This window comes from Chryseobacterium sp. FG46, from assembly GCF_057809135.1.
In genome coordinates this window covers 1-95,384 of sequence record NZ_JBMDJJ010000018.1, presented here as the reverse complement: position 1 = coordinate 95,384, position 95,384 = coordinate 1, and the positions used below count along the sequence as shown (strand labels likewise).

General features: G+C 35.8%; 91 protein-coding genes and 1 tRNA gene. 40 read left to right on the top strand and 52 right to left on the bottom strand.

Features of this window, described 5'->3' with window-relative positions; translation table 11 throughout:
• Positions 1 to 226 precede the first annotated feature (226 nt).
• From ACODR7_RS14515 to ACODR7_RS14500, 4 genes are read left to right on the top strand one after another with little or no spacing between them, the layout of a single operon-like run.
• Positions 227 to 604, top strand: coding sequence for a DUF3127 domain-containing protein (locus tag ACODR7_RS14515; RefSeq protein ID WP_076595315.1), 378 nt, complete (start codon positions 227 to 229; stop codon positions 602 to 604).
• A 59-nt stretch (positions 605 to 663) separates the two neighbouring features.
• The gene (gene aat, locus ACODR7_RS14510; RefSeq protein ID WP_488840072.1) at positions 664 to 1,317 is read left to right on the top strand and encodes a leucyl/phenylalanyl-tRNA--protein transferase; all 654 of its coding nucleotides are present in this window, start codon (positions 664 to 666) and stop codon (positions 1,315 to 1,317) included.
• Positions 1,304 to 2,182 carry a DMT family transporter gene (locus ACODR7_RS14505; RefSeq protein WP_488840070.1) on the top strand — a complete coding sequence of 293 codons (879 nt, stop codon included), beginning with the start codon at positions 1,304 to 1,306 and terminating at the stop codon, positions 2,180 to 2,182. Before aat ends, ACODR7_RS14505 begins: the two co-directional genes overlap by 14 nt.
• Before the next feature lie 47 nt (positions 2,183 to 2,229).
• Positions 2,230 to 3,096 carry a hypothetical protein gene (locus tag ACODR7_RS14500; protein ID WP_488840068.1) on the top strand — a complete coding sequence of 289 codons (867 nt, stop codon included), beginning with the start codon at positions 2,230 to 2,232 and terminating at the stop codon, positions 3,094 to 3,096.
• Positions 3,097 to 3,143: 47 nt separating this feature from the next.
• Here the strand turns inward: ACODR7_RS14500 and ACODR7_RS14495 are convergent, their stop codons facing one another.
• The 3 genes from ACODR7_RS14495 to ACODR7_RS14485 all read right to left on the bottom strand — a co-directional run bounded on the left by ACODR7_RS14495 (position 3,144) and on the right by ACODR7_RS14485 (position 7,349).
• A complete protein-coding gene (locus tag ACODR7_RS14495) occupies positions 3,144 to 4,526 on the bottom strand; it encodes a tetratricopeptide repeat protein (protein WP_076595218.1) in 1,383 nt (460 codons plus the stop codon).
• A gap of 378 nt (positions 4,527 to 4,904) precedes the next feature.
• Positions 4,905 to 6,287, bottom strand: coding sequence for a phosphoglucosamine mutase (glmM, locus tag ACODR7_RS14490; protein ID WP_488840066.1), 1,383 nt, complete (start codon positions 6,285 to 6,287; stop codon positions 4,905 to 4,907).
• A 66-nt stretch (positions 6,288 to 6,353) separates the two neighbouring features.
• Positions 6,354 to 7,349, bottom strand: coding sequence for a DUF4421 family protein (locus ACODR7_RS14485; protein ID WP_488840065.1), 996 nt, complete (start codon positions 7,347 to 7,349; stop codon positions 6,354 to 6,356).
• Positions 7,350 to 7,683: 334 nt separating this feature from the next.
• On the opposite strand from ACODR7_RS14485, the gene ACODR7_RS14480 reads away from it, so the two are divergent.
• A complete protein-coding gene (locus tag ACODR7_RS14480) occupies positions 7,684 to 9,180 on the top strand; it encodes a T9SS type A sorting domain-containing protein (protein ID WP_488840063.1) in 1,497 nt (498 codons plus the stop codon).
• 304 nt (positions 9,181 to 9,484) lie between these two features.
• Here the strand turns inward: ACODR7_RS14480 and feoB are convergent, their stop codons facing one another.
• The 4 genes from feoB to ACODR7_RS14460 form a co-directional block, all read right to left on the bottom strand.
• Complete coding sequence (feoB, locus tag ACODR7_RS14475; protein WP_488840061.1) at positions 9,485 to 11,518, bottom strand: ferrous iron transport protein B; 2,034 nt, start codon at positions 11,516 to 11,518, stop codon at positions 9,485 to 9,487.
• Positions 11,518 to 11,772 (bottom strand): FeoA family protein, encoded by a 255-nt coding sequence (locus ACODR7_RS14470; protein WP_076595212.1) that lies wholly within the window; start codon positions 11,770 to 11,772, stop codon positions 11,518 to 11,520. The genes feoB and ACODR7_RS14470 overlap by 1 nt, the downstream gene beginning before the upstream one ends.
• 127 nt (positions 11,773 to 11,899) lie before the next feature.
• The gene (locus tag ACODR7_RS14465) at positions 11,900 to 12,187 is read right to left on the bottom strand and encodes a hypothetical protein (protein ID WP_488840059.1); all 288 of its coding nucleotides are present in this window, start codon (positions 12,185 to 12,187) and stop codon (positions 11,900 to 11,902) included.
• Between the two features lie 231 nt (positions 12,188 to 12,418).
• Positions 12,419 to 13,330: a GLPGLI family protein gene (locus ACODR7_RS14460; protein WP_488840057.1), complete on the bottom strand. Its 912-nt coding sequence runs from the start codon at positions 13,328 to 13,330 to the stop codon at positions 12,419 to 12,421.
• 181 nt (positions 13,331 to 13,511) lie between these two features.
• On the opposite strand from ACODR7_RS14460, the gene ACODR7_RS14455 reads away from it, so the two are divergent.
• A complete protein-coding gene (locus ACODR7_RS14455; protein WP_488840056.1) occupies positions 13,512 to 14,009 on the top strand; it encodes a DinB family protein in 498 nt (165 codons plus the stop codon).
• A gap of 55 nt (positions 14,010 to 14,064) precedes the next feature.
• On the opposite strand, the gene ACODR7_RS14450 is transcribed toward ACODR7_RS14455, so the two are convergent.
• Entirely contained in the window at positions 14,065 to 16,782 is a 2,718-nt protein-coding gene (locus ACODR7_RS14450; protein ID WP_488840054.1) for a hypothetical protein, read from the bottom strand.
• 449 nt (positions 16,783 to 17,231) lie between these two features.
• Here ACODR7_RS14450 and ACODR7_RS14445 point away from each other — a divergent pair, with 449 nt between their 5' ends.
• Positions 17,232 to 18,113 (top strand): cupin-like domain-containing protein, encoded by an 882-nt coding sequence (locus ACODR7_RS14445; protein ID WP_076595207.1) that lies wholly within the window; start codon positions 17,232 to 17,234, stop codon positions 18,111 to 18,113.
• Between the two features lie 60 nt (positions 18,114 to 18,173).
• On the opposite strand, the gene ACODR7_RS14440 is transcribed toward ACODR7_RS14445, so the two are convergent.
• The 15 genes from ACODR7_RS14440 to ACODR7_RS14370 all read right to left on the bottom strand — a co-directional run bounded on the left by ACODR7_RS14440 (position 18,174) and on the right by ACODR7_RS14370 (position 30,687).
• Positions 18,174 to 19,898: a M14 family metallopeptidase gene (locus ACODR7_RS14440; RefSeq protein WP_488840052.1), complete on the bottom strand. Its 1,725-nt coding sequence runs from the start codon at positions 19,896 to 19,898 to the stop codon at positions 18,174 to 18,176.
• Between the two features lie 153 nt (positions 19,899 to 20,051).
• Positions 20,052 to 20,780: a metallophosphoesterase family protein gene (locus ACODR7_RS14435; RefSeq protein ID WP_488840050.1), complete on the bottom strand. Its 729-nt coding sequence runs from the start codon at positions 20,778 to 20,780 to the stop codon at positions 20,052 to 20,054.
• A gap of 1 nt (position 20,781) precedes the next feature.
• Entirely contained in the window at positions 20,782 to 21,324 is a 543-nt protein-coding gene (locus ACODR7_RS14430; RefSeq protein ID WP_488840049.1) for an RNA 2'-phosphotransferase, read from the bottom strand.
• A complete protein-coding gene (locus tag ACODR7_RS14425) occupies positions 21,321 to 22,409 on the bottom strand; it encodes a hypothetical protein (RefSeq protein WP_488840047.1) in 1,089 nt (362 codons plus the stop codon). The genes ACODR7_RS14430 and ACODR7_RS14425 overlap by 4 nt, the downstream gene beginning before the upstream one ends.
• A complete protein-coding gene (locus ACODR7_RS14420; RefSeq protein ID WP_488840045.1) occupies positions 22,393 to 23,373 on the bottom strand; it encodes an ADP-ribosylglycohydrolase family protein in 981 nt (326 codons plus the stop codon). Before ACODR7_RS14420 ends, ACODR7_RS14425 begins: the two co-directional genes overlap by 17 nt.
• Positions 23,373 to 24,059 carry an SIR2 family NAD-dependent protein deacylase gene (locus ACODR7_RS14415; RefSeq protein ID WP_488840043.1) on the bottom strand — a complete coding sequence of 229 codons (687 nt, stop codon included), beginning with the start codon at positions 24,057 to 24,059 and terminating at the stop codon, positions 23,373 to 23,375. The genes ACODR7_RS14420 and ACODR7_RS14415 overlap by 1 nt, the downstream gene beginning before the upstream one ends.
• Positions 24,060 to 24,064: 5 nt before the next feature.
• A complete protein-coding gene (locus ACODR7_RS14410; RefSeq protein WP_488840041.1) occupies positions 24,065 to 24,571 on the bottom strand; it encodes an O-acetyl-ADP-ribose deacetylase in 507 nt (168 codons plus the stop codon).
• Complete coding sequence (locus ACODR7_RS14405; RefSeq protein ID WP_488840039.1) at positions 24,561 to 25,466, bottom strand: ADP-ribosylglycohydrolase family protein; 906 nt, start codon at positions 25,464 to 25,466, stop codon at positions 24,561 to 24,563. Before ACODR7_RS14405 ends, ACODR7_RS14410 begins: the two co-directional genes overlap by 11 nt.
• A 19-nt stretch (positions 25,467 to 25,485) precedes the next feature.
• Complete coding sequence (locus ACODR7_RS14400) at positions 25,486 to 25,956, bottom strand: macro domain-containing protein (RefSeq protein WP_488840037.1); 471 nt, start codon at positions 25,954 to 25,956, stop codon at positions 25,486 to 25,488.
• A 63-nt stretch (positions 25,957 to 26,019) separates the two neighbouring features.
• Positions 26,020 to 27,114, bottom strand: a complete 1,095-nt coding sequence (locus tag ACODR7_RS14395) for an adenylosuccinate synthetase (RefSeq protein ID WP_488840035.1) — start codon at positions 27,112 to 27,114, stop codon at positions 26,020 to 26,022.
• Positions 27,115 to 27,177: 63 nt separating this feature from the next.
• Entirely contained in the window at positions 27,178 to 28,032 is an 855-nt protein-coding gene (locus tag ACODR7_RS14390; protein WP_488840033.1) for a hypothetical protein, read from the bottom strand.
• 2 nt (positions 28,033 to 28,034) lie between these two features.
• On the bottom strand, positions 28,035 to 28,370 hold the full coding sequence (locus ACODR7_RS14385) for a hypothetical protein (RefSeq protein WP_488840031.1): 336 nt from the start codon (positions 28,368 to 28,370) through the stop codon (positions 28,035 to 28,037).
• Positions 28,371 to 28,447: 77 nt separating this feature from the next.
• Complete coding sequence (locus ACODR7_RS14380) at positions 28,448 to 28,996, bottom strand: 2OG-Fe(II) oxygenase (protein ID WP_488840029.1); 549 nt, start codon at positions 28,994 to 28,996, stop codon at positions 28,448 to 28,450.
• A 29-nt stretch (positions 28,997 to 29,025) separates the two neighbouring features.
• The gene (ybiA, locus tag ACODR7_RS14375; RefSeq protein ID WP_488840027.1) at positions 29,026 to 29,568 is read right to left on the bottom strand and encodes a riboflavin biosynthesis intermediates N-glycosidase; all 543 of its coding nucleotides are present in this window, start codon (positions 29,566 to 29,568) and stop codon (positions 29,026 to 29,028) included.
• 423 nt (positions 29,569 to 29,991) lie between these two features.
• The gene (locus tag ACODR7_RS14370; protein WP_488840026.1) at positions 29,992 to 30,687 is read right to left on the bottom strand and encodes an NUDIX hydrolase; all 696 of its coding nucleotides are present in this window, start codon (positions 30,685 to 30,687) and stop codon (positions 29,992 to 29,994) included.
• Between the two features lie 123 nt (positions 30,688 to 30,810).
• Between ACODR7_RS14370 and ACODR7_RS14365 the strand changes: the two genes are divergently transcribed.
• Positions 30,811 to 31,455: a DUF1579 domain-containing protein gene (locus ACODR7_RS14365; protein WP_488840024.1), complete on the top strand. Its 645-nt coding sequence runs from the start codon at positions 30,811 to 30,813 to the stop codon at positions 31,453 to 31,455.
• 56 nt (positions 31,456 to 31,511) lie between these two features.
• Here the strand turns inward: ACODR7_RS14365 and lepA are convergent, their stop codons facing one another.
• The 5 genes from lepA to ACODR7_RS14340 all read right to left on the bottom strand — a co-directional run bounded on the left by lepA (position 31,512) and on the right by ACODR7_RS14340 (position 36,178).
• Positions 31,512 to 33,308 (bottom strand): translation elongation factor 4, encoded by a 1,797-nt coding sequence (lepA, locus tag ACODR7_RS14360; RefSeq protein ID WP_076595195.1) that lies wholly within the window; start codon positions 33,306 to 33,308, stop codon positions 31,512 to 31,514.
• Between the two features lie 124 nt (positions 33,309 to 33,432).
• Entirely contained in the window at positions 33,433 to 34,452 is a 1,020-nt protein-coding gene (locus ACODR7_RS14355; protein ID WP_488840022.1) for a hypothetical protein, read from the bottom strand.
• 99 nt (positions 34,453 to 34,551) lie between these two features.
• Positions 34,552 to 35,061: a hypothetical protein gene (locus ACODR7_RS14350; RefSeq protein ID WP_488840020.1), complete on the bottom strand. Its 510-nt coding sequence runs from the start codon at positions 35,059 to 35,061 to the stop codon at positions 34,552 to 34,554.
• Between the two features lie 6 nt (positions 35,062 to 35,067).
• Positions 35,068 to 35,610, bottom strand: a complete 543-nt coding sequence (locus ACODR7_RS14345; RefSeq protein WP_488840018.1) for a hypothetical protein — start codon at positions 35,608 to 35,610, stop codon at positions 35,068 to 35,070.
• Between the two features lie 16 nt (positions 35,611 to 35,626).
• Positions 35,627 to 36,178, bottom strand: a complete 552-nt coding sequence (locus ACODR7_RS14340) for an RNA polymerase sigma factor (protein ID WP_488840016.1) — start codon at positions 36,176 to 36,178, stop codon at positions 35,627 to 35,629.
• Positions 36,179 to 36,359: 181 nt separating this feature from the next.
• Here ACODR7_RS14340 and ACODR7_RS14335 point away from each other — a divergent pair, with 181 nt between their 5' ends.
• The 4 genes from ACODR7_RS14335 (at position 36,360) to porW (ending at position 40,867) form a co-directional block, all read left to right on the top strand.
• Positions 36,360 to 37,109: a Rossmann-like and DUF2520 domain-containing protein gene (locus tag ACODR7_RS14335; protein WP_488840014.1), complete on the top strand. Its 750-nt coding sequence runs from the start codon at positions 36,360 to 36,362 to the stop codon at positions 37,107 to 37,109.
• Positions 37,099 to 37,617 carry a KdsC family phosphatase gene (locus tag ACODR7_RS14330; RefSeq protein ID WP_488840012.1) on the top strand — a complete coding sequence of 173 codons (519 nt, stop codon included), beginning with the start codon at positions 37,099 to 37,101 and terminating at the stop codon, positions 37,615 to 37,617. Before ACODR7_RS14335 ends, ACODR7_RS14330 begins: the two co-directional genes overlap by 11 nt.
• Positions 37,618 to 37,625: 8 nt before the next feature.
• Complete coding sequence (locus ACODR7_RS14325; protein WP_488840010.1) at positions 37,626 to 38,189, top strand: Maf family protein; 564 nt, start codon at positions 37,626 to 37,628, stop codon at positions 38,187 to 38,189.
• A 128-nt stretch (positions 38,190 to 38,317) separates the two neighbouring features.
• On the top strand, positions 38,318 to 40,867 hold the full coding sequence (porW, locus tag ACODR7_RS14320) for a type IX secretion system periplasmic lipoprotein PorW/SprE (protein ID WP_488840008.1): 2,550 nt from the start codon (positions 38,318 to 38,320) through the stop codon (positions 40,865 to 40,867).
• A gap of 17 nt (positions 40,868 to 40,884) precedes the next feature.
• Here the strand turns inward: porW and tsaB are convergent, their stop codons facing one another.
• The 7 genes from tsaB to rpiB form a co-directional block, all read right to left on the bottom strand.
• Positions 40,885 to 41,565, bottom strand: coding sequence for a tRNA (adenosine(37)-N6)-threonylcarbamoyltransferase complex dimerization subunit type 1 TsaB (gene tsaB / locus ACODR7_RS14315; RefSeq protein ID WP_488840006.1), 681 nt, complete (start codon positions 41,563 to 41,565; stop codon positions 40,885 to 40,887).
• 82 nt (positions 41,566 to 41,647) lie between these two features.
• Positions 41,648 to 42,397 carry an SDR family NAD(P)-dependent oxidoreductase gene (locus ACODR7_RS14310; protein WP_488840004.1) on the bottom strand — a complete coding sequence of 250 codons (750 nt, stop codon included), beginning with the start codon at positions 42,395 to 42,397 and terminating at the stop codon, positions 41,648 to 41,650.
• 82 nt (positions 42,398 to 42,479) lie between these two features.
• On the bottom strand, positions 42,480 to 42,851 hold the full coding sequence (locus ACODR7_RS14305) for a YraN family protein (protein WP_276963333.1): 372 nt from the start codon (positions 42,849 to 42,851) through the stop codon (positions 42,480 to 42,482).
• Positions 42,852 to 42,886: 35 nt separating this feature from the next.
• Complete coding sequence (locus tag ACODR7_RS14300; RefSeq protein WP_488840002.1) at positions 42,887 to 43,816, bottom strand: S66 peptidase family protein; 930 nt, start codon at positions 43,814 to 43,816, stop codon at positions 42,887 to 42,889.
• The gene (locus tag ACODR7_RS14295) at positions 43,813 to 44,499 is read right to left on the bottom strand and encodes a LysE family translocator (RefSeq protein ID WP_488840000.1); all 687 of its coding nucleotides are present in this window, start codon (positions 44,497 to 44,499) and stop codon (positions 43,813 to 43,815) included. The genes ACODR7_RS14300 and ACODR7_RS14295 overlap by 4 nt, the downstream gene beginning before the upstream one ends.
• A gap of 235 nt (positions 44,500 to 44,734) precedes the next feature.
• Positions 44,735 to 46,888: a ribonuclease R gene (rnr, locus tag ACODR7_RS14290; protein ID WP_488839998.1), complete on the bottom strand. Its 2,154-nt coding sequence runs from the start codon at positions 46,886 to 46,888 to the stop codon at positions 44,735 to 44,737.
• Positions 46,889 to 47,227: 339 nt separating this feature from the next.
• The gene (gene rpiB, locus ACODR7_RS14285) at positions 47,228 to 47,662 is read right to left on the bottom strand and encodes a ribose 5-phosphate isomerase B (RefSeq protein ID WP_034694035.1); all 435 of its coding nucleotides are present in this window, start codon (positions 47,660 to 47,662) and stop codon (positions 47,228 to 47,230) included.
• 642 nt (positions 47,663 to 48,304) lie between these two features.
• On the opposite strand from rpiB, the gene ACODR7_RS14280 reads away from it, so the two are divergent.
• A complete protein-coding gene (locus ACODR7_RS14280; protein WP_488839996.1) occupies positions 48,305 to 49,495 on the top strand; it encodes a phosphoglycerate kinase in 1,191 nt (396 codons plus the stop codon).
• 1,512 nt (positions 49,496 to 51,007) lie between these two features.
• Here the strand turns inward: ACODR7_RS14280 and ACODR7_RS14275 are convergent.
• The 6 genes from ACODR7_RS14275 to ACODR7_RS14250 all read right to left on the bottom strand — a co-directional run bounded on the left by ACODR7_RS14275 (position 51,008) and on the right by ACODR7_RS14250 (position 59,772).
• On the bottom strand, positions 51,008 to 51,829 hold the full coding sequence (locus ACODR7_RS14275; protein WP_488839994.1) for a class I SAM-dependent methyltransferase: 822 nt from the start codon (positions 51,827 to 51,829) through the stop codon (positions 51,008 to 51,010).
• 113 nt (positions 51,830 to 51,942) lie between these two features.
• Positions 51,943 to 53,805: a tRNA uridine-5-carboxymethylaminomethyl(34) synthesis enzyme MnmG gene (gene mnmG, locus ACODR7_RS14270; protein ID WP_488839992.1), complete on the bottom strand. Its 1,863-nt coding sequence runs from the start codon at positions 53,803 to 53,805 to the stop codon at positions 51,943 to 51,945.
• A 147-nt stretch (positions 53,806 to 53,952) separates the two neighbouring features.
• On the bottom strand, positions 53,953 to 54,372 hold the full coding sequence (gene ybeY / locus ACODR7_RS14265) for an rRNA maturation RNase YbeY (protein WP_034694045.1): 420 nt from the start codon (positions 54,370 to 54,372) through the stop codon (positions 53,953 to 53,955).
• A gap of 4 nt (positions 54,373 to 54,376) precedes the next feature.
• Positions 54,377 to 56,536, bottom strand: a complete 2,160-nt coding sequence (locus ACODR7_RS14260; RefSeq protein ID WP_488839990.1) for a patatin-like phospholipase family protein — start codon at positions 56,534 to 56,536, stop codon at positions 54,377 to 54,379.
• 2 nt (positions 56,537 to 56,538) lie between these two features.
• Positions 56,539 to 58,986: a bifunctional UDP-N-acetylmuramoyl-tripeptide:D-alanyl-D-alanine ligase/alanine racemase gene (locus ACODR7_RS14255; RefSeq protein WP_276963578.1), complete on the bottom strand. Its 2,448-nt coding sequence runs from the start codon at positions 58,984 to 58,986 to the stop codon at positions 56,539 to 56,541.
• A 198-nt stretch (positions 58,987 to 59,184) separates the two neighbouring features.
• Positions 59,185 to 59,772 carry a thymidine kinase gene (locus ACODR7_RS14250; RefSeq protein WP_276963575.1) on the bottom strand — a complete coding sequence of 196 codons (588 nt, stop codon included), beginning with the start codon at positions 59,770 to 59,772 and terminating at the stop codon, positions 59,185 to 59,187.
• Positions 59,773 to 59,833: 61 nt separating this feature from the next.
• Here ACODR7_RS14250 and ACODR7_RS14245 point away from each other — a divergent pair, with 61 nt between their 5' ends.
• From ACODR7_RS14245 to ACODR7_RS14225, 5 genes are all read left to right on the top strand, one after another.
• Positions 59,834 to 61,312, top strand: a complete 1,479-nt coding sequence (locus ACODR7_RS14245) for a DUF8457 domain-containing protein (RefSeq protein WP_488839987.1) — start codon at positions 59,834 to 59,836, stop codon at positions 61,310 to 61,312.
• Between the two features lie 2 nt (positions 61,313 to 61,314).
• Positions 61,315 to 61,989, top strand: coding sequence for a 16S rRNA (cytidine(1402)-2'-O)-methyltransferase (rsmI, locus tag ACODR7_RS14240; protein WP_076595170.1), 675 nt, complete (start codon positions 61,315 to 61,317; stop codon positions 61,987 to 61,989).
• 6 nt (positions 61,990 to 61,995) lie between these two features.
• A complete protein-coding gene (locus ACODR7_RS14235; RefSeq protein WP_488839985.1) occupies positions 61,996 to 63,507 on the top strand; it encodes a WG repeat-containing protein in 1,512 nt (503 codons plus the stop codon).
• A 174-nt stretch (positions 63,508 to 63,681) separates the two neighbouring features.
• Positions 63,682 to 64,425 carry a 3-oxoacyl-[acyl-carrier-protein] reductase gene (gene fabG / locus ACODR7_RS14230; protein WP_488839983.1) on the top strand — a complete coding sequence of 248 codons (744 nt, stop codon included), beginning with the start codon at positions 63,682 to 63,684 and terminating at the stop codon, positions 64,423 to 64,425.
• Between the two features lie 3 nt (positions 64,426 to 64,428).
• Positions 64,429 to 65,748 carry a hypothetical protein gene (locus tag ACODR7_RS14225; RefSeq protein WP_488839981.1) on the top strand — a complete coding sequence of 440 codons (1,320 nt, stop codon included), beginning with the start codon at positions 64,429 to 64,431 and terminating at the stop codon, positions 65,746 to 65,748.
• A gap of 39 nt (positions 65,749 to 65,787) precedes the next feature.
• Here ACODR7_RS14225 and ACODR7_RS14220 read toward each other — a convergent pair whose 3' ends face one another.
• Positions 65,788 to 66,828 carry a GMP reductase gene (locus ACODR7_RS14220; protein ID WP_488839979.1) on the bottom strand — a complete coding sequence of 347 codons (1,041 nt, stop codon included), beginning with the start codon at positions 66,826 to 66,828 and terminating at the stop codon, positions 65,788 to 65,790.
• Between the two features lie 61 nt (positions 66,829 to 66,889).
• Here ACODR7_RS14220 and ACODR7_RS14215 point away from each other — a divergent pair, with 61 nt between their 5' ends.
• Genes ACODR7_RS14215 through ACODR7_RS14205 form a run of 3 tightly spaced genes read left to right on the top strand, consistent with a single transcriptional unit; the run spans position 66,890 to position 69,277 of the window.
• Positions 66,890 to 67,633: a prolipoprotein diacylglyceryl transferase gene (locus ACODR7_RS14215; protein WP_488839977.1), complete on the top strand. Its 744-nt coding sequence runs from the start codon at positions 66,890 to 66,892 to the stop codon at positions 67,631 to 67,633.
• Positions 67,630 to 67,863, top strand: a complete 234-nt coding sequence (locus tag ACODR7_RS14210; protein WP_076595165.1) for a hypothetical protein — start codon at positions 67,630 to 67,632, stop codon at positions 67,861 to 67,863. Before ACODR7_RS14215 ends, ACODR7_RS14210 begins: the two co-directional genes overlap by 4 nt.
• A gap of 10 nt (positions 67,864 to 67,873) precedes the next feature.
• Positions 67,874 to 69,277, top strand: coding sequence for a radical SAM protein (locus ACODR7_RS14205; protein ID WP_488839975.1), 1,404 nt, complete (start codon positions 67,874 to 67,876; stop codon positions 69,275 to 69,277).
• Positions 69,278 to 69,330: 53 nt separating this feature from the next.
• Here ACODR7_RS14205 and surE read toward each other — a convergent pair whose 3' ends face one another.
• Positions 69,331 to 70,119, bottom strand: a complete 789-nt coding sequence (surE, locus tag ACODR7_RS14200; protein ID WP_488839974.1) for a 5'/3'-nucleotidase SurE — start codon at positions 70,117 to 70,119, stop codon at positions 69,331 to 69,333.
• Between the two features lie 287 nt (positions 70,120 to 70,406).
• Positions 70,407 to 70,577 (bottom strand): lmo0937 family membrane protein, encoded by a 171-nt coding sequence (locus ACODR7_RS14195; RefSeq protein ID WP_047426491.1) that lies wholly within the window; start codon positions 70,575 to 70,577, stop codon positions 70,407 to 70,409.
• A gap of 343 nt (positions 70,578 to 70,920) precedes the next feature.
• Here ACODR7_RS14195 and ACODR7_RS14190 point away from each other — a divergent pair, with 343 nt between their 5' ends.
• Complete coding sequence (locus tag ACODR7_RS14190) at positions 70,921 to 73,050, top strand: carboxy terminal-processing peptidase (RefSeq protein ID WP_062672844.1); 2,130 nt, start codon at positions 70,921 to 70,923, stop codon at positions 73,048 to 73,050.
• A 57-nt stretch (positions 73,051 to 73,107) separates the two neighbouring features.
• Here ACODR7_RS14190 and ACODR7_RS14185 read toward each other — a convergent pair whose 3' ends face one another.
• Positions 73,108 to 73,611, bottom strand: coding sequence for a superoxide dismutase family protein (locus ACODR7_RS14185; protein WP_062672846.1), 504 nt, complete (start codon positions 73,609 to 73,611; stop codon positions 73,108 to 73,110).
• 242 nt (positions 73,612 to 73,853) lie between these two features.
• Here ACODR7_RS14185 and ACODR7_RS14180 point away from each other — a divergent pair, with 242 nt between their 5' ends.
• From ACODR7_RS14180 to ACODR7_RS14130, 11 genes are all read left to right on the top strand, one after another.
• The gene (locus tag ACODR7_RS14180) at positions 73,854 to 74,498 is read left to right on the top strand and encodes a 4'-phosphopantetheinyl transferase family protein (protein ID WP_488839973.1); all 645 of its coding nucleotides are present in this window, start codon (positions 73,854 to 73,856) and stop codon (positions 74,496 to 74,498) included.
• Between the two features lie 114 nt (positions 74,499 to 74,612).
• On the top strand, positions 74,613 to 75,491 hold the full coding sequence (locus tag ACODR7_RS14175) for an AraC family transcriptional regulator (protein WP_488839972.1): 879 nt from the start codon (positions 74,613 to 74,615) through the stop codon (positions 75,489 to 75,491).
• A gap of 92 nt (positions 75,492 to 75,583) precedes the next feature.
• The gene (locus ACODR7_RS14170; RefSeq protein ID WP_488839971.1) at positions 75,584 to 77,830 is read left to right on the top strand and encodes a TonB-dependent receptor; all 2,247 of its coding nucleotides are present in this window, start codon (positions 75,584 to 75,586) and stop codon (positions 77,828 to 77,830) included.
• Positions 77,831 to 77,881: 51 nt separating this feature from the next.
• Complete coding sequence (locus ACODR7_RS14165; RefSeq protein ID WP_488839970.1) at positions 77,882 to 78,541, top strand: hypothetical protein; 660 nt, start codon at positions 77,882 to 77,884, stop codon at positions 78,539 to 78,541.
• Positions 78,542 to 78,683: 142 nt separating this feature from the next.
• The gene (locus ACODR7_RS14160; RefSeq protein WP_488839968.1) at positions 78,684 to 79,997 is read left to right on the top strand and encodes a 2TM domain-containing protein; all 1,314 of its coding nucleotides are present in this window, start codon (positions 78,684 to 78,686) and stop codon (positions 79,995 to 79,997) included.
• Between the two features lie 4 nt (positions 79,998 to 80,001).
• A complete protein-coding gene (locus tag ACODR7_RS14155) occupies positions 80,002 to 80,199 on the top strand; it encodes a 2TM domain-containing protein (protein WP_488839966.1) in 198 nt (65 codons plus the stop codon).
• Positions 80,196 to 80,306, top strand: a complete 111-nt coding sequence (locus ACODR7_RS14150; RefSeq protein WP_488840077.1) for a 2TM domain-containing protein — start codon at positions 80,196 to 80,198, stop codon at positions 80,304 to 80,306. The genes ACODR7_RS14155 and ACODR7_RS14150 overlap by 4 nt, the downstream gene beginning before the upstream one ends.
• A 36-nt stretch (positions 80,307 to 80,342) precedes the next feature.
• Positions 80,343 to 80,912 carry a methyltransferase family protein gene (locus ACODR7_RS14145; protein ID WP_488839964.1) on the top strand — a complete coding sequence of 190 codons (570 nt, stop codon included), beginning with the start codon at positions 80,343 to 80,345 and terminating at the stop codon, positions 80,910 to 80,912.
• Positions 80,913 to 81,037: 125 nt separating this feature from the next.
• Positions 81,038 to 81,334, top strand: coding sequence for a 2TM domain-containing protein (locus ACODR7_RS14140; protein WP_488839962.1), 297 nt, complete (start codon positions 81,038 to 81,040; stop codon positions 81,332 to 81,334).
• Between the two features lie 26 nt (positions 81,335 to 81,360).
• Positions 81,361 to 81,636 carry a 2TM domain-containing protein gene (locus ACODR7_RS14135; RefSeq protein ID WP_488839960.1) on the top strand — a complete coding sequence of 92 codons (276 nt, stop codon included), beginning with the start codon at positions 81,361 to 81,363 and terminating at the stop codon, positions 81,634 to 81,636.
• 60 nt (positions 81,637 to 81,696) lie between these two features.
• Positions 81,697 to 82,440, top strand: a complete 744-nt coding sequence (locus ACODR7_RS14130) for a LytR/AlgR family response regulator transcription factor (RefSeq protein WP_488839958.1) — start codon at positions 81,697 to 81,699, stop codon at positions 82,438 to 82,440.
• A 93-nt stretch (positions 82,441 to 82,533) separates the two neighbouring features.
• On the opposite strand, the gene ACODR7_RS14125 is transcribed toward ACODR7_RS14130, so the two are convergent.
• Together ACODR7_RS14125 and ACODR7_RS14120 are read right to left on the bottom strand one after the other, a co-directional pair.
• Positions 82,534 to 83,760 carry a DUF6051 family protein gene (locus ACODR7_RS14125; RefSeq protein WP_488839957.1) on the bottom strand — a complete coding sequence of 409 codons (1,227 nt, stop codon included), beginning with the start codon at positions 83,758 to 83,760 and terminating at the stop codon, positions 82,534 to 82,536.
• A 210-nt stretch (positions 83,761 to 83,970) separates the two neighbouring features.
• The gene (locus ACODR7_RS14120) at positions 83,971 to 84,867 is read right to left on the bottom strand and encodes a hypothetical protein (RefSeq protein WP_488839955.1); all 897 of its coding nucleotides are present in this window, start codon (positions 84,865 to 84,867) and stop codon (positions 83,971 to 83,973) included.
• A 115-nt stretch (positions 84,868 to 84,982) separates the two neighbouring features.
• On the opposite strand from ACODR7_RS14120, the gene ACODR7_RS14115 reads away from it, so the two are divergent.
• Both ACODR7_RS14115 and ACODR7_RS14110 read left to right on the top strand, forming a co-directional pair.
• Positions 84,983 to 85,714 (top strand): glycine-rich domain-containing protein, encoded by a 732-nt coding sequence (locus ACODR7_RS14115; protein ID WP_488839953.1) that lies wholly within the window; start codon positions 84,983 to 84,985, stop codon positions 85,712 to 85,714.
• A gap of 14 nt (positions 85,715 to 85,728) precedes the next feature.
• A complete protein-coding gene (locus ACODR7_RS14110; protein WP_488839951.1) occupies positions 85,729 to 86,079 on the top strand; it encodes a hypothetical protein in 351 nt (116 codons plus the stop codon).
• Positions 86,080 to 86,142: 63 nt separating this feature from the next.
• Here ACODR7_RS14110 and ACODR7_RS14105 read toward each other — a convergent pair whose 3' ends face one another.
• Together ACODR7_RS14105 and mnmA are read right to left on the bottom strand one after the other, a co-directional pair.
• Positions 86,143 to 86,352, bottom strand: a complete 210-nt coding sequence (locus ACODR7_RS14105) for a hypothetical protein (protein WP_488839949.1) — start codon at positions 86,350 to 86,352, stop codon at positions 86,143 to 86,145.
• Positions 86,353 to 86,526: 174 nt separating this feature from the next.
• Positions 86,527 to 87,714: a tRNA 2-thiouridine(34) synthase MnmA gene (gene mnmA, locus ACODR7_RS14100; protein WP_488839948.1), complete on the bottom strand. Its 1,188-nt coding sequence runs from the start codon at positions 87,712 to 87,714 to the stop codon at positions 86,527 to 86,529.
• Positions 87,715 to 87,907: 193 nt separating this feature from the next.
• Between mnmA and ACODR7_RS14095 the strand changes: the two genes are divergently transcribed.
• Positions 87,908 to 88,435 carry a hypothetical protein gene (locus ACODR7_RS14095; protein ID WP_488839946.1) on the top strand — a complete coding sequence of 176 codons (528 nt, stop codon included), beginning with the start codon at positions 87,908 to 87,910 and terminating at the stop codon, positions 88,433 to 88,435.
• Positions 88,436 to 88,549: 114 nt separating this feature from the next.
• Here the strand turns inward: ACODR7_RS14095 and ACODR7_RS14090 are convergent, their stop codons facing one another.
• Positions 88,550 to 91,084: an ATP-dependent Clp protease ATP-binding subunit gene (locus ACODR7_RS14090; protein ID WP_062673756.1), complete on the bottom strand. Its 2,535-nt coding sequence runs from the start codon at positions 91,082 to 91,084 to the stop codon at positions 88,550 to 88,552.
• A 151-nt stretch (positions 91,085 to 91,235) separates the two neighbouring features.
• On the opposite strand from ACODR7_RS14090, the gene ACODR7_RS14085 reads away from it, so the two are divergent.
• The 4 genes from ACODR7_RS14085 to ACODR7_RS14070 are packed head-to-tail and all read left to right on the top strand — an operon-like array spanning position 91,236 to position 93,995.
• Entirely contained in the window at positions 91,236 to 91,460 is a 225-nt protein-coding gene (locus ACODR7_RS14085; protein ID WP_076595145.1) for a uroporphyrinogen decarboxylase, read from the top strand.
• The gene (locus ACODR7_RS14080; RefSeq protein WP_488839944.1) at positions 91,460 to 92,557 is read left to right on the top strand and encodes a glycosyltransferase; all 1,098 of its coding nucleotides are present in this window, start codon (positions 91,460 to 91,462) and stop codon (positions 92,555 to 92,557) included. Before ACODR7_RS14085 ends, ACODR7_RS14080 begins: the two co-directional genes overlap by 1 nt.
• A gap of 44 nt (positions 92,558 to 92,601) precedes the next feature.
• Positions 92,602 to 93,021: a SufE family protein gene (locus tag ACODR7_RS14075; protein WP_076595143.1), complete on the top strand. Its 420-nt coding sequence runs from the start codon at positions 92,602 to 92,604 to the stop codon at positions 93,019 to 93,021.
• Positions 93,022 to 93,071: 50 nt separating this feature from the next.
• On the top strand, positions 93,072 to 93,995 hold the full coding sequence (locus ACODR7_RS14070) for a glycosyltransferase family 9 protein (RefSeq protein WP_488840075.1): 924 nt from the start codon (positions 93,072 to 93,074) through the stop codon (positions 93,993 to 93,995).
• On the opposite strand, the gene ACODR7_RS14065 is transcribed toward ACODR7_RS14070, so the two are convergent.
• The gene (locus ACODR7_RS14065) at positions 93,985 to 95,106 is read right to left on the bottom strand and encodes a hypothetical protein (RefSeq protein WP_488839942.1); all 1,122 of its coding nucleotides are present in this window, start codon (positions 95,104 to 95,106) and stop codon (positions 93,985 to 93,987) included. The genes ACODR7_RS14070 and ACODR7_RS14065 overlap by 11 nt on opposite strands.
• A 117-nt stretch (positions 95,107 to 95,223) precedes the next feature.
• Positions 95,224 to 95,298, bottom strand: a tRNA-Val gene (locus tag ACODR7_RS14060).
• Between the last annotated feature and the right edge of the window lie 86 nt (positions 95,299 to 95,384).

Here is a 95,384-nt window from a genome sequence, read left to right as displayed (position 1 = left end):
GGCACCAGATCCTAAGTCTGGCGTGGCTACCAATTACACCACATCCGCTGGTTTTTTATATTGTAAGTTTTAAAGAGCTTGCTTCGTTTTTGTGAGTGCAAATATAGGACAATTTCCTTTATCACCAAACTTTTCAGGAAAAAAAAATAAAATTTCCATATTTTTTTTTCATGCCTTCTTTTATTACATTTCATTTTCATACTTTTACATCGTTAATATTTACGATATGGAATTACAAGGAACGGTAAAGAAACTTTTTGATGCTCAAACATTTGCGAGCGGGTTTCAAAAAAGAGAAATGGTTATTTTGACCCAGGAACAGTATCCACAGCCGATAAACATAGAATTTTTGTCTGATAAAATCAGTTTATTAGATAACCTTAAAGAAGGAGAAAACGTAAAGGTAGGAATCAACATCAGAGGAAGAGAATGGGTTTCTCCTCAGGGTGAAACGAAATACTTCAACTCTATTACGGGGTGGAGAATAGAGAAAGTTTCTGAAAATGCTTCAGAACCTACTCAGGCTATGCCTCAGCAATCAGCATCTCCAGTTTCTAACGAAAATCCGTTTGCCGGAGACGATGATGACGATTTGCCTTTTTAATTAAAGAATAAAGATCAAATATAAATCCTGCTTTTTGAAGTGGGATTTTTTTTCTAAAAATGGTCCGATTAGACGAAAACGAGATTTCATTTCCTGACCCTGAGCTGTATGATGGCCACGAGGGAGTGGTTGCTTTTGGTGGCGACCTGTCTGTAGAACGTATTTGGTTTGCTTACCAGCTCGGTATTTTTCCCTGGTACAATCCCGGTGAGGAAATCCTTTGGTGGTGTCCCGATCCAAGATTTGTTCTTATTCCTGAAGAATTAAAAGTTTCCAAGTCTATGAGAAAGATACTCAACAGAAATGTTTTTACTTTCTCCGAGAATAAGAATTTCAGAGAAGTGATCAGGAATTGCCAGCAGGCTACAAGAAAAGGACAATCGGGCACATGGCTTTCGGATGAACTGATGGAGTCTTTTATCCGGCTTCATCAATACGGTTTGGCCAAAAGCATTGAGGTATGGCAGGATGAAGAACTTGTTGGCGGTTTTTACGGATTGCAGATTGGAAATGTATTCTGCGGAGAAAGCATGTTTGCCAGGGTCAGTAATGCTTCAAAAGCAGGTTTTATCAACTTTGTAGAAAGCAACAAAGACAACCTGGAGTTAATTGACTGCCAATCACATACTGAACACCTGGAAAGTTTAGGGGCAAAAATGATTCCCAAAAAAGAATTTCTAAAAATCTTACACGAAAATAATGAACGCAGATAAAGAAAAATGGGTTCTTCTGGTGGTTCTGAGTATTATCTGGGGATCATCCTTTATTTTAATCAAAAAATCGCTGGAGCATTTCAATCCGTTTCAGGTTGGGTCTTTAAGAGTTCTTATTGCCGGAATTATTCTGCTTCCGGTGGCCATTTCCAATTACAAACTTTTCCCTAAAAGACATTTGAAGTGGTTAATTCTGGCTGCCTTCACCGGAAATTTCATTCCCATGTTTCTGTTTCCGATTGCTGAAACAGAGATAAGCAGTAGTATTGCCGGAATCATCAACTCCATGATGCCTATTTTTGTGATTATTGTAGGTGCACTGGTCTGGAAGTTTGAAACCACGAAAAAACAGATTACAGGAATCCTAATAAGCTTTACCGGAGTCTGTATTCTGGCATTTGGAGGAGGAGACAGCAAAGAGCTGAAAATGATCCCTATTCTGCTCCTTTTATTGGCTACTTTATGCTATGCACTGAGTACCACAACTGTAAAATCAAAGCTGATGGATGTCTCTTCTACGGTTTTATCTGCGTTTGTGTTTTCCTTTGTTTTGTTGCTGCCATCCATTATTGCACTCACAGGTACAGGATTCTTTTCGGAATTTAGTTTTTCGAAGGATAATCTGACCGGGCTTATGTTTGTCAGTCTGTTATCTGTTTTCGGAACAGGCCTTGCGATGATGATGAATTATCGCTTGCTCAAAGTTTCCTCACCCCTCTTCGCATCCACCGTTACATTAGTGATGCCTATTGTTGCTATTATCTGGGGAATAATTGATGGTGAAAAACTCACTTATTTACAATTTACAGGTGCTGGAATTATTATCGCAGGACTCATCTTTTTAAGAACAAATCCAAAAAAATAAAATCATATTATAAATTAAATTATATTTTGATGATTTAACTTATAACTATGAAAAAACTTCTACTTTTGGTGTCTGTAGCCTTATCTGTACTTTCCTGTTACAATTCCGACGACACTCCTTTTGACAACAGTGATCCGTCTAATCAAAATGTAATTCTTCCCACGAAGATGACTATGGACGGTATTGTAATGAAAATCAATTACAACGGAACTAAAATTATCAGTATGATGAACAACATTAATCATGGACAAAGAGTGGAGTTCTCTTATACCGATGATTATGTTTCCGGGATTAAGAATTACGAAAATAATGTTCTTGAAAGTGCTGTGGAATATGGATATTCTAATGGGCGCATGGCTTCGGCTGTCATAAAAGAATATTCCACTACCGGAACTGTACAAAATACGGTTACATTTACCTATAACTACATCAGTAATACGGAAATTAAGGTGAAAAGAGAGACAAATTCGGGAATTGCAGGTTCTTCTACCATCAACAGTGTATTTACTTACAACAATGGAAATATGGTGAGCAGCGTAGGATCAGGAACCGGAACTGTTAATGGAAATACCGTTAATTATACCGAAAAAGAGACTTATACTTACACAGACAAAAACTATCCTTTTAAAAACGTAAAAGGCTTTGACAAAATCATATTCAACGGAAATGAGAGCAGTGACGGGGTAAGCATGCTATTTTCGAATATAAAAAATAGCTTAAGTACTTATAAAGGAGAGTTCACCCATGCTACAGCCGGAGGAGGAACAGTTACCGGAGCTACCTCTCATAAGTATACCACCACTTTTAATACTGCAGGTTATCCATCTGAAGAAAGCAGACAGTCTCTTGATATGAACGGAAATGCAAACACCAGCGCTCCGGATAAATTTTTCTACGAATACAATTATCAATAAAAAAAACCTGCATTTCTGCAGGTTTTTTCTCTTATTTTTAGATTCTTCTAGTTCTTTTTCTTCACTTTGCTGGCTTTTACCTTTTTCACTTCATCTTTAATGAAAGGATATTTTTTCTGCATATCCTTAGCTAGAGAAGGATCAAGTTCAAGTGCTTTTTGAAGTGATTCCATACCTTTATCCTGGTCTTTCAGATTGTAAAAGCAATTACTCAGCTGATAAAACAGCTCTGCTCTATAATGCTTTTTAATGGCTCTGTTCAAAACGGTTACCGCATCTTCATACTCTCCTACCAACATCAAAACTTCTGAATAGGCATACCAGTTATAGAATCTTGACGGCTCTGCATCCACTAATTTTTTAAGACAGGAAAGGCTTTCTTCAAACTTCCCTGAATCAATGAACAGGAATGCCAGTCTCTTTTGATAATCAAGATTGTTTTCATTGAGCTGGGTAGCTTCTTTGGCAAAATGCAATGCTTCAGACATTCCGCCCATCTCTTCATAAAGATAAGACTGCTCCATCATAGCAAGATAGAACTGAGGATCTTCTCTCAGTGATTTCTGGAATGCGTTTAATGCTAAAATAGGCTGTTTCAGGGCCTTATTGCACAATCCGATTTTATAAAAAGTAAATGCTTTTGTATATTCAAGCTCCAGCATTTCTTCATAAGTTTCGATCGCCTTTTGGTATTGTCCCAAAGCTTCATAACAAGCTGCTTTATTGGCATATACTCCCACAGAGTTTGAGTTGATTGCCAGCAAATAGTCGTAGCCTCTTATCGCTTCGTCATAATTTTTTCTGTTGAAGTAGAATTGTCCGTATTCAAACCACGCAGTTTCAGAATAGGGGAATTCATCTAAATATTCATTAAGAAAGGCAATAGCCTCCTCACTCTTATTCAGATCACTGAAGCATACCATAGCGTTTTCCAGCGAATATTCATCCGTAGGATCTTCCTTCAGTGCTTTTCTGTAATGTTTAAGAGCGTTAAAAGGATCTCCGAGATTCACATATTCATCCGCAATAAAGTTGTGGAGAAAGTTTTCTTCTTCCTCTAATGTTAAAGCTTTTTTGCAGATTTCAATGGATTTTCTGGGATTTCCTAGGTTCGAATAATACTTGGCGTAGCAAACCAAAAAGTCTGTATTCTCCATAGAAGCGCCTTTCAGCTCGTCAATAAGTTCTTTCGCCGTATTATACTCTTCCCACTCCAGAAGGATCTCAAGTCTTTTGATCTTAATATCCAACGAATTAGGGTGAAGCTTTAGTCCATAATTAACAGCCATGTCAGCGTAATTAAAATCCCCAAGCTCCAAATAATAAACAATAATGTCTTCCAACTCTTCTGTATCAAAGTAGAATTCGTCATTGTTTTCCATCATTTCCTCGAACTTTTTTACAAGTTCATTTCCAAAATACTCTTCCAATAGTGTCCTCTTTGTCGGCCCAACGCTTGAATTTGCTTACAAACCTCGGCAAACGTTTAATTAATAATATATCTGAAACTGATATTCAAATATTTATGCAAAGTTGCAACTTTTTTTTGAATTTTCCATTTCATAAATTTCTATTATAAAAATAGTAAAAAAAGAAAACCGATAAAAGGATTGTGGATAAAAAACCGGAAATTGGGGTTAAATTCTTACAACAAGGTGTTTTCCGCTTTGTACCTCAGCGTTCCATGCCGATTCGATATCTTTACTATCTATTTCTTGTGTCTCCATTTTAATTTTTCCGTCCACAGCCGCCTGAAACATTTCTGATATAAAAAAAGAACAGACTCATTGTCCGTTCTTCCTGTATTTTTAGATTAAACTTCTGATTTTGCTAATGATATCATCACCCAACTGATCTGCTTCTTCCTGAGATTTAGCTTCAGTATAGATTCTGATAATCGGCTCCGTATTGGATTTTCTAAGGTGAACCCAGTTGTTTTCAAAGTCTATTTTTACACCATCTACTGTAGAAACTTCTTCATTCTGATATTCCTGCTCCATTTTGCTTAAGATAGCATCTACATCAATCTCCGGCGTAAGTTCTATTTTCTTTTTCCCCATAAAATAGCTCGGATACCCTGCTCTCAGTTCAGAAACAGTTTTATTTTCTTTGGCTAAATGAGTCAGGAACAGTGCTACTCCTACCAAAGAGTCTCTTCCGTAATGTAACTCAGGATAGATAATTCCTCCGTTTCCTTCTCCTCCGATGACAGCATTTTTCTCTTTCATCAGGGTGACTACGTTTACTTCTCCTACAGCACTTGCAAAGTATTCCGAATTGTGGGTTTGTGCCACATCTCTCAGTGCACGGCTTGAAGAAAGATTGGAAATAGCTGCTCCGTTTTTATTTTTCAATAAATAATCTGCAACCGCTACCAATGTGTATTCTTCACCAAACATTTCTCCTTTTTCATCAATCAGGGCTAATCTGTCTACATCCGGATCTACAACGATTCCTAAATCTGCATTTTCTTTCTTCACCAATTCACAGATATCTCCCAAGTGTTCTTTTAAAGGTTCAGGATTGTGTGGGAAGTGACCTGTAGGCTCACAATATAATTTAATCGTTTCGCATCCTAATTTATCCAAAAGCATAGGAATGGCAATTCCTCCTGTAGAGTTTACCGCATCAAGAACAACCTTAAAATTCTTTGCTTTGATGGCTTCTGCATCTACCATTGGCAAATCCAGAATCTGCTGAATATGGATATCAAAAGCATCATCTCTTGTTTCATATTTTCCAAGATCATCTACTTCTGCATAGTTGAAGTCTTCACTTTCTGCCAAGGCCAATACTTCAGCACCGTTTTCACCACTGATGAATTCTCCTTTTTCGTTTAATAACTTCAGAGCATTCCATTGTTTGGGGTTATGGGAAGCGGTAAGGATAATTCCTCCGTCTGCATTCAGCTCAGGAACCATTACTTCTACTGTAGGTGTTGTAGAAAGACCCAGGTCTACCACATTAATTCCTAATCCCTGCAATGTAGCGGTTACTAAAGAAGACACCATCTGACCCGAGATTCTTGCATCTCTACCGATGATAAGCGTAAGATCTTTTTTGTTTTTATTATTTTGAAGCCAGCTTCCGAATGCAGATGCGAATTTTACAACATCCAGCGGTGTTAAGTTATCATTTACTTTACCACCAATGGTTCCGCGAATTCCGGAAATAGATTTTATTAATGACATGATGTTTTTAATTTATTTTGTTTTTCTGAATTTTCCAACGCAAAGATACTTAAAAGACCCTTCAACTTATAAAACAGGAATCTTTTTTTGGACTTTATCATAGGTATTTTTCACAACTCTCGGTGGTGCAAAACGATATCCCAGATAAATAAGTCCGTACAGATTATTATTTTCTACTGCCTCTCCGTTTTTCTGATAGGTATAAGTCTTAAAGCTCATTCTTCCTCCAAAAAGAAAATGTTCCGAATTATATCCTACATGAAGCCCTCCTTCCATTCTCAGGGTTAAAAACTGTTCATTTTCTTTCTTCTTATTCTCCTCAGTGGAGCTTGAAAACTGTCCCCCAAGACCTACAGAAAGATAAGGAGCAACATTTACCTTATCTTTTATAATCCAATTATAAAAGTATCCCATATTACCGCCTATCTTATACTGAACCTCTTTGTTTTTCACTTCATTGATTGTGTTGGTAAAAAAGCTAACATCATAATCCAGGTAGGGAATCCAGCTTCCGCTGCTTTTTTTCTGCCATTCACTGTGAGTATATATACTTTTGGCTGAGAAATTTTTATTGAGTACATATGATGTTGTTCCACCAAAACTCAGTACTTTTAAGTCCGGAAACTGTAAATAAGCATCCGTTTCCTTCCAGTCCGGAATAAAATCTTTCATATTTTCCACATAAAACCCCTTTATCTTTTTATAATAAAGAGTCTGGATAAATCTTTTTGGGAAAAACCTGAAGCTCAAATCTGTATAGGAGCTTTTTCCTTTCAAATCATCCTCATTATTTCCCGGGATAAATTTGGGAGAAAAAGAAATGGTAGCACTTATAGCACGATAGTCAACGGATACAGATGTTCTTGTTTTATTATTGATAGAGAGTTCTATTTTATCATCTTTTCCCTGGGAAAGAATATACTTTTCAAGGTTCGTATCAAGATTAAGACGAATCATCACCTGATCACTATAAGATTTAACAAGCGTTGTATCTGTCTGGCATTTAGCGTAAAAAATACATAAAAACAACATGAGACCCGAAATTGTGTTTTTTGGAATCAAAATAAATATTTTTTTCAGACAATGAAAATACATTTATTTTTTTATTATTCCGGTTAAGTCTTTTTTAAGAGGACCCGCAGTCATCAGAGCTGCTTCTCTTAAAACAGAGTTTCTTTGGAATAAAATTCCGACTTCCTTTTCCAGTAGTAACCAAGCGGAGCGATTATGGGCTTCATTCCTTAAAACTATTAAACGGAAAATATTCTTTTAATATAATCATATTAATTCACAATAAAAACAAAATAAAATGCAACATAAATTAAATACAATTAATAATATCAATTTTTAAATTACATTTTTTTGTAATTTTACCATTAACAAAAACTTATTTACTATGGAAACAAATCTACCAGCAGGCAGATTCTTGATAAAAACAGCTCTGCTTACCTCATTATTATTCTTAATGAGTTCATTAATTTTTGCACAAAAAGTGTATGCAAATAGCCAAACCTCACAAATTTACGGAGGATGTCTTCTCTGCTCTATTCAAAATCCACAAAATGCAGTGGGAAATAATGAAAACGATTACTCTTCCATGCGGATTCCCTTGGGAGCCATTGCCAGACTTGAGCAAAATCTGATTTTTCCTGCAACAACAAAACAAAATAAGATTGTCATTGGAATCGGAACCGACCAGGTATTATCTTTGGCTTTATTAGGAGGGGTTGCAATAGAGACGTTCAATGGTGACGTTTCAAATCATGATTATAAAATCATCACCAATGATTTGCTGAAACTTGAAATATCAAATCCAAGCAGAGGAACTATTGAGGTTTTTGTTTCTAAACCGTATGACCGGTTGAAGATAACTTTAAACAGCGGCATTCTTAACCTGAATAGTGTACTGAGGATATATTATATCTACCACAAACCGGAAGCCTGTACTTTTCCTCCTTTTGACCCCTTACATTATTATTCATTCAATGGTAATATCAACGATGCTGTTAATGGCTACAACATGACGAGTACTAACGTCCCTATCTTTCAAAATAATATGCCGTGCGGCCAAGGTCTCGGTACTACGCAAGAGACTCTAAAATATAGTCTGACAGCCGGATATAAAAAAGAAAATGGTAAAACATCCAGTGACCTGGCACTTAATCATACCGTTTCTTTCTGGGCAAAAACGGAACAGAAGCAGGAAGGAATTACATCTCCCAATGTAATCGTTGAGCCTATAATTGATAAACTTACTGTACTCCCGGATAGCCTGAAACTAAATGTCTCCTCAGCATACCCAACTTTTGGGATTTATGATAATTTGGAATTTAACAAAGCTCCTAACATATCTACTTCGTTTAACCATTATGTGATCAGAACAGAGAATGGTACTATTCAATTGTATAAAAATGGAGAAAAAGTAGTGCATAATTTGGTGGCAGTCAATTTAAGCTGGGGGCATTCATTATTAAATTCATTAGGAGATAGTGTTTCAAACATAATCACTCTTGACCGGGCACAAATTGATGAATTCGTAGTATATGACAAAGTTCTTACTCCGGAAGAGATTCAGATATTGTATACTTCATATAACCAGCCACCTTACACTTCGTCTGATCCTTCTGTAAACAGAATGAAAAGCTTCCCAACAAAAGAGCTGTTCACGGTATCTCCCAATCCATCAACCGGCCAGATTACCCTGGATGGCAATATAGCACTACCAGACTCACAGATATCCATCAGAAATCTTTCCGGAAAAGAAGTATATCATTCGAAATTGAGTTCCAAAACATTTGATCTGCCAGCTACTCTGTCAGACGGTATGTATATCATTAGCCTTAAGACCGCAGATGGTAAGATATATACCCGTAAGATTATTCTGACAAGATAACAGATCTATTTAAATATTCATATAAGCCGGCTTCTATGTCGCCAAATGTAGGCGCCGGTCTTATTGGTCTATGTATTGAAATTACTTTAAAATAAAAGTTTCTGACTTTCCAAAGCCTGATATTTTAAACGAAAAAAATGGCATTGTTCATTTTAAGAACATCCACAATCTTTATCACAGTTGGTTCTTTTGGAACTGAATTTCTTTGGTGCGAAATTCTTTTTAAGTACTTTAAATAAAGAGTAGCAGGCGAATGCTACGATTAACAGAATAAGTACGTATTGAAAAATTAATGATGAATCCATTACTTTAAAATCTGATATACGATCATCGACACAAAATAGGCCAAACCTGTCATCATGACCACCTGAAAGCCGGTCCATTTCCAGCTTTTGGTTTCTCTGTAGACTACTGCAAGTGTAGAAACACACTGCATTGCAAATGCGTAGAAAAGAAGCACCGAAATTCCGGTTGCAAAACTGAAAACTTTTTCTCCGTTCGGCTTTACATCTCTTCTCATTTTATCAATAACTTTCACCTCAGGGGCATCATCTTCCAGGCTGTAAAGCGTAGACATTGTTCCCACAAAAACTTCTCTTGCCACGAAGCTTGTAAGGATTCCTACTCCCATTTTCCAGTCGTAGCCAAGCGGAGCGATTACAGGTTCTATTCCTTTACCCATTTTAGCAAGGTAAGAATGATCCAGATGAACGTCTGCAGCTACAAATTCATTTGTTTTCTGGCTTGGCCCGAAATAGCTTAAAAACCAGATAATGATACTTACGATGAAAATTATTTTTCCGGCTCCGGTAATGAAATCCCATACTTTTCCTAAAACCATTTTAAAGTCATATCCGAAAAGTGGTTTTTTATAGGCCGGAAGGTCCATTACCAGATAGGTTTTCCCTTTACTTTTAATAAATCTTTTAAGGATTGCTGCAGAGAATAAAGCCACTAAGAAACCAAGGAGATACATTCCCATCAAAACCAGTGCTTTGTATTTGATTCCCAGGAATGTTCCTTCTGAGATAATCAGTCCGATGATAATACTATAGACCGGAAGTCTTGCGGAACAAGTCATAAATGGGGTTACCAATATCGTAAGTAATCTTTCTTTTACATTTTCAATATTTCTTGTAGAGATCACTGCCGGGATGGCACAGGCAGTTCCGGATACAAGCGGAACGATACTTTTACCGTTAAGTCCAAAGGGGCGCAGCAGCCTGTCCATCAGGAATACCACTCTTGCCATATATCCTGAATCTTCCAATAAATAAAGGAAGTACAGCAGGATTCCAATCTGTGGAGCAAAAACCACAATTCCTCCTATTCCCGGAACAATTCCATTTGAAATCAGGGAATTAATTGGTCCTTCCGGAAGATGTTCGTTGGTGAATGCTGCCAGCCATGAGAAGGACTCTTCAATCCAGCTCATCGGATATTCTGCAAGGAAGAAAACGCTTTGGAAAATAACCAGCAGAATAGCTAAAAAGACAACATAGCCCCAGAATTTATGAACTAAAACTTTATCCAGTTTTTCGGTTAACAATTCTTTGAACTGAGCTTTTTTAGAAATGACATCAGCCAGTATTTTGTCTACATTCTGATATCTTCTAACGGTTTCCTGAACCTGCAACCTTTTAGGCACCAAGCTTTTAGAATCTGATTCATTCAACTGTTCCATTACTGAGCCGAGTCTTCCAAGATCTGTTCCCAGGGAAAGGCTCATCCATGCTTTATATTCGTTATCGAAACCTTTATGTGCTTCCAGTTTCTGAATAAAGTCTCTATGTTCGTTTGGGGTTTCAAAAGAAAGCTTGTCTGTTTTTACAAACTCGCTGTTATAAACAGCTTCTCTTACTTCATCAATCCCGATTTGTTCTTTCGCATTGGTTTGAATAATTTTAATACCTAATGCATCGGAAAATTTTTGAATATCTATCGTAATTCCTCTTCTTTCTGCCTGGTCAATCTGATTGACAATCAGAATCATTGGAATTCCGAGATCCTGAATCTGCTGAAACAGCAGCAAACCTCTTTTTAAACTTAATGCTTCAAGAATATAAACAACTCCTGCGTAGTTTTTCTGCTCCTCGATAAGATATTTGGAAAAAATAGCTTCGTCTTCTGAACTCGGGTATACACTGTAAGAACCTGGAAGGTCTATCACCTCAACTTCTTCATTTTTGTAAACATAGTTCCCTGAATGGCTTGCAACGGTAACGCCGGCGTAGTTTCCGGTTTTCTGCTTTTTGTTGCAAAGCGTGTTGAAAACCGTTGACTTTCCTACATTAGGATTCCCGACTAAAAGTATCTGTTTTTTCTTGTTTTCCTGCATTAATTCAATTCTTCAACAATGATGTAATCTCCTTCTTCCTCACGAAGAGCAATCCGGCTTTTTTCTGCTCCAAATTCTACATACATTGGCCCGCTGAACGGAGCCTGATACAAAATCCTGAAAAGGGTATCCGGAAGAAGTCCCATTTCAATAATTTTATTGGGCATTTTAAGATGGTCGTTATCATACCCCAATATCTTCCCCATTTTATTTTTAGGGAATCCACTTAATTTATGTAATCCTTTCTCTTTCAAAGCCTGATTTTTAGTCTTGCAAATATACGCTATTTAAATTTAATCTAAATAACGAGTTCGTATAAAAAATAATGGGGTATTTCAAGTGAAACACCCCATTATTTTTTAGTAATTCTATATTTCTAGCTTATTTAGAATATGTTTCCAAACAGCTACTTACCATGGCTGTACCTAGTGGTGGATCAACAGCTGTTACATTAAAAGCAATTGCCAAGCATCCTTCCAGATTCATCTCTGCAGGCTTCATGGTTTTTGCAATTTTTACTACTACTTTTTCATCCTTAAAATTCTTTTTAGCTACTAAAACAGTCTCAACCTTACTTTTACTTTCTTCTACTTTCACTTTTGGCTCTTCACCTTTTGCAAATGACATTACGGATGTTGTTAATAACAACATGAAAATGATTTTTTTCATTGTATAATATTTTAATTTGTTGTAAAACAAACATATAATTAAAAATAACAAAATCAAATTTTTGTTTTCTAAATCTTAAAAATAATTGCTAATTCTAAAACATTATTTCAAATTAGAATTTATTTTCAATACTTTTTAGTTATTAAAAAACATTTTCAACAAAAAGAAATCAACCCAAACACATTGCTGTATCTGGGTTGATTCAAAATATAATTTAGTTGATATGAATGCTTATTTTTTCTTCTTATCAGAAGGCTGTTCTTTTTCTATTGGATTGTCGTTAGCATTGTAAAAATCCTTATACTGCTTTTCCTGCTTTTTCATCATATCTCCTACCGTTCCATCCATTCCAGGGATGGTTTTAGACATCATTTCCTGTGTCATCATAGGTCTTACAGAAGAAAACGGATCTTTTTTAAAGTCACTAAAAGTTTTCTCAAATTTTTCTCTTGTTAACTCATTTACTTTTCCTCCTGAAGCATGCATTAAATTTTCAATGTAAGAGAATTCCGTATAATCTTTCACTTTTTTATTTCCCTGCAATACCCAAGAGTAATTTTTATCAGCATCTTCAATTTTTACAATTAAACCGGGAAGCCCATAAAACTTATAAGGTCCGTCCTGAAATGGAATATCTGTACTAAACCAAGCAGTCCAAGTTCTTCCTCCAAAATCAGTTGTTGCCTTTTGTGCGTTATATTCTCCTATTTTTTGTTTATCAGCTAAGATATTCCAGTTGAATTTTAATTCTTCACTATAACCAATATTTGTTGGAGTAAATCCGTTAGCTATCTTATCCACATATTGTACTTTCATACTTGGGTAAGACTTATATATTCTGGATGAAATTTTTGGTGTTTTAAGAGATTTTGAAAAGTCTCTCATCATTCCTGATTTCTTAATTGCCTCCATTTCAATTTTCATGATAGAATCCTGAGCAATCACTGTATAATCCTGATAAATAGATCTGTTCTTATCTGTAATATCTAAAATAGTCACTACTTTATCCATTTTTGCAGAATCTTTTTTCGGCTTAAAAGTAAGTTCATAAAAGAAACGGTTTGCAGTTTCAGTTTCCTTTGACTCCTGAGCGCCTGCAAAAGCAAAAAGAGCAATAAGAAATATAGAGAATAACTTTTTCATTGTAGCAAGTTTATATAATTAGTAATCATATGTCTTCTTTTGTTACAGTTTTTTTCAAATTTTATTTTCCAGTAAAAAATATTCTTCCGTTTCAATCTTTAGTACTTAAAAAATTATGATTCTGTTAAAACAGTTTCATTTTTAAAACGCTTACCTTTAAGTTTCTAAAAAACAAAATATTATGGACACTTTATCTCAATTAAAATCCGAACTGGAGGGAGAATTTCAAACCACAAAAAAATTTATTGAACTATTTCCTGAAGGAAAAAACGATTATGCTCCTCATGAAAAAAGCATGAAAATGATGCCTCTTGCCACCCATCTGGTAGAAGTTTTTGAATGGCCAAACACTATTTTAAAAACTTCTGAACTGGATTTTGCCAAAGGAGACTACAAACCTACGGTTCTTTCCACAAAAGAAGACCTTATGAAAAAGCTGGAAGAAGATTACCAGGCTGGTAAAAAGGCTCTTGAAAACACCACAGAAGATGATCTGAATCCAAGCTGGACCATTAAAAATGACGGTCATGAGCTGGCAAGCTGGAGCAAGTACGGAGCGATCCGGCATGCTTTAAACCAGATCACACATCACAGGGCTCAACTGGGAGTGTATTACAGACTAAACAATATTCCTTTGCCGGGAAGCTATGGGCCTTCAGCCGACCAGCAAAGTTTTTAATTACTATCTAAGTATATCTCAACAAAAAACCAATCCGGATGGATTGGTTTTTATTTTATTTAAAGTTGAATTTTACACTTAGCATAACCTGGCTGGGACGGAGCTGCATATTTGTTTGTGTGATATTCGTATTATTAATATCGATTCTTTCAAATATTCTTTTGTTTGCTATATTCATCCATTTCAATTCAAAATCAATTTTCTTTTTTGACCATGAAAATTGATAAGAAAGATCGAAGAATCCATTATTATATTTTACATCTGCAGATTTTGAATTGATCTGATCCCAATAAAATCCTATGGTATGGTTTTCTAAAGGATAGAAAAATACATTAAGATTATGGCTGTATACTTCAGATTTTCCTTTATTATCTGTAAGGAAAATATTGGATGTATTATTCCATGTTTTAGAAGCATTAAAGTCTACGCTCATCCAGGAAAAATAGGTATTATTGAATTTAAATCCTAATGTATTACCATTGGTTTTGTTATCAATAAGATCCGTATTTCTTTTAGACTGAGATTTTGATACGGTATTATTATAGCTGAATGATGCATTCGTTTTAAACTTCGGAAAATATTTTCCTATTTCTGCATATAAACTATTGCTTGTTCTTTTGTTTTCTTTTTCTATATATTCGATTACACTAAACCCTAATTCGTTAACTGTGCTTGAGGCCAACAAATTATTTTTTGCATCACTTAGTCTATAGCCTACATTAAAAAATAGATTGTTCAGCGGATTTCTGTACTCTAATCGTAATCCTCCATTTTTTGTAATGGTTTCGGGGATCGGATTTTTTGGATCCATTTTATTAAATCCACCCGGACTCGTCAGGATATATCCGGCATAAGCGGTCTGAATATCTCCGAAATTATTGCTTATGCCTCCATTCACACTTGCTTTAAAGAATGAAGCAAATGAATATTGAGCAAAAACATTCGGAGTAAAAGTTACTTTGTTCAAAGACTTTGAAACATTTCTGAATGCATCTTCAGCCTTAATATTATTGAAGTTTACAGGGAAGCTTGAAAATAAGCTCCATGATTCGGATTTATAATTAATTCCCACGGAAGCAGATGGGTTCATTCTCGTAAATTTCAAATCATTTTCGTAAATGTCCTGATTGAAATTTGGTGGAACATCATTTGGAACAGAAGGATTTGGTATTGCTTGCCCATCAAAGTTTGTTGTCAGTTTATCCGTAGAAAAGTCAAATCCTACCTGCGGAGTAAATGTCCATCCTTTTGAGGAGAAACTGATATTGGCAGAATGTGATGTATCTAAAGATTTTATTCTGAAATACTGTAAAGCTGTACTTCCCGGAGCGAAATTTATAGTCGTAAAATCATCGGTTCCTGGTATTCTGTAAGGGAATTGCAAATAACTTGCTGGAGAGATTTCTAAAATTTGTTTATCATTCTGATAGCTGATATAGGATTTAAAATTCACCATCTTTTCTTTCCATGGAATGATTGTGCTTAAAGAGTTCTGAAATGATGTGGTAGGTGATTCCAACGCTTCATTTCCCTGCTTCCCTCTTCTTTCCGCCAAAGCTCTATCTGCATTCCAAAATTGAGAAAAGGTAGTTGTGTTTTTAAAGAATCCTTTTTTGGCATTTTTAGTAAAGATCAACTCTCCTTTTAATTTGTCTGTATAGAAATTGTTCAGGAATCTTGTAGTATATTGTGTACCCAGCTGAATGTCTCTTGTAACACTATTGGACTCTCTTTCTACTGCATTATTAGTATAGTTTGCATTAGTTTTAAGCTCCCATTCTTTCTTTTTATCAATATTGGTAAGGTAATTCGCTGACAAATAATGAACACTGTTCATCAAATATCTTTTTACAGGAAGATCAGGTACCGTTGCATTTTCTACACTCAACCAGTTATTTTGCGAGATATTGCTTCTTCTCCCTTCCCACGAACTTCCAAATGCCAGAATATTCCCTTCATTTTCTACCTGCTCACCCATATTATTGGTTTTATAATTAACTACCCATTGGCTTTTCTGTCCGAAAAACATCGGTGTTAATTTTACATTCCAGAGGAAAGGTTCCAAACCAACTCCTACTTCTCCCCTACCTGTCATGGTAACGGAGTTTTTCAGTTTGATATTGATGGCTGCCTGATCTGAAGGTACTTTATCCTGAAGTATTTTTACCGGCTGGTGGTTCTCAAGAACTTCTACTTTCTGTACAGCATCCTTCGGAAGTGAGTTGTTGATGGTTCCATAACCACCTTCCATCAGGTCTTTTCCGTTTACATAGAATTTATTGATGGCATTTCCCTGATAAAGAATTGTTCCGTCTTTATTGACTTCAATTCCGGGAATCTTTCTCATAACATCTGCAAGGGTTCTGTCGTTTTTACTGTTGAATGCTTTAAGATCGTAAGAAATGGTATCACCTCTTGCCGTAATCATCTTTGTTTTCAGCTGTACTTCTTTAATTTCTGTGGCTTCAGACTGCATTTTGAAGTTCAGAGTCTGATCGCTGTTATTGATCTGCTTGGTAAGGGGTTTCTGATTGAATGCTTTCACTTTCAGATCCACATTGGATTCTCCGGAAGTGAAAGTTACTTTATATTCTCCCTTAGAGTTGGTAATTCCGTAAGCAAGAATAGCATCTTTGCCGGGCTCTTCTATAGTCACACTGGCACTTGGTATTGCCACCCCGTCATCATCCGTAATCTTTCCCGAAACCGTTTTCTGAGCAAAAGTAAGCACAGTAAAGAAAAGCATCAGAAATAAAGTAATATTTTTTTTCATACTTATTATTTGCTCAATTAGTTAATGGTTATTGTTTTTTGTTACACTTTTTATAAAGATGAATTTTACCCTCAAAGGTTAAATCAGTATCACTACAAACATAGTGATAATTTTCAAGCTTTTGACTTTTCTTTGAAAAAGAAATAATCTCAAACAAAATCATAAACAGTTGAAGGTTTCTTTTCCAATATCTATTTCACCATAAGATCATGTTTGGCATAAAAAATCTGCAAAAGAAGTAGGAAATTATTTTTTAATTTCTGTAACATTATCCGGATAGATATTGTCTTTTTTTATTACATAAAGCACAATTTTAAAAGGAAGTAAAGGAATTAATATTCTTACTTATTCTAAATAGGAAAATCTGATTTGAATCATAGATTAAAAAAAATATTAAACGCTATTACATAAATATATATTTAATAATTTTGTAACATAAAATTTATAAAATGGGAATTATTTTAAAGCCTATAGATGTTGTAGAAGACATTTCAAAAGAAGAATTCTACGCAAAATATCTGAAGCCAAGAAGGCCCGTTGTCATCAGGAATATGGCAAAAAAATGGCCTGCTTATCAAAAATGGACGATGGAATATATGAAGGAAGTTGTAGGAGATGTGGAGGTTCCTTTATATGACAGTTCAAAGGCAGATCCTTCTGCTCCCATCAATGCATCGGCAGCAAAAATGAAGTTTGGAGATTATATAGATCTTATACAGCGGGAGCCTACTGATCTCAGAATATTTCTTTTTGATCCTATAAAATATGCCCCAAAATTGTTGGAAGATTATATTTCTCCCAAAGAATTAATGGGAGGCTTTCTGGATAAATATCCCAATATGTTCTTTGGCGGAAAAGGATCGGTAACGTTCCTTCATTTTGACATTGACATGGCTCATATTTTCCATACTCACTTCAACGGAAGAAAGCACATTCTTCTTTTTGATTATAAATGGAAAGAAAGACTTTATCAGATTCCATATGCAACCTATGCCCTGGAAGATTATGATATTGAAAATCCTGATTTCACCAAGTTTCCGGCACTGGATGGTGTAGAAGGAATTGAGTGTTTCCTGGAACATGGAGATACCTTATTCATGCCTACCGGATGGTGGCACTGGATGAAATACCTGGACGGCAGTTTCTCAATTTCTTTAAGAGCCTGGGACAAATCGTGGGCAGTAAAAGCACATTCACTGTGGAATCTTACCGTACAGCGTAAATTCGACGATATCATGAAGTCCAATTTCAAAAAAAATTATATGGACTGGAAAGAGAAAATGGCAATTAAAAGAGCAGAATTAGCCCTAAAGAGAGGTTTACCAAGATAAATAAAAAGACGTTTCGTTCGAAACGTCTTTTTTATAGTTTATTTATTTAAAATCAATTCATTACAACACCCTGTAAACCGGATACTGCCTGAACGTTTTTTCTTCAAAGTAAGGAGAATGTCTGTAGATCCAATCCAATTGTGCTTCTCCATCTTCAGACAATTTTTTATCCGATGCTTTAGCTGTTTCAAACGCATCTTTCAGTTTTTTGTCTTTTTTCAGCAGTTCGGCGGCTGTATCTTCAAAAATATAGGCGGAATAATATTCTTTCTGAGCCAGAATTCCGTCAAAAAAGTTCCAGTTGAAAAATGAGTCCAATGCCTCAGGTTCAAGTGTTTCTATAATATATTTTACACCAGGCTGATTGGTAGAAATCAGATAATCCCCGGCAGCAAATGTCATGTTTTTCAGAGCAGTGTCCACTGTTGTTTCAAAATGCAGATAGTGCCCTTCATACGGGTTTTTAACGGTTTTAAAATCTTTGATTTTATAAGACTCAACTGCTATTGTACTGTCTTTATGTATTGGTTTCATCAGAATTTTATTTCTTTTAAATTCTTCAATCACCCTATATTGCGACTGTGGAATGACATAATACTTAGGAATGATAATATACCCTGTAGGAACAGCAGTCGTAAAGAGTTTTATATTCTTTGTAAAGGGTTTGTTTCTGTCATAATACAGCCTTGGCTTCCCTGAAACTTCACTGGGTTTGTATTTTCCTTCATAGCCCTTAAAATCCATCGTAGAGAATTTTGTGGAATCTATTTTCCAACGGATACCATATTGTTTTCCTGCCTGATATTGTTTTAAATTTTCAATACGAAGCTGTTTTATTTTCTGATAATCTTTATCTAAATTCTGCAGATTCACCAGCATATATTTGTAGGTAGCATCCACCCTTTTGTCATAAGGCTTCAGCATATGGGTTTCCGGAACGGTTCCCAACGAGTTGAAAAGGGAAGTATATCCCGTAGAGTATCTGGGAGAGTCTTCAAATGAGGCAAATCCTACTTCCGGTACATCTCCGTGAATGTTGACATAAGGCGTACTTTCATAGCCCAATTTCTTCATATCTTCAAGATTTTTAGCCTGATAATCATTGTAGAAATAGTTTCCCAGGGTATTTCCCAAGCGTTCTTTAAAGGTAGAAATATAGGTGAATGTATATTGGTAATCTGCTCCGTTGCTGACATGGTTATCAATAAAGACATCAGGTTTCAACCACTGGTATATCTCCTGAAAACTTCTGGCATTTCTGGAATCTGCTTTGATAAAATCTCTGTTCAGATCGTAATTCCTTGCATTTCCTCTGAAACCATACTGCTCAGGACCGTTTTGATTGGCTCTCGAGTAAGATCCTCTGTTCAACATTCCGCTTACATTATAGGCTGAAATAGCAGCAATGATAAAATTCTGTGGAGTTGTAATCTTTTTAGTGGCAAGATCTCTCATCAGCATCATCGTAGCATCAATTCCATCCGGTTCTCCGGGGTGAATTCCGTTGTTGACAAAGAGAATGGCTTTGTTTTTTCTTAATTTTTCAAGATCTTTTTCAGGAAAAGGGTTATAAATCACCACATAAATGGGTTTTCCACTGTCATCTTCTCCCTTTTTAAGGTATTGAATGGTATTGAAATTTTTAGCCAGATCGTGATAATAGCTATTCATTTCATCGTAGGTAACAGTTTGGTTACCATTCCCTTTTTCAAAAGGAGTCTGAAATGATTTCTGAGCCAAAAACAAGGTAGAACTCAGGGTGAATAAAAGATATTTCAGTTTCATTGAAGTCGTATTTTCAAACTTTAAAATTAATCATCTTTTGTGAGAAAAGGGATGTGCTGGCAGTCAAAATTGCAAGAGGGTGAAAAGGTAAAATTATTTTAAAATAGAAACCTAACAGGTTTTGAAAACCTGTTAGGTTTGTTTCCGATAGTATCAATTTCTGCCATTTTCTTCAGGATATAAGTAGGGAAGCGGATCACTTTGCCAGAATTGTTTGGTATCAATATCCATGATGGATAAAGATCCGGTATAGGCGGCTCCGGTATCCATATTCCAGATATTGGCTTTATTGGCGGGTATTTTGATCCCAATATCCAGCGTTGGGGTATGTCCGATGAATATTTCTTTATACAGAAGCAGTCTTTTAGGATACAATTCCGAGTTTCTCTGTAATTTTTTATCCATTGCGACAGCTGTTTCCCAGAGGGTTCTGTCCCATCGGTAATTACTGGAATAGACTTCTCTTTCGGGACCGTGCATGGAAGCATATCCGGCATGAATAAACAAACGGTTCTGATCATCGATATGATAGTTTTTCATCCTTTGAAAGAATTCGAGGTGAATATCCAAATCTTCAAGAGAATAATCAGCATAGCTTTCTACGGTACTTTTTCCTCCATTAAAAAGCCACACATCAGGATTTTGTCCCAAGGCCAGCCAATCTTCGCACCATGCGTCATGATTTCCTTTGATGAAAATACATTCCTGCTTTTCAGAAAGTTCGATTAAGAACTGGATAATTTGGGAGGACTCGCTCCATCCGTCTACATAATCTCCGAGGAAAATCAGCTGATCATCAGGTGTGACTCCTGCTCTTTCAAGAACCTGCTGTAAGGCTTTAAATCCACCGTGAATGTCTCCTATTACTAATGTTCTGCTCATTTTATTTTGAAATGTATTTCGCATCTACAAAATCTGTAAGCCAAACCCCGTTTGCAGACTGATAGAAAGATAATCCGTCCTGATGCATGGTTCCGGTTCTGATCGTAAGAATCACAGGCTTGCCGTGTCTCATTCCAACCTTTGCAGCAGTCTCTTTATCAGCGCTTAAGTGCACATGCTGACGGCTTCTTTTTTCAATTCCTTTTTCCATGATGGATCTGATATTAGCTTCAGCAGTTCCGTGATAAAGAAATTCCGGAGGTTGTATGGCTTCCAGAGCCAGATCAATATCAATAGAATGTCCCTGACTTGCCCTGATCTTAGTTTTATCTTCGTTTAAAGCAAAACGCTTTTTGTTGTTCGTTTCTACCACCTCATCCAATTCCTTCGGAGTGAAATACACCCGCCTTTTGGCTGATTTTGCTCTCAGCTCTTCTATATCTGCCCAACCGTTTTCATCCAGTTTAATTCCTATACTTTCCGGCTGATGCCGTAAGATCAGGCTTAAAAATTTACTTATCTTTTTCTTTTCTATTTCGTTCATGGTTTGTGTTTTAATTGTTCAATAAGATTTCTGATCGTAAAATAGTCCTGTTTCATCTGATCATAGACTGATCTTTCCTTATTGGATATTCCGGCCAGAATTCTTTTCTGTTCATAATAATAGTGTTCAAAATCTTCATCGCAAGTGTCCTTCTTATCTTCCATTTCCAGATATTCTCTAATAATTGCTTCACCAAGGTTATACGAAAGCAGCTGCTCCTTGATGTAGTTTGACCAACAAGAGTTTTCATCATATGGCTCATTACGTAGATCGGCAATTTTCTTTTTGCTTTCATCTGTTATCAGATAATTATTGATTTTTCTCCACAAAAAATCTTCTATAATCCCTTCTCCAAATTCCCCCCGGTCAACTATATATTGAGGGTTATAAGTCTTTAGATAATGTTTAAAGTTTTCATTTTTATTCGGATAAATAAATATATTCCGAAGATACATTCCTAAGCCGAAAAATCCACCCAACTGGTCAAACTTTTCTGCTAATGACTTGTTCTTGATTTTATTGATGCTATCTTCACTCAACCTTTCATTGATCAAAAAATCAACAGCTTCTTCTACCGTATTTATTTTTGATAACTTATCATCGTAATATTTGGCAGAAGCTTCCAGTTCTTCATCGGTAAGTTCTGGTATATTATCATCAGGCTCCGTTTCTCTTTCAAAATAATGATGAGGAATGATTTCTCTGCTGTTTGTATCCAGGTATATCTTTAACCTGAATTCAAAAAACCTTTTTTCATTTTCCAATATCCTTATGATATCTTGCCCGAGCTCTTTGCTATTTTCAGAAATTCCGATGATCTTAATCTTATCATCAATCAGGGCATTTATTCTATCTAAATCTTCAAAATCATTAATAATCAATTCATCATCATTTTGAATATCAAAACGAGATATATTTTCCTTATTAGTCTCAATTTTCACAAGAAATAGTGTCTGATTATCAGAATTTTCCGGAATTTTATCAATATAAAACCGCAATGGAAAATGAGGAGGAAACTTTTTAAAACGCCTCTCCATAATTTCCTTCAGTTCTTTTTCTGAAATAAATCTATACAGGTTTATCAATGTTGTACAGTTTTGTATATAGTTTCTCACACAATTTCTCAATATCATCCTTTCTCACCAGTTCAGTAATCCATTCCTGCGGAATATTTTCATATCCGTAATAAACTCCGGCAATTCCTCCGGTAATGGCTCCTGTAGTATCTGTATCTTCTCCGAGATTGACGGCTTTCAACACGGCTTCAGAATAACTTTCTGAGTTTAAAAAACACCATAGAGAGGCTTCCAGGCTGTGAAGAACGTATCCTCCAGAACTTATTTCCTTCTCCTGTAATGTATGTAAAGGAGCCAAGTCATATTCACCTACTTTTAATTCTAAAATCCGGTGAAATTTATCCATTTCATTTTGTGAACAAATAAGATTATAATCTAAAAACTCCCGAACGGTCTTCTGCATTGTTTGATATGCTTCCCATTTATCTTTTCCTTTTAAAATTTCCAAAGTAAATTCCAAATAAATAAAACAGGCCAAAACTGAACGGATATGTCTGTGTGTAATAGAGGAAACGTCTTTTACAATATCAAAACGCTTTTCAATAGTGAAATCTTTAATGTAAAATAATAATGGCATAATCCTCATTAAGGAGCCGTTTCCATTATCAAACTCTGAATTTCCTCCGCATAAAGTAGGAGAAACACCTTTTCCAATTCTATAAATTGCTTGTGAAGTTGCAATACCTATATCGAAAACCCTTCCATGAGGAGTCCATATTTCTGCATTATACCATTGCAAAAACTTCAAAGCCATATCTTCAAGATCATATCCATTGCACAAACTATCTGCAAGACATAATGTTAAAGAGCCATCATCGCTCCATGTACCAGCAGTTTGGTGATGAGTTCCTAAAGCTCGCATTTTGGTAACAGGCGAACGTTTAAGTTGTTCCCTGCTTCTGAATTCTACCGGAACACCAAGAGCATCACCTATGCAAACACCCATGATTCCTGCTTTTACTTTATTTTCCATCAGGCAAGGTTGATCAGTTTATCAAATAATAGTTTCATTCCTTGTGTAGCTGTTTCCTTCATTACTACAGCTCTCTGTCCGTAGCCAAACCCCGTTTCATTAGGATTGATAACGATCAGAAGGCAGTCGTCTTTAATATCATGAATCAGTCCGGCAGCAGGATATACCTGCAAAGACGTCCCGATTACCAGTAAAATATCTGATTCTTTTACAATTTCTCTTGCCGTCTGATACAAAGGAACATCTTCCCCAAACCAAACGATGAAAGGTCTTAACTGCGCTCCATCTTCGGCTTTGTCCCCAATTTTAATATCATCTTTTTGTTCATAAATCAGGTTTTTATTGTTGCATGAGCATGATTTGAGCAGTTCTCCGTGGATATGAAGAATCTTAGTAGATCCTGCTCTTTCATGAAGGTCATCAATATTCTGGGTAATAATCTGAACATCAAAATGTTTTTCCAGTTCTGCCAGCAATTGATGCGCTTCGTTGGGCTGTACTTCATGCAGCTGGCGTCTTCTCTGGTTGTAAAATTCCAGAACCAAAGCTCTGTCTTTTCTCCATCCTTCCGGACTTGCCACGTCTGTTACATTATGATTTTCCCAAAGACCATCTCCGTCTCTGAAGGTTTTTATTCCGCTTTCGGCACTGATTCCTGCGCCGCTTAATATGGTTAGTTTTTTCATTGGTTTTAATCTAATAGTTTTTTGTAAATCAATTCATTTTCATCATCAAAACAAACAAAAATAACTTTCTCAATAATATCTGAATTAAATTTTCTTACTTCATCTACCGCAATTTTTCCTGCCAGTTCTTTTGGAAATCTATAGACTCCTGTGCTGATATTAGGAAAAGCAATCGTCTTCACACCAAGGCTTTCTGCTAAATTCAAAGAATTACGATAACAGTTTTCCAGAAGAATGGATTCCTTTTCTTCGTTACCGTTCCAAACTGGGCCTACTGTATGAATAACATATTTTGCTGGGAGATTTCCTGCATTTGTTACTATAGCTTCTCCTGTTTTGCATTTTCCTTGTCTATTTCTGATCGCAATACATTCTTCCAAAATCTGAGGACCGCCTGCTCTATGAATAGCTCCATCTACCCCGCCTCCACCAAGTAAGGAAGAATTGGCGGCGTTAACAATTGCATCAGCTTGAATTTTTGTGATGTCTCCTTTTATTAATTCAATTTTCATAAAATTTGCTTTTTTTCCAGTTTTCAACATTTTTTGTCCAATCAGGAACTGTATTTTCATTACAACATAGAATGCTTATTCCTCCAGCCATTGCACATGTTGTATCTCTGTCTCCTAAAGCAGAAACTGTATTCCATAGACATTGCTCAAAATTATTTCTATATCTCGATAACATCCAGATAACAAGAGGAACAGTATCCTGAGCTGTCATTTTGATTCCGTTTCCAAGAGTTCTTATTAGTAATTCTATACTTGGGTTACCATCAAGATATAATGATTTATTTAACTTACTTTTCATATCAGAATCATTTAACTCATTTTGAATTTTCTGAATAAAATCTTGCTGAGTAAGTTTTATGATCCCCAATCTCTCCTGAATAGCAAAAGCTGATGCCAAAGCAATACTTTTTGTGCCTTCTATTGCTTCCTTATTGGCATGAGTAATCTCGCAGGAAAGCTCGGCATTTTCTTTTAATTTTTTAAGATCATCATAGAAGTACGCTCCAATTGTACAGGCTCTCATAGCTCCTCCATTTCCCATGGACCCCTGCCCTGCAAATTTTGAATAAGAAACGTCTTTCCAATTCTCTCCATTTTTCAAATCTCTGAAATACCGATGCATAGTAGGTCCATATCCTCTGTTGATATCCTTATAATAGTTTTTAGTAAACTCTTCTGCCAGAAAGTCTTGATGGATGCTGCCAAACTTTTCCAAAGATCTGAAAACAGCAATTGACATAATGGTATCATCTGTAAAATCCAGAGACCTTTCTGTAATAATTCTCTGATGAATATACATTTTTACTATAGATTCTTCTCCAAAAAAGCTTTCACCAAAAGCATCTCCTATAGCTATTCCGGTAAGTGATTTTGAGGCAAGAAAGAGTTTATCCATTTTCATTTAATATTTAATTTTATTCAAAATCATATACATATACTTGCACCTCTTTTGCAAGCAATGTTCTTTCAATAATGGGTTCTATTTCTTCCCATTTTCCTCCTGCCAGTCCACATCCTATTCTCGGCATATGTACTGAAGCATTCTGTTGGGTCGCTTCATGAGCCAGTTTTAATAAACATTCTTCCACGGCATCATATCTTATAGGAGGAACATCCGAATGAGTAATGATTTTATGCTGAGCAATCATATTGCAGATCCAGAGATCTTCTTCTGTTTGAACCAGCTGGATTTCTCCAAGGTTAAAATTTTCTTTGTTTTTAAACCATTCTCTGTATTCTTTTTCAGGTTGTTTCCATCTTTTGGAAATGGCAGTTACAAAACCTTTCCCCCAACCTCCAATATCATTACAGATATGAGCAATTAATTTATTCCCTTCCACATTGGGTCGGGTAGCATCTCCCTTTATATATTGTATCGTTTTCATGGTCATTATTTTCAATCTTTAAATCATTCTTCTAATCTCTTATTAAGTATAAAAATAATGCTTCTATGCCTGATTACTTCTTTTGAAATTAAAAAAGGGCTTAAAATCCTTCGAATACGGAGAATAAGATCCGTAGACAGCATCAAATTTTACATCAAGATTTTCTACTTTAAATTGCTCATCAACCTGATCCAGGCAGGTAATGACCAGGTTCTTTTTAACCGGAAATACATAAGCTCCATCCAGTTTTAAGGCATAATTCAGCAGCCTGTAATCTATTTCTCCAGTCCTCAACTCCTTCTGAAATTCATTAAATGTACAGGTTTCTTCTTCATTATTTCTCAGATTCATTTCTTTTTCATTGCTCATCCAGCCTTTTCCGTGGCGGGTGGCGTAGCTTCTGGTGACATAATACATTTCAATGTCTTCAATTTTTAAAAGCTGACAAAGCTCGTAGGCATTTTTTGAAGTGGTATTCGCATAAGTCACATTGGGAAAAACGCCATGATCCATATCGAGTAAAATACCCTGACTTCCTTCGAAAATAAGGTGATCGAATGAAGCCAGGTAGTTATAATCATCTATTTTCCAATCAATGGCTTCAATGGCATTTAAATAAGGCTGTAAAAGTTCACTGATCTCGCCTTCTTCTATAAAACCATAGTAATAGGCAATTCCTTTCAGTTTTTCCATCAACATTTCTTTGGGCGCTATGAGGTCTATAGCAAATAGTTTGTAAGGACTTTCGTTTCTTTTCATCGTGGCTCCTACTCCTTTTCCGCAGGTTCCATGTTCCAGATTATGGGCATTTGTTCTATTCTGCCATACATCGAAAGGAGTTGTAACTTTTGCTAATGGATGGATATGCAGCCCTATGTTTCCATTTTTTGCTTTTAATTCTTCTCTCTCATTGAGTAGAAAAACCGGATGAATCGTACAATGCTCGGTAAAGTAAGAAGGCAGACCGCGAAGTGCACCGCTTGCAAAACTGGAATGTACATGTTTTCTTTCATCAATCATTACGGTATGCGCCGCCTGCTGTCCTCCTGAAAATCTGATCACAACAGCCTCCGGATTCTGAGAAGTCAGAAAATCTGTGGTAATCCCTTTTCCTTCATCACCAAAACCAAGTCCTATTACTATTTGCGCCTTTTTCATGTCTTTTAATTTTTGAAGTTTCTAGTATTGCCATTGATATTTTATGATGACATTGACAGATTTCTAAAGCATCTGAAACTGATCCAATCCTCCTGTTCCTGTTGTTCCGAAGCTTTGATTTTTAAACTTATCACAGATGATGCTTTTTATAACATTCGGAATTTCCCTGTGATCTGCTATTGATAAACAGTTTTGTCCTAATAATTCTTTCCAGCCTCTGTCTGCCCTCAATGCCTGATCAGAGTGCAGAACACTGATGTGGTATACTTCATATTTTTTCCTTGCCTCTTCCAGCAGTTCAAAATGAGTATAGGTCTGCTGTCCTTTTCCCATGATTTCCCTGATCGCAGATGCAGAAAGTGTTTTTAAGCAAGGTTCATCGCCTACGGTAAACAGTAATCCTTTTTGTCCTCTTTTTTCAAACGCATCTGTTCTGGTGTGAAAAGCGGCAAAATACCACGCTAAAAGATAACTTTCACCTGCATTTCCACCTCCTCCGGATTCAATATAAGTTCTTGTGAGCCACATATCCAGTTCTTCATCTCCTGATTCGAACTGTCCCACCTGAAGCGGATAGCCATCACATTCATGATCTCCGATTCCAAGAAACAATAAGGCCGGATCGGGAACTCCTCCCTGGATAATTCCTCCCATGAGTTTAGGTAATCCTTCTCTGATCAGCTCATGAGGAATATGTCCCATACTTCCGGTAACATCTAATCCTAAAATGATCGGAACTGAATTGGGATGAACTTCCGAATCTCTGGATTCTCTGAAAGAAATACCGTGAGGATTCATAGATTCATGAGCCATTCTTTTGGCATTCTGGGTGAAAATTTCTCCCGCGGATTTTGTTCCGTAACCTGCTTTGCTTGCTCTGTCATAACGAGCGTCTAAATCGTATCTTGTACTTCCCATGACTACAATGTTTTTCCAAATAAATATTCAAATCTCTTTTGAGTTATTTCAAGCTGAATATTCAGATTTCTGATTGTTAATGATAATTCCATATCTTTCTGAACGAATGCTTCGGGATTAAAATCCGCAAAAGTCAGACTGTTTCTGTCTAAAGGACTGATATCAATAAGCCCTTCCTGTTCGCGCTCGAGTCTTTTAATTTTTAATTCGATATCTTCCACTCTGCGCCTGTAAATCAGTTCGGAATCTGTTCCGATGATTTTTGCACGGTCTTCTCTGATCTGATCATTATTTCTTTGTAATGATTCGATAAATCTGGGTTTTAATTCATCTTCCATGATCAAATATTTTTATTTGTGTTAATATTACGCTAATTAAAGAGAACATAGTAATGCCTTTCTCTGATCCGGTTGACTTATACTTTTAAATACATAACATCCGTTCTCAAAACATACTTCAATCCGCTGATCAGTGTTTTTCCTTCGTGTCTTAAAGGGTGGTGAAAAACAAGAGCGGTTCCTTTCTTCGGAGCTACTGTAAACAGGTTTTCAAATTCTGTTTCTCCTCCTTCAAAATCATCATTCAGATAGATCATAAAAGTGTAGAAACTTTTCTCCTTTTCATTTCGGATATAACTTCCATCTCTGTGCATTTTGAACTGTTGTCCGGGAGCATATTTATAAACCCTGAGCATTTCATTAAAGTTAATAGTCTGATATCCATCATGTTCCTGAGGTAGAAGTTCTATAGCCTTGTTGAAGAGCTCTTCAGCAATTGCAGTATCAAAAATCATCAATCGGTCATTATTTCTGATTCCTTTATTCATCTGCTGGCGTCCAAATACATTGATTTTTGCTTCTTCAAAGACTTTTTCCTGCGAAAGACTGATATAATGATCACATTCAGCCTCAGTAAGAAAATTTTCAATCAGAAATATCTGTGGGTGTAATTCTATTTTTTCCATAAATACTATTTTGTGTCTGGTTTGTGTTTTTACCTTCTTAATTCATCCCTTACTTCCATCAAAGCAAATCCTAACAGGTTTTCTCCGTTCCATAGTAAAGGATTTTCTGCTCTGCTGTCCGTTTCCAGCATCCCGATTCCCCAGATTCTATCATAAGGACTTGCCTCCACTAAAACTTTGTCTCCGGTTGACAAAAGAAAGTCTTTAAATTTCTGATTTTGAGAGAATTTCAAAAAATTTCCCTGAGTTACAATCTGATATTTATGTTCATCCCAAAGTTTCGGGTCAAAGTTTTTCACTTTTCGGCCAAGAGCTTTTGCCTGATTAGGAGTAGTAGCTTTTAAGATTTCCTTTTCCATTTCAGCATCATTAAATAATCTTGCTTTTCCAACCATCATATAATGTTCTGCGGTCTTGTAAATAATTTTGTTTTCTTCAAAACTACCTGGAAACCATTGGCTGAAACATGATTTGGTAACGATATCTTTTGCCGTGTGCCCCCAGAAAAAGAGGTATTTTATCTTTTCCTTTTTTTGAAAGCGTTCTGTAATATTTTGTAGGGTGTATTTCATAATTGCGTTATTTTGACACAAATTTAAAATAATATCATTTCATGAACCAAATTTATTTGTGTTAATTTTACACTAATTAATTTAACCAGCTGATTATCAATGATAAAAATTTAATTCAGATAAACGCGAATAGCACAAATTTTAATCACAAATGACACAAATTTGATGCGTTTAGGCTAAAGCCAATGGAATTTGATCTTAAAATTTGTTATTACATCAATGTCATTCTGAACGAAATGCAGTGTAGTGATGAATCTAACCAATTACGAGATTCTTCCTCAGTAGGAATGAAAGAAGGCCGATAATACAATCTGGAGTCAAATATTTCCTATTGAAAATATTGTATAATGTGCATTCCGAAAACGCCTGTAAATATTAGTGAATATTTGTGCAAGACATTTGTGAAATTTGTGTTTACAGTTCCTATTTAATTTCAAAATAAAAGCCCTGTTCTTCCAGCTCTTTATATTTTTCTTTATTGAAAGTAAAAAGTTTTCCGGGTCTGCCACTGCCTTCTTTTTTAACGTTGTTGGTTTCGTTAAGCAGTCCGTAGCTCATGATTTTTTTCCGGAAATTTCTTCTGTCAATTTCTTGTCCGACAATTGTTTTATAAAGGTTTTCAAGGTCTGAAAAAGGAAATTCTTCATTGAGAAGATTGAAGCCGATTGGCTGGTATTGAATTTTTGTACGAAGCCTTTTTAGAGCAGTCTCAATGATTGTTTTATGATCAAAAGCCACTGAAGGAAGTCTATTGATACTAAACCATTGTGCATCTTCAGCATCAGAGTCTGCAAACAATTCATGGTAAGATGGGTTCACAAGACCCAGATAAGCCACAGAAACCACTCTGTTTCTCGGATCACGACCCAGATTACCAAATGTATATAGTTGTTCCAAAAAATCGGGCTTTATGCCGGCTTCTTCATACAATTCTCTTTTTACTGCATCATCTACACTTTCATCATCGAGAACCAGACCTCCCGGTAAAGCCCAGCCACCTTTAAAAGGCTCAATATTTCTTTTAATCAGAAGGATCTGAAGGTCTTTTTTATCAAAATATCCGAAAATAACGGCATCTACAGCCACTTTTATATCCTGTAATTTTTTTGGAGACTCCATAAATTGATTTGCGTTGTGAATACACAAAGTTACAATTTATGCCTGTATTAAAAAATAATTTCCGTTATAATAAAAGTTCTTATATTTAATTCATCATTCTAACCATCTTAAAACTAAATTATTATGAAAAATTTATTAGCAATTCTTTCTGCAGCATTTTTATTAATAGCTTGTGAAAAAGGAAAAACACCTGCAGCCAATGGCACCGATAAAGCAGATTCTACGGCTGCAAACTCTGAGTGGAAACCTGTAGATTCAGCAACCGCCATGAAAGATTGGATGGCGTACTCAACTCCGGGAGAAATGCAGAAAATGCTTGCCAAGTCTGATGGAATCTGGAACGGAGAAACCACTATGTGGATGGAAAACGGAGCAAAACCTATGATGAGCAAATCTGAGGCTACGAATAAAATGATGTTTGGCGGACGTTATCAGATCACTAATCACAAAGGTGATTTTATGGGAATGCCTTTTGAAGGGATGAGCATTGTAGGATACGATAATTCAAAAAAGAAGTTTGTCAGTACATGGATCGATAATATGGGAACTGGAATCATGCATAGTGAAGGAGACTGGAATCCTTCCACAAAATCAGTTGAATTCAAAGGGAAAATGACAGATCCTTCAAGACCTGGAAAAGACTGTGATTTCAGAGAAGTATTCACCTTTGTGGATGATAATACTCAAAAACTTGAAATGTACGGACCTGATTCCAAAACAGGAAAAGAGTACAAAACAATGGAAATAAAATATACGCGTAAAAAATAAATGCATTAAAAAACCGCTTCATTGGAAGCGGTTTTTACTTTATAATAGATTAATAATTAATCATTTAACTTTAATACAGCCATGAACGCTGATTGCGGTACTTCTACTCTACCAATCTGCTTCATTTTCTTTTTACCTTCTTTCTGCTTTTCCAATAGCTTACGTTTTCTGGAAATATCTCCTCCGTAACATTTTGCAGTAACGTCTTTTCTCAAGGCTTTAATAGTTTCTCTTGCGATTACTTTCGTCCCTAATGCAGCCTGAACAGCAATATCGAACTGTTGTCTTGGGATCAGCTCACGAAGCTTTTCACACATTCTTTTCCCGATGTAATAAGCATTAGAATCGTGAATCAATGAAGATAAGGCATCTACCATATCACCATTGATCAGGATATCCATTTTTACAAGCTTGGAAGCTCTGAATCCGATTGGGTGATAATCGAATGAAGCATATCCTTTAGAAATTGATTTCAGCCTGTCATAGAAGTCGAATACAACTTCAGCAAGAGGCATATTGAAAATTAACTCTACTCTTTCTGATGTCAGATAACTCTGGTTAACAATTTCTCCTCTCTTTTCGATACATAAAGTCATTACTGCTCCTACGAAATCGGATTTTGTAATGATAGAAGCCTTGATAAAAGGTTCTTCCACTCTGTCCATCGTTGAGGGATCCATCATTTCAGACGGGTTATTGATCAGAATCGGAACTTCCGGTTCTTTTTTAGTATATCCAAAATAAGAAACGTTCGGTACCGTAGTGATCACATTCATATTAAACTCTCTGTCAAGACGTTCCTGAACAATTTCCATGTGTAGCATTCCTAAGAATCCGCAACGGAAACCAAAACCAAGAGCTGCTGAACTTTCCGGTTCAAAAACCAGAGAAGCATCATTCAGTCTTAATTTTTCAAGAGAGAACCTTAATTCTTCAAAATCCTCAGAATCAATTGGATAAATACCGGCAAATACCATTGGTTTTACTTCCTCAAATCCATCAATCGGTGCATCAGCAGGTTTTTCAAAAGAAGTAATGGTATCACCTACTTTTACTTCACGGGCATCTTTAATACCGGATACGAGATATCCTACATCGCCGCAATGGATTGTTTTCTTCGGCACCTGCTTCAGTTTTAAGGTACCCACCTCATCAGCTCCGTATTCTTTTCCTGTTGCGAAGAATTTGATTTTTTCATTTTTAGTGATACTTCCGTTCACTACTTTAAAATAAGCTTCGATACCTCTGAATGGGTTGTAAACGGAGTCAAAGATCAAAGCCTGAAGCGGACCATCAGGATTTCCTACGGGTGCAGGAATTCTTTCAACAATCTGCTCAAGAAGGTTATGAACACCTTCACCTGTTTTTCCGGAAACTCTCAATACATCTTCATATTCGCATCCGATAAGGTTCATGATTTCATCGGTTACTTCTTCAGGGTTTGCAGACGGAAGGTCAATTTTATTCAGAATCGGAATGATTGTTAAATCATTTTCCAATGCAAGATACAGGTTACTAATGGTTTGAGCCTGAATACTCTGTGCGGCATCTACAATAAGAAGCGCACCTTCACAGGCAGCAATAGAACGGGAAACTTCATAAGAGAAGTCAACGTGTCCCGGGGTATCAATAAGGTTTAAAATATATTTTTCTCCTTTATACTCATAATCCATCTGGATGGCGTGTGACTTGATTGTAATCCCACGTTCTTTCTCCAAATCCATATCATCAAGCGTCTGAGACTGTAATTCTCTTTGGGTAACGGTATTCGTATACTCCAAAAGACGGTCTGCCAGGGTGCTTTTACCATGGTCGATATGAGCGATTATGCAAAAATTTCGTATGTTTTTCATTTAAGAATCTTGTAGTTTGCAAAGATAAGAAAATGCAGGAGAATTTTTCATTCTTAATTCTTTCTTTTAACTGAAACACAGATAACAATAAGAAGAGAGGTGGAATTTTCCCTCTTTTCAAATATTATTTTGTTTTGTCAAAGTCTTCCGGTAACACATAATTTCCAGTAAAAGGATCAAGATAAACTTTAGGTCCTACAGTATTCTTTCTTTTGCCTGATAAACTGACATCTATCACAGCTCCAATAACGCCACCAATCAAACCACCTGCCGCAGCACCAATTGTCACCCCGGTTGTTGCCGTTTCAGGAAATAATTCTGCTCTTGTTGCCTCTATAAAAACCCCATTATCATCTTTGAAAATCTCAGTATAGCCCACAGGAATATTTTTGTATGCTATCCCATTATGCACAAAAGCATAAAAATGTCTTATTGCCGTTTTCTCCTCTCCTTTTATGGCCTTTGTAACAAATCCTTTATCATTAGCCTGCAAAGTAAATCCGGGTTCAGGATTGTGAGTAAAAAAGCTGTAATAGTCTTTGTAAACCCCGTCTTTTAGTTCATTTGCTTTTAGAATGCTCAGTTTTTCTTTTAATACAGAAGTATAGTTAGGAAAATCATTTTCTGAAATGCTAAGTTCCCAAGGTGTTGCTTTATAAGAGTCTTTAAAAAGATCTGTAAGAATCAAAGTCACTTTCCTTGCCAGGCTTTGGGACAGATAAGGTGTTGTACGTGAAGAGACTGTTGCGATAGTGTCTATTCTATCCATAAAATGATAGCCATCTTCTTTCTTAATAAATGTGCTTGCTCTTAACTCAAGCTTTCCTATAGAGTACTTTTCCTTTTTATCTTCTGAAATACTTAAATTTTCAAGCAAAAAAACCATATCACTATTTCCTCTTACCGGATTGTATTTATAAAACCAATCTTGTATGTCTTTGCTGGCATTATTTTCGAAAATAACTTTCACCTCGTCCTTATGGTACATGACCATTCCTATTTCCTGATTGGCTCTTTGATCTATCACCGTAAAACTTTTTATAGAGTTTTTGCTGTCTTTAATAGATTTTGAAAGATCAATCGTTTCTATTTTCTGTCCAAATAATACTATCGAAAACAATAAAAAGAAAAGTGCATTTTTCATAGTTAAACTTTGTGGTAAAAATAATTTTTTTTGTGATAAAATTAAACGGCTCTCACAGAAAGATCTGTAAGAGCCGTCCAACATTAAAAAAATAAACTATTATGGGTTCTGTTTAGGTCCCGAAGCGTTATGATTTCCGTGAGGTTTTCTTTCATCCATTTTATCTTTCATCATCTTTTCGGATTGAAACAGCTTCAGAACTTTTTGGCAGGGGATCACCTGCTGCATTTTATCTGCATATTTTTTTCTGTTATCCAATAACTTCTGTCCTACTTCAAAACTTTGCTGCAACTTAGCTTTAGCTTCGTCATCTGATAAAGTTTCGGGATCAAAGTTGGAATTAAACTGACTTTTTATCTGCTTCTGGCTATCCAGATATTCGTTATACAATTGTGTAAATTCGGCTTTATCATCCGGATCGACTTTCAGATTATCCATGATCATATTGTTCCTGAATTTCTTCAGAAGTTCTTTTCTCTCTTCCGGAGAAAGATTATTGATGACTTCTTTCCTTTGTTTAGGATCCATCTTTTTCCAATCATAATCTGTTCTTTGGGCATTCAATCCAAAGCCATAAATAATCAAAAACGTCAATAATATCTTTTTCATTTTCTTTTAATTATAAATATCCAAATAAACGTCCTGAGTCGAATTACTTGCTAACTCTGCAATTTCAGAATTAGAAAACGAGTCCAGATATTCATTCATTCGTGTTTCTTCTTTTTTCTTCACAGTTTTCACCGGTTTAGGGCTCTCTGTTGTTTTTTTAGTTTCGCTTACACTTTTAGAAGCATAAACATTTTTATTTTTTTGATTTTCAACTGTTTGATCATTATTTTCAACAGAAGTTAAATCAGATTTTAAAGTTTCATAAGCCAGCTCGCTTTCTGTTTTTGGGACTCCGTTATTGGCAACATAAGCTGTTTTAGAGTTCAGTATCTGTTCTGTGGAATCGTTATCTGAATTAAAAACATACGTTGTTCCAAAAATCAAAGCCAGCGATGCCGCTGCTGCATACATCCAGTTCAGCTTAAAGACAGGTGCTTTTTTACTTGTCTTTATATCATTCATAACGCTCTCCTGAATATTTTCAAACATACTATCAGGAACTGTGTAAATGTTTTTACGCTCTAATTTTTCTATGTCGAACTCTTTCATCTTTGTTGGTCAAAAATTATTTTTCGTAATTTTCTTTAATATAATCTTCTATTTTCTGTTTGGCATAATGATAATTTGTTTTCAGCGTCCCTACCGACATATCCACAATTTTTGATATTTCTTCGTAGGGCAAATCATCATAATACCGCATCATAAATACCAGTTTCTGCTTTTCGGGCAGGCTCTGTATAGCATTCTGCAGTAAAATCTGTATTTCCTCAGCATCCTCTTCTGTATTATCTGCGACAAGATTCTGCATATGATACTCCGGATCCTCATCAGTTTTCTGCATTTTTTTCATTTTGTTGACCTGCTGTAGAGCTTCGTTGGTAGCGATTCTGTACAACCAGGTATACAACTGGCTATCATTTTTGAACTGATGAAAATTCTGATATGCTTTAATAAAAGTTTCCTGCAAAGTATCCTGTGCAAGATCTCCGTCCACAATAATTCTTCTTATGTGCCAGTACAATCTGCTTTGATAGGCGTCCATCAAGGCACGAACTCCTTTATCCTGAGTCCGTGGATTCTGCATCAACGAAATAATTTCCGCGTCCTTAATCTTCATAAGATGCCTTCATTGTTTTGGATTACAAAAATAGCTGAAAGTTAAATTAAAAATTCAATTTTCATTTTAAATATTAAAAATAATATGAGACACTTACGCAATAAACGTGCCTATATTGAAGGAGAGGATTTCTGAAGTAATCTTCCTTTCCCGGCTCAGCTTAAAATCTTATATTTGTTATATGCAAATTGTAATCATCGGTTCCGGAAATGTTGCCTATCATATGGCAAAAGCTTTCACGTTGAAAAGCATTCCTGTGGCCCAGCTATTTGGGAGGAACGAAAAAGAATTGAAGAAAATATCTGAAGAATTAAATATTCCTTCCGCTACAGATCATCTGGAAAAAGCAGATCTTTATATCATCTGTGTAAGTGATCATTCTGTGGGGGAAGTTTCGAAAATTATTACAAAAAAAGATTGTCTGGTTGCCCATACCTCCGGATCTCTTCCGAAAGAAGTGCTGGCTGGTGAGTATAGAAAATCCAGCTTCTACCCTTTACAGACTTTTTCAAAATCCAAAGAACTTGACTATGAAAAAATTCCGTTTTTTATAGAGGCGGAAAATGAAAAAGATCAAAAGATATTGTTTGACCTTGCTTCAAAGATTTCGGAAAGGGTGATGGAAAGTAATCACGAAAAAAGAAAATACATTCACCTGACAGCCGTTTTTGCCTGCAATTTTGTGAATCATCTTTTTTCAAGAGCTAAAGAAATTTCAGATTCCCAGGAAATTCCGTTTGATTATTTCTTACCCCTCATTGATGAAACGGTTCAGAAAATTCATGAAATTGAACCTAAAATGGCACAAACAGGGCCAGCCGTAAGAAATGATGTAAGGATTTTACAGCTGCATGAACAGTTATTGAAAGACGAAAGTCTTGACATTTATAAAACAATGAATCATTCTATTCAGAAAATGTATGAGCTATAAAGAGAAATTAAAAGATATTAAGGCATTTGTATTTGATGTTGACGGCGTTTTCACAGACGGAAGTGTATATCTGCTTCCCGGAGGAAATATGTGCAGGGTAATGAATGTTCTGGACGGTTATGCAGTAGTAAAAGCTTTAAAAAACAATTATTTAATCGGGGTTATTACCGGAGGAAATGATGAAATGGTAAAACACAGAATCAATTATCTGGGTATTCATGATTACTATCCGAAGTCTCATAATAAAATAGATGATTTTGAAGATTTTAAGAAGAAATATAATCTTAAAAACGAAGAAATTCTGACAATGGGTGATGATCTTCCGGATATTCATATCATGGAAAGTTCAGCTATTGCGGCGTGTCCTGAAAATGCAGTGCCGGAAGTAAAAGGGATCTCCGATTATATTTCCCCGAAAAAAGGAGGAACGGGTGCAGTTCGTGACGTCATTGAACAGGTAATGAAAGTTCAGGGGAACTGGCATGACGATAATACTCAATCTGTATAAGTATCTGTATGAAATTACTTTTAGCATCACAATCCCCAAGAAGAAAAGAGCTTCTTTCCAGCCTTGGTTTTGATTTTAAAGTCGTAAAAATAGACTGTGAAGAAATTATCCCGGAAAATATCAAAATAGAGGAAGCAGCCGCTTACCTTTCTGATTTAAAGGCTGAAGCCTTCAGAAACCTGGAAGAAGGTGAAGTGCTTCTGACTGCTGATACGGTAGTTGCTATCGACAATCTGATCCTTGGAAAACCTAAAGATGAAGCGGATGCCTTTAAGATGCTTCAAAATCTTTCCGGAAGAACGCATCAGGTGTATACGGGAATTACCATCAAAACAGCTGAAAAAACGATTACCGAAACGGATGTAGCCGATGTTACTCTGGACAGGCTTTCGGATGAAGAAATAGCTTACTACATTCAAAACTATAAGCCTTTCGACAAAGCTGGCAGTTATGGTGTTCAGGAATGGCTGGGAATGGCAAAGATCACAAGCCTTACAGGAAGCTATTATACCATTATGGGGCTTCCTACCCATCTTGTTTATAGAATCCTGAAAGAATCTTCTCTGATTTAAAAGATGATCAGACTTGAAACGCTCATTAAAGAAGAAATATAAATATTATTCATTATAAAATTTTATTATTTTTACAAAATCATCAAACTGCTGATAATAAAAAGCAGATTAGCGAGTTATATTGAATAATGAAAAAGAATATATTATTCCTTTTAGTCATATGTCTTGTTGCTTCCTGTGCTACCAAAACAAAAAAGCCGGAGCAGCGTTCAAGAGTATTGAAAGGATTCTCCACATATTACAACACTCTCTTTAATGCGAAAGATGCATTAAACAGTGAGTTTACATCCAGAGACAAAGGACACAAGGATAACTTCTATGCGCCTTATATCCCTATTCTTACTTACGAAGAACAACCTTTGGGAAGTGATCTTGGGCAAACTGAAGCTTTTGCAGAAAACTCTATGAAGATGGCAGAAGTAGCCAACAGACCTTCAGAAAGAGGCAATTCAGGAATTCCAAATATTCCTGGTGGACCTTCAGGAAACGGGCCTTCAAGACCTGATGGTGAGCAAACCAAAGGAGCTACTACGCTGGAAATTGCAGAAGCAAAAGCTTTAAAAGCAATTAATAAATATTCTGTAACCAGAAATGGTGAAGAGAAAAACAAGCAGATTTTTGATGCCTACATGATCCTTGCGCAGGCAAGAATTTACCGTGGTAAATCTCTTGAAGCCCTGGATGCCCTCAATTATGTTTTCACCCGTATGAAAGATGATAAAAGAATTGCACTCGCAAGAATTTATCAGGGGCTTGCTTATGATCAGATCAAAGATTATCACAGAGCGCATGAAACATTTGCCAAACTGAAGAGTGAAGATATCAGTAAAAGCTATGCAAAACTGCTGAGCATTTATTATTCTGAATCTCTTCTTGATGCTGGTAAAAAAGAAGAAGCGGCTAAAGAACTTGACAATGCTTTTGAACTGAATTCGAACAGAAAACTGAAAAGCAGAATCGCTTATCTGAGAGGTCAGGTTCTTGAAAATCTTAACCAGAATGATAAAGCAAGGGAAAGCTATACTGCAGCATATAAATACGCCAGTGATTTCGAATTTGAAGTAAAATCTCAGATTGCCATTGCCAAAACTTTTAATGGTAAAGGCGACTATGCGGGAGCAAAAAATTACCTGGAAGGTATCAGTAAAAAAGGGATGTATGGCTCCAGAAAGAATGAATTTTATTATGCTTTAGGATTAATGGCCAATAAAGCAGGCAAAAAAGATGAAGCACAGCAATTCTTCAGAAAATCGCTGTTTGAAAAGGTTTCTGATCCTCAGATCCGTGGTTTGGCTTACTATGAAATAGGAAAAAGCTACCTTGATAAGAATGATTATATCGGAGCCGGAAGTTATTATGATTCTGCGCTTGCTGTAATGACTTATGAGCCTTCAAAAATCCTGTTAAAAGACCAGTCTGAATACATTAAGAAGATTTCCAAAAACTATTATCTGATTAAAAAGAATGACAGTATTCTTTCTCTGGCGAAGATGAATGACAGTCAGAAAACAGATTATTTCACAAAATATATTGCAAAATTAAAGATTAAAGAAGAGAAAGAGGAACAGGAAAGAAGGCGTGCAGAAAGAAGTAAAGGTTTTGATACCGGTGATTACAGCGCCAATTCTATTTTTGCCAATAGTGCCAATTCTTTTGAGGACTTTGGCGTAACTACAAAAGGTTTTTATTTCAGCAATTCAGGAACAGTAAGCAAAGGAACTTCTTCGTTTAAGCAAATCTGGGGAGACCGTGCCCTGGCCGATAACTGGCGTTCTTCCAAGAAAATGGCCACTATTGAAGATATGAAGAATGAAGCGTTAGGAGTAACTTCAGCGCCTAATCCAAGACGTTTTGAGCCTGCGTATTATATTGAACAGATTCCTACAGATCAGGGGAAATTATCTCAGTTAAAAAAGGACAGAGACACCGCTTCACTAGGTCTGGGAATAATGTATCAGAATTATTTTACCAATACTCCTCTGGCCACAAAAACGCTTTATGATCTTGTTGATGTAAAGCCGGAAGAAAAAGTGATGTTACAGGCATTGTATGAGATTTTTGCCATGAATTATGAGAAAAATCCACAAGCTTCTGAAAGAGCAAAACAAATTCTTCTGGCAGATTATCCATATACTTCTTATGCAGAATTTGCCCGAAATCCTAAGAATAAATCATTTGTAAAATCAACCGAAGAAGTTGAAAACGAATACAAAAAGGCATATGCACTATTTGAATCTGAAAAATTTGCAGAAAGTAAGGATGTGATCGATCAGACAATTCAGAAGTTTCCGAAAGATGCGCTGGTTCCTAAGCTGTATCTTTTAAATGCATTCAATGCAGGAAAATCAAGTGGAAAGGAAGTTATGATTCTCCAGCTTGAGCAGATTGCCCTGAATTATTCTAAAACATCTGAAGGAATTAGAGCCAAAGAAATGCTGAATTACCTGAAAAGTGATTTAAGCTTCCAGGCAACGGATAATAAAGGAAATTCTATTCCTCAGCAGCCGTCAGGAGCACCAGTACAACCTAGCAGCCAAAATACGGGAGTTCCACAAATGAACAGCGGAAAAGTACAGAAGCTGGATACTATGCAGAATATGAATACTGCTCCACAGCAAAGTCCTAAACAGCCCAACGAAACAAAGTCCGGTTCAAAGATACCGCCAAGACCTCAATAATATAAAAAAGCGAAGATTTACTCTTCGCTTTTCTTTTTCTTTACTCCATGGAAATCTTTGAGATAAAAAGGCTCAAAATAAGCCATATCTTCAAAGTCTTTGTTTTGTATCTTCTCCAGAGTCTTTCTGATGAGATATTGTGCAGAAGGATAAACATCTTCTTTAAAAACGGCATCCGGGAGATTCAGAATCTCTTTTGCCTTTTTAGCACCATCCCCTACAAACAGAACTTTTTTATCTTTAAATTCTTCAAAAGAAGTTTCGTCTAAAATCTTAGCTTCCGTCTCAGATAACTCCTTCCCTGTCCTGCCGTCATAAGCAGCCGTATACACCTCCATTCTCCTTGCGTCGACCAAAGGGATAACAAAGTCGTAGTTATCGCCTAAAAAAGGCTCTATCATGCTTTCAAGAGAATTCACTGCAATCAAAGGAACTCTGAGTCCATAACAAAAGCCTTTCGCAGAGGCGGCTCCGATTCTTAAACCGGTATAAGATCCGGGACCTTTTCCTAAAGAAACTGCCTCGATATCTTTAAGTGAAATTCCCGCTCCTTCCAACGCCCACTCCACATAGGTGTGTAAGCTTTCGGACTGTTTATAGTTTTCAGAAACTTCTTCACAAAGGCATATAAGCTTTTCATTGTCTGATACTGCTACTGAACAATTCCTGGATGATGTTTCAAGATATAGAATTTTCATTTTTTTGTTTTTAAGCTAAACTGCAACATTGCAAGAGCAAAATTGCTTTTAATATTCCGCAAATTTACTCCATTATTTTGGACTATTTTCTATAAATCGTTCTTGGCTCGGCCTGAGCACTTGGATAGATGGTCATATCGGAAACAGTAACGTGTTTCGGTGCATTTACACAGTAAGCAATGGCATCAGCAATATCTTCCGCTTTCAGGGCATCATAGCCTGCGTACACTGTTGAAGCTTTTTCACTGTCTCCTTTGAATCTCACCAGAGAGAAATCCGTTTCTACAGCTCCCGGCTGGATATTGGTTACTTTTATTCCAAATTCGGTAAGCTCCAACCTCATTCCTTCCGAAATAACATCTACTGCTTTCTTCGTTGCACAGTACACTACTCCATTCGCATAGGTTTGTCTTGCTGCTACAGAACTGATGTTTACGATATGACCTAAATTTTTAGTTTTCATAATTGGAATGATCATTTTAGAAACATAGAGTAATCCCTTTACATTTCCGTCGATCATAGAATCCCAGTCCTCTGTCTTACCAGCAGAAAGAGGATCTAACCCATGAGCATTGCCAGCATTATTAATCAGAACATCAATATCTTTCCAGTTCTCAGGAAGAGAATTAATGGCTGCTTCCACTTCTTCAAGATTCCTTACGTCAAATTTTAAACTAAATATTTCGGCATATTCAGAAAGTACCACTTTTACAGTTTCCAGTACTTCACTTCTCCTTCCACAAATAATGATTCTGTTTCCTTGTTTTGCAAGAAGCTCTGCAGTGGCTTTACCTATACCGGAAGTTGCTCCGGTGATCAATATTGTCTTCATAAAATTGGTTGTTAAATGTCTGAATGCACTACTCTGTCAATGTCATGATTTTGTTACATTCAAACATTGTTGTATTGATTTATTAATTTGCATCAAAGGCCTGAAAAGCATCTTTGATATGGTCAATGATTAAGTTTTTGTTATCATCGGGAAGAACGGAAATAATATCAAATCTGACTTCCTGATCTTTATTAAATTCCTCCAGATAATGATTAGCTGCGGAAACAATAGATTTTATCTTAGTTTTGGTTACAGCTTCCTGAGGAAGGAGGAAGACATCGGTAGATCTTGCTTTCACTTCCACGATAATAATCAGATTATCATTCTCAGCTATAATATCAATTTCGTTATGCTTAAAACGAAAGTTTCTGGCCTTAATTGTATAGCCGTTTTTCTGAAGATAATCAGCAGCGAGATTCTCTGCTATTTTTCCAAAATCATTATGATGGGCCATACTGTAAGTTTTAGAGTTGGGAGAGTAGTGGTATTTTAAAAATCAATCTTAACACTGCTGTCTACATTCATTTTCACGTTGGCTCCGATTAAAAGCGGCCTGTTGTCTTTAATATGCCCATTCGGGAAGGCAAATACTACCGGGAAATTATACTTTGAAATTCTGTCTGAGATCAGTTTATATACGAACTCATCAAAGCTTTCCTCATAACTTTGATTTTCCTTTTCATCACCCATATTGGTCATTCCGCCAACGATTAATCCTTTGATTTTATTGAAGACCCCTGCCAGCTCCAGACTCATGATCATACGGTCCAGTGCATAGAAGTTTTCTCCGATATCTTCGATAAACAGAATCTTGTCTTTAAAATCGAATGAATATTTCGTCCCCAGAAGAGCGTAGATAAGGGCTAAATTCCCTCCAACCAATTCTCCCTGGATATTCCCTTTTTTGTTCAAAGGGTGAGATTTTAGGCCGTATTTAGGCTTTTTGCCTTTAAGGATATCAAAGATCAGATCATAGCTTTCATCTGTCACACCAAAACTGGATGTCTTGATGGTCTGCCCATGGATGGAAGCAAAACCTTTTTTCAACAGATAACTTTGTATGACCGTATTATCAGAATATCCAATATACCATTTCGGGTTTTCCATAAACTTTTTCAGCTTCAGATGCTGAAGAAGATGCTGGCATCCATAACCTCCTCTGGAAGCCCATACAGCTTTTATTTCAGTGTCATTAAAAGCCCAGTTGATATCTTTTGCTCTTTCCTTTTCTGTTCCGGCATAATTATATCCGTTTGAAAATTTAGTGTAGAGATGTTCCCCGGGAACGGGTTCAAAACCTCTGCTTCTAATCATTTCTATTCCTTTTTCCAGTTGAGGGGCATCTACCGCTCCTGCAGGGGAAATAACAGCTATTTTGTCTCCTTTTTTAAGAGACTTTGGAAAGATCATTTTTTTCATTTTGCTTTTTGATATTTTACTTCTTTCTTTTCTGCTTCCTCCAGTTGTCTTTCAAACTGATTGAATTTTTTGAAACTCTGCAGGAAAATAAAGAAACTGAAGATAATAAGAATACAGCCAACAACTCTTCTGATCTGGTTGGCCAGTTTTTGTGTTAATTTATCATGAAACTGCTTGGCAAGAAATATCTTGGCAAGATCTATAGAAAGGTAAGTGGCCAGTACTATGCTGATGTATAAAATAAAACTGCTGGTGTCCGGATATTGATTCCTTACGGAAATTACCGTTACCAGCCAGAAAAGGATGACTCCAACATTGAGAAGATTAAAGAAAAAACCATTGAAAAATGTTTTAATATAATTCTGGCCGATAATCCTTTCTTCACCGGGCAGATGCATCTTGGTTTTGGTAACCAGCATCACAATCCCATAGATAAAAATAAGAATGGAAGTAATTCTGTAAAACCCCGGATGCTTATCTATTAATGTTACAATATCTGTACTGGCATAATACGCCGCTACAATGCATAATAAATCTGCTGTAATGACACCAAGATCTAATGACAGGGCATGTCTGGGGCCTCTGGAAAAACTGGTTTCAATTAACAGGAAAAATATAGGTCCTATGAAAACCAGGCTCAGCATAAATCCTAATATGATGGCAGATAGTACAAGTTCTAGCATTAAGTGGTGTTTTAAAATGAATAAAAATTCATTTCGTTTAATACAAAGTTATACTTTATGATTTAATTATTCAATAAAGTTGTAATATATCAAGTAGATTTTAAGGAGAGTTTAATCTGAAATTTTAAAGAAAATAGGAGAGGACTGCTATACCAGGTTTAATATTAGAAAAAAAGCTGATTGTTTTACAACATATCAGCCTTTTTATAGTTTATATACAGTATTTAAAAATATCTTACTTCACAATCTGGAAGTCAAGCTGCTTCTGAATCAGATTGGCTTTTACCACTTTGATCTGAACTTCATCTCCAAGCTGATATTTATTTCCGTGTCTTATTCCGTATACGGCATGGGTTTTTGCATCATACATATAGGAATCATCCACAAGGTCTCTCAACTTGATCAATCCTTCTGCACCATTTTCAGGAATTTCAACCCAGAAACCAAACTCCGCCACTCCGGAAATTACACCTCTGAAAGTTTCTCCCAGATGTTTTTCCATGAATTTCACCTGCATGAATTTTATGGAGTCTCTTTCCGCATCTGCTGCCAGTCTTTCCATGGCGCTGCAGTGTTTTGCTTTGTCTTCAAGCTCACCTCTGTTTGGAGATTTTCCTCCATCCAGATAATGCTGAAGAAGACGGTGTGCCAACAAATCTGGGTAACGGCGGATAGGAGAGGTGAAGTGGCTGTAATATTCAAAACCAAGACCATAGTGGCCAATGGGTTCTGTAGAATATACTGCTTTGCTCATACTTCTCATCGCAAGAGTTTCAATCATATTTTCCTCACCTTTTCCTTTCACATCATGAAGAAGTTTATTCAAAGATGCGGCAACCTTCTTGGTATTGGCCAGATCCATTTTATATCCGAAAGTAGCAACAAAGTCTCTCAACGATTCCAGTTTTGCAGGATCCGGATCATCGTGAACCCTGTAAATAAATGTATTGTTGGTGATCTCACCTTTTCTTGAAAGCGATACAAATTCTGATACCTTTTTATTGGCTAAAAGCATGAATTCCTCGATCAGGTGATTGGAATCTTTACTGATTTTAAAGTACACACCAATCGGCTCATTATTTTCATCAAGATTGAATCTTACTTCACTTCTGTCAAAAGTAATCGCTCCTTTTCTGATACGTTCATGACGCATTATTTTCGCCAGCTTATCAAGCGTGTTGATCTCTTCCGCAAGATCTCCCTGTCCGGTTTCAATACGTTCCTGAGCCTCCTCATAAGTAAATCTTCTGTCTGAATGGATAACGGTTCTTCCAAACCACTGTTTCTGAATTTCAGCATTGTCATTCAATTCAAAAACTGCAGAAAAAGTATATTTATCTTCATGTGGACGAAGGGAGCAAACATCATTACTCAACACTTCCGGAAGCATCGGCACAACCCTGTCAACCAGATATACTGAAGTAGCTCTCTGATAGGCTTCATCATCAAGAATAGTTCCCGGCACTACATAATGAGATACGTCTGCAATATGAACTCCGATTTCCCAGTTTCCGTTTTCCAGTTTTCTGATGGATAAAGCATCATCAAAGTCTTTGGCATCCTTAGGGTCAATCGTAAACGTGCAGATATCACGCATATCCCAACGTTTTGCCACCTCTTCATCTGTGATGCTTCTGTCAATTTTATCAGCATCAGCTTCAACTTCTGTTGGAAACTCATAAGGAAGGCCATATTCTGCAAGAATAGAGTGGATTTCCGTTTCATGTTCTCCCGGAGCGCCCAGCACCTGAATGATTTCACCTTCCGGATTTTTGTCACCCGGTCTCCATTCTGTCATTTTTACAATAACCTTATCTCCATCTTCAGCATTGTTGAATTTTCCCTTCGGAATAAAGATATCCGTATTGATTGATTTTTTATCACACACTACAAACCCAAATTCCTTGTGGGCAACCTTCTGAAAGGTACCTACAAATTCAGTTCTGTTACGTTCTAGAACTTCCAAAACAGAACCTTCAAGCTTCTTTCCTTTATAATGATATGTTATAATAAGAACCTTATCTCCCTGCAGTGCATCCTTCACATTTTTGGCATGAACGAAGACATCATCTTCCAAACCTTCCACACTTACGTAAGCGTTTCCACTTTGGTTAAAGTCAATAGTTCCGGTAAGCGTTCCTGCGATTTTCAGGTTCACTATATATTTTCCTTTTTCTACTTCTTTAATTTTTTCAGATCCCTGAAGTTTATGCAGTGCCTGGATCACAAGTTCTCTTTGTCTTGGATTTTTGTAATCTATTCCATCAGCGATCTGCTTATAGTTATAAATTTTGGATGAATTTGCATTCATAAAACGGAGGATCATTCTTCCGATCTCCATCATTTTTAAATCATTTTTATGACTTATATATTTTCTTTTTTTTGGCATTTTAATTTTCTTTTAATTAATTTAGTCTTACCTGGGGTAAGACCTTTTTCTAAATTTTCCTTATCCGTTCCTTTCTATAAGGTCATTCAATTTCATCATTAGAATCTTTCCGTAAATCATCAGAAATTATCTTTCAGTTTGCTTACAACGGGAGCTTTAGTTTTGTATAAATTTAATACAATTCTGGAGAAGAAAAGAGAAAAACCTTCTATTAAATATATTTCAAATATAAGAAAGGCTTTGGAGAATAATAGAGTATAATTTCTATTGGACACTGCAAATGTACGAATAAAAAATAAATAAGGCTTGCAAAGTAATTTACAAGCCTTATTATAGTATTTAGCAAACTGCAATTTTATCAACTCTGTTCTGGTGTCTTCCACCTTCGAAGTCTGTTGAAAGAAATTTATCTACAATTTCAAGCGCCAGCTCTTTAGATATAAATCTTGCCGGCATTGAAATCATGTTGGCATCATTATGCTGTCTTGCCAGTGTTGCAATCTCCGGCATCCAGCACAAAGCGCATCTAATTTTCTGGTGTTTGTTCGCAGTGATCTGAACTCCGTTTCCGCTTCCGCAGATCAAAATTCCAAGCTCATTTTCTCCGTTTTCCACAGAGGTTGCAGCAGGGTGTACAAAGTCCGGATAATCCACACTGTTTGTGGAAAACGTTCCAAAATCCTGTACTTCAAAACGTTCTGAAAGGTAGTTCTTAACAATCTCCTTATATTCATAGCCTGCATGGTCCGCTGCAATAGCAATTTTTCTTTTCATAATACTCTTATTAAGCTTTATTAGATTCTATTTCCTTACAAAGGTAAGAATAATAACAATTCGTGTTAGTAAACCCTGAGTTAATTGTGAAAAGGTATGTGAATAACTGTGGAAAACTTTTCTCAACTTTCTATTTTTAAAGATGAATTTATTTCGTAATAGAAAATCTTTCCTCAAACTTTTACCACAACTTTCCAGATGTTTTCTTCAGCTATCCCCAGATTTTTCCATAATAAAATAACTAATAATTGCTTTATCTCAAAGTTATCAACATTTGTTAATAAGTATGTGAAATAGCGGGTTTACAGAGATTTATATTGTGAGTTAAATATGAGTTGAGTAAAAGTTGAATGTTATCAATTTTTAGCCTAAAACTTATCCCCGAAACTAACAATACTCAACAACAACTACATTATTCTTTTTTTTATAAGAGAAAGAATTGTTGATTAATGGGTGATTGGGTTCGGGGAAAGTTTTTGAAAACTTTTATTTTAATCAAACTGTTGAAAAAGTTTAAAACCTTACATTTGTGAAACAAAAATTCAATGAGGTTTATGAAATTGTTCTTGCGAGATTTTACAAAAACTAAAACGGATTTCTGCAGAACAGTCTCATAAGGCTTAGCAAAAAATAAATCTATTTATGAAAACAATCAATGATCTTAATTTTAAAGATAAGAAGGCTCTGGTAAGAGTGGACTTCAATGTTCCGCAGGATGATCAACTGAAAGTGACAGACAACACAAGAATTGTTGCTGTAAAACCTACAGTGGAAAAGATTCTTAATGATGGTGGTTCTGTCATCTTGATTACACACCTTGGAAGACCAAAGGGAGAGGTTAAAGATGAATTTTCCCTTCAACATATTGTAGATGAAGTTTCTTCTGTTTTAGGACAGGAAGTAAAGTTTGTAGACGAATGTATCGGAGAAAAGGCAGAGCAGGCAGCTGCAGATTTGAAACCAGGGGAGATCTTGCTATTGGAAAATGTACGTTTTCATAATGAAGAGGAAAAAGGAGATGCTGCATTTGCTGAGAAACTTTCCAAATTAGGAGATGCTTATGTAAATGATGCATTTGGTACAGCGCACAGAGCTCATGCTTCCACAGCAGTAATAGCTCAGTATTTTCCATCAACTAAATATTTCGGTTTACTGATGGCTAAAGAGCTTCAGGCTATCGATAAGGTTTTAAAGAGTGGCGAAAGACCTGTTACAGCTATTCTGGGAGGGTCTAAAGTTTCAACTAAAATTACCATTATAGAAAATATTCTTCCTGCAATTGATAATCTTATCATTGGGGGAGGTATGGCATTTACCTTTATTAAGGCTCTTGGAGGAAAAATCGGTACTTCTCTTGTAGAAGAAGAGAAGCTTCCTTTAGCACTTGAGATCTTAGGAAAGGCCAAAGAACATAAAGTAAAAGTATATCTTCCGTCTGATGCTATCATTGCTGAAAGCTTTAGTAATGATGTAGAAAGAAAAGAAGCTGATATTTATGCTATTCCTGAAGGATGGATGGGACTTGATGCTGGTCTTAAATCAAGAGATCAGTTTAATGATGTATTGCTGAATTCACGCACAATTCTTTGGAACGGGCCTATCGGGGTTTTTGAAATGTCAAATTTTGCTGGTGGTACAGTTGCCTTAGGAGAGAGTATTGCTGAAGCAACAAGATTGGGAGCTTTTTCTTTAGTGGGAGGCGGTGACAGTGTTGCTTTCGTGAAGCAATTCGGATATGCTGATCAGGTTAGTTATGTTTCTACCGGTGGGGGAGCAATGCTTGAAAGTCTTGAAGGACTTGAATTACCAGGGGTAGCTGCCATCAATAATTAATAGAAAATATAATATATTTTAAAGCCTGCTAATTATATTAGCAGGCTTTTTTATTTTTTAAACTTAAAAAAAATCCTTTATTGATCGGTGTTTTAATATTATTTTAGATATAACTTATAGTTATATATAGATAGGTTGAATTCTCTTTCAGTGGCTTATGTTTTTCAGGAATTTAATGATCACAATATTCTTGTAAAATTTATGTATATAGGAGACTTTATTTCTGTTTTTATTCTCATTTTGATTTGGTAAATGACCATGATTTTTGCAATATTATTGATATAAAAAGAGGTGTTTCTTCTATAAATTATACCTTGTATTTCGAAAAATATAGAAAGAGAAATTGATATAATTTTATGAAAATTATTAGAAAGTTGGAAGGAGGATTTGTGATTTTTTCTTCTAATTGGAATAAGACTTTATTCATCTTTTTTTGGAAAAAATATGATAGAGTGATTTAAAAATGAAAGATTTCTGGAAATAGTATTTTTGCTTGTTTTAATTTTAAATTTCTGTTATTAAAGTAGAGATACAAATTTTTGTGAATCCTGGAGCTTTAGATTTATTTTTTATTTCACATATAAGTGACTTTATTGTATCTTATTGTATATTAATGATTAAACTAATTTGTTAACAGTTTTATTCCTTATCATTTTCATATGATCATTTTCCATAATATTAGAAATAAGTGCGTAAGTGCAATAAAATGAGTAAGTTAATGCCTTTTTGATTTTTTATTTCTTTAGACTGAAAAATTTGATATGAAGTTTTTAATTCTTTATGAGGTTTCTATTTTCAAATTTTTTGTTGAGTATTGAGTTTTGAATTCTCTAGGATTATTAATTTTTATTATTCCGATTTTCTCAAAAAATAGTAACCAATCAATTTTCATCAATTTTTTTTTATAGAAAAAAATTATTTTAATAAAAATCATAAAGTGGAGTAGGGGACTTCTTTTTTGTTTTTATATAGTGGAAGAATTATTTTACGAGGAAATTCGATTTTCAATTTTGCTTGCGGCCAGAAATATACTTACCTGTTCATCTTTATTTTTTTTCTTTTTTAAATAAAATGCTGAAAATCGACCTTCATAAATAGCTTAAAAATCGATTTTCTATCTTTTTTTAAGTGTTAATATCTTATTTTGTTTTGAGATTAAATTTACGCTGTTTTTGTGATGGTTTTTCTTAATAAAACTATATTTCTGCTTTTTTACGTTGATTTTTGTGCTTTTGTTGAAAACTGATTCAGAAAGTTCTATAAAAGCTTTAAGTACATAAATTAGTGGCATTTTTCTCAATTATCAAAATGGAGTAGGGGAGATATTTTTATTGGTAGAGAAGGACGGTTAAATTTTAATATTGTTTTTGAGTTTTTATAAATTGAATAAGAATTTAAAATATGGATATGATCCATAAAAAGAAAACTCAGGAAAAAAAATCCTGAGTTTTTTAAGTTTTAATCTTAAAATCCTGAAAAACGACCTTCATAAATAGGTTAAAAATCGATTTTCTATCTTTTTTCGATAACGTATATCAAACTTGAAAATTCGTTCGAAAATAAGGCTTTTACGTTGGAAATCGTTCCGTAAACCACAGCTTTTATCCAAAATAGCGGTGATTTTTTATATTTTTCGCTCAACATGGAGATGTAATAAGAATCAAGAACCAAAGGTTTGATCTTTCTCATTTTCCAGTCAGGATTTTTAGAAATTAAGTTTTCCATACCTTTTTTTGAAAAATGATAGATATGTCTTGGTACATCATAAGCTGCCCAATACTCTTTATAATGTTTCGCATCATAAGAAGTAGGGTTAGGAACAGCAATAACAAGAATTCCTTTTTCCTTTAATTTTCCATGGAAAATAGCAAGCATTTCATCCTGATTCTCGATGTGCTCAAATACATGCCAGAGTGTAATAGCATCTAAGGTATTTTCTTCAATTTTATTTATATTATCTAAGATGGAAGCCTTTGTAATTTTTCCTTTTGCTGCTTTTCTTGCATCAGAATCCGGTTCAAATCCGTAGGTTTCAAAATCATTTTCTATATACTTTACAAACTCTCCGGCACCACATCCATAATCTAAAACTTTTGATCCTTTTTTTATTCTGTCTACGAGTATATTCTTTTTGTACTGCAGATTGAAAGACTGAAGAAATTTATAAAGCTTTTCTTTCATACTTCCTGAATCCTGGTGATGAGAAATATAATCTTCGCTTTCATAATATCTGGAAATATTGGATGGGATAGGAGTGGTTTTAAATACGCCTTTTGTTTCTGTCTCTTTAATTTCAAATATTTCCTGTGAAAGAAAATGATCTTTTATTTTCATTGAAGTAAATATCTTTAATATGATAAAAAATTAAGATATCCAGAAGCTTTTTATGCTTTTAAATACCTTAATTTTTGTTTTTGTTTTTAATGTTTCACGTGAAACATTTTTTATTAACGTCCTAAATAAACTAGTAATACATTGATATCAGCCGGGGAAACACCGCTTATTCTTCCTGCCTGGGCAATTGTCTTCGGACGAACATTTGTCATCTTCTGTTTTGCTTCTGCAGAAAGACTGCTTAGCTTTGTATAATCGAAGTCTTCCGGGATTTTAATATTTTCAAGGCGATTCAGTTTAGCTACATTTTCCTTTTCTTTCTCAATATATCCTTTATATTTAATATTGATCTCTGCCTGCTCTCTTACTTCTTCATTATATTGAGTAGAAACTTCTTTAATAAAATCAATTTCATCCAGCTTTTCTAATGTCATATTAGGTCTTGTAAGGATTTGAGCTGCTCTGTAAGCCTGATCTACAGGACTACTTTCAATAGATTCCAAAACCGGGTTAATGATACCTGGTTTTAAAGAAGTTTCTCGAAGAAATTCTTCAAGTGATTGACTTTCAGATATTTTGGTTTCAACTCGTCTTAATCTGTCTTCTTTTGCTAATCCTAACTGGTATGCTTTCTCTGTTAGTCTGATATCGGCATTATCCTGTCTTAAAAGAAGTCTGTATTCTGCACGTGAAGTAAACATTCTGTAAGGTTCTTCTGTTCCTTTTGTGATCAGGTCATCAATCAATACTCCAATATAAGCTTCATCTCTGTTTAAGATAAAATCTCCTTTTTCATGAACTTTATTGTGTGCATTGATTCCGGCAATTAATCCTTGACCTGCTGCTTCTTCATATCCGGTTGTTCCATTGATCTGTCCTGCGAAATATAAATTATCAATTAATTTAGTTTCGAGGGTATGTTTTAATTGGGTAGGAGGGAAGTAGTCATATTCAATAGCATAACCCGGACGGAAAACTTTTACATTTTCGAATCCTGGAATATGTTTCATTGCTTTGATTTGTACATCCTCAGGAAGAGAAGAACTGAATCCGTTTACATAGATTTCTACAGTTTTCCATCCTTCCGGTTCTACGAAAAGCTGATGTCTGTTTCTTTCTGCAAAACGATTGATTTTATCTTCAATACTTGGACAGTATCTAGGGCCTAAACTTTGAATGGTGCCATTGAACATTGGACTTCTGTCAAAACCTTCTCTTAAAATATCATGTACGGTTTCGTTAGTATATACAATATGACAGCTTAGTTGTTTTGTTAGTTTCGGAGTATCAAGATAACTGAACTTTTGAGGATTTTCATCTCCTTTCTGTTCTTCCATTTTTGAATAATCCAAACTTCTTCCATCTACTCTCGGTGGAGTACCGGTTTTCATTCTTCCTGCTTCGAAACCTAAAGTGACCAATTGTTCTGTAATTCCAAAAGCTCTTGGTTCACCCATTCTTCCTCCGCCTAATTGTTTATCTCCAACGTGAATTAATCCGTTAAGGAAAGTTCCGTTGGTTAGAACTACAGATTTTGCTTTAATCTCAATTCCTAAAGAAGTAACCACTCCGGCTACTTTATTATTTTCAACAATCAGTTGTTTCACCATATCCTGAAAGAAATCAAGATTGGGAGTATTTTCTAATGCTAAGCGCCATTCTTCAGCAAAAAGCATTCTGTCATTTTGGGTTCTCGGAGACCACATCGCAGGACCTTTTGAAAGATTCAGCATTTTGAATTGGATCGCAGATTTGTCTGCCACAATTCCGGAATATCCTCCCATTGCATCAATCTCTCTTACGATCTGTCCTTTTGCGATTCCGCCCATTGCCGGGTTGCAACTCATCTGTCCGATGGTCTGCATATTCATTGTAATAAGTAAAGTTTTTGAACCGAGGTTAGCTGCTGCCGCTGCGGCTTCGCAACCTGCATGTCCTGCACCTACCACTATTACATCATATATTTCTGAAATCATTTTTATCTCGCTTGTTTTAAGCTTTAAACCTTATCTTTATAACCAATGTTTCACGTGAAACATTTTTGGAGAATGCACTCTAGGTAAACTTATATTGTTGCTAGAATAGAGTACTTTAGGCACAGGACTTTAAGTAATTCTTCAATTTTAAAACTTTAAATCCCTGTATTTGTCCAGGTACAGATCTTCCATTCTCCGCATCTCTTTTTCTTCCTCTTCCGTCTTGTCTTTATAGCCTGCAAGATGTAAAATACCATGGGCTAAAACCCTTCTTAATTCTTCTTCATAATCTCGGGAAAGGGTAGAGGCGTTATCAGAAATGCGCTGCAAAGATACGAAAATCTCAGCGCTTATTGTCTTACCTTTTACATAATCAAAAGTGATGATATCTGTATAATAATCATGCTGCAAATAATCCTGATTGATCTTAAGAAGATATTCATCATCACAGAAAATGTAATTGATTTCTCCTAGTTTTTTTCCTTCTGAAAGAATAAGATCTTCCAGCCATTTTTTGTAATCTGTACTTACCGACTCTGGTAAGTTTTCGTAAAAGAACTGTATCATTTTTTTAAAACCAGTGTCCTAAAATAACACTGAATATACCTTTTTGGTTATTTTTTAGGGAGTGGCTGAAGTTTACTTTGATCTGCCCGAAAGGAGATTTGTAACCAGCTGTTATTCCCAGTGAGCTATAATTTACTTTAACTGCATCTTCAAACTTGATATCGTTTGATAAGTTGGCAAAGGTAAAGTTTCCGCTGATAAAATAGTTTTTATTAAACTTAAACTGGATATCATTGGATGCCAGTATGACATTATTGGTATAAAGCTGGGCGAAATAGAATCCTCCAAAACTTTTAAAATTGATGAGATTCTGCTCAAAAATCCCTCCCAATCTATATTGATAGTATCCAGGAAGGTTTTCACCGATAGTAACTCCGCCAAACAGATTGAGACGATAACTGAATTGTTTGTTAAGTGGAATATTGAGTTTAAGATCTGCTTTGATCTGAATGATTCTTTTATCAACTTCAGACTTTAAAAGATCTATAACCTTTCCTTCTGCAGCAAAATAAACCCCTTTTGTAGGGAATTCTTTATCATCCTGAGTGTCGGTTTTAATAAAGGCATAAGGGTTCAGAAAACGGCTGTATCGCCTGTTGTCTCCATTGCTGTTTTCTGCTTTGAAATAATCATGGCTTATACCGCCGCCAATGGCAAATTTATCTTTCCAAGTAGACTGTATATAAGCTTCGTTTCTGATCCATTCCCAGCGGTCTACTACGTAATTATCTATATTCTTTATATCGAAGCTCATTCCGGAAGAATAAAGACCAACTCCCGGAATGTATCCGTTGTCTACAAAATAATTCAGGTAATATCTAAGACGATCCCCAACAACAACATCCAGAGAAAGGTTTGAATTTTTGAATAAAAGTCTTTTTGCAGAATAATTCAAAAGAAGTCCTGTTTTAAAAACCTCGTCATAATGGAGTCCGAATTTTAAAAAATGACGGGTATCATCCTCAGTCACGTAAAGCTTCAGATAGTTAGCATCATTCTCCTGAACGATGTCATAATTGATAAATTTGTAGTTGTTGGTAGCAACCAGTTTATCGATCATTTTATTTATACTTCCATACGTCTGCAAAGAGGGGAGGCGTAATCCCATTTTTCCCAGCGTATAGTTTTTACCATAAATTTTACTTCCTTCGATAGAAATACTGTCTATTTTATAAACGTTGGAATATATTGGATTTACCTGCTGTCTGAGACGGTCAAATGGTCTCTTGGGCAGCTGATCCAATACCTGGGAATATTTTAAACCTTCCACATATCCGCTATCCAGAATTTTCTTTTTATCATCATAGCTTGTGGCAGACATGCCTTTCAGATTGGGTTTGATATTGATATCTGTATATTTATATTGTTTTCGGGTATCTTTTTTGATTCCGAAATCAATAACCTGGTTAAGAATGGCTATAATATTGTTCAAATCCTCTCTTTTCGAGAGATCCTGGTTAAGATCCACACCAATGACGATATCAATTCCTTTATCCTTTAAAGGCTTTGACGGATAGTTTACCGTCATTGCTCCGTCAATATAAATGCTGTCGCCAATTTTTACAGGATCCATTAAAGAAGGAAATGCGGAACTTGCCATAATAGACTGCACGAGATCTCCTTTTTCAAAGATCTGCATATTTCCGCTTTCAAGATTGGTAGCAACACATAAGAATGGAATGGGCATCTTAGAAAAGTCTTCAATATTGGAAACGTTTTTGAAAAGTTCTTTCAGAAGATAAACGTTTCTCTGGCCAGTGCTGATGGAAGAGGGAAGTGTGATTTTTCCGTTTTTAAGCGGAATGGATAAAAGATATTTGTCTACGGATTTGTTAAAAAAGCTGGCTTCCTGCCGGGACTTCGGATCCATAATCAGAGAATAAAAATCGGTATCCATGACTATTTTTTCTATTTCTTTTCCGGAATAACCGGCGGCATACAGTCCGCCCACAATGGCTCCCATACTTGTCCCGGAGATATAATCTACTTTCACTCCCAAAGAATCCAGTACTTTAAGAACTCCTACATGTGAAAAACCCTTGGCACCACCACCGGCCAGCGATAGTCCTATTTTGGGATTCTTCGGAATTACCAGATTTTTTTTTACCTGAGAATGGATCAATAACAGTTGGAATATGAAAAGCAGAATCAGGAGTTTTCTCATAGTTAATCTTTTATATAAATCCGTTTCACCCGTGGTGAAATGGAGGTTAATACTTCATAGGTTATCGTTTTGCAGTAGCCTGCGAATTCTTTTAAACTTGGTTTGGCGTTGAAAACAGTTACCGTATCGCCTTCCTTTACATTCGGAATATGGTCTACATTGATCATCATCATATCCATACAGATATTTCCTACGATAGGTGCCAGTGTTTTATTTATCCCTACATTTCCTACCTGGTTTCCGATCAGTCTTGGAATACCATCTGCATATCCCACAGGAATCGTTGCGATTCTTGTAGGATGATCTGCTTTATATCTTCTGCTGTAGCCTACAGATTCTCCGTTTTCAACAGTTGATATCTGTGAAATTACGGTTTTAAAGCTTACAACAGAACGTAATTGTTTCTGAATTTCGGGATCTGCTGATTCTCCCAGCATTCCTATGCCAATTCTTACCATATCATGCTGATGATCTTTATAGCTCGTGATTCCTGCTGAATTAAGAATGTGGCGGATAGGAGTGTATCCTAATTTTTCAATGAGGCAGCTTGAATTTTTTTCGAAAACCTCCAGCTGTTTCAACGTGAATTCTTTTTCTTCAGGCATATCAGAAGATGATAAATGACTGAACATACTTTGAACTTTTAGATTTTTTCGTCTTAAAGTTTCGCTTAACTGATCCAGTTCAAAATCCTTAAAACCAAGGCGGTGCATTCCTGTTTCCAGTTTAATATGAATAGGATATTTTTTATCATAACCGGATTTCTGAACTGCTTCATAGAATAATTCCAATACTCTGAAACTGTAAATTTCAGGCTCAAGGTTATATTCAATAATCGTCTGGTAGCTGTGCTGTTCAGGATTCATCACAATAATAGGAGTGGTGATTCCTTTTTTTCTAAGTTCAACTCCTTCATCAGCATAAGCTACCCCAAGATAATCTATATGGTGATGCTGAAGAAATTCTGATACTTCAAAACTTCCCAAACCATAGGCATTGGCTTTTACCATGGCCATCATTTTAGTTCCGGGCTTCAGCAATGATTTATGATAGTTGATATTGTGAAGAATTGCATTAAGGTTTACTTCCAATACCGTATCATGCTTTCTGAGTTCAAGAATATCTTTCAGCTTTTCAATCTCAAATTTTCTGGCTCCTTTCAGTAAGATAATCTGATTTTCTATTTCAGTAAGGTACTTACTTTCAATCAACTCTTTGGTATCAATAAAAGTATAGGTTTTAGCTTTAAATAATTCACTAAATTTTGATATTTCATCACCGATTAAGAAGACCGAATCAAAATGCTGTTCATTCACCAGTTCAGAAACTTCTTCATACAATTCTTTGGCATTGGAGTTCACTCCTACAATGTCTGTAAGGACCAATGATTTTTTAGATTTGTTGTATTCATTCAAAAACTGAAGGGCGGTCTTCAAAGAGTCTAGGTCAAGATTAAAAGAATCGTTGATGACAATATTGCCCTTAATTCCTTCAATCGCTTCAAGCCTCATTTCAACGGCTTTTAAAAGGTTGATTTTTTCAACGATCTTTTTATTTTCGATATTCAGTTCCTTAAGCACAGAGATAAGCGCCATAGCATTGGTTAATGTAGCTTCGTCTCTCTGATGAACCGGAAAACTGATTTCTTCACCCAAATATTCAACAATGATGTTATCATCCTTAGAAATATTATTTTTGATGAAAACCTGATTCTCTTTTTTAAAACCGTAAGCAATTAATTTTTTGTCAGAATAGGATTTTTTTATTTTTTGATCAACCAGAGGATTGTCACCATTATAAATGATGACTTCGGAATTTTTAAAAAGACTGATTTTTTCATTAATCAATTCTTCCTCGGAAGAAAAGTTGGCAGCATGAGCGGTTCCAATATGAGTTAATAATCCGATCTGAGGATGGAAAATATTTTCAAGCTTTTCCATTTCATCAGGTTTTGAAATTCCCACTTCAAAAATTCCCAGCTGATGAGAATTGTTAATCTGAAGAAGAGAAAGTGGAAGACCGATCTGAGAATTAAAACTTTTAGGGCTTTTAACGGTAGGAAATTCATTCCACAGACATTGGTAGAGCCATTCTTTTAAAATAGTTTTACCATTACTTCCCGTAATTCCGATAGATTGTAAATGAGAATGTTCGAAATGATATTTAGCTAATTTTTGAAGAAACTCTACGGAATTTTCAACAATAATCCAGGTTATATTTTCAAACTCAGGATAATGATGTTCAGAAATAATGACATTGATACCCCTGTCCATTGCAGATTCAATAAATTTTTCACCGGAATTTTTATGTGTATTGATCGCAATAAAAGCAGTGTTCCTGGTAGAATAAATAATTCTGCTGTCGTATGCTATATTTTTGATCAATAGATTTCCTTCTCCAATGACCTGTGCATTGGTGATCTCTGCAATGTGTTGTACTGTATAATTCATTGGTACCCTTTCTGCTTTATTTTCAGCGAAAGAGCAAAAAGGTAAAATAGTAAAAGGTTAAAGATTTATGAGATCATCTGTTTTTTCCTTTTTAATATTTTACGATAAAGCTTTTCCGCTTTTCATTTTATATTAAGTGAATATATTGTATGTTTTGATGCAAACAGCTTTTTTCTCTGTTTTGCCTTTATCCATTTATTATTTTCTTTTTGAAAGTACTTCGTCAATAAAAACACGGCGGCTTACTGCTTCATAACTTTCTGTTTCTCCCAATTCTACCAGATTATCTCCCTGGGAAGTTCTCATGGAATAGTTGGCCAGATTACCTGTTCTCTTACAAATAGCATGCACTTTTGTAACATATTCGGCAGTCGCCATCAAATTAGGCATTGGTCCGAACGGACGTCCCAAAAAGTCCATATCCAATCCTGCAATCACCACTCTGACCCCGCTATTGGCAAGCTGGTTGGCCACATCAACAATGCTTTCATCAAAAAACTGGGCTTCATCAATGGCTACTACATCACAATTGGAAGCCAGCAGAAGAATTTCATTAGGGTTTTCTACTGCTGTACTGCGGATTTTATTCTGATTATGGGACACTACATCCTCTTCAGAATACCGTACATCCATTTTGGGTTTAAAAATTTCCACATTCTGCCCTGCCATTTCCGCTCTTCGCAATCTGCGGATCAGTTCCTCGGTTTTGCCGGAAAACATAGAGCCACAAATCACTTCCATCCAACCACTTTGTTTGGAATGATTAATTGTATTTTCTAAAAACATTTGTTAAATTAGCCGTATATTTTTAACATCAAAAGTAAGCAATTTTAATAAGAATCTTATTATGCAGAATATCCAAGATTTAAAGGAAAAGATTTTTTTTGAATCCATGAATATCATTGATAATCTGGACAAAATAAGCAATATAGACGAATTACTTTCCAAGCAAGATCTTGTAGATGAGCTTGCTAACAGGATTTCTTTTTTGAAACTGCTGGAAAAAAATATTGAATACTTCGTAGCAGACCATCCGGCACAGAATCCGGACCATCAGTATATCTCTTTTGTTTCAGGAGAAGCAGAACATCATGATAGCGGAAATGAAGTGACCGAAGAGGAAGCTATTTTCAATAATGAACTGAATGAAATTGATGAAAATGAAGTTTATTCAGACGGATCTGAAGAAGAGGAAGCTGTTTTCAATAATCAGCTGAATGAAATTGTTGAAAACGAATTCCACGAAAATATCATAAGTTTTGTAGAAGAAAATAATATTGAAAACGCCTCTGAAAGTCAGGAAAAGTCTTTTGGTAATGAAACGCTGGAAGAAGAAGCTGCTTTCAATAATGAACTGAACGAAATTGATGAAAATGAAATTTCAGAGGAACAGAGAGCTGTGTTGAGCTTTGTAGACGAAGATAAAATTCTTGCAGATTCTACACCGGATTCTGATGAAGATCTCAATGAAGACTTGTTTCATCATGAAGTGACGGAGGAAGAAAGTATTTTCAATAATCAGCTTAATGAACTAGAAGAACAGGAAGAAGAAGCTACTGAATCGGAATCTGAAAAAGAAAATGATTTTGCTGTAGTAGACGATGCAAAATCTTCTGTAACAGAAACCATTCCAAGTATTTTTGATACAGAAACACTTGATGATGAAATATTGATTGAAGAAAATGAAGAACAGTTTGTCGCTTCAAATGTTTCAATAGAACAGGGAGAAATGGCTACGGAAACTTCCAATGTGGAGAATATTCTGAGCGAGATTAAAAATGATCATTCAGAAGAAACAAAAGAAGAAAGCATTCTGGCTGAAGTCTATGACCGAAGAAAAATTGTTGAAATCGATAAACCTGTTCGTGAAGAAACAGATAAACATCCTTCTGATGAGAGCTTCGAAAATTTAGAAGAATACCATCGGGAGAAAAAAATAAAACTTGCCAATATCAAAGGAATGAAGGCTGTTCAGTCACTTTTTGATGACGACCACCTGGAGCTTTCCAAAGAAGAGAAAACTTCTCCGGTTGTAAAAGAAGACTCAGGAAGCATTCTGAAATCCAATATTCCAACCCAATTCATGGAAGCAGATAAGCTGAAACCAGAATTTAAGCTGGATCTGAATGACAGACTTGCCTTCACAAAAATGCTTTTTGAAGGAAGCCAGACAGATCTTAATGATACAGTATATCAGCTGAACAAATTCAGAACACTGGAAGAAGCTAAAGAATACCTTAGTGATCTGTATTATGAAAGAAAATGGAATAAAGTGGATGAATATGCTCAGAGACTTTGGATATTGGTAGAAAATAAATTCTTATAATTTTGAGCGGAATCCTATATTTTGTTCCCACACCCGTCGGGAACCTTGAAGATATGACCTTCAGAGCGGTAAATGTACTGAAAGAAGTTGATTATATTCTATGCGAAGACACCAGAACTTCCGGTGTACTTTTAAAACATTTTGAAATCTCAAAACCTTTAAAATCTTATCATTTACACAATGAGCACCAGGCAACGGAGAAAGTGATTACAGACCTTAAAAACGGCCAGAATATCGCTATTATTACTGATGCAGGAACACCCGGTATTTCGGATCCCGGATATCTGCTTGCAAAGGCAGGAGCAGACAATAATATTGACATGATCTGCCTTCCGGGAGCAACAGCGCTTATTCCGGCACTGGTGGTTTCAGGACTTCCCAATAATGAATTCTTATTTGCAGGATTTCTGCCACAGAAAAAAGGAAGACAAACAAAGCTGAAGCAGCTTGCTGAAGAAAAAAAGACCATCGTTCTTTACGAGAGTCCCCATAAAATTAATACAACTTTGGAGCAGATTAAAGAATTCTTCGGAGAAGAAACCAAAGTAAGCTTAAGCCGTGAGATTTCTAAAAAATTTGAAGAAACTAAAAGAGGAACAATCAATGAATTAATTGAATTTTCCAAGAGTAAAACTTTAAAAGGGGAGATCGTTCTTATTGTCAATAATTCTATTTAATTTTTCTTGAAGACATTAGTTTTTATATTGTGTTCTGTAGTCTGTACAGCGCAGACTAACCAATATATGAAGGTGATCCTTTCGAAAAAGACAGGGAAGGAAATCAGTTCTTATTCTGAGGGATACGGAACGTTTTACGACGTCGTTTATAAAAAACAGGGAATTGTGGATTCTTTGGGAACTATTACATTTGAATCTCCTTACAAAGGAAGTATTCTGCATGTTTTCAAAAACCGGTTTATTCTTTATTCTGAGGAAGGAAATGATAGAAAATCAGCTGTTATTGACGAAAAGGGAACAGAACTTATTCCTCTTGGCGATCAGGAATTTAATACACCGTGGTGGAGTGAAGAATGCATTATTTCATCAAAACAGAATGCAGAAGCCGTCTATGATTTTAACGGAAAGGAAATTATTCCTTATTCGGAAAAGATCCGTTTTTCAGGGAAGAACAGGCTTTTTGTTTTAAAAGATAAAAAATGGTTTCTGTATGACCTGAACGGAAAGCAGCTCAGCACCCGGGAATTTAAAGAAGATTATAACTTTGAAGACGGAAAAGCCCTGATCAGTAATGAAAATAATGAAAATGAAATCATTGGAAATAATGGTCAGACCCTGCATAAATTTTCAAAACAGATCGTAAACATCAATGCTTATCCTTATCTGATTACTCAAAATAAAAGTACAGGAAAGTACGGCTTGATAGATGCAGAAGAAAATACGATTGCAGAAGAAATCTTTAACGATATCACCCCGGAATATTTTGGCAAAAAAGAATATATCTATCTTACAAAAAACGGAAAGACCACAGTTTTTAATAAGAAAGACAGAAAACTGTATCCGCAGGCTTTTAAATATTTAAATCCTTTATTGAACAATTATTTCAGTGTTTATAATGATAAAGTAAAGAAATCCGGAATTATAGATCTGGATGGAAATATTATTTTTCCACAGGAATATGATTTCATCAGAAGTTTTACTATTTCCGGAAAAGATTTTATTTATCTTAAAAAAGGAAATGAAGAGAAATTTCTGGACAAGGAACTTAAAAATATTGTAGGAGACGGGGTTCAGATTTTCGGGTTCTATCCGGACAATCTTATCATTGGAAAACAGGACCGTTACTATAGGTTTTCTGTGAGAGATCATTCGATATCTGAGTTGAAAAATATCAGCCAGATCAGAAATGAAGATGTAGACTATTTTAATCCTCTTAATCAATATTCAAAACCTTTGGTCTGCAGAAACACAGACAACTTTTATGGAATTCTGGACGGGAAGGGAACAGAAATTGTACCGTTTGTTTACGAAGATATTATAACATTCGGGAATGCTGAAAATGAGATTGTCGTTAAAAAAGAAGGAAAGTTCGGGGTTTCCAATTTTCAGAATGAACCTTTGAAAGACATTATTTATGAAAAATATTTCTGGCAGAAAGAGGTATTGAGATTAGATAAAAGTAAGAAAACAGACTTTATTTATTTCACCAGATTTAAAAATAATTCCGTTCAACTTTAATGAAAATCCTGATAATCATCAAAAAAAAGCTAGTATTTTGACAATTTAAATGGGTTGAATAACATTTTATAATATCTTTGCAAACCGTTTAATTCCAGAAAGGAATTGTAGAAACATGAAGAGGCAGCTGTCACTGGCTGAACGAGTTATAAAAGAAAATAATTGTCAATAGATATGAAAATATTAGAAGGAAAAGTAGCACTAATTACCGGAGCTACAAGAGGAATCGGTAAAGGTATCGCTGAAATGTTTGCCCAGCAGGGAGCAAAAGTAGCATTTACCTACGCTGGCTCTGTAGACAAAGCAAAAGAATTAGAAGCAGCTTTAAGTTCTGTAACCCAAATTAAAGGATATCAATCTGACGCATCAGATTATGATGCCGCTCAGAAATTGGTGGAAGATGTAATGGCAGAGTTCGGGCAGATTGATATTTTGGTAAACAATGCAGGGATTACCAAAGATAATCTCTTATTAAGAATGTCCAAAGATGATTGGGATCAAGTAATCAAAGTAAACTTAGATTCAGTATTTAACCTTACAAAAGCGGTAATCAAGCCGATGATGAAGGCAAGATCAGGATCTATCATCAATATGACTTCTGTAGTAGGTGTGAAAGGAAATGCCGGACAAGCCAACTATGCAGCTTCTAAAGCTGGGGTGATCGGATTTACAAAATCTGTGGCACTGGAGTTAGGATCAAGAAATATCAGATGTAATGCTATTGCTCCTGGATTTATTGAAACAGAAATGACGGCTGTGCTGGACGAAAAAACAGTTCAGGGATGGAGAGAAGAAATTCCAATGAAGAGAGGAGGACAGCCTGCAGATATTGCCAATGCTTGTGTATTCTTAGGCAGCGAGATGTCTGCTTACATTACCGGACAGACGTTAAACGTTGACGGTGGAATGTTAACTTAGAAAATGAAAAAAGCACAGAATATAGTATTATTCTTGTCCGTTTTACTATTCATCGGTCTGGCATACATTAGTGGGTTTAATGTATATCAGACCGATGATTATTTTTGCTCTTATGCCGCCAGAAAACTTGGGCTGGTACAATGTTTTATAGATACCTATACAACATGGGGAGGGAGATATTTCGGATATTCTCTCAATATGTTTAATCCTGTATTTTATGACAATAAAAATATTGTTCCGAAAATATATCCTGTCTTTCTGATGCTTTCTTTTATTGGAGTTTCAGCATTAAACTTTAAAGAATATTTCAACTATTCTACTAAAGAGTCTCTAAAAAAAGGATTTCTACTGTTTTTCTTCTACACAATGCTATTGGTAAGTCTACCAGAGCATTATTTCTGGATCACAGGTTCTAATATCTATTTTGTTCCTGTTATTTTGTCCGGTATTTTACTCTTTTTTTTCAAAAAATATGAGGATTCAAAGCAGAAAATATGGTTTTATGTTTCAGCTTTGCTTATCATTATTCTCATGGGGTCTAATGAAATTCTGGCATTGATAATTGAAGGACTTTTAGTACTCTCTTATTATCAGAAACGAAATAAAGAAAATCTGTTTTTGATGCTGTTGGGAACAGCTTTTTTACTTGTATGTTTTCTTGCACCAGGAAATTTTAACAGAATGGGAGAAGTGGAAAATGGAATGGTAAAATGGTTGAAGAGAATTGCTCTTTTGGGTGCTGATACTGCCTATGTGGGACTTAAGGTTATTGCCGTACTTCCATTGTTTATTAAGGTTTTTGAAGAAGATCTGAAAAAAATCACCACTCAGATAACATGTAAAAAATCGGCTTTATTCTGGTACGTTTCCTTTCTTCCTTTACTGTTTACAAGTTATATTCTTACCTCTATCGCAAGACAGTTTGAAAGTATACTCTTTTATTTTCTGCTTACTTCTTCACTGTTATTATATTTTAAAATTGAAAGAATTAAAGGATTCTGGTGGGTTTCTCTGTTCATTGTTTTTCTACCTGAACTAAGGGTTTTCCCGGAGAAATATTCTTATTTTAATATTGATTTCAATGGTGAAAATATAGTGATGGAGGTTCTGACTACAGACCTGAAACAATATGAAAGAGAGATGAATGAAAGAATAGATAATATTAAAAACTCTTCTCAGGATTCTGTGGTAGTGGATAAAATAAAAGAAGTCCCGAGAGTTTTACATATGGATGAAATGGCTTCTGTAAAGGAGCAGGAGACCTATGTAAATGATCAGCTTCAAAAATATTTTAATAAAAAATACATCAGAACAAAAGAATAAAGGCTTTAGAATATTTATCTAAAGCCTTTTGTTTTATTTCTATTCCTTAAAAATCTGGTTTTCCTGTTCCTGAACCCTGATAAAAGTAGTTCGTTTAGAAAGTTCCTTAAGCTTTGATGCCCCTACATAAGTACATGTGGATCTCACGCCTCCCAATATATCTTTTACAGTATCTGCTACCGGGCCTTTATACGCCACTTTCACTGTTTTCCCTTCAGAAGCACGATATTCTGCGACTCCTCCGGAATGCTTATCCATTGCAGTTTTGGAGCTCATTCCGTAGAAAAGGCGGTATTTTTTACCATTTTCTTCTATCATTTCGCCACCGCTTTCATCATGTCCCGCAAACATTCCGCCCAGCATTACAAAATCTGCGCCACCACCAAAGGCTTTTGCTACATCTCCGGGTACTTTACATCCTCCATCAGCGATGATTTGTCCGCCCAGCCCATGAGCAGCATCAGCACATTCAATAATGGCAGAAAGCTGAGGGTATCCTACTCCTGTTTTTACTCTGGTAGTACAAACAGATCCGGGGCCAATACCTACTTTTATGATATCTGCACCTACCAAAAGAAGTTCTTCTACCATTTCTCCGGTTACTACATTTCCGGCTATAATAACTTTCTCTGGAAAATTCGCTCTTGCTCTCTTCACAAAATCGACAAAATGCTCAGAGTAACCATTGGCTACATCTATACAGAGAAACTCGATTTTGGGGTGCTTTTCGAGAATCTGTTTTATCTTTTCTTCGTCTGGCTTTCCCGTTCCTGTGCTTAATGCAATATATTGATAAATACTTTCTGGCTGGCTTTCCAGAAACTTACTCCATTCTTCAGGAGTATAATGTTTATGAATAGCAGTAATGATTTTTTCTTTGGCTAGCTCTACCGCCATTTCAAAAGTTCCTACGGTGTCCATATTGGCGGCAATTACGGGAATTCCTGTCCATTTTTTCTTAGTATGCTTAAAAGTAAACTCTCTTTTCAAATCAACCTCCGAACGGGATTTTAAAGTAGAACGTTTAGGGCGGAACATTACATCCTTGAACCCCAGTTTTATGTCATATTCTATACGCATTTTGTAATTATTTGTCAGAATAAAGGTAGTGAATAATATGAAATAGTGTATTTTTGAAATAATGGATTTTCCTGTAACTTTTAGTATTTTCGGCAAAACAATCCTTGCACATCCTCTTTTTGAGGCGGTTGGAATGTTTTTGGGAATGAGATATTATTTTTATCTGAAGCGTAAATCAACAGAAAAGCTTTCTTTCAATACTTCTGCCGCGGTTTTAATAGGAGCTACTGCCGGAGCTTTGATAGGTTCCAAGCTAATCGGTAATCTTGAAAACCCTTATGCATTATTTGAAAACTTTTCTATCAGAAAGTTCTGGTCAAACAACACCATTGTGGGAGGGCTGGCTTTTGGCTTATTGGGAGTAGAGATGGCAAAAAAGATAGTGCATCACAAAGAAAGTACGGGAGATCTTATTGTTTTTCCCCTGATATTGGCCATGATTATAGGCAGAATAGGGTGTTTTCTTACAGGGATTGATGAAGAAACATATGGTATTCCTACTGATTCTGTTTTTGGAATGCATTTGGGAGATCAATATTTCAGGCATCCTGTTGCTTTGTATGAAATAGCTTTTTTAATTGTTCTTTGGATAGGACTAAAATATATTCAAAATCTTAAGAGATATCCTTCCGGTTTTATTTTTCAAATGTTTATGCTCAGCTATTTTACTTTCAGATTTTTTTTAGATTTTATAAAACCAAGGGTTGAGATCATAGGAAACCTTGGTATGATTCAAATGGTCTGTATCTGTGTTATTATTTACTATATTTATACTATAAACACCAAAATTTTATATTTAAAATGAAAACCTTAACTATTTTGGAAGTAGGAAATCTGGCTGGGGTAGTTGTAATGATTGTGGGTGCGATTATTTTGGTTGCACTGGTTTTTTCCCTCATCGTCGCTTTTATTACAAAACTTATTTATGAAAGGAAAGGAGACCGGAAATTCAGCAAAAAACAATTTATTCAAACAATGCTTATATCCCTTCTGATCTGTGGATTGATCAGCGGCTATATTTGCGGAGGACTTTAAAAAATTTGCTATGCCAGTAAGAAACTATACTTATTACGATTATACAATAAGTCTCTGCCCGGAATGTTTGAAAAGGGTGGGAGCGAAGATTATCATAGAGGATGAAGCTGTTTTTATGACAAAAAGATGTCCGGATCATGGATTTTTTAAAACAAAAATAGCTTCTGATGTACATTATTATAAAAATATAAGAAACTATAATAAAGCCTCTGAAATGCCGCTCCATTTCGGGACCGATGTGGAATATGGCTGTCCTTATGATTGTGGGCTTTGTGTAGATCATGAACAGCATAGTTGTCTTTCTATCGTAGAAGTTACAGATCGTTGTAACCTGACCTGTCCAACCTGTTATGCGATGTCCTCACCTCATTATGGAAGTCACAGAAGCCTGGAAGAGATTGAAGCTATGTTTGATGTTATTGTAAAAAATGAAGGGGAGCCGGACGTTGTTCAGATCAGTGGGGGAGAACCTACCATTCATCCGGATTTTTTCAAAATTATGGATATTGCCAAGTCAAAACCGATCAAACATCTGATGCTGAATACCAATGGAGTCAGAATTGCCAATGATCCGGGATTTGCTGAACAGTTGGCAACCTATGCTCCTGAGTTTGAAATATACCTTCAGTTTGATTCATTTAAACCTGAAGTACTGGAAGATTTCAGAGGCAAGGATCTTACTGCAGTCAGAATGAAAGCACTGGAAAAGCTCAATGAGCTTAACCTTTCTACTACATTGGTTATTGTCCTTCAAAAAGATAAAAATATTGATGAAATAGGAAAAATTATAGAATTTGCCCTGAAACAGAAATGTGTGAGAGGGATTACCTTCCAGCCCGTTGAAATCGCCGGAAGAAACCGGGAAGATTCTGCTCATGAAAAAATTACCTTAACTGAGGTAAGACAGGAAATAATCAATCAGTTTCCTTTGTTAAACTCTGATGATATCATTCCGGTTCCATGTAACCCGGATTCCCTGGCTATGGGATATATCTTAAAACTTCAGGGGGAAACAATTCCTTTGACCCGATATATCAATCCTGCTGATCTTTTGAATAATGAATCAAGAAATACCATTGTTTACGAACAGGATAAGGGGTTGCATATGCAGCTGCTGGATATTTTCAGTACCGGAATTTCCGTAGATAAAGTTCAGCCTAAAGTCAATCAGTTACTGTGCTGTCTCCCGGAAGTGTGTGCTCCGGATCTCGACTATGATAACCTTTTCAGAATAATTATCATGAACTTTATGGATGCTCATGATTTTGATGTAAGGGCAGTGAAAAAGTCATGTGTACATATTGTCAATAAGGACCTGAAGTTAATTCCTTTTGAAACGATGAACCTTTTTTACAGAGATGAAAAAAAGGCTTATCTGGAAGAACTCAGAAAAGAAGATAGAGTATTATTTTAACAATGTAAAAAACAAAGCGTGAAATCTGATTTCACGCTTTTATTATCTCCTTGTTATTTTACTTCTTTTACATTTTCAAAAGTCATCACTTCTTCCAATGTTTTCATGTATTCATAAGCTGTCAGGTCAAACTTCACCGGAACAATAGAGATATATCCGTTGGCTAATGCTGTTTCATCAGCATCTTCAGAATCATCCATATTGTTGAAATACCCGGTTAGCCAGTAATATTTTTTACCATGTGGATTAATCCTTTCATCAAAGCTTTCTTCCCATTTGGCATTGGCCTGTTTACAGACTTTTACTCCTTTTATTTCTGATGCAGGAAGCTTAGGAATATTGACATTCAGCACAACACCTTTAGGCATTGGGTTTTCCAATGTTCTTCTTACAATATTCTGAATAAATTCCTTAGCTTGGGTAAAATCTGCTTCCCAACTGAAATCCAGTAAAGAGAATCCAATCGCAGGAATTCCTTCTACACCGGCTTCTACAGCTGCCGACATGGTCCCTGAATAGATTACATTGATAGAAGAATTTGCTCCGTGATTGATTCCTGAAACCACAATATCAGGTCTTCTGGTCAGAATTTTATCAAGAGCCATTTTTACACAGTCTACAGGAGTTCCGCTGCAGGAAAAATCTGTCTGCGGGCCGTCCAGCGTAACTTCTTCGTAACTTAGGGTAGAATTGATGGTAATAGCGTGGCCTTTTCCACTTTGGGGAGAGTTGGGGGCTACAACCACTACTTCTCCGATTTCATTCATAAAACTGACAAGATTTCTAATACCGGGAGCTGTAATTCCGTCATCATTAGTCACCAGAATAAGTGGTCTTTCCATAAATTATCTTTAATTTTTTATTTAAATAGAGTGAGTTTGTTCATTTTCAGAATTGAACAAATAGATTTTCAACACATCAAATGTAGGTAAAAATCAGACGCAATAAAATACCAGATTGGGATTGGCTTTTGCGAAAAGAGAAATAAGATTCTTGTACTTTGACTTATAGAATGAGGAACCAAGTGTAGATAAAGAAAAGTACAAAGGGGAAAAATAAAACTGAAATGAAGGAAATTTAATATGAATTTCATTTCAGTTTTAATTGAAGTGGTTGTACAACTATTAAACTAGTCGAGAGGTTTTCTGCCGGATATGATATTATAAAGAATAACGATAATGGCAATGACCAGTAAAACGTGAATTAAATAACCTGTGCTCATTCCGGGAACTATTCCTAACATTCCCAATAGCCAAACAACGATGCAGATGACTGCTACTAACCATAATAAACTTTTCATAACTTAATATTTTGAATTTGTATGGTTAATTCTCTGCATATTTTATGCCTTTATGTCTGAAAATTAATTTTTGTGGTATGCATTTTTTGTTTTTTAATTAAAAAAAATAAAATTTAGGATACGTCTGAAAAAAGAATGATCTGTATAATTTTGTAATGAAACAGCCTGATAATAGGAAATGACTAACACTGTTTTGATTATTTGCAAATCTCTTTAAATAAAAAAGGCCAAAACTGACGATATTTGTAAATAAGGTATTAAATTTGATCATTTGTAACAGTACCAAGCTTACTGCTACTAATAGTATACTTATTTTAAAAAAATTAATAAATAAAGACAGTTTATGTGGAAAAATTTCAAACTGAATAAATTTTTACTCCTGATTCCATTAACCAGTCTAATGTTTTGTTTCAACTCGCCACAGAATGACGATGAAAAGATGCAGACGATAATGGTGAGCGTAAAAAATACACTTTCTTATCTGCATTATAGCCCGAAATCTATCAATGATGCCTATTCAAAGGACGTTTATAAGCATTATTTCGAGTTGGTAGATCCGGCAAAAAGATATTTTCTGCAATCTGATATGGATGAATTCAGCAAGCATGAAACCAAACTGGATGACTATATCGGACAAGGTGATCTTACATTCTATAAGCTTACAATCGACAGACTCTACCAAAGAGTAGATGAGATTGATAAAATCACCCAGGATATTTTCAGTAAGCCCATCAATCTTCAGGAAGATGAAACACTTACTCTTGAGCCCAAACTTAAAAAAGTACCTGCCAACAAACAGGAACAGTATAATGAGTGGAAAAAATTCATCAAATACAATATCCTTCAGGAAGTTGAGTCGATGAACAGCAAAGAAGAAGCTCAGAAAGAAAAGAAAGACTCTGTTCAGAAGTACAAGCTGAAAGATACCATCAAGTTTAAGCCACTTACTCAAGACGAGAAGATCAAAAAAGCAACGGATGAAGTAAAAGACCTTGTAAAAGATACCTTTACAAGATTCAAAAAGAGAAAGAAAATGGATTGGTTTACCGTGTATATGAATGCGTATACAGAAGTATTTGATCCGCATACCAACTATTATTCTCCAAAAGATAAAGAAGATTTTGATACGCAGTTTACAGGAAAAGTAATAGGTATCGGAGCTCTGATCCAGGAGAAAAAAGGAAACCTTTACTTAGGAGCTCTTACCATTGGTGCACCGGCATGGAAATCCAAGCAGCTTTCAGAAGGAGATAAAATCCTGAAAGTAAGATCAAAACCGAAAGAAGATGCTGTAAATGTGGTAGGAATGCTTTCTGATGAAGCGGTAAGATTAATCAGAGGTGAAAAAGGAACTCCGGTAACCTTAACTGTTCAGAAAAAGGATGGTACCATTAAAGATGTAACCATGATCCGTGAAGAGGTTGCTATTGAAGATACTTTTGCAAGAAGTATTGTAGTGAATACTCCAAATGGTAAAAAATACGGTTTCATCAATCTTCCAAGCTTTAATGCTGATTTTGAAAACGCCAAAGGAAGAAACGCTTCTGATGATATCAAAAATGAAATCATTAAGCTTAAAGAACAGAACATTCAGGGAATCATTCTTGACCTTAGAAATAATGGTGGAGGTTCTTTAACTGAAGTAGGAGATATTATGGGACTTTTCATGGAAGCTGGTCCTTATGTTCAGGTAAAAGACGGAAACGGGAAAATACAGACGCTTAAGAACAAAAATGAAACGCCAATCTGGACAGGTCCGCTTGTTATTATGCAAAATGAACTTTCTGCTTCAGCTTCAGAAATCCTTGCAGGAGTAATGCAGGATTATGGCAGAGCTATGATCATTGGATCTCCACAGTCTTTCGGGAAAGGAACGGTTCAGACTTTTGTTGATCTGAACAGATTCCTGAACACGGAAGATGATTTCGGATCTTTAAAACTAACGATCCAGAAATTCTACAGAATTACAGGAGAATCTACCCAGAGAAAAGGAATTGTTTCTGATATTCAGATGAAAGATTTCTTTACGTATGCTGAAGTAGGAGAGCGATATGATGATTATGCATTGGCCTGGGACAAGATTCCACCTACAAAATTCCAGAAACTGAACTATTTCAACATCCAGGCACTGGAAAAAGCAAGTGCAGACAGAATGGCTAAAAACAGCAATTATCAGTTGTTATTAGAATCTGCTCAATGGAGAGAAAAACTGGATAAAGAAGAAAATATCACGTTGAATATTACGAAGTTTAATGAGCTGATGAAGAACAGAAAGTCTCAGATTGAAAAGTTCAAGGCTTTGACAAAATTTGAAAACGGACTTCAGTTTATCATGTATCCAAGTGAGATTGAAAGAGAGAAAAAAGACGAAGCTTTCAAGAAAAAATCTGAAATGTGGATCAAGAATCTGAAAAAAGATCTTTACTTGCAGGAAGCAATGAATATTGTATCAGATATGGGTGCTAAATCCTAAACGTAAAAAAACCGCTAATCTTTTTGGTTAGCGGTTTTTTTTATTGAATAAAGTAGATTATTTAATTTCTACACATCCCACTCTTCCGCCTGCATTTCCGGTAGGCTGGGTATGGAAGTCATCTGCAGCTGCGTGTACAATAAGACCTTTTCCAATGATGTTTTTAGACTCATCTGTACAACCCAGACACCATTTGTCTGTCTTGAAAGTCAATGTTGCAGTTCCGTTCTGATCAGCAACCAAGTTTCCTATATCTCCCATATGGAAATGTTCAGCACCCCATTTACCATGATCATTCTTGGAAGGATTCCAGTGGCCTCCGGTAGAGGTTCCGTCTGCTGCAGAGCAGTCTCCTTTTTCATGAATGTGTACTGCATGGATTCCAGGAGTAAGGTTGGTGATGTCAAGCTTCATTGTGACTTCATTTCCATTTTGAGTAAACTTCGCCGTTCCTCCTGTCTGTGTTCCGCTTTTGGCATTTACAGAATAGGTTTTTGTGGTTCCGCATGAAACGGCAAAAACTGCAAATCCCGCCAATAATGCTAATGTTTGTACTTTCATTTGTTAAATGATTTATAGTGATTTTACGATAAATTTAAAAAAGATTTTCCAAAGCGCTTTATGATCTCAGTATTTTTTAAAAAACTGGTTTAAATAATTACTGCCCCAGAGCTTCTTTTAACTTTAAATTCCAAAATCTTGAGATGAATGATATATTGTTTAAAAAGAGATGAAAAAAAACTTTATTTTAGTCGTTAAAAAGTCATTTTAATCAAGCGTTCATAGCTGGAAACAAATAGAAAATGATTATTCTGTATACATTCATTAGCGAAGAAAAACATCAGTCACGTTTAGACCGATTTCTGCCTGCTTTTTCTCAGGAGGTTAATCAGAATATCCTGCGATACAGAAGATGGCAGGATGTGCAGCTTTCTTTACTGGGAAAGGTGCTTTTACAATATGGTTTAAAAACTTATTATAATATTTCTGATGTAGAAACAGGAGTTCTTCCCAATAAAAAGCCTTACTTAAAAGACCATCATATTCATTTTAATATATCGCATTCCAAAGAGCTTGCGGTCTGTGCTATTGCAGAATATCCTTTGGGAATAGATGTTGAATTCAGAGATCCGAAGATCAATTATCAGGATTTTATATTTCAGATGACGGCCAAAGAGCTTCAGGAAATTCATGATGCTGAGGATAAAACGAAAGAATTCTTCACTTATTGGGCAAGAAAGGAAGCTGTAATAAAAGCCCATGGAGCCGGCATGATGCTTCCTTTGGATTCTTTTGAAATAGTAAATAATGAGTGCACTATTGAAGGTGAAAAATTCTTTACCAAAGAGATTTTTATTCATGAAGCTTACCACACTTGTATTGCCTCTTCAGATCAGAAAATTAAGAGGGCAATTCCTCTCATTACATACTTTGAAGAGGAGACTTAATGTAAAAATGAAATAATATTCTGATAATAGCAATAAAAGACAACATAATTCAGGGCCGGAGAAATATCTTTGCAAACTAACAACTTTGAAGTGGAAGAATATAAAAAAAGGATTGTGAAAACAATTCAATATATTGATCACCATATTGATGAGGATCTGTCTCTGGAAAAAGTTTCAGAGGTAAGTGCCTATTCTCCATTTCATTTCCACAGAATATTTAAGCTGGTTACAGGAGAAACACTTCAGAGTTATATTATCAGGAAGAAAATAGAGAAAAGTGCTCTTCATCTGGCAGTTCATAAAAATATGGAGATCAAGGAGATCTATTGGGATCTTGGTTTCTCCAATCATTCAGTTTTCTGTAAAACATTCAAAAAATATTACGGTCTCGCACCCACTGTGTTTCGCAGATCAGCCCCGGAAAAATTTCACAAGATTTTACAAATACAAAGCAAGAACGGACAAATTGATACGGTTTTCAGCCCATACATTTGCAATATCGAGAACCTGTTAAGCTGGACTAAAATGAATTTAAAAATCGAAGTAAAAGAAATGCCGGAAATGAATCTGGCATCCGTCATGAGTTTGGGAATTACCAACGTAGAACCTTCTTTTAATATCTTGATAGACTGGGCAAAAAACAAAAGCCTGTTTCCCCGGGAAAATCTTAAAATGATCTCAGTTTATCATGACAGCTGCAAAATCACTCCTCTTGATAAGGTCAGAATTCATACCTGCATGCTTTTGGATGAAAAACTGACTCAGCAGGAAGGAGAAGTGTTTGCAGAAACTTTAGAGGCAGGAAAATACATTGTGGGAAGCGGTGAAGTTACCCTCAACGACTTTGAGCAGTGCTGGGTTTCTTTGTTTCTGTGGATGAATGAGAACAATTATTCTACAAGAAGAACTTTTCCTTACGAAATCTATCATTCTAATTTTAAAGAACATCCGGAAGGGAAGATGATCGTGGATTTTTGCATTCCGATTCATTAATTACCATTCGGTAGCAAAAGAATGCCTTTCAGTAATAAATTTTTTACAGAAAGGCATTTCTTGTGCTATTTTTGATCCAGAAAACAATAAAAATGAAAACACAAGGACAAAACATACTGTTTCTGATTCTCCTTCTCACTTCCATCATGGGATATTCCCAGGTGAAAATATCAGGAAAAGTATCCTACAAAAACAAAGGAGTAGCTGAAGTAAATGTTACGTTGAAAGATACCTATGATGGCACTACAACAGATGCTCAGGGGAATTTTACCTTCGAAACTTCAGAAAAAGGGACTCACATCATAACATTTACCCATCCAAAATATGAAAATATTGAAAGAACAGTTACTATTGAGAATCAAGATGTTTCTTTGAATGTTGATCTTAAAGAACAGATCAGTGAGATAGATGCTGTAGTAGTTTCTGCAGGATCTATTGAAGCGAGTGATAAGAAAAGAGCAACGGCATTGCTTACACCCATTGATATTTATACAACAGCAGGGGCAGACGGACAGATTTCTTCAGCATTGACTTATCTTCCGGGAGTTCAGAAAGTAGGAGGAACAGAAGGGTTATTTATCCGTGGAGGTACAGGAACAGAATCTAAAATCTTTATGGACGGAAGTCTTATCAACAATTATTTTTCTAATTCTGTTCCGGGGATTGCAGGAAGAGACCAGTTCAATACTTCTCTTTTTAAAGGAAATATCTTCTCAAGTGGTGGTTATTCTGCATTGTACGGGCAGGCTCTTTCCGGTGCTTTAATGCTGGAAAGCGTTGATCTTCCGGATGAAACTTCCTATAATTTTGGTATTTCACCCATTTTTCTGAGTGCGGGATTTCAAAAGTTAGGAGATAATAAAAACTATTCCTATGGTGCTACAGCTGGATATTCTCTTTTAAGTCTGATGCAGAAAGTCTTTAATTTTAATACAGACTTTGTAGAAGCTCCACAGGGACTTAACGGAGATATGAATTTCAGATTTAAAACAAAATCAGGAGGCTTTTTCAAATATTATGGAATGTTCAACTCCAATAAAATGGGTGTGAGATCAGAAAGCCTTGAACCCGGGTTCGCTTTCAGTCTGGTAAAACTGAACGGGAAAAATACTTTTCATAATCTGTCATTTAAACAGAAATTTGGAAAATATCTTCTGAATGTGGGTGGTTCTTATTCATACAATAAATCTGACCTTCATTTTTCTACAGAAACGAATGACATTGAATCCAACAGAAGTCAGCTTCTTACCGATGGAAATTATCTGAATTTCAAAGCTGTTCTTGAAAGAAAAATAAACAGAATCAGTGCCGTAAGAGGAGGAATTGAATTGAATAATACTGATGAAAATCTGAATTTTGAAGCAGTACAGAAGCATTATAAAGATCTGATTTCTTCTGCTTTCGTGGAAACTGATCTTGGCTTCAGCAATGCTTTATCAGCAAAAATAGGAGTAAGAGCAGAGCATTCTTCTTTTTTAGGAAAGGATAATATTGCGCCCCGTTTTGCGATTGCCTACCGTCTTGCAAAAGACTGGACCACTTCCTTAGCTTACGGACTTTTTTATCAGAATCCGGAAAGTAAATACATCAATGGCCCTGCCAATCTTGGTTTTCAGAAATCACAGCATTATATTTTCCAGGTTCAGAGGGCTTCAGAAGGCAGAACTTTACGTTTTGAGGCGTTTTACAAGAAATATGACCAGTTGATTAAGACGTTCAATATTACCCAGGACAAAGAGCAAAATCAGCAGATTCAGAACGCTTTAAACAATGATGGATACGGATATGCAAAAGGGCTGGAATTTTTCTGGAGAGATAATAAAAAAACATTTGAAAATATTGACTATTGGATCAGCTACTCCTATCTGGATTCAAAAAGAGATTTCCTGAATTACCCTGTGAACCTGCAGCCAAGCTTTGCAGCAGAACATACGCTTTCAGCAGTCGCAAAAAGATTTATTCCTGAATGGAAGCTTGGGGTCAATTTATCATATACTTACGCAAAAGGACGGCCTTATTATGACATTGCCTCCACATTTAAAGATGGAAAAGCTGTAAATTTTATCCGGGATGAAGGAAGACTTAAGGATTACAACGCACTGAATTTCAGTGTCAATTATCTTCCGAATATCGGTAAAAAAGATGCGAAAGCCTTTCCCGTATTTGTATTGAGCATTAGCAATATTTTAGGATCAAAGAATATTTATGGCTATAATTTTTCAGCCAATGGTTCAAGAAGTTCTGCCATTGTTCCGCCTGTCAATACTTTTGTTTTCATAGGAGCATTTATAAGCTTTGGAGTAGACAAAACAGATGATGCCATCAATAATAATTTATAAAAAACATATCTTAGAACAAACAAACATAACTCACTTTTAAAATTTGATATCATGAAAAAATACCTTTTAAGCTTTGCTTTAGCTTTTGTGAGCTTAACTGCTTTTGCACAGGCAGATTATGACAAAATAATGTCTGAAAAAATTGCCAGAATTGAAACCTGTAAAACCTCAGAAGATTTCCAGACTCTGGCGAATGATTTTCAGAGAATAGGAAGTAAAGAAAGCACAAAATGGCTTCCGGCTTACTATGCCGCATTTTCTTATATCCAAAAAGGAAGAACCCTGATGAGAGACGGAAAAATGCAGGAATTGGATGTAATTGCAGACCAGGCAGAGAAGCATCTCTCAATGGCTCAGAATCTTGCAGGAACTGATAATGCCGAAATTCACCTGCTGAGAAAAATGTCTTATTCTCTGAGAATGATGGTGAATCCAGCACAGCGTTATATGACAGATGGCGCAAGAGCTGCTGAAGAAATGAATATTGCGGAGAAATTAGATCCTTCGAATCCGAGAATTGCGCTGATCAAAGCAGAAGATGTCTATTTTACTCCCGAACAGTACGGAGGCAGCAAAACCAAAGGATTGGAGATGTTTAAAGCGGCTCAGGCAAAATTTAACACCTATAAACCCAAAACGGCTTTAGATCCAAACTGGGGAAAGGGAGAAGCTGATTATTTCCTGAGTTTGCCGGCAGAAAAAGCGAAATAAGAATTTCGATATTTCACTTAAAAATCAACCTTCATTCGTGAAGGTTTTTTTAGTACCGTTCAGAACGAAAAATCAGCCCTTCGGTAACAATTAATTTTTGATACCTTTAATAAAAACTAATTTTGAGCCAAGAAAACAGATCATGAAACGGAAAAACTTTATCGTACTATTCTGGGTATCACTTGCAGTCTCCATGTTTTTCTTTTTTGTCTTTACAGAAGAAAAGAATCTTGAAAACTTTTTATATACCCTGCTTATCTCTTTTATTTATTCCTTTGTGCTGGGAGGAGGAAACGGAATGCTGAACAGTTTTCTGAATAAAAAAATTCCATGGTCGGAAGCTACAACGAAAAGAGCGGTTATCAGTATTATTTCAATTATCGTAACCAATTTTGTGCTGGTTTATTTTTGCAATTATGTCAATTTTGTACTTATTCAAAAAGCGGCTACTACAGAAGAGTTTTTCCTGGGAAGATATAATTTCCTTAATTGGTTTACCATCAATATTGCGTTGTTGATTTCTGCTTTCCTGCATGCGAAAGGTTTTATGGAAGAACTGAAAAAGACTTCCAAAAAAGAAGTGGTGGAACAGAAGCTGATCGCCAAATCTGCCAATGCCCAGTTTGAAAGTTTAAAGAACCAGCTGGATCCCCATTTCCTTTTCAATTCATTGAATGTTTTAAGCTCTCTGATTGATGAAAATCCAAAACAGGCACAAAAGTTTACGGCTTCAATGTCAAAGATTTACCGATATGTACTTGAACAAAAAGATAAAGAACTGGTAACGGCAGAAGATGAAATAGAATTTGCAAAAACCTATTGCGATCTTTTGAAAACAAGGTTTGAAGACAGTGTGGATTTTAGTTTTGATGTGGCCAAAGAAGACTATCAGAAATATGTTGTTCCATTAGCTTTACAGCTATTGTTGGAGAACTGTATCAAGCACAATTTTGCAACATCATCAAGACCTCTGATCATTAGAATTTTTTCAGATGGAAATACCCTCTGTATTGAAAATAATCTTCAGGCAAGAGAGCAGATTAAGGAAAGCTCGGGAATTGGTCTTGCTAATATCGTACAGCGTTATTCCCTTCTTACAGAACGAAATGTCTTCATCGAAAAATCCGAAGATCATTTTAAAGTAAAACTTCCAATGCTGATAACTAAGCCGCATATTTCCAGCTCGAAACCAGAGGATGATTCAGCTGCTTATAAACGGGCACAAAAGAGAGTAAAAGAGATTAAGAGTTTTTATATGAACCTGATTTCTTACTGTACGGTAAGCGCCTTTTTAATCTTTATTAACCTCTTTACAAGCAGTAGAAATCACTGGTTCTGGTTTCCTGTACTGGGATGGGGAATAGGTGTTGCTTCCCATGCATTTCAGGTGTTTGGAGTAGGAGAATCATGGCAGGAAAAGAAGATCCGTGAAATTATGAACAAACAAAAAAAATAGGCTTATGGAAACATTTGACGAAAACGATATGGATTATCAACGGGCAAGAAGACAGGTAGAAAGACTGCGCGGATTTTACGGACATTTATTCGCTTATATCGCAGTGAATGCCCTGATTGTTGTCTATAATTGTATACATCTGAAGCCCGGAGAAAGCTATTTTCAGTTTAAAAACTTTTTACGGCCACTTTCTGGGGAATAGGGCTTGCCGCACATGCGGTTACCGTTTTTCTGCCCCGTGTTAATTTTATCAAAAAATGGGAAGATAAGAAGATCAAGGAACTGATGGATAAACAGAAAGATCACTAAAAGGAAAAGCATTTAATCTTAAAAACCTTTTGAAAAATGAATGCTTTATCAATTCTATTCTACATTTCAATGGCCGCTTGGTTTATCACGGAATTCCTTTATAAGAACATGTTGAAATCCGGGAAAGAAGATCAGAAAAACAAAGATAAATCTACACTGAATATCTTATGGCTGGCGATTCCTTTTTCCATTGTAAGCGCAATTTTCATGTCTTATAATTTTCATTTTCCGATGGCTGATGGGGGTTGGATTCTTTATCTGGGTGAACTTTTTATTCTTATCGGGATTCTTGTCAGATATGTGATCATCAGATCTTTGGGAAAATATTTTACAGTAGATGTTACCATCAGACAGGATCATAAAATTAAAAAAGAAGGATTTTATAAATATCTGAGACATCCATCTTATGCTTTTTCTCTGCTAATTTCTCTTGGTCTCGGTTTGTATTTAAATAACTGGCTTTCATTGATCTTTGCTTTTTTGCCTCCGTTTTTTGCCTTCGCCTACAGGATTAAGATTGAAGAACAGGCTCTGACAGAACAGTTTGGATATGAGTATATTGAATACAGAAAAAGTACTAAAAAATTAATTCCGTTTATCTATTAATGACATGTTTTTACAGTTCAGACAGCATAATCTACCGTTCGGTAATATAAAATTGATTGAAGGGTGTTTTCTGATCTACCTTTGGTTCAAGAAATAACAAATCAACTTTTAAAAAATAAAATATTATGGAAATTTTACCTGATAATGAAACAATTGCTTACAGGAAAGCTTCAAGAAGAGTGAAAGATCTGAAAGAATTTTATGGAAACCTTACTTCTTATGGTATTGTAATTTCTTTCTTAGCAATACTGAATCTGATGACCGCTCCCGGATATTTATGGTTTTTATGGCCTGCACTGGGATGGGGAGTAGGAATTGCATTTCATGCCATAAGCGTATTTGGAATTGGTAAAAGCTGGGAAGAAAGAAAAATAAGAGAACTGATGGAGAAGGATGAAAAACAGAAAATAAAAACACTATAAACAATAACTTAAAAACTTATACAATCATGGATTACGAAACTGCCCACACAAGAACCAACAATATCAGAAAATTCTATAAAAGCATTTTTATATTTGCCCTATTTGCCGTTCTAATCATTCCTGATGATATTTTTGGTGAAAAAATTATTCATTTCAGGTTATTTGACAGGTATACCATCCTTGCAATCTGGGCATTTATTATTCTCGTAAAAGCAGCAAAACTATTTCTTTTTGATTCTGAATGGGAAAATAATATGATTGAAAAAGAACTCAGGAAAGATAAAAAAACGATAAAGTATTAAAATGTATCCACTTTTATCTACCTTTATTTTCCAAAATCTGAAAACCAAAATTTAAACTCAATGATCAAAACTGTCATTATAGAAGACGAAAAACCTGCTTCAAGGAAACTGGAGAGAATGCTGAATAACTTTCCTGAAATAGAGATCGTTGCTAAAATAGAATCAGTGGAAGAAGGAGTTGCCTGGTTTTCTGAAAACGAACATCCGCAGCTGATCTTTTCCGATATTGTTTTAGGCGACGGACTGTCTTTTGATATCTTTGAAAAAGCTCCTACCAAAGGTTTCATCATCTATACGACAGCCTTTGACCAATATACCCTGAAAGCTTTTAAGCTGAACAGCATTGATTATCTCTTAAAACCCATTCTTGATGAAGACCTGGAAGGAGCCGTGGAGAAATTTAAATCCTTCATTCCTGCCAATGACACCAATGGCTCCCAGGATATCAAACATTTAATCAGAAAAGAAAAATCTACCCTTTCCAGAGTTCTGGTTAAAATAGGATATAACCTTAAAATTATACAGACGCAGGAAATAAGCTGTTTTTTCAGCGAGAATAAAATCGTTTATCTTCAGACGGAAGACCGTACTTATCCGTCAGATTTTACACTTGATGAGCTGGAAGAGGTGTTGGACGAGAAAAAATTTTTCCGGGTGAACAGACAGTTCATTATCGGTTCGGATTATATCAAAAATATTCATACCTCGCCTTATTATAAAGTGGATCTTGAATTTCAGCCGGAAGAGGAAATTACGGTCAGCAGAGACCGTGTGAAAGATTTTAAAGACTGGCTGGTCAGTTGATAAGTATTAACCTAAAAACATACACCATGGATCTCATATTATTATTATTATTTAAACTATTCCTTACCCTCTTTTATCCCTGAAAATCCATCATCAGGAATTATAGAAATCACTGGCGGACTGTACAAACTGGTGAAATGCTTCCGTAACTTCTTTTGAATGTTTATGAGTAAGCGGAAACGGAACCATATGGGAATACTCAAACGGAAAATCTTTGATTTCAATGTCTACATTGATATTCCTGTAGCCACCCCGCAGTGTATTTAACGCTTCTATAGGAGGAGCAACACTGTCTTTTTCCAAAACATAGGCTTTGATCTGAGATTGGATTTCCTGAATTCTTTCTTCTCTCTCCTTTTGAAAGTAATTATAGCGCAGCATTTTTTTAAACCAGCTTTCCTGTGGATGCAACGCTTCATTCTGATAATGCTTTAAGCGGGTATCCGATTTAAAATCAGCGCTCAGCAACTCCGTGAAAACAGACTGCATTTTAACGGTTGCCTGAGTATCCATGATGTATTTGGAGATCGGAAACATCCTGTCGATCGTCATTCCTCCACAAAAACAAAACACTTTTGATCGGGTAAAATAATGATTCGGATCAGCCATTTTGATAATTAAAGAAAGAAATGATCCTATAGAGTATCCAAATAGATCTAATCTTGCATCGGGTGAAATACTTTTGATTTTACCATTTTTAATACTTTTTACCACCTCAGTAATATCCGAATAAGTCTGAAGTCCGGACCAGAAAATTCTTTGTGGATGAGCTTCCAGTCTGGAACTTATGGCTGCATTCACGTAAGAGTAATTCATGTTTTCCGGATACTTTTTCTTCCTGAAATTAACCACTTCCATCATATGATGACGGTCACTCCAGATAGGGTCTGCACGGTCCATATGAAATGCAATGGGGAACAAAATGATAGCCTTTTGTGTTCTTTGAGCCAATTCATATGCCCATGGCAGGTATTTATCCCATTTCTTTTCATTCAGTCCATGGAAGAAAAACAGAGCTCCCTTGGCTGTTTCCGTATCTGCCCGCTTCAGAATATGATATTCAAACCTTTTATTGCATTCAATATCAAAATCTTTGATGTCTACAGCAGGTTGGTTGTAAAAGAGATAGCCGTTTTTGTTGATTTCGAGGGTTTGCTGATGTTTGCTGCAATGCTGGTTTTCTGAGCCATAAAGTAGGTCACAAACCTTGGATTCAAAAGGAATTGATTCAATGCTTACATTCAGTTCCTGGAGTTCAGTCCTGTCTTTTCCGGAATCAAAATGCTTTTTCAAAACTTCATACAATTCATAATATTCCATAGCAAGACGATTGAAGGGTTCATATTTAGAACCATCAATTTAGAGAATTATTGCGGTAATGAATTGATTTTTAAGGTTTAAATATATTCCAGGCATAAGAGAAATACAATAAACCCTGAAATAGTCTTATTCCGGGGCCGTGATATAGAGATTGATGATGATGTTTATTGTTGAATTATTTTTTTGTCCGATAATCTTTATTTTTTTTAACTATCTGTAGTCTATTCTGTTAGATTCGGTGTCTTCAAGTTGTTTAACAATTGATTCAGGTATTTCGTCACTGTCAATGGGAAAGCTGATGGAATCAGAAATAAAGTTTTTTCTGTCGGCTTTTCTGAAGATTTCAAACAAAGCAATCGGCTCCTGATTGAAGCTGATGCACGTGCTTATAAAGTGGATTTCGTGGAGTTTATAGTCTGGGTTCTTAAGTTTTTCTTTACTATCTTTTATCCTTGAAATGAAATGTCTCTGGCGGATAAATGTATTGCTGTTCATGATGATGAAAACATAATCAGAATAGGCTGTTACTTTTCCAAAATATTTGTGATGATCACCACCGCTTCTTTCAATAAAATATTCTCCGGTGGTTTCAGACTTGTAAATTTCCATCGCAGAGCGCCATATACGGTCTTCTTTTGCCATCAAAGGATTATCGGGTAGATTTCTGTTATAAGAATACCAGCAGCCTACTAAACGGTCTAAAAGAGCGGTGTTCAGATTCACATTATTCATATCAATCCTCAGATCATTAAAATTGAATGCATCCGTATTAGAATTGATGAAATCGATATAATTGGAATACCCCAGAACTTTCACAATTAAACTCAGCTTGGCGAGATTGGGTCTGCTGAGAGCTGCATTTTCATTCTGTCTGAATTTCTTCAGTTTATTGATAATCAGATGTTCATACAGATAATTTGTTCCCAGAAGATCTGGCTCTTTTTTGATCTCTTTTTCTGAATGATCATTGATAATCAGCTCATTCAGTTCAGCACTGATATAAGACCATTCGGTTTTGGTCACATCCTCCCAACGGTTTTTCTTTAAAAATTGCCGGCTTAAGAAATTCATAAGCTTTTCAAGATGCAGGATATCTTCCTTTTTCATGGGATGTATTTTATAAGACTAATTTAAGATTTTTATCAAACCAAAAAAGATTTTTGAAAGACTTTTATATTGTATAATCCATAGATATTTGAGTAGAAAAACAAAAATCAAAACAATGGAAACAAAAATGGTAGTAAAAGACGAATCTCTTTGGAGCCGGATACAGGCATTTTCCCTTGATGCTCCCGGTGTTGATTTCCCTTTCTCAAAAAAACTGGCAAAAGAAGAAAGCTGGAGTCTTGATTTCGCAGGAAAAGCAATTGAAGAGTACAAAAAGTTCGTTTATCTCTGCTGTATTCTTCCCCATGGAGCTTCTCCCAGTAAAATAGTGGATAAAGTATGGCATATGCACCTGATCTACACCCAGAATTATTGGGAAGAATTTTGCCCTCATATTTTAAAAAGGCCACTTCATCATCATCCTTCCAAAGGAGGAACTGCTGAGAAAGAAAAACATCAGAATTGGTTTGAAGATACTTTAGCAAGTTATCGGCAGGTTTTCCGGCAAGAAGCGCCTGAAGAAATATGGATAGAAATTAAGAAAAAATCTAAAGTACAATCCTGGCTGAGAAAAATGGCCTTCTTTGCTCCAGTATTTGCGTTACTGCTTTTATTTTCTTGTACAGAAGGAGATAACTTTTCAGGGTTAATGGTTATTGGAGTTGTATTTGGGATTATTTTCATCCTGGGAGCTATAGCTTCAATAGCAGGAGATAGTGAAGTCACAGATCCGAATAGAAAAGATAAGCAAAACAATGATGGAGGAGGAAGTTGTGGAGGCTCAAGCTGCAGCGGAGGTGGTGGTTGTGGAGGCGGCTGCGGAGGATGCGGCGGCTGTGGAGGATAATAAAACTAATCATTATGAAAAAACTCATCATTCATTCACTACCTGTAGTGATAAGTCTTATATGGCTTATGGCAGTACATCAGACATTTAATCCTGTTATTCTTAAAGGACCAGACTTTCTGAAGTTCTATCTCATTCTGGTTCTAGGATTTTATGCTTCGCTTTCCCTATTAAATTCTTTGAGAGAAACCATTTCGGGAACGACATTTTATTTCGCAGGATTTATTTTCTTGTTGGGAATAATCAAGCTTATCAGAGGTGTCATATTGGGAAAACCTGTTGGATTTCTTGTTATGATCTTAATAGCAGAAGGTATTGTTATATTGATTTTTATCTCAGGTCATGTCAATGAAAAGATAAAGTAAAATTTATTATTAAAAACAAACCCGAAACAAAAATGTTCCGGGCTTTATTATGTGTTGTTGATATTAAATATCTTTCTTTTCTTCTTTTGCGGGCTGATAGCCATATTTTCGGACCATAACGGAAGTCAGGACTACCAAAATAAGACTGATCGCGATATTGGATTTTTCCGGATGCACAATGGCCTGATAAAAATTATAACCAAAAATAGCGGATACAACTGCAATCAGAATATTGTTTACATAAGCATACTGGTTTTTTGTAGATGTTTTCATAGTAGTATTTTTTATTGTTATTTACTCAGTAAGTATGACAACATAAAAAACGTTACAGAAAAATTTTAAAAAAATTATTTTCTTTAAAAAACAATTTCGATATAGCTAAAACCTCTTCATTCAAAAACTCACGCCCCGAAATCCCGAATCCCGTAACACAAATCTCAAAAACTCTTATGAAATCACGCCGCTACCGATCAGTTCCTCATCGATATACCATGAAGCAAACTGCCCTTCGGCAATAGCAGACTGAAGCTCGTCAAATTCAATATAAAAAGCATTCTCAAACTGATATAACGTCGCCTTCTGCAAAGGCTGTCTGTATCTGAATCTGGCCATTACTTCCATAGATCCTCCGTTCTGAAGTCTCATATCTTCACGAACCCAGTGCAGTTCAGAATTGTCAATTTTCAAAGCTTTTTTATGAAGTCCAGGGAAATGGCTTCCTTCTCCTACGAAAAGAATGTTGTTTTCCATATCTCTGGAGATGATAAAACAGCTTTCTTTGTGCCCGCCTATACCAAGACCTTTACTTTGTCCGATCGTGAAAAACTGGGCTCCCTGATGTTTCCCGATTACTTTTCCGTCAGATTTTTTATAATTGATTTTTCGTGATAAAAACTCAAGTTCCTCTTCTTTGGAGGAGAATTCAGGTTTTTCTTCTGAAAATAAAGGAGAATCTTTGAAAATTTCTACAATTTCGCCTTCATTAGGTTTCAATTGCTGTTGTAAAAACTGCGGAAGGCTTACTTTCCCGATAAAACATAATCCCTGAGAATCTTTTTTATCTGCTGTTACCAGTCCGATTTCTTTTGCAATTTCTCTTACCTGAGGCTTTGTAAGTTCTCCAATCGGGAATAACGCTTTTGAAAGCTGATCCTGACTTAGCTGACAAAGGAAATAAGACTGGTCTTTATTGTTGTCTTTTCCTGCCAGAAGATGGAAGATTTCTTTACCGTTTTCATCAAAAGTAGAATTTACCCTTGCATAATGTCCCGTTGCTACCTTATCGGCACCCAAAGACATTGCGGTCTTCATAAAAACATCGAATTTTACTTCTCTGTTACACAATACATCAGGGTTGGGAGTTCTGCCTTTTTCATATTCGGCAAACATATAGTCAACAATGCGTTCCTTGTAAAGTTCACTCATGTCGATCACCTGGAAAGGAATTCCAAGCTTTTGTGCTACCATGAGAGCATCATTACTGTCCTCAATCCAGGGACACTCATCTTCTAATGTGACGGAAGCATCGTTCCAGTTTCTCATGAATAAAGCCACTACCTCATGGCCTTGCTGCTGCAGCAAATATGCTGTAACACTAGAATCTACACCTCCGGAGAGGCCTACTACTATTTTCATTGTATTTCAATTTTACGAAACTCTTAACGGGAGTTCTTAGTTTGATGCGGCAAAAATACAACTAAATAAATTCGTAAAAAAACCATAATTTTAAACATTGATAAAAACGATAGAGCTTTATGTCGTCTTTTTATCAACCTCTTTGCAGCCGGAAACAGACGAGAGTATAATTGTAAGACCAAAAATATAACATATGAAAAAGTTTATTATTTCTATGATGCTGATATCTTCAGGGTCAGTTTTTTCTCAAATTTCAGTAGGTACACCAATGCAGGAAAACAGTAAGTGGACTTTTGGAGGTGGCATAGGATTAGGATTTGGAAGTAACAGCGCGTTTAATCTGTCTGCATCACCAAGAGTAGGCTACAGGTTTACGAATGATTTCGAAGGCGGGGTAATAGGGAGTGTTTCGTGGCAGACTTCTGATTACTATAAATCCACCATGTTTGGAGTAGGTCCTTTTGTGAATTACTACTTCGCCAGATCATTTTATGTAGGAGCCAACTATCAGCATTATTTTGTTGATTATAAGGATAAATATTATGATTATAAATACAATACGGAAGAAAATGCCTTGTATCTGGGCGGAGGATATATGCAGCGAATTGGAAATAACTCTTTCATGCAGCTGGGGTTAATGTATAACGTGCTCTGGAAGCAGAATTCCAGCGTATTTTCCAGCGGCCTGATCCCGAACATTGGTTTTGTGGTAGGGCTTTAGCCCGTTTAATCAGAAAAACAAAATTTATTCGGCTTTAGCCTAAACTTAGAAAAACAAAAATCCCCGGGAAAATTTCCCAGGGATTTTCTATTTGAAATTTAATTTCTTATTTAATTAAGATTGAGAAGACTTTTCAGCTGATTTTTTAGCTTTTTGCGTTTTCCCGATCAGTCCGTCTTTTGCCTCATTAAGGTCAAGAACTACGGTTTCTCCTTCGTTCAATTGCTTGTTTACCAACATTTCTGCCAATAAGTCTTCAATATACTTCTGGATGGCACGTTTCAATGGTCTTGCTCCGAAATCTTTATCCCATCCTTTTTCAGAAATAAAGTCTTTTGCTTCTTCAGTAAGATCTACTTTATATCCTAGTTTTTCAAGTCTGCCATAAAGCTTATTCAGTTCAATATCAATGATTTTCTTGATATCATCCTGTACAAGAGAGTTGAAGATCACAATATCATCAATTCTGTTTAAGAATTCTGGTGCAAATGCTTTTTTAAGGGCATTTTCAATAGTACTTCTCGCTCTTGAATCTGAAGTGGTTTTCTTCGCAGAAGTTCCGAATCCTACACCGTCTCCGAAGTCTTTAAGATCTCTTGTTCCGATGTTTGAGGTAAGAATAATAATGGTGTTTCTAAAATCAATTTTTCTTCCTAAGCTGTCTGTAACGTGTCCTTCATCCAGAATCTGCAACAGAATATTGAATACATCCGGGTGAGCTTTTTCAATCTCATCCAAAAGAACTACTGCATAAGGCTTTCTTCTTACTGCTTCTGTTAACTGACCACCTTCTTCGTATCCTACGTATCCCGGAGGCGCACCTACTAATCTCGAAACCGCGAATTTCTCCATGTATTCACTCATGTCAATTCTGATCAGAGATTCATCGGATTCGAATAGCTCTCTTGCCATTACTTTAGCCAATTCGGTTTTACCAACCCCTGTTGTTCCAAGGAAAATAAAGGTACCGATCGGGCGGTTAGGATCTTTAAGACCTGCTCTGTTTCTTTGAATAGCCTTAACGACTTTCTTCACAGCATCTTCCTGACCGATTACTTTTCCGTTCAGTTTCTCATCCATTTGGGCCAATTTGTCAAGCTCGTTCTTGCCAACTTTCGTTACCGGAACACCACTCATCATAGAAACTACTTCCGCCACATTTTCCTCCGTTACGGTTTCTTTTTTCTCTTTTACATCCTTATCCCATTTTTCCTGAGCCGAATTCAGTTCCATCTGAAGACGTTCTTCCTCATCTTTCAGCTTTCTGGCTTCCAGATAGTCCTGAGCTTTTACTGCTTTTTGTTTCAGTTCTTTGATGTCTTCAATTTTCTTTTCAAAATCAATGATTTCAGTAGGAACCTTCATGTTTTTAATATAAACCCTGGATCCTGCTTCGTCCATGGCATCAATGGCTTTGTCCGGAAGAAAACGGTCCGTAATATATCTCGATGTCAGATTCACACAAGCCAGAATTGCTTCCGGAGTATAGATTACATTATGATGTTCTTCATATTTATCTTTGATCTGATTCAGGATCTGAACAGTTTCATCAATAGAAGTAGGTTCCACCATTACTTTCTGGAATCTTCTTTCCAAAGCTCCGTCTTTTTCAATATACTGGCGGTATTCATCCAGTGTAGTTGCCCCAATGCATTGAATTTCTCCTCTTGCCAAAGCCGGTTTGAACATATTGGAAGCATCTAAACTTCCCGTAGAACTTCCCGCCCCTACAATGGTATGAAGCTCATCAATAAATAAGATGACATCTCTGTTTTTCTCCAGTTCCGTCATAATGGCCTTCATTCTTTCCTCAAACTGACCACGATATTTAGTTCCGGCAACTAAACTTGCCAGATCTAAAGTGATCACACGTTTTCCGTAAAGAACTCTCGATACTTTTTTCTGTTGAATTCTTAGTGCTAAACCTTCAGCAATGGCAGATTTACCAACTCCCGGCTCTCCGATAAGAAGAGGGTTGTTCTTCTTTCTACGCGATAAGATCTGAGAAACTCTCTCAATTTCTTTTTCACGCCCAATCACCGGGTCCAGTTTTCCATCTCTGGCCAAAGAAGTAAGGTCTCTACCAAAGTTGTCCAATGTAGGGGTTTTACTTTTTGCAGAACCTAGATTTCCTGTAGGCTTTCTCATTTGCTCAAATTCTTCTCTCTCATCATCATCGTCATAAGCACTCATCTGAGGAGACTGGCCTGAATTTTTAAGCATAGTCTGGTATTCTCTTGAAACTCCTTCGTAGTCGATGTCATAAGCTCCCAGAATATTTGAAGTAGGGTCTTCATATTTATAAAGAATACCTAAAAGCAGGTGAACGGTATTAATTTCATTGCTTTTATATTGGCGGCATTCTAACTCTGCACGTTTAATGGCATGATCTGCCATCTTGGTGAAAGAAATATTGGTAACCTCTTCAGAAATAGGATTTAGACTTGCTGTATTTAAAGTTTCAATTTTTCTTCTGATTTGTGTTAAATCCGCATTAAGGTTTTGAAGGATTTCTTTTGCAGAGTTTTCCGTTTTTATAATACCTAAAAGTAGATGTTCTGTATTAAGAAATTCACTTTTCAGCCTTTTAGCTTCGCTTTTGCTTTGTTTGAACACCTGGCTCAAACCTTGTGAAAACTTATAATCCATAATATATCTCATTAGAACAAAGGCAGCATTACCTTTTATTCATTATCTAAATTACAAATATTTTACCAAAAAACAATTAATGACTTTATGGCAGAAAAAATTTTATTATCTTATTGAAAATGATTAAGTTTGTTCTCCTTAAATTTCCCCCATGAATACTGAAATTACTAATTACATCGGCTATTCTGCTTCTCTTTTTATCGTATTGAGTTTCATACTGAAAGATGTAAGAAAAATAAGAGTGGTTAATATGATTGGCTGTATTTGTTTTGTCATTTATGGTATCTTTAATGGAATGCTTTGGCCGGTTATCATACCAAACGGGCTTATTTGTTTCATTCAAATCTATTATTTAATGCTAGATAAGAAAGATTGATGAGGAAAAAAATAATTACTTCTGCTTTTAGTAATCTGTATACTGACCAACGGATAGAGAAGGTATGCAAAACCCTTTTTGACAACGGATATTCTATAGAACTGATTGGTAACGACTGGGAAGGAAATGAAAAAATGGAGCGTCCTTATTCTTTTTCAAGGATTAGCTTAAAGTCTAAAAGTTTAAAGACCGCTTATTTTGAATTCAACTGGAAATTATATCAAGAGCTGAAGAAAAAAGCGGACAAAGATACGATCCTTCATGCCAATGACATTGATGCACTTCTGCCAAATTATCTCATTGCCAGAAAACTGAACATACCGCTAGTCTTTGACAGCCATGAAATTTTCACGGAAATGCCATCTGTTCAGAACAGATTTTCGCAAAAATTCTGGAGAGTGCTAGAGAGAAAGCTCGTTCCTCACATGGATTTGATGATGACAGAAAGTGAAAGCTACGCAGAATGGTTTCATGAACAATACAATGTCAATCCGGTAGTGGTTAGAAATATTCCGAGAAAAATTCTTTCTGCACCGGAAATTCCCGATAATAAGCCTAAAATTATTCTGTATCAGGGAGCAATTAATCAATCCAGAGGTATAGAAAAAATGATTGTGGCAATGCATCATATTAAAGATGCTGTCCTGAAAATTGCAGGTGACGGGCCAAAGAAAAAAGAATATGAGGAACTTGTTATTCAGGAAAAACTGCAGGATAAAGTATTTTTCCTGGGTAAGCTGAAACCGGAAAATCTTAGGGAAATAACCAAAACTGCTGATGCGGGATTCAGTCTTGAAGAAAACAACGGGGTAAGCTACTATTATTCGCTTCCCAATAAGGTTTGTGATTACATACAGTCTAGAGTACCGCTTGTGATGATTAATTTTCCGGAGATGCAAAGGATAAAAAATCAATTTAATGTAGGAGAAATTATTCCGGATCATCAGCCTGAAACCATTGAGAAAGCAATTAATCTTGTTCTTCATAGGGGAAGACAGTATTATCAAAGTGAATTAAATAAGGCAGCAGATGTTTTTTGCTGGGAGAATGAAGAAACAAAAATCCTGCAGCTTTTTGAAAAAGCATCCGGTAAATAATTTTTACAAAATTGGTTATCTTTGCAAAAGAAATTTGATTTAAAATGACCATTAAAGAAAAACAGCAGGAAATAATAGACGAATTCGCTTTTCTTGACGATTGGGAGCAAAAGTATGAGTACATCATTGATCTTGGAAAAGAACTGAAGGGTTTGCCGGACGATAAGAAAACAGAAGAAAATCTTATTAAAGGCTGCCAGAGCAAAGTTTGGATTGATGCTGAATTTAAAGAAGGGAAACTTTTCTTTAATGCAGATTCTGATGGTATTTTACCCAAAGGGATTGTTTCTCTTTTAGTAAGTATTTACAGTGGACATTCCACTCAGGAAATTCTGGATTCTGATTTTGATTTTATTGGAGAAATAGGGTTACAGGAATTTCTTTCACCTTCCAGAGCTAACGGGCTGATGGCGATGACAAAGCAGATCAAGTTTTATGCAGTTGCTTACCAGCTGAAATCATAATCGTGACCAGAATTTTAGCATATCGTTTTTCCGCATTCGGAGATGTTGCAATGACAGTACCTGTTTTCAGAGAATTTCTGGAGCAGAACCCTGGTGTGGAAATTATTATGGTTTCCAGGAAAAATTTTGAGGCCTTGTTTGCGGGAATTTCCAATGTAACTTTTAAGGGAATTGATCTGGATGATTACAAAGGTTTTTTTGGATTGAGAAAATTGAGCAATGAACTGATCCGTGAATTTAATCCGGATTGTATTGCCAATCTCCATGATGTAATCCGAACCAAGGTTTTAGACAGAATATATAGAAGAAAAGGATTTAAGGTCTATAAAATTGATAAAGGCAAGGAAGAAAAGGAACATCTTACGGATGTCTGGAATTTGGAAAAGGTTCAGCTTAAAAAAACGGTGGAACGTTACGCTGATGTTTTTCGTGAAATGGGATTCAGGATTGAACTTTCTCATCAATTAAGGCCGGTTTCGGAGCAGAAATCAGGAATAGGGTTCGCTCCTTTTGCCCAGCATAAAGGAAAAATGCTTCCTTTGGAGAAGTCGTATGAGCTGGTGAAAATTCTTGCTAAGAAGCATACCGTATATTTCTTTGGAGGAGGTAAAAAAGAAACTGAAACCCTTGAAAAATGGGAAGAAGAGATTCCTAATACAAAAAACCTTGCCGGAAAATTAAATCTTACAGAAGAACTTAATTATATTGCCGGATTAGAACTGATGATTTCCATGGATTCTGCCAATATGCACCTTGCAAGTCTTGTTGGAACGCGATGTGTTTCTATTTGGGGGGCAACTCACCCTTATGCCGGATTTTTAGGATTTGGGCAGAGCGAAGAAGATGTGGTTCAGGTGAAAGATCTGAGCTGCAGACCATGTTCCGTTTTTGGAGATAAAGAATGTTACAGAGGCGACTGGGCCTGTCTTGAAGAATTTAATATTCAGAAAGTGGTGGACAGGGTTAATTTTTAAAAATTAGCTTTATTATTTCTTCGGCTTTAGCTTTATCAGAATGGCTTGTTTCTAAAATATTCTTTCTTTTTTCCGTGTCATGATAGTCTTTTTCAGCTGAGGTAATAATATGGTGCCGGATTTGCCTCATATCAGTACCGTACAGACATAAATTTGTTAAAACAGGATCATCAGTAATATTACCATTAATAATTACAAAACGGCTGTTGTAAAGCGTATTGAAAAGCTTCACCTTTGTTCCTGAATTCTGATAAGAAATCAAAATATTGGCATGAGCAGCTTTCAGAAGACGATAAAGATTTTCTGTAGTTTCAATAGGAGTGAGGTTGATATTCTCAACTGCCGAAATCTTGTTTTTAATATCTTCACTGGCCCGATCGGAGGCGACAACCAGTTTATATTGGGGAAGCGTTTTAAATAACTCAATAGTCTCATTCAATGCTCTTTTATTGTCCGCAGTGGTGAGGTCTCCGTGAAAAAGAAAATAACTTCCTTTTGTATCCAATTCCTTTACCGATTCATTACCGTGAAAGATATGAATCAGGTGTGCATTTCCCGAATAGGTTTCTACTTCATTATATTCCTTTTCAGACAAGCAGAATATAGCTTCGAATTTCTTTAAAAGTTTTTTCTGATATCCTGTATATTTTAAAGATTCAATGGTGTAGATGATCTTTTTGAATAGGTTTTTCTCAGACACAGAAAGACCTTTATAGTACTCTTTTTCGTTGTTGTGATAACGGAGATAGAGTTTATGGTTATTCTCTTTCAGAAACCGGATAATACGCGTTGTCTGTAAACCCTCGAACAGGATGGGAGCTTTATTCTTTTCCAGATTTTTAAGAAGAACTTGAGAATCTCTGATAGCTGCAGCGAAAGGTGTTCCTGAAAAATAGAGAAGTGGATTCTTTCTCTTTTGATAAAAAAAAACATTTTCCGTGATCTCTTTGACTTCCGGATCAATTTTATGAGGGATTTGATCTACAAAACAGTGAAGGTGAATTTTTATTCCCAGATCAGATAAGGCCTTGATTTTATAATACACATCAATAATCCCACCGTAAGAAGGAGGATAGGGATAATTGAATGATATGAGATGGAGTTCCTTCATGTCAGGCGAAATTCAAATGCAGACAAAGGTAAATAAATATAAGGAAAGCGCAGGACGCTTATTTAAATGCTTAGAAATAAAAATAAAAAAATCTCCCAGAAATCTGAGAGATTTTTGTGGGTCCTGAGGGATTCGAACCCCCGACCCTCTGGGTGTAAACCAGATGCTCTGAACCAACTGAGCTAAGAACCCGAATTTTTTTGAAAGGTTTCGTTTCCTTTTCTGTGGGTCCTGAGGGATTCGAACCCCCGACCCTCTGGGTGTAAACCAGATGCTCT

Coding starts and splice junctions, on each gene's coding strand:
- rpiB (WP_034694035.1), bottom strand. CDS start 47,662: ATGAAAAGAAAAATTGCTATTGCAGCGGACCATGCAGGCTATGAATAT.
- mnmA (WP_488839948.1), bottom strand. CDS start 87,714: ATGAAAATAGTAGTAGGCCTCTCCGGAGGTGTAGATTCTAGTGTTACA.
- ACODR7_RS14455 (WP_488840056.1), top strand. CDS start 13,512: ATGGACACTTTATCTCAATTAAAATCCGAACTGGAGGGAGAATTTCAA.
- glmM (WP_488840066.1), bottom strand. CDS start 6,287: ATGTCATTAATAAAATCTATTTCCGGAATTCGCGGAACCATTGGTGGT.
- ybeY (WP_034694045.1), bottom strand. CDS start 54,372: ATGATACAGTTCTTTTACGAAAACTTACCAGAGTCGGTAAGTACAGAT.
- ACODR7_RS14190 (WP_062672844.1), top strand. CDS start 70,921: ATGTGGAAAAATTTCAAACTGAATAAATTTTTACTCCTGATTCCATTA.
- ACODR7_RS14390 (WP_488840033.1), bottom strand. CDS start 28,032: ATGGGAAGTACAAGATACGATTTAGACGCTCGTTATGACAGAGCAAGC.
- ACODR7_RS14300 (WP_488840002.1), bottom strand. CDS start 43,816: ATGAAAAAAATGATCTTTCCAAAGTCTCTTAAAAAAGGAGACAAAATA.
- ACODR7_RS14085 (WP_076595145.1), top strand. CDS start 91,236: ATGAATACTGAAATTACTAATTACATCGGCTATTCTGCTTCTCTTTTT.
- ACODR7_RS14210 (WP_076595165.1), top strand. CDS start 67,630: ATGAAAACCTTAACTATTTTGGAAGTAGGAAATCTGGCTGGGGTAGTT.
- ACODR7_RS14160 (WP_488839968.1), top strand. CDS start 78,684: ATGAAACGGAAAAACTTTATCGTACTATTCTGGGTATCACTTGCAGTC.
- ACODR7_RS14220 (WP_488839979.1), bottom strand. CDS start 66,828: ATGCGTATAGAATATGACATAAAACTGGGGTTCAAGGATGTAATGTTC.
- ACODR7_RS14165 (WP_488839970.1), top strand. CDS start 77,882: ATGAAAAAATACCTTTTAAGCTTTGCTTTAGCTTTTGTGAGCTTAACT.
- ybiA (WP_488840027.1), bottom strand. CDS start 29,568: ATGAAATACACCCTACAAAATATTACAGAACGCTTTCAAAAAAAGGAA.
- ACODR7_RS14095 (WP_488839946.1), top strand. CDS start 87,908: ATGAAAAAGTTTATTATTTCTATGATGCTGATATCTTCAGGGTCAGTT.
- ACODR7_RS14480 (WP_488840063.1), top strand. CDS start 7,684: ATGGAAACAAATCTACCAGCAGGCAGATTCTTGATAAAAACAGCTCTG.
- ACODR7_RS14370 (WP_488840026.1), bottom strand. CDS start 30,687: ATGGAGTCTCCAAAAAAATTACAGGATATAAAAGTGGCTGTAGATGCC.
- ACODR7_RS14250 (WP_276963575.1), bottom strand. CDS start 59,772: ATGTTTTTAGAAAATACAATTAATCATTCCAAACAAAGTGGTTGGATG.
- ACODR7_RS14075 (WP_076595143.1), top strand. CDS start 92,602: ATGACCATTAAAGAAAAACAGCAGGAAATAATAGACGAATTCGCTTTT.
- ACODR7_RS14125 (WP_488839957.1), bottom strand. CDS start 83,760: ATGGAATATTATGAATTGTATGAAGTTTTGAAAAAGCATTTTGATTCC.
- mnmG (WP_488839992.1), bottom strand. CDS start 53,805: ATGATTTCAGAAATATATGATGTAATAGTGGTAGGTGCAGGACATGCA.
- ACODR7_RS14400 (WP_488840037.1), bottom strand. CDS start 25,956: ATGAAAACGATACAATATATAAAGGGAGATGCTACCCGACCCAATGTG.
- ACODR7_RS14305 (WP_276963333.1), bottom strand. CDS start 42,851: ATGGCCCATCATAATGATTTTGGAAAAATAGCAGAGAATCTCGCTGCT.
- ACODR7_RS14405 (WP_488840039.1), bottom strand. CDS start 25,466: ATGGATAAACTCTTTCTTGCCTCAAAATCACTTACCGGAATAGCTATA.
- ACODR7_RS14505 (WP_488840070.1), top strand. CDS start 1,304: ATGAACGCAGATAAAGAAAAATGGGTTCTTCTGGTGGTTCTGAGTATT.
- ACODR7_RS14430 (WP_488840049.1), bottom strand. CDS start 21,324: ATGAACGAAATAGAAAAGAAAAAGATAAGTAAATTTTTAAGCCTGATC.
- ACODR7_RS14385 (WP_488840031.1), bottom strand. CDS start 28,370: ATGGAAGATGAATTAAAACCCAGATTTATCGAATCATTACAAAGAAAT.
- rnr (WP_488839998.1), bottom strand. CDS start 46,888: ATGCCAAAAAAAAGAAAATATATAAGTCATAAAAATGATTTAAAAATG.
- ACODR7_RS14325 (WP_488840010.1), top strand. CDS start 37,626: ATGAAATTACTTTTAGCATCACAATCCCCAAGAAGAAAAGAGCTTCTT.
- ACODR7_RS14140 (WP_488839962.1), top strand. CDS start 81,038: ATGGAAATTTTACCTGATAATGAAACAATTGCTTACAGGAAAGCTTCA.
- ACODR7_RS14080 (WP_488839944.1), top strand. CDS start 91,460: ATGAGGAAAAAAATAATTACTTCTGCTTTTAGTAATCTGTATACTGAC.
- ACODR7_RS14225 (WP_488839981.1), top strand. CDS start 64,429: ATGAAAAAAGCACAGAATATAGTATTATTCTTGTCCGTTTTACTATTC.
- ACODR7_RS14065 (WP_488839942.1), bottom strand. CDS start 95,106: ATGAAGGAACTCCATCTCATATCATTCAATTATCCCTATCCTCCTTCT.
- ACODR7_RS14145 (WP_488839964.1), top strand. CDS start 80,343: ATGAATGCTTTATCAATTCTATTCTACATTTCAATGGCCGCTTGGTTT.
- ACODR7_RS14185 (WP_062672846.1), bottom strand. CDS start 73,611: ATGAAAGTACAAACATTAGCATTATTGGCGGGATTTGCAGTTTTTGCC.
- ACODR7_RS14460 (WP_488840057.1), bottom strand. CDS start 13,330: ATGAAAAAGTTATTCTCTATATTTCTTATTGCTCTTTTTGCTTTTGCA.
- ACODR7_RS14445 (WP_076595207.1), top strand. CDS start 17,232: ATGGGAATTATTTTAAAGCCTATAGATGTTGTAGAAGACATTTCAAAA.
- ACODR7_RS14105 (WP_488839949.1), bottom strand. CDS start 86,352: ATGAAAACATCTACAAAAAACCAGTATGCTTATGTAAACAATATTCTG.
- ACODR7_RS14335 (WP_488840014.1), top strand. CDS start 36,360: ATGCAAATTGTAATCATCGGTTCCGGAAATGTTGCCTATCATATGGCA.
- surE (WP_488839974.1), bottom strand. CDS start 70,119: ATGGAAAGACCACTTATTCTGGTGACTAATGATGACGGAATTACAGCT.
- ACODR7_RS14115 (WP_488839953.1), top strand. CDS start 84,983: ATGGAAACAAAAATGGTAGTAAAAGACGAATCTCTTTGGAGCCGGATA.
- ACODR7_RS14410 (WP_488840041.1), bottom strand. CDS start 24,571: ATGAAAATTGAATTAATAAAAGGAGACATCACAAAAATTCAAGCTGAT.
- ACODR7_RS14450 (WP_488840054.1), bottom strand. CDS start 16,782: ATGAAAAAAAATATTACTTTATTTCTGATGCTTTTCTTTACTGTGCTT.
- fabG (WP_488839983.1), top strand. CDS start 63,682: ATGAAAATATTAGAAGGAAAAGTAGCACTAATTACCGGAGCTACAAGA.
- ACODR7_RS14135 (WP_488839960.1), top strand. CDS start 81,361: ATGGATTACGAAACTGCCCACACAAGAACCAACAATATCAGAAAATTC.
- ACODR7_RS14440 (WP_488840052.1), bottom strand. CDS start 19,898: ATGAAACTGAAATATCTTTTATTCACCCTGAGTTCTACCTTGTTTTTG.
- aat (WP_488840072.1), top strand. CDS start 664: ATGGTCCGATTAGACGAAAACGAGATTTCATTTCCTGACCCTGAGCTG.
- ACODR7_RS14365 (WP_488840024.1), top strand. CDS start 30,811: ATGAAAAATTTATTAGCAATTCTTTCTGCAGCATTTTTATTAATAGCT.
- ACODR7_RS14515 (WP_076595315.1), top strand. CDS start 227: ATGGAATTACAAGGAACGGTAAAGAAACTTTTTGATGCTCAAACATTT.
- ACODR7_RS14295 (WP_488840000.1), bottom strand. CDS start 44,499: ATGCTAGAACTTGTACTATCTGCCATCATATTAGGATTTATGCTGAGC.
- ACODR7_RS14120 (WP_488839955.1), bottom strand. CDS start 84,867: ATGAAAAAGGAAGATATCCTGCATCTTGAAAAGCTTATGAATTTCTTA.
- ACODR7_RS14500 (WP_488840068.1), top strand. CDS start 2,230: ATGAAAAAACTTCTACTTTTGGTGTCTGTAGCCTTATCTGTACTTTCC.
- ACODR7_RS14110 (WP_488839951.1), top strand. CDS start 85,729: ATGAAAAAACTCATCATTCATTCACTACCTGTAGTGATAAGTCTTATA.
- ACODR7_RS14310 (WP_488840004.1), bottom strand. CDS start 42,397: ATGAAGACAATATTGATCACCGGAGCAACTTCCGGTATAGGTAAAGCC.
- ACODR7_RS14170 (WP_488839971.1), top strand. CDS start 75,584: ATGAAAACACAAGGACAAAACATACTGTTTCTGATTCTCCTTCTCACT.
- ACODR7_RS14435 (WP_488840050.1), bottom strand. CDS start 20,780: ATGAGCAGAACATTAGTAATAGGAGACATTCACGGTGGATTTAAAGCC.
- ACODR7_RS14420 (WP_488840045.1), bottom strand. CDS start 23,373: ATGGAAAATAAAGTAAAAGCAGGAATCATGGGTGTTTGCATAGGTGAT.
- ACODR7_RS14195 (WP_047426491.1), bottom strand. CDS start 70,577: ATGAAAAGTTTATTATGGTTAGTAGCAGTCATCTGCATCGTTGTTTGG.
- ACODR7_RS14245 (WP_488839987.1), top strand. CDS start 59,834: ATGCAGAATATCCAAGATTTAAAGGAAAAGATTTTTTTTGAATCCATG.
- ACODR7_RS14205 (WP_488839975.1), top strand. CDS start 67,874: ATGCCAGTAAGAAACTATACTTATTACGATTATACAATAAGTCTCTGC.
- ACODR7_RS14090 (WP_062673756.1), bottom strand. CDS start 91,084: ATGGATTATAAGTTTTCACAAGGTTTGAGCCAGGTGTTCAAACAAAGC.
- ACODR7_RS14255 (WP_276963578.1), bottom strand. CDS start 58,986: ATGAATTATACAGTACAACACATTGCAGAGATCACCAATGCACAGGTC.
- ACODR7_RS14355 (WP_488840022.1), bottom strand. CDS start 34,452: ATGAAAAATGCACTTTTCTTTTTATTGTTTTCGATAGTATTATTTGGA.
- tsaB (WP_488840006.1), bottom strand. CDS start 41,565: ATGAAAATTCTATATCTTGAAACATCATCCAGGAATTGTTCAGTAGCA.
- ACODR7_RS14465 (WP_488840059.1), bottom strand. CDS start 12,187: ATGAAAAAAATCATTTTCATGTTGTTATTAACAACATCCGTAATGTCA.
- ACODR7_RS14380 (WP_488840029.1), bottom strand. CDS start 28,996: ATGGAAAAAATAGAATTACACCCACAGATATTTCTGATTGAAAATTTT.
- ACODR7_RS14155 (WP_488839966.1), top strand. CDS start 80,002: ATGGAAACATTTGACGAAAACGATATGGATTATCAACGGGCAAGAAGA.
- ACODR7_RS14215 (WP_488839977.1), top strand. CDS start 66,890: ATGGATTTTCCTGTAACTTTTAGTATTTTCGGCAAAACAATCCTTGCA.
- ACODR7_RS14275 (WP_488839994.1), bottom strand. CDS start 51,829: ATGAAAATAAAAGATCATTTTCTTTCACAGGAAATATTTGAAATTAAA.
- ACODR7_RS14395 (WP_488840035.1), bottom strand. CDS start 27,114: ATGAAAAAGGCGCAAATAGTAATAGGACTTGGTTTTGGTGATGAAGGA.
- ACODR7_RS14415 (WP_488840043.1), bottom strand. CDS start 24,059: ATGAAAAAACTAACCATATTAAGCGGCGCAGGAATCAGTGCCGAAAGC.
- porW (WP_488840008.1), top strand. CDS start 38,318: ATGAAAAAGAATATATTATTCCTTTTAGTCATATGTCTTGTTGCTTCC.
- ACODR7_RS14340 (WP_488840016.1), bottom strand. CDS start 36,178: ATGAAGATTAAGGACGCGGAAATTATTTCGTTGATGCAGAATCCACGG.
- ACODR7_RS14350 (WP_488840020.1), bottom strand. CDS start 35,061: ATGAAAAAGATATTATTGACGTTTTTGATTATTTATGGCTTTGGATTG.
- ACODR7_RS14260 (WP_488839990.1), bottom strand. CDS start 56,536: ATGAGAAAACTCCTGATTCTGCTTTTCATATTCCAACTGTTATTGATC.
- ACODR7_RS14280 (WP_488839996.1), top strand. CDS start 48,305: ATGAAAACAATCAATGATCTTAATTTTAAAGATAAGAAGGCTCTGGTA.
- ACODR7_RS14345 (WP_488840018.1), bottom strand. CDS start 35,610: ATGAAAGAGTTCGACATAGAAAAATTAGAGCGTAAAAACATTTACACA.
- ACODR7_RS14180 (WP_488839973.1), top strand. CDS start 73,854: ATGATTATTCTGTATACATTCATTAGCGAAGAAAAACATCAGTCACGT.
- ACODR7_RS14130 (WP_488839958.1), top strand. CDS start 81,697: ATGATCAAAACTGTCATTATAGAAGACGAAAAACCTGCTTCAAGGAAA.
- ACODR7_RS14070 (WP_488840075.1), top strand. CDS start 93,072: ATGACAGTACCTGTTTTCAGAGAATTTCTGGAGCAGAACCCTGGTGTG.
- feoB (WP_488840061.1), bottom strand. CDS start 11,518: ATGCAGGAAAACAAGAAAAAACAGATACTTTTAGTCGGGAATCCTAAT.
- lepA (WP_076595195.1), bottom strand. CDS start 33,308: ATGAAAAACATACGAAATTTTTGCATAATCGCTCATATCGACCATGGT.
- ACODR7_RS14330 (WP_488840012.1), top strand. CDS start 37,099: ATGAGCTATAAAGAGAAATTAAAAGATATTAAGGCATTTGTATTTGAT.